The organism is Flagellimonas algicida, assembly GCF_049629585.1.
Taxonomy (GTDB): domain Bacteria; phylum Bacteroidota; class Bacteroidia; order Flavobacteriales; family Flavobacteriaceae; genus Flagellimonas.
In genome coordinates this window covers 1-114,574 of sequence record NZ_JBMYIX010000002.1, presented here as the reverse complement: position 1 = coordinate 114,574, position 114,574 = coordinate 1, and the positions used below count along the sequence as shown (strand labels likewise).

Sequence of the window (114,574 nt, the reverse complement as noted above, 5' to 3'; positions counted from 1 at the left end):
TTTCCAATGATTTTTCCATGTTTGCCCTGCACTTTGAAATCACGGGGAGCTATGCCTATACTCCCTTTGAAAGACAAACACCTTTATTAAAGGTAAAGGATTTTCAATATAACATGTTCTATCTGCCATCAACCAATGGTCTTCTCCAATATACAGGAACTCCAAGACGAACTTTGGAGATATTTTTTACCTCGGGTTTGATTGAAAAGTTGGTAGGTAAAAAGTATGGACAGATTTTGGGAAGGATTGATAGTGCAATTGAACAAGGAAAACCATTTGTGTTTTGGAAACAACCGAGACCAATAACACCGGAATTGGGCCGTGCAATTGAACAAATTATTGCCTGTCCATTCAGTGGTCAATTAAAGAAGACCTATTTGCAATCGAAGATCACCACCAATTTGTTGGATCTTTTGCTCGATGCGAATGGTAAAAATAACACGGATTCAACGATTGATTTGCCCCAATCTGATTTGGACAGTTTGCATATTGTGGAGCGTTATATTGAAACCAATTTGAACAAGACATTGAGCATCCCGGAACTTACAGCGGTGGCAGGGTTCAATAGTTCAAAGTTGAAGCGGGATTTCAAACGCGTATATGGCACCACCATTTTTAAATATATTACCAAACTTCGAATGGAAACAGCGAGTGATCTGATTGTGAACAAATACTTGACGATAGCCCAAGCTGCATATGAAGTAGGCTATGGCAACCCACAACATTTTACCAATGCCTTTAAACGGACCATGGGGTATTTGCCAAGTGAACTTAAAAGGTGATTTCTTATTTTTTTAGTGAAAGGTACCACTTCAGATGAGCCTCATTGATTTATAAAGAGTTGTGTATTTTTTGAAATGACGAAAGATAAATCAATAACAAAAGTTCACAAATCGTCAACATTTTGAAACCCAAAAGTGGGAACTCCAATAAAACTGGGAGTCCGGAAAAATAGCTCAATTCTTGCTGTGGCTACTTAGTTGAATATTGGAGGGATGTAACATTTAAAGCGCTTATTCCACATTTCTCGGCCATTTAAACGACTTCCATACTATAATGGATGTAAGAATGGCTTCCACTACAGCCAAAAACACATAAAAAGTATACCAAGGGGTTAAGGAGCCTATAGCGATTAGTAGCATTATTATAGTGAAGAAAAGCCCAAAAATAATGTTCAGCCATTTGTTTAAAGAAGGTTTTAGTAGTAAGGAAAAAACAATCATCAAAGGAGGGATGGCCATTACCAGTGAAGCGACAAATAATATGGTAGGAGTGTTCAAAACATTATTGCCGCTAATTAAACTTTCCACTTTACCCGGGGTATATAATTCAAAATAGTCTCCGTATAAATAACAAAAGGTAACCGACGCCCACAATGCTGCAAGCTTGATTTTAATATTAATATTGAAATCCTTTAAGGGAGAAGTGTTGGTGGAGCTCATTTTATGAATGTGTTTTCAATATGACGCTTTAGTTATCAATTTGTTACACAACCTTAGAGAGAATAAATACGCAAGAAATTCTGGATACGTTACAGGAGGATGCAGAGGCTTTAGATGATGCGATTGATGTGCAAGAGGCAAAGAAACGAGAAAGGGATATTCAGGCACAATTAAGAGTACAGAAGGGGAATGTGTTTTATACGCTTTTGGCAGATTTGGCAAAAATTGGCAAAGTAGTATTTGCTAAAGACCCTGCAAAGTATAATGATTATGTTTTGTTTGCTTCTACTACCTCTAAGGCTCCTTCTGAGGAGGAGGATAATGAGGCAGCGGAGGAGGAGATGCCTTAAATTGAGTGGGAGGTAGGGGTAAGAGGCTGGGGGCTTTCTTAGGCAAGAGCGAGGACAGGCTAGAAGTTTTTGGATAGTGCTCACTAGGCTGGAGCCTAGTGTGTGTGGGCTTTGGATAGTGCTCACTTGAAGTCTAGCGAGAGCGGGTGTTGTAGGTGGTACTTCGTTTAAACACCTACAACGGCAGTAAAATTTGTTTGTTGTTGGTGCTATACTTAAACACCAGTAAGGGCGGAAATACTTGTTGCAAAAAGGGGATGTCTAATAAACTTTGACTCATATTTTCCTTTTATTTCAACCTCCCATTCTATATCATAGATTGCTTTTGTTTCATTCAATTTAGATAGAAAATGGTTTAAAATTTTTTCAAAATCATTTAATTTCCCATTATATTCTGCATTAAATAATATTAACCCTTCTTTTTCTTTTTCTGCAGAGCTAGAGAATATTTCTCCATCGGATAAATAAACTTTTCCATTTTCAATGATTGATGGTATATTTTCTGGAAATATCTCCTGAATAATATGATTAGTTTCTTCAAGACTTATCTTTAATATTCTACTATATAGCATTATCATATCGAGTAAAATTTATAATTTCATAAATGGTTTTAAATTAAAACTACTACATTGGTTATTGTATGCTGCAGGATTAGCTTCATAATCATTGGCTATATCTATGAGTTCTTGTTCAGTTTTTCCTGCTAGATTAATCTTTACTTTGTTCTTAGTTATTCTATTACTAAATCTATTTACCAAAAACTTATTAAAATCAAGCATTTGTAATAATTGCAGCCAAATCAACATCTTTTGCATCTTTGCTTCTAAGTGCTGAACCTTGAATACGAACGTCATCAATGGAAACTCCGATTTTTGCGAGCCCTTCTTTAACTTCTCTACTAAACTCATTAAATTCTCCTAAACTTTTAAACTTAAAAGGATAACCTCTTTTAAGCACTCTGTTAACATAGTTATCTATCTGTTCAATTAACTGTTTAGCATTCAATGGCTTAGATTCTCTTGCGCCTATAAAGATAAGCTCTCTATGAAATCATCATCCAAACCTAGTTTTTTCCTTGACTGATTAAGTTGGCAATTTCATCATCACTATATTTCAACCGAAAACCTTTCGAATTATTAGTGTACGGTTTTTAATTTTGAGCCTACTACTTTCTCATAAGCCGCTTTCATCTCGGCCAATTTCTCGGGATGGCTTTTGGCCAAGTTGTTCTGCTGGCCCAAGTCTTCTTTAAGGTTGTACAATTGATATTCCGGATCATTGCCTATCTCAATGTTAACGGTTTTGATCATGGCAGGCCCATCATAAGGCGGGATCATGGCCCAATCCCCTTTACGGAACGCTGTTCGTGTAGAGGCCTCTATGATGAGTTCATCCCGACCGTTGGTGCTGTTCCCCATCAATACATCCAGCAAATTTTGACTGTCCTGGGTCGTGGCATCACTGTTCACCAATGCCGCAATTGAAGCCAGAAGGTCTACTTGACTTACCATTGCATCCGAAGTGCCTGGGGTAATCTTTCCTTTCCAGTAGGTGATAAAGGGTACACGGGTACCTGCTTCGAACAGGCTATATTTTCCACCCCGCAATGGGCCTGCAGGTTTATGGTTGCCCAACTTCTCAACGGAATCGTCATAATATCCATCGTTGACCACTGGGCCATTGTCACTTGAAAATACAATCAAGGTATTCTCCAGCAAACCTTCTTCTTCCAAGGTCTTTACAAACTCGCCCACACACCAATCGGCCTCCACGATTACATCCCCTCGGGGACCCATACCACTAGATCCCACAAAACGCGGATGTGGGGTTCTGGGTACATGGGGCTGTTGAAGTGCATAATACAGGAAAAAGGGCTGATCTTTCTTCTCTTTTACAAAGTGTTGGGCTTCGGCCAAAAAAGTATCGGCCATACCCTCATCCACCCATTTGGCAGCTTCGCCGCCCTTCATGAACCCGATTCGGGAAATACCGTTCACGATGCTGTTGTCATGCCCGTGGTGCCATTTCATTTTCAACAACTCTGGGTTGTCCTTGCCTGTGGGTTCCCCCGGGAAGTTTTTTTGGTAATCAATTTGGATAGGGTCATTGGGGTCAAGATTGTCCACTTTCCCATTTTCAATATAGACCGTTGGCACGCGATCTTGGGTAGCTGCCATGATGTAACTATGGTCAAAGCCTACCTCGTTGGGTCCGGGACTAATGGTCTGGTTCCAATCCACATGTCCGGTGCCAAGGCCCAAATGCCATTTTCCAACAATTCCCGTGGTGTATCCTTGTTGTTTCAATACCTTGGGAAGTGTGGTTTGAGCCGTATCAATGATCAAGGGGGCGGTGCCCGGCAATATCTTGGCGCTTTTGTTCCGCCATGGATAGGAACCCGTCAAAAGGGCATATCGGCTGGGCGTACAGGTGGCCGAAGTGGCATACCCGTTTGTAAACCGCATCCCATTGTTGGCCAAGTTGTCTAGATTGGGCGTTTGCAGTTCGGTGGCCCCATACGCTCCCAGCTCTCCATAACCCAAATCATCGGCATAGATGATCACGATATTGGGCAGGGATGTTTGTTCCTGTGGCTCGATCTGCTCTTTTTTTTCGGTTTTACAGGCAAAAAACAATACGGTCAGTGCGAAAAATGCGGTTCTGGCAATGTGCATTATAGTGGTTTTGTTGGGTTGATGGAACTGCAATCTAAGGAAAAGAGTGCAATTTTTAGGGAAGCCTATGGACAATTTCGGAATTGTGTCAATCGTCAAAAGAAGCATTGAAAAAATCACCTAAGGATATTTCAAAATACTGACAGAGCTTTTTTAGTGTTAAAAGTTGAATGTCCCGTTTTCCTTGTTCAATTCTTGAAAATTGAATTCCTGTATCATGTAGGGCTTCTTCTTGCGTAACTCCTTTGATTCCTCTTAACTCTTTGACCCTTTTTGCTAGATTCACAAGCAATTGCTCTTTGCTTTCTTCCATTTTACAAATCCATATTTGTAACAATATTGGGATTCCAATTCCTTGATCATGTTATGGTTCCACAGTCAATATGGCCCTTAGCCTAATGTCATTGGAAGAACTACCGATCATTATTCTAAAATCACCCGGTTCCACCACGCGGTCCATACCTTCGTTTAACATGGTCAACATTTCTGGGGTTATTTCAAAGGACAGCTCCTTGGTTTCCCCTTTTTTCAAATGAACGCGTTGAAACCCTTTCAACTCCATGATCGGACGGGCCACGGAGGCCAAAATGTCCCTGAGATAGAGTTGTACCACCTCGTCACCATCCAACTCTCCCGTATTGGTGACCTTAAACCGGACGGTTGTGGTTTGGTCCTTGGAAATACTCGGGGCATCAATTTGTATGTCCTCATAGGAAAAGGTGGTATAGCTTAGACCATATCCAAATGGGAAAAGTGGTTTTCCGGTCAGGTTGATATAGTCATCACCCCTTCCAGTGGGTTTATGGTTGTAATACAGCGGCAGCTGCGCTTCATGTACCGGAAAGGTAATGGGCAGTCTTCCAGCGGGATTGTAGTCACCAAAAAGCACATCGGCAATGGCATCGCCCCCGGCGTCCCCGGGATACCATACATCCAGAATGGAAGGGACATCATCAATCCAACGGTCCATGGTGATAGCGCTGCCACCCACCAAAACCACCACCATGGGTTTTCCGGTCTTGGCGACGCTTTGGATCAATTCTTCCTGATGACCGGGAAGGGATAGATAGGCCCTGTCCCTGAACTCTCCTTCCTCGATACCCACGGTAACAATGGCCACATCGCTTTTTTGGGCAGTGGCCACGGCTTGTTGGATTTGTTGTTTCCAATCATTTTCAACACCAAGATCCCACAACAGTTTGAACCACACATTGCCCACGGTCTCAAAAAATTCAACCTTGAGGTCATATTCCTTTCCTTTTTCAAAGCGATAGTCTTGGGTAATGGTCCTGACAGTTTGCTTGGTCCAATTGTCCACCACCAGTTCGCCATTGATGTATACGCGATACCCATCGTTGCCCTTGATACCAATTTTAAAGGTACCCGTCTCCGGGGCTTTGAGTTTTCCCGTCCATCGGGCGGAATAGAAATCATAATTGATTTTCTCCTGATCGGGGGAAAATAAGGTCCATCTAAAATCAATCACCGGGTCAATCCGAGTAAGTGCAGGTTCGCCTTCAAGGGTAATGTTGTTGAAATATTCTGCCTGCAAACCAGCCTTTTGCTCCCCACCTTCGTAATGGTACAATTGTTCTCTGGGGATGGTCACATAATTGGTGGATTCCCTGCCAGGTCCAGCCGCATAGTTGATTGCCACGCTTTTACCCAACTTGGTCTTGAGGCCTTCCAAAATGCTAACGGGTTTGTTTCCGGGACCGGAGTAGCCCCCTAGTCTTGCTTCTTCGGCATCCGTACCGATGATGGCCACAGATTTAACGGTTTTGGAAAGGGGTAGGGTCTGATTATCATTTTTTAACAGGACCATGGATTCCAAGGAAGCTTTCTTGGCCAACTCCCGATTCGCTTTTGTGCCGTTCCATTTGCTGGCATCTTCGGGGTCTATATACGGGTTTTCAAACAGTCCCAATTTAAACTTGGCCCGAAGCACCCTTCTCACGGCCTCATCTATGGAAGCTTCATTGATCATTCCTTTTTCAAAGGCTTCGTAAAAAAGGGTGTAGTGGTCATAAGAGGTCTGAAAAATTACATCCAATCCATCTTCTATGGCCTGTTGGGTGGATTCTGCATAATCCTTAGCAGTAAAATGAAGCACATTGGCCCCACCTGTGGCCCCGGCATCGGAAATCACAAAACCATCAAAGCCCCATTCTTTTTTTAGTTTTTGGTTGAGCAACCAGTCGTTGGCGGTACACTGTCGTCCATCAAAGGAATTGTAAGAAGTCATCACGGACCAGGCATTGGCCTTTTGGAAACTGGCCTTAAAAGCAGGAAAGTAAATCTCCTCCATCAGCCTTTCATTAAAATGAATGGGGTAACTATCGCGTCCACCATCACCCACATTGGCCACAAAATGCTTGGGGGTGGTAAGCACACCGGCCTTTTCAAATTGTGAAATAAAAGAGACTCCCATCTGTGTGGTCAGGAAAGGGTCCTCGCCATAGGTTTCCTCTGTTCTTCCCCAACGAACATCACGAGCAATATTGAGAACAGGGGACAGGATTTGTCGAATCCCCCTGGTTTTGGTTTCCAGGGTAATGGCCTTACCCACATCGGCTACTAGGAGGGTGTCCCAAGTAGCCGCCAATGCAATGGATTGGGGAAATGCCGTGGCACCTTCCCGAACCAAACCATGCAGCGCTTCATCAAAAGCAATGATGGGAATGCCCAATCGGGTTTCCTCCACAAAGTATTTTTGGATTTCATTGATCAAAACAGCGGTCTGTTCTGCAGTTCCTCCACCAGAATAATCCAACAATTGCTCTGCCTCATTTCCCGATTTTCCCTTGGTGGCCACCTGAAACCCAAAAATGCCATGCTTGTAGCGTTCCTTGCCATCGGATAGATCTCCGGGAATCATGAACAACTGCCAGAATTTTTCTTCCAAGGTCATCCTGGGCAATAGGTCGTCCACCCTTTCTTCTATGGGCAAATCTGGATTTTTGTAATCCAATTGGTCTTCTTTTTGGCACGAAAGGAGGAGAACGGATAAAACCACCATGGCCATGCACAGGGTTTTGCAGGGGAGCATTGTTGTTTTCATTTAAAGGGTTTGGTTTAGTTTAGAAGAGAAGTCATAGACTGCTTCTTTGGTCATAAATGTAGGGTATTTTCTGGGAATGGGTTGAAGGTGTTTGTTCATGGCCCTTTCTTATTTCTTCCTTACCTTAGTGCAAACTTCCACCGTATGGAGACCAAAGTCAAGAATGTATTTGTGGATGGGGCCATTTCCCCAGAGTTTATCGCCCAATCCATAGCAAAACACCAATCCAAGACCCAGATTGGGGCACATGATATTTTTCTGGGACAAGTACGTGCCGATGAGATCGATGGAAAAATTGTTTCGGCCATTGATTACTCTGCTTATGAGGATATGGCCAATCAGAAGTTCCATGAAATTAGGGAGAGGACTTTTTCAAAGTTTGAAATTACCTGCATGCATATTTACCATAGCAAGGGTAAGGTAAATGCAGGTGAAATTTGCCTTTTTGTGTTTGTTTCCTCTCCCCACAGGCGAGTTGCCTTTGAAGCATTGGAGTATGTGGTCGAGGAAATCAAGGCCCAGGTCCCTGTATTCGGAAAGGAACTGTTTGAGGATGATTCCTATCAATGGAAAGTCAATACATAGCCCATGGTCGATATAACCCAAAAACAATCCACCCATAGAACTGCCGTGGCGCAGGCGGTAGTAAAAGTCGGGAATATGGCCACGATCGAGGCCATCAAAAACGGAACGGTCCCCAAGGGCGATGTGCTTTCCATGAGCAAAGCTGCCGGTTTTTTAGGGGTGAAAAAAACTTCAGACCTGCTTCCCGATTGTCATCCTCTCCCTGTGGAGTATTGCGGTATTGAATATGAAATGGATGGACTGGAGATCAAGATCATCATCACTGTAAAGACCTTCTATAAAACCGGGGTGGAGGTAGAGGCCATGCATGGCGCCAGTGTAGTGGCCCTTACCATGTATGATATGTTGAAGCCCATTGACAAAAATGTGGAAATCCACCACATAAAATTATTGAAAAAGACAGGCGGCAAGTCAGATATTGATAAGTTGTGATTTTTTCAATTTTTTTTCCCAACCAAACACTTTTATTCTAATTTTAGGTGGATTAGATGATAAGCCAAACACCATGAACAACCTCAAGCGCGTAATTGTCGATTTTAAAAAATTGACTCCGGAAGTATTGAAACTTTTGGTGGAAAAATACCCCGATGGCTATGGAGATAACGATGTGATCAATTTTCGGAATTTAAAAGGTGAGTTGATCGAAGCCGTTGAGGTGTCCACGGACGACACCAAATATTTGGTGAAGATAAGCTCCAAATTGGAGCATACCATGGCCAACTTTGATGACGATGACGACGATAATGATGATACCTCAGATCTGGATGCCAGGGAAATGGACAAACTCCCGGATGATGACGATGATTTTTCCGATTCCGAAGAGGAAGAATAATTTTACCCCTGTTTTAGGTTTTCCAACATTTCAACCGTGGTTTGGTCCAAATCAAAACCAGGTTGCCAGCCCCAGTCTTTTCGCGCTGGTGTATCGTCAATGCTGCTAGGCCACGAATCTGCTATTTGCTGCCTAAAATCAGGAGCATAGCTTATGGTGAAATCCGGAATGTGTTTTTGGATGCTTTTAGCCACTTCATTGGGGGTGAAGCTCATACTGCCCAAATTATAGGAAGATCGTATGGTGAGGTTTTCGGCAGGACTTTCCATTAAACTGATGGTGGCCCGGATGGCATCGTCCATATACATCATGGGAAGTCTAGTCTCTTTATCCAGAAAACTTTGATAAGCTCCCTTTTTTAAGGCATCATGGTAAATCTCCACGGCATAGTCCGTGGTGCCCCCACCGGGCATGGTCTTCCAACTGATCAGCCCTGGGTAGCGCACGCTACGTACATCCACCCCAAATTTTTTAAAATAATATTCGCACCAACGTTCCCCGGACTGTTTGCTTATGCCGTAAACCGTGCTGGGTTCCATAATGGTGCTCTGCGGGGTATCGTCCTTTGGGGTGTTGGGCCCAAAAACAGCAATGCTTGAGGGCCAAAAAATCTTGGAGATCTTGCCTTCGCGGGCCAAGTTCAAGATATTAAACAGGGAGCCCATGTTGAGGTTCCAGGCCCGCATCGGGAATTTCTCTGCCGTGGCACTCAACATGGCGGCCATCAAATACACCTCATCTATTTCATAGTGCATTACCACGTTTTCTATGGCTTCGTAGTTTGTGGCGTCCAAAAGTTCAAAAGGCCCTGATTCCATCAAGCTATTGTTGCCTTCCCGGATATCACTGGCTATGACACTTTCCCTACCATATTTGTTCCTGAGTTCCATGGTAAGTTCTGTTCCGATTTGTCCACAAGCACCTAAAATGAGAATGGGCTTTTGCATTTAATTTGAAGTTAATTACGTTCAGGGGTAAAGATAGCCTTTATTAAAATTTGTACATTCGCTTATGCGAAAATTGTTATGGATGTCCATAGTTTTTACGGTCTTATGGAGCTGTAAAAAAACCGAAGCAGTTACAGAGGAGCCGGAAAGTGAGGTACTTGTTTTCAACTACCAAAAACTGCCGACCAAGTTGACCTTGAACCCCAAAGCGACCACTATTGCGGAAACTTGGGATGAATTTAAGGCATTGACGGCAAGCATTGATGTGTTGTACCGGGCAACCAACAATGAAGATCTCAGCTTGGCCATTGACGACCTTATCGAGAAGGAGAAAATTATGGCAGGGGGGACCTATCCGGAACTGTTCAATGCCTTTCAGGTGAAAAGCAGGCAACAGGTACTTAGGACCTATTTGTACAAGGTAAAATCCAAGATTCTGGAAAATCAGGAAACCACGGAATCTACCATAGAAATGATGGAAGCCTATAATGCCCTACGCAAGCAATTGAACATCATTGTGAACAGTCAGTTGGACAAAAATCTAATATTGGATGAAGAATAAAGTTTGTTATCTGTTGGTTTTTGTGGCGTTGGCCGCAACGGCCCAAACTACGGAAAAGGAAAAGATTGGAAAAGTATTGGATGCATGGCATATGGCAGCTTCCAATGCCGATTTTGATGCCTATTTTGGAAAAATGACCCGTGATGCAGTGTTCATTGGGACAGACGCCACCGAAAATTGGCAAAATGAGGAATTCAAAGCCTTTTCCAAACCTTATTTTGATCGCGGAAAAGCATGGAGTTTTACTGCGGTACAGCGAAATATCTACCTTAATTCAACCAAGGATTTCGCGTGGTTTGATGAATTGTTGGATACCCAGATGAAACTGTGCCGGGGTTCCGGGGTGCTTAAAAAAGAAAATGGGCAATGGAAGATTGCCCATTATGTACTTTCGATTGCCGTTCCCAACGAAAATGTGGATGAATTGATCGAGATGAAGGAAAAAAAGGACAATCAGTTGCTTCTTGAGCTTAAGAAGCAATAGTAATCATTTACTCTTGGCCTTCGGGCTTTTCTTTTCGGGACTCCAAGGCCTGCTTGCTTAAACTGGCCAAATTGAAATTTGGCTCAAGCTTCAAAGCCTCATCCATGGCAGCAATGGCCGCATCGATATTATTTTGGTCCAAATTAAAGGTCAAAAGGCCCTTTAAATGATAAAAAGCAGCTTTTAAGGGAACCTCATAGGGCTGCTGTCTTTCGTAGAAAGCATATTTCATATCGTCCTGGGCATTGGCAATCCCATATTCTATATTAGTGCCTGCTCCGGCCGTATCCCCTGTCTGGATCTTAAGATCGGCCAATTCATAGGCCAAATAGGGAGATGGATCTCTCTTAAATAGCGCCTCAAACTGTTCCAATGCTCTTTTGGGTTGGTTCAAGGCCTTTAGTGAAACGGCCTTTACCTGTATGGCCAAGTCAGAATCAGAATCGTTCTTTTCTATGCCAATGGTATTCAGTGCTTGTAGGTGCTGTCCATTGTTCATATAGATGAAGGACAAGGTGTCCCTTCTTTCTTGGGAGGGGGCAAGTACGTTCAAGTGGGTCAGTGCTCCAATAACGCCCACAACATCGCCCTGCAAGCGCATTTCGTTGTAATACGCTTGGTAGTGCTCCAAAAGTTCATTCTTGGTCTGGCCCATGGCACCAAAACCGATAAACATTAGCAATAGAAGTAAAGTCTTTTTCATTGATCTTCAAATTAGTGCGCCAAAACTAAAAAAATTATCGGAACAAAGCTGTTAAGAAAATGTCATAAGACAATTAGGTGAAGATGGACGTGGTGAACCTATGGGATTTGTCCAAAAAATTAGTGCTTAGGACTACTTTACCCTCATGTTTGGGAGGGTTGTCAAGATAGTTGGGAGGAGGAATCCCTCTCTTCTTCGCTTCATCCGCATAGTAATCCATTTTTTTCGGGTGCAACGGATATACGCCATTAAAGATCTCGCCCCAATATTGATTTTGGATGATGGTGGTTATCATGTGGATGCAATCCTCCAGATGGATCAGATTGATAGGGTCCTGTCCATTAGAAAGGTGCTGTTTATTGGAAAGCATGGTAACGGGATGGCGATCGGGTCCGATAAGGCCGCCAAATCTAATGACGGTGGTCTGGAGATCCGGGTCATCCATAAAGCGTTGTTCGCAGACCAACAATTGCTTGCCCGACTCCGTATTGGGTTGTGGAGGGGTCTGTTCGGTGACTTCCCCTTCAACAGTTCCGTATACGGATGTGCTACTGATAAAAATAAGCTTTGCAACATCACTCTTTTTGATTTCGGTGTGCACCAACTTCATTTTCTCCACAAAGCTTTCTGCATTTTTGCCACGCAGCCTTGGAGGTACGTTAATGATCAAAATATTTATGTTTGACAAAAAACCTGCTATATCGCCCTGAAGCTCTGTTTCCGATAGCGTAATCCTAAATGGGCGTATTCCCTCTTCCTGAAGCAGCACCAATTTATCTTTTGATGTGGTGGAACCATGAACTATATGGGAGTTTTTCACCAATCGCTGTGCTAAGGGAAATCCCAACCAACCACAGCCTAAAACGCCTATGTTATCAGTCAAATCGCAATGTTTTGATAGTCAATATGGCATCGTTCAGCACAAAGGGCATTGGGATGCTGGTATCAGGTCTTTTTGGAACACTGAAATCGGGATGGGTCAACAGGTCGTTGGAAGCTTCGTAAAAGGATAGTTCCAACACCGAGTCTTTTGGAAATTGCATCTCTATTTCGGTAAAATCATTGTTGGTGATATAGTGTGTGATCAATCGATTGCCCCGGTTTTCCAAAAAATGGGAGGTCAACGGAATCCGATTTACCTGTACATCGGTCAGGGGGATGGAGTTGGTATACACATCCAAACGGTTGACGTCGCGTTTTGGCGTGATGCAAATTTCAAGCACCCGGTTTTCACCAATAATGGTGTCCTTTACGGTATCAATCCGCGGAAGTGCAACATTTTTTTTGGGAGCATCAGCAATTTGGGTAAGCTCTGTTCGGTATTTGCTGGCGAGCGTTTCGTGTTCCTTAGCCGTCGGTTTGCGCTTTTCACTTCCCAAAAACTGGCCATTCCATTCAATCAACCTATTGTCATATGTGGCCCAAGAGGCAACATCCGTATCGGCATTATAAACATACAGTAAGCTACTGGGTTTGGGTCTTTTTGAATTGAAATTTGAGTTGATATGGGACGATATGCCAAAAACAAAGAACAGGAATAGGAATAGATAGGCCAAACGGTCCTTGGTCTTTAACTGACCGAAAAATGGTAAGACCAGAACAAACAGTAGGGTTGTGAATACCGTTGCGGCGACCATCATCCTCAATCCCAGACCCACAGGAAACATTTTAATAAAGGGGGCATGGATAAAAATTGCGGGCAAGGCCAAGAAAACCAACAAAAAAGGATTGGGTTCCTCTTGGTTGAGGGTAACCATAAAAGCAGCCAATAATCCAAATAGAGGCACAACAAAGAAACTTGCCCCAGGTAAGTATTGGGCAACCAATCCACAAATGATCAACCATATTACAATGGGAGCGACCAAAAGGTTGGGCGTACTGGTTTTGCGGAATTTATGGTAGATCCAGAAACAAACCGACAGAGCCATCATAACATACACCAGAATGTACAGATGCCCATTGTAGGTGAATCCGTGGAGCATATCCTTGAAACCGGGATACCACCATGTGATAATGCTCCAGCAAAAATAGCCCAATGCCCCATTGACGACCAAAGCGAACAAAAGAGGGAGAAACCCTTTTAAAATAGCTTTGGGCTGTAACTTTTTCTTTTTAAAGCCCAATGCCAATAGTATCACAAATGCCAACAAGGCCAGCCCGAACATAGGCCAAATCCAATCGAAGGGATAAGAAACCAGATTAAAAAAAGGAAGGTTAAAGTAGATGTAGTCGTCTAAGCTTTTAAGGTTCCCCAGATCGGCTTCACTGAAATGGTTCAATAAAGGCATTAGGTAACTGCCTTGATGGGCCAAGGTTTTTTTATCCAGCCTTTCATAGGTATCCAACGCGGTGTGATAATCAAAGTGATCATCGATAAAGGCAAAATTAAAGCCTTCAATATCCCCATCTTCCCTAAAAACGGTCAAATCGGTATCATTGGGCAACATTTTATAGATGCTGTAGGCCAAGGAGTTGGCCACCGGATATTTGGGATGGGCCATGGTAAATTCCTTGATCAGGGTGCCATTGCCTCGATTGGTCTCTATGAGCATATAGCTGGGGCCTCCACTACCACGTGCCTCAAAATTGAGTACCAAGCCCACATCTTTTGCCCAGGGATGTTTGTTTACAAAAAGATCAGCACCATTAAGGCCCAGTTCCTCCGCATCCGTGATCAAGATGATGATGTCGTTTTTTGGCGTCTGGTTTTCGGCCAGAAAAGCATGTACACCCTCCAGAATGGTGGCCACGCCACTAGCGGCATCACTGGCACCATATGAGGAGTGCGGGTTGCTGTCGTAATGGGAGAGGAGCAAAAGTGCTTTTCCCTCCGTTGTTCCTTTTATCCGGGCCAAGACATTGGTGGCCTTGCTCAAGTTTCCCCAATCGCCGGCCGTATAACCTTCTTGGGTTGAGGTTTCCAATCCCATTTTCTTGAGTTCGGCAATGATATAGTTTCTAGCGCGAGTATGACCGGGAAACCCAACGGCATGGGGCTCCAGGGATAGATTCTTGACATGCGCCAAGGCCCTGTCCGTGGAAAAGGACTGTGAGGGTGCCTCAACATCGGGATGGTAGGAAGGCATCAAAGCCTTGTAGCTCCAATATACTGATATTAAGAGTACTAAAAGGGCAAGCGTTCGGGAGAGCTTCATGGTTTGAATTGTTATGGCATAAAAATAGAAAAATATGAAAGGTTCTCACATTTGAACTAAAAAAGTTATGTTATTCGCTAAAAAAAGCTATATTTAATATTCAACCTTAAATTTCAACCCTATGGCAATCAAGAGTTTTCAAGGCATACGATCTAAGGAGGAGTCCAAGAAAAAATACGATGCACCTATCTTGGTAGAGGACTATATGACGAAAAAGTTGATTACGTTTTCCCCGGAACAGTCCATTTTGGAAGTCATGGAAGCCTTTGCCAAATATCACATTTCCGGAGGACCGGTCTTGGACAATAACGGATTTTTAGTGGGAATCATTTCCGAGGCCGACTGCATGAAGCAGATTTCGGAAAGCCGTTACTTTAACCAACCCATTTTGGATAAAAGTGTGGAACGGTACATGACCAAAGAGGTAGAGACCATTCCCCATGACATGAGTATTTTTGATGCTGCCGGAATCTTTGACCGCCATAACCGGAGAAGATTGCCTGTGATGAAAAAGGATATCCTCGTTGGACAGATCAGCCGAAAGGATATTGTGGTGGCCGCTCTAAAGCTCAATGCCCAGAACTGGAAGTAATACCCAATCACTCCCGTTTTACGATCATATAGTAATCGTTGTCCAATGGCAAGTAGCCTAGGTCGTACACAAAATAGTAGGTGCTTCCTTTTTTGGTGGTGTACAGGTTGGTGATGTATTCAAAATCAAAGCCTTTGTCCAATAACCGCATCTTCGTAGTGCTGGTTTTTCCTTCTTTTAAAGGAAAACTGTCCAGGATACGATAATTCTTGCGGAGTTTGTTATTGATGTTGCGCACCAAATTTTTACTGTCCTTGTTCAACCGATTGTTATAGGCGTTTCTGCAGTGGTCAGAGCAGTATTTCTGGTCTATCCTGCCCAAGAGCTTCGCTCCGCATTCCAAGCATTTTCTTTCGGTCATAGGATTGGATTTAGGTGACTACAATATCATACTTTTTCAATAAACCTATGAGGCCATCCTTGCTGAACTTACTCTTTTTGAGGGAGTTTCTGCTGGGGTCTATGGAAAAATCATAGGCAGATTCAAAATCCACACCTTCCAAATTGGTGTCGTCAAAAATGGCATCCTTTAGGTCGGAACCTGAAAAGGAGCTCCCTTTTAGGGAGGCGTTGGAAAAATCGGTCTGGTGCAACTTGCAATTTACAAACCGGGTCTGGGGAATTTCCAATTCATAAAAGGAAGCCACGGAAAGATTGCACCCGTCAAAATGAAACGACAACAGCATCGGGTTACAGCTCTCAAACTGAAGCCCCACCATTTTGCAATTGATGAATTCCACCTCGTTAAAAGTGGTATGGGCCAAGTTGGCATTGGTCAAATCGCAGTCTTCAAAGGTGCACTCCACAAAATTTTGGTTGTCCAAAAACCCCTTGGTGAACATGCAATCCACAAAACGACAATTTTCATAATCCCCTTTGGGCAACTTGGTTTGCGTAAAATCCTGTTTGACAAACTCTGTGTCTAGCCAAAATGATTGTGCCATACGAAATAGGTTCCAATGAAATTAAGTTGTTTCCGGGGTCAGGTGCAATGCAGGGTAAGTTACAAAAACTGAAGGGGATTGTTAAGGAAAAGATAAACCTTAAATTTTATTTGGAACAATCGTTCTGAAATGAATACGTTTGTACCGGAACATTCATTCCAAAATAAAAACGTATAAACAATTACACCATGAAAAAACTATTGGGAAAAGTAGCCATCATTACCGGGGCAACAAGTGGAATGGGTCTGGAAACGGCCAAAAGATACCTCGAGGAAGGGGCCAAAGTGGTCCTTACCGGTAGAAGTCAGGACAAGTTGAACGCCATAGAGGACCAACTCTCCGGAGACTATTTATTGGTCAAGGCAGAAGCATCCAGTATCTCTGACAGTGCGGATCTTGTGACCCAGACCGTGGAGCGGTTTGGGAAGATTGATATCCTGTTTCTGAACGCAGGAGTCTTTAGAATTGAGCCTTTGGAACATCTGACCGAGCAGATTTTTGACGAAGTGTACGACATAAACGTGCGAGGCCCGCTATTTACCGTAAAGGCAGCCTATGAATATTTGAATGAGGGGGCTAGTATCATTTTCAACACCTCCATTGTAAACGTAAAAGGCTTTTCGGGCATGTCTGCCTACGGATCTAGCAAAGCGGCATTACGGTCACTGACCCGTACATTGGCTGCCGAATTGGGACCCAAGGGAATCCGGGTAAATGCCATAGCACCGGGACCTATTGACACTCCTATTTACATCAAGCACAATGCGCCGCAGGAGAATGTGGATCAGATGGCGTCCAACCTTCCTTCAATGATACCCCAAGGCAGGTTTGGGACTGTGGAAGAGATTGCCACTACGGCGGTATTCTTGGGATCTTCGGATAGTAGTTATATCACCGGGGCGGAGATTCCCGTGGATGGAGGATTGGCGCAAGTGTAATTTTTTGAATACTTTCGAAAGAATTATTTCGAAACACATGCCAAGGGTAAAGCAGTTTGATGAAGCGGAGATATTGAACAAGGCTATGGAACTCTTTTGGGAAAAAGGGTTCCATGCCACTTCAATGCAGGATTTGGTTTCCCATTTGGGTATCAACAGGGCCAGTTTATACGATACCTTTGGCTGTAAAGAAGCCCTTTTCCAGAACGCAGTGGAACATTATATAGAGGTGAGCGGTAGCTGTATCCGAACCTTGTTCGCAGAGGAAAATGATGTTCGTGTTGGGCTCAAGAAGCTTTTTGATATGGCCATCAATGAATCCCTTTGTGATTTGTCCAAAAAGGGGTGCTTTGTAGTCAATACCACCACAGAGCTCATTCCCGGGGATGAGGCCATTCAGGAAATGCTCCAAAAGAATAGGGAAAACATGGAGGCGGTTTTTGTGGATTATATTCAAAAGGGAATCGATACGGGACAGTTGGATGCTTCAAAAAACGCCCAGGATATTGGGTTGATGTTTTTTGGCTTGTACAACGGAATCCGGGTTTTGGCCAAAGTGGACCCTACTTCGGAAAGTCTCAAAAAAATGGCGACCGCTGGACTTTCCATCTTGGATTAAGGACCGTTAAGGAACCCGCTTGTAGGCAAACAGGATTTCTTCCGTGGAATTGCCGCCATCAATGAGAACAGAAACGTTCATCTCATTTTCATTCACCAGTTCCATGGTGAGTCCTTCAAAAAAGACTTTGTTTTTTTCAAGCTTGACCAACTTAAAGTCAACGGTTACATCTTTTTCTTCCCATCCCTTGAGGTTTCCCTGAAAGTGTTTCAATTGCAAGATCAAGGTGTGGTCCACCTGTTGGATATGCCCTATTTCATAAAAAGAAACCTTGTTGTCCTTTACCAATTTAAAGACAAACATCATGGAGTCCCCGAGCGGGGGACCCCAGATTTCTTCTGCAATGCCGCCAAAAGCTTTGCCTTGCCAATGCCCAGATATCCAAGACACATCCTCCAATGTGGCATATGGGGGCTGTTGCCCCTCAGTCAATTGCAAGGTTTCTTGGGCCGAAACCATTCCTACATGAAATAGGAAAAGGATAATTGCGGTTCTCATACGATGTTTTATGGTAAGACGAACGGCAAGCTATTAATTGGACAATGCGAATTTTACATTTACCGTGGTCTCCACTCTTATTTTTTCAAAATCGATGTCAAGGGGCTGTGCTTGACCCATATCGGCGCTCACAGCCTTCATTTCCATCATGGGCGCTTGGTTGTATCGGGGATAGTACGGTTGCGAGTGGTCTGCGATATGAAGGGCAGAGCCCACTTTCTGTCCCAAGGGTTTGGTAAGTGCATTGGCCTTTAGTTTGGCCTTTTTTACCGCTCTGGTTTTCAGTTCCAATTCCAGTTCATCCATTTTGGAATATTCCGTTTTTTCCAAAAAGGCATTGGCAATATCTAACTGTTCCAAGGCCATCAAGACTTCACCGGCCTGTTTTCCGGAGTATACCAAAAGGGAATATTGTTTGCTTTTTAGCACTTCTTTTCCGCGTAAAAAATATTTTTGAAAGTTACTACTGAGGTCTTTGATCACCAATTGCTTGTCCAAATCCACCCCAAGGGCCTTTAAGCGTTGGGCCATTTTGTTTTCCTGCTCTTCCACGGAATTTCGCCCTTTGGAATCCTTTTCCTGGATGGTGATGTTGAGGTAAATTTTATCTGGGGTGACCAAAGTGTCCACTTGGGCAGAGGTTTCCAAATAGGGAACATCCAAGAAACTCTTTGATTGTGCAAAAATTGCTGTTGAGAACAATAGCCCGATAATGGGAATGATTACTTTTTTCATGCGTTTTTGATTTTTTATTTAAAGGTAAATACTTCACCCCAAGAAGCAAAACCTGTGCCGTTTTATGATCTATACTATTTCAAAAATCAAAAAACTGGGCGATTCTCCAATATTCTTGAGTACATTGTAAGTATGAAATTTGTTCTGGCACCCGATAAATATAAAGGTTCGCTCAATGGGCGGCAATTTTGCGATGCCGTTGAAAGTGGGATAAAAAAAGTTTTTCCAGAGGCTGAAATGGTCAAAAAGCCATTGGCAGATGGCGGGGACGGTACCATTGAAGTTGTGATGGATTATCTTCATGCAGAAATGGTTTCCGTTACAGTGAATGATCCTCTTTTTCGTGAGATAGAGTCAGCTTATCTGCTTTCGGGGGATGGGAAAACGGCCTTTATAGAAATGTCCGAAGCCTCGGGCTATAAATTATTGGCCAAATCGGAAATGAACTGTATGCACACCACTTCTTTGGGAACAGGTGAAATGGTCGTGGATGCAATTGAAAAAGGGGCAAAGAACATTGTTCTTGGTATTGGGGGTAGTGCTACCAATGATGGAGGCATGGGTATGGCCATGGCCTTAGGGTATGAATTTTTGGACAAGGATGGACAAGTTTTGGAACCTGTGGGGAGGAATCTTATCCATGTAAAACACATCAGCAAGGAAAAAGTTCATGGGAAATTATCCGAAATTAATGTTCAGGTGGCCTGCGATGTCAATAATCCTTTGCATGGTAAACAAGGTGCGGCCCACATATACGGACCCCAGAAAGGAGCCTCCCCAGATGAAGTCGTTTTTTTGGACCAAGGATTGGAAAATTTTGCCCAAGTGCTCCATGCTGTTTTTAAGGTGGATGTGCAGCAAATTCCGGGTGCCGGTGCCGCAGGGGGGATGGGAGCAGGGACCCATGTTTTTTTGAATGCCCATTTAACCCCGGGGGTGGACTTGGTGATGCAGCTGGCCCGATTTGATGAGGCCTTGGAAAATGTTGATTGGGTCATTACCGGGGAAGGACAAATGGATGGTCAGACCTTTTCCGGAAAAACCATAAATGGGGTAGTACGCTCGGCCCGGGCCAAAAATATCCCTGTTGCCGCTTTTTGTGGTTCCATGGAGGTTTCCATAGAAGACATGCAGAAGATGGGACTTCAGTATGGGGTCTCCATTTTAAACCATGTAGGCAATTTGGAGGATGCCAAGGCCAAAAGTTACCGGAATCTGGAATTGGCCAGTTACAATTTTGCCAGTCTTTTAAAACAGGCCCAAATGTAATCAGGGCTTGGATTTCCCTCGCATCATCTTAAACTCCAATGAAGTTTTTACGGAGTTCCATTCGCTGTTCAAAATGGAAAATAACACCGTATCCCGAATGACTCCCTTTTCATCAATGCGATGGTTTCTTAGGATGCCTTCCTGTTTGGCCCCCAATCGTAGAATGGCATTGCGTGAAGGAAAATTGTGAAAATGGGTCCTGAACTCTACCGCTATGCAATCCAATACCTCAAAAGCGTGTTTCAACAGTAAATACTTGCATTCGGTATTGACCCCAGTCCGTTGCACTCGTTCAGCATACCAAGTGGCCCCGATTTCAACCCTTCTGTTTTTGGCATCGGCATTCAGGTAGCGGGTACTGCCCACCACAGTATCGGTTTTTTTGTCGATAATGACGAAAGGAAGTGCCTTATCGGCTTTTTGTTCCGAAAAAGCAATTCCCATGTAGGTGTCAATGGTTTCGGCAGATGGAACGGAAGTATACCACAACTCCCATAGTTTGCCATCCGAAGCCGCGGAGACCAAAGCCTCTTTGTGTTCGGTTTGCATAGGGACCAGCTTTACCAATTCTCCTTCCAGCGTAATGGGTTGCAACCAAGGTGCCATAGAATTTATTTAATGTTGATATTACCAAAGGTATTATGCTTGGCCCAATTTTGCACAACAAAAAGCCGGGATATGCTCCCGGCCCATTTGTCAATCAAAAAACGAAATCTGAAAAAAGCGATTATATTTCCCTGAATTCCTCTACAGAGAAAAAGTCCTTGTCGGTATTGTCGATAAAATAAATACCTTTTGTTATAAAATACTGCATGGTCTTGTCATCCACTTTTACGGCAAAGCCTTTTTTGGTGGGGACTACCTTAAAGCTATCGGTTACCGATCGCCTGTATTTTAAGACCATATAATGGTCATAGTTCTGATCGTTATCCTTGTCCACGGCAATAAGTTTAGTGACCACTGCCGGTTTCGCTTTTCGATTTTGGTTGACTTGACTCTTTTCTTTTTCGTCCAAGACCATGGGGTAATTTCTATGTTCCATGACCTTGAGATTGTAAGGAACCTCGGTCCCATTTTTTTCAATGGAGAAGGTTTTATGGATGGTAACGTTCATATGACCGGAGTCTTGGTTTTGAGCATATCCCACCATACCGGTTAGTATAAAAATTGACAAAAATGTTGTTAGGGTTTTCATGTGTGAATGTTTTGAATGATACATATTTTCTTTCTCAAGGTGTCGTCAGGAGTTATTTGAGATAAGAAGTGAACATCCAATTTCGTTTTTCCATGTGCATGAGGAAATCGGTCAGGATTTGTTCCGTGGCCACATCACCGCTTTCCAAGGCAGCATTGATACCGTCCAGCATATTGTTGTGTAGTATTTCATAATCATTTAGGACTTCCCGCACCATTTCTATGGCAGACAGTTCTTTTTCCGGTTCTTTTATGCTGGAAAGCTCAATGGTTTTTTTCAAGGTAAAGTTGGGTTTTACACCAAATACGCGAATACGCTCCGCTACAATATCAATGTTTTCCTTGGCGGTGTTGTATTCATTTTCAAATACTTCATGGAGCTCAAAAAACTCTGGTCCTTCAATATTCCAATGAAAATTTCTGAGTTTATTGTAGAATACTTGATAGTTGGCTAGTAAAGTGTTTAGGGTCACTACAATCTCGGCAGTCTCCAAATAAGTGAAGCCTAATTTCTTAAATGCTTTATTCTTTGTTTTTACAGTTTCCATTTTTTGTGTTTTTATTTCTGATTTGACTTTGATTTCAATATGGTGCATACCATGTCAGGTCGAAAAATCGGCTTTAATAGGAATGCTTTATTGTACGGTGGGTTATGGGAGAAGAAGATTTCCCAATATGGATATGAGGGTCAATTGCTCGACCTAGAATACAATGCTTTTGAAGTAAATTATTGTGACATCCATATCCTTAATATAAAAGTATATTGCGGAAAACCAAGGATTTAACAAGGTTTAACGTTCGTAAACACAAGATTAACGTTTCTCTGTAGAAGTCAAAATTTCATTGGTTGTCCACGCTACGGACAATGAAATCCTTGTTGAGGGCCAGGTAGATATCAGCAGAAATATCAATCACATATTCTTTGCCGCTATCAAAGACTTTTTGGGATTCCCCATTTTGGTGGTCGTGCTCTTGGATGTAGATGGTCTCCAATTTGTCGTACATCCGTTTTCCAAGACTGAATCGTTTGATCACCGTGTATTTGTTAATGCTTCGTATGGCTGCCATGGTTTAGATGTTCTATTTCAATTATTAGACACCTAATCTATACTTTGGGTCACTTGGTTTTGGTAAAATGAAGGATAATCATTGAACCATGGAAGGCAAGAATGAAATGATGACGATAATTGGCTAACTTTATTTTATAAATGATCAATAACCCTCACAAGAATAGCTTGCTGTAAAGTGCTAAGAACAACTAAAGATGAAGGGAATTGGGTGATGTCTTGAAGAGGTCCATTAACAAGAAAAAGAAATAACTATGTTTTTTTGTAGAAATTGTAATGCCCAACATCAAGGACCTAGCAATTATTGTGCTGTGTGTGGAAAAGGCCCTGTTGTGGAGTCCTATATCCCAACATCTGGTGGAAAGGATAGTAAAGCAGGCTGTATTGCCGTGGCATACCAATTATTGTTTTTATACTGGTATTTATATTTTCATGGTTAAAAGGATAAAGGGCAATAAACGTAAATCTTAGCTTGAATTGGCTAAGTGTCGCAACGCTCATTAAAATGCGGTAGTCCCTTCGTAGGGTACGTAGGTTACCCCGTTGCTCTGGTTGCCTGAATCAGTGGGCATCTAACCACAAAGAGAGGTTCCGCCAAAAAAAAAAATTACTTCCCGGTAAATCCCAATAAAAATATTCTTTCCTGTCCCATATTGTATATAGGTGCCCTTTTATACTTGATTACAAGGGAACTATATATCACTTTACACAGAATGAGAATCTTCAGATTATTTAAGAAAAGGGATTCTTTTGATAAGAGGTACTATTTCTTGGTAAAGAACAATATGGTTCCTAGAAAGATATATTACGAGGTTAAGAACCACTACCATCTTCATCTTCAGGAAAAAGATGAGGTATGATTTTACTCTTATTGTTCGGTAAAAATTCATCTAAAAATCTTAACTGTTCATCCTTTTTGTCTTTTAGGCAGTTTTGAAGAAGATATGTTGTTGCAAGAAACAATTCAATATGCTCCCTTCCCATCACCTCTTTATAATGTTCTGAAATCTCATCGACTTTTTGTTCCGTTACCTCTGTCATGATTTCCCTAATCCTTTCATCGTTGGATATAAGGTTTTCTGCTTTTGTCATTACTGTTTCTTCCCTCATTTCAATAAAGTCCCTAACCTTCTTAGTATCAAAAATGCCCATGAAATCTTTCATTGAGGACACTATTTTGTTCTGTACAAAAAACGCAAGCCCCAGTATTGCAACCGCAATGGTGTTTATTAGCTCTAGATAAGGTTCAAACTCTTCCATTTTATTGTTTTAAAGTAAATTATAGCAGATATTTACACCAAAATATTTGCATTTAGTGTAATTAAGTTCTATATTTGATATATCAAATCATACAACGATGATCAACAAGGACTTCAATTCGATCTTAGAACTTATCCAAGTCTTTCCAGACGAGCAGTCATGCATTGACCACTTGGAAGAACTTAGATGGAACGGTAACGTTGTAAGTCCTTTTGATCCATCATCAAAAGTGTACGATTGTAAGGGGAACAGATATAAATGTAAGAATACTGGCAAATATTTCAACGTAAAGACCAATACAATCTTTGACAACACCAAATTGCCCCTTCAAAAATGGTTCTTGGCAATATGGTTGGTTACTTCCCATAAAAAGGGTATTTCTAGCCTACAATTGGGAAGGGATTTGAACATCACACAGAAAAGTGCATGGTTCATGCTTTCAAGAATCCGTCAATGCTTTGGACTTGATAATGATCAAATGGAAGGTGAGATTGAAGCCGATGAAACCTATGTTGGAGGTAAGGAAAAGAACAAACATGCTGATAAGAGAATAAAAAATGCCCAAGGCGGTGTTGGCAAGGCTGCCGTACTTGGAATGGTTCAAAGGGGCGGCAATGTTTCAGCTAAAAAGGTTGATAATGTTACCATGCAGACCTTGACCAACGAAATTATGAAGAACGTAAAAGAGGGCGCAAAACTCTATACCGATGATTTCACCTCTTACAAAAGGCTTAAAAGGGTCTATGACCACAAGTTTGTGAAGCACAGCAGAAGCCAGTATGTTAAAGGACGTGTCCACACCAACACAATAGAGAGCTTTTGGGCACTTTTAAAGCGTGGAATCTTTGGAATCTACCATTTTACTTCCAAAAAGCATTTGCAGTTGTACGTGGACGAATTTTGCTTTAGATATAATACAAGGCAAGTAGGTGAGTCTGCGAGGTTTAATCTACTTTTACAGAACACCGAGAATAGAATAACTTATAAAGATTTAATCAATGGCTAAAATGCTTAAATCAACCCATGAAGGAGAGTTGCCTTTAGGCAACAAAGAACTTAGCTGTGCTGTTCTTGAGGATGGCACACGAGTTTTGACGGCTACAGCTGTTTTTATGGCCTTTGATAGGCCAAGGAAAGGAAAATCTTCCGAAGAATACAGGGCGGACCGAATGCCCAGCTTTATTAACGCAAATAACTTACAACCATTTGTTTCTGAGGATGTTAAGGAGTGGACCGAATTAATATCCTATAGGGATTTGAATGGAAACGAGAAGCAAGGTTATGATGCTAGAATTTTAAGAGGTCTATGCAAAGTATATATTGATGCAAGAAATGCGGGTGAATTACATGCAACGCAGGAAAGGTTTGCACATATAGCTGAGGTCTTATTGTATGCCTTGTCGGATATAGGGATAACAGCGTTAGTAGATGAGGCCACAGGATACCAATATGATAGGGAAAGAGATGAGTTACAAAAGATTCTTAAACAATATATATCAGAATATCTTTTGCCATGGCAACAGCGGTTTCCCCATGAATTTTATAAGGAAATTTTTAGGTTAAACGGATGGGACTATACCATTAAGAACTTAAAGCAAAGGCCTGGTGTTGTGGGAAAATGGACCAATAAATATATATATGAGCAACTACCAAAAGGGGTATTAGAGGAACTCAAAAAACTTACTCCTAAAGATTCTGATGGAAAAAGAAAGCATCAATACCATAGATTGTTGTCGGAAGATACGGGCCATAGTCATTTAGATAGGCAGCTAGCATCTATTATAACAATCATGAGGCTTTCAAAGGATTGGAATGATTTTGATAATAAATTCAACCAACTATATGGACAGCAAATGCTTGATTTTCCTGAAGAAAATGAAGAAGAGATGTTGTCAGACTTTAATCAGAATTTAAAAAAAGGATTGGGTTGGAATCCAAAAGAAAATAACTAATCCCTATGGAGACAAAAATGATTATTGGTGGCAAACATTTTCATGTCAAGTATGAAAATGGAGTAGTATCTGTTAGGCCCGAAGGAAATATAGGGTACGTTACAGCTCAAACCGAACCAATTGAAGGACTTGATGAGCAAGGCGTTATGGATCTTGCCATACAATCTGCAAGAGGGCTCGGTCTTATTTAATTAGCCTCGGTTTTGGCCGTTTAGTCAGGATTAAGCCATCCCTTGAAAGCGGGAAGGGTATTGACAGGGCGTTTCGTTCTTTCCCATGTAAGACTTTGTTCTGACTTTTTAAGTCGGCAGGATGCTCACGCAATGGGCTTCCGATTTGGTGGAAGCCTAACCGTGGAACATAGTACTTACCGTTCAAAAAAATGGGGTTGATACTCTTCCAAGAAAAATCCATTTTATTTAGTGTAATTTGATATATAGTTCCCGATTACAATTACTTACATCCGTTTACAAACGAAAACAAATGATTTCAAACCGATTCATGGTTTAGGCAGGTTCTAAGTTTGCCCTGTCGAACCAACCCATTCGATAGCAATAACAGTTTAACGCTTAAATCTTACATCATGAATTCATTACGAAACAAAGTACAATTGATTGGAAACTTGGGCAACGACCCAGAAATCATTACCATGGAGAATGGGAACAAATTGGCCAAGTTTGCCGTTGCCACCAATGAATCCTATAAAAATGGCGATGGAGAAAAAGTGACCGATACCCAATGGCATAACATTGTTGCCTGGGGAAAGATGGCAGAAATAGCCGAAAATTATCTGGTCAAGGGAAAGGAAGTCATCATTGAAGGAAAATTAATGTCCCGTACCTATGAAACCAAGGAAGGCGAGAAGCGCTACATCACTGAAATTAAGTGCAATGAGCTTTTAATGTTGGGGAAATAAGGCAATTTCCACATATCAACGAGAAAGGGGACAGTTGGTCCCCTTTCTTTTTGTTTATGATGATTTTACGATACCTTAAAGTAGATGTGTGCAAGCGTTGGGGTACTTGCTCGTCTTACTAAAAAAAGATTGCTATGAAAACGGTAACCCCCCTGATATTGTTCCTTTGCTTTGGGCCATTGCTGTTGGCCCAACAGGGGAATGCTGCGCTTCAAAACTTTAGATTTTATGAAAATCTTGCCCTGCGGGATGCCCAGTATGAACAGACGTTGCATACCGTGGACCTGCTGGATGAACAGGACTACTGGAAGGATCAGCGTAATTATGAGAGGCAATTGGGAACGGAAAACTTTGCGGCCTATTTGGTCTACATGAAAGGCAAGAAAGAAGCCTATCAGTTGCATTTGCAGCAGTGTTCGGAAGCCTGCTCCCATAGTGGGCGATTTTTTGAAAGGGCGCACGAATACCTGTCCATTTCGGATACCGAATACCTTAGGCAGTTGATGGAGACAGAAATGGTACTGAATACTCCCAAAAAACGAAACCCATAGAACCAAAAAATCCACCGATCGGTGGATTTTAAGCAACTTTCTTTAAAAGGTCAAAACAGGGACAACGTTTGCAACGCTTGTTTTCCCCCTTTTTATATTTTTTACAGCATTTGGTCTTGCAGTTGGTAAGCGGTAGCTCTTTCAACAAGGCCTTTTTCTGTTTTTTGGCTTCTTTTTTCTTCTTCTTTCCCATCTATCAACGACGTAGAGGGCCAAAAATAGTTATTTTAAATCAATCTAAATAAAAAAATTATCAACAGTTGGGTGACCCCAGTTTAAAAGCGGAGGGAAACTCCCATGGTATTGGGGCCAAAAGAAAGGTTCCAACTTAATTTTTTTTGGCTGTCGTTATATTTTTCATCGTACTTGGAGTCCAAATAGCAATCTATGGATTCCACAATAAAAATGCTCAGTACTGTACTGAAGGCCACATCGGAAATCCAATGGAAATCGTCCATCACCCGAACAAATCCCGGTACCAGACCAACGGTATAGATCCCTGCCTTTACCCAAGGATTCTTGAATTGCTTGGCAATGGCGTAGGCATTGCTGAAGGCCAACATGGCATGGCCAGATGGGAAAGAATCATAATCATATACACGGTCCAAGTGCAATGGATCAAACGTACTGGAACTGGCTCCACTTTTGGGTCTGGCCCTACCAATGATACGTTTGCTTACCTGCTGTAAAAACCCACCTGCCGTAGCGGAGGAGATTAAGAGCACCCCGGTACGTCTCAATTTTTCGTTTTTGGTGAAAAGGCCTGCCAAGTATACCCCACCCGTGAGCATGTAATTGTTCTCCGGGCTGCCATACTCATGTCCATAGTCAATGACAAAATCCGGAATGTCCTCACGAAAACCATTTTTCCAATCATTGAGTTCGTCATCCACGGTAAAAAGGAGCAAGGTGCCTCCGGTTAAATACCCAAAGTTGGCCCAGTCGTTTCCCTTCCAGTGAAAGGGACGCGAGTAGGCATAACCCACTCCTCCAAAAATATTTCCAACATCGTAAGTGAAGTCGTTCCAGAGCGTTTTGTCTTTTGTGGATTGAAAATCTTGACCGACAACAGGAAGTGCCATCAATAAAATAAAAAGGTATTTCAGCAATTTCATAGCGATTGAAAATAGCAATAGTCGGTAAAATTACGCATAAATATCCTGTGCCAACCGAAATGTATTGGCATGGGCCTCCACAATGATCTTGATGTCCGGGGAATACCCGCCGCCCATACTGCATTGTACTGGAATTTTGGCATCAAAACAGGTTTGCAGCACATAGCGGTCGCGCTCTTTGCACCCCTCCAAACTCATGGCCAAGGTGCCCAGTTTGTCCGAAGCAAGCACATCCACACCACAGAGATAGAAGATAAAATCCGGTCGTACCATGTCCAAAAGTTCCGGTAGGGTCTTCTTTAGGAGGGAAAGATAGGTTTCATCCGTTGTGTCTTTTTCCAAGGGGATGTCCAAATCCGAAGTTTCCTTTTTAAAGGGGTAATTGCCCTTGCCGTGCATGGAAAACGTAAAGACAGAGGGGTCATCCTGAAAAATCTCTGCGGTACCATTGCCTTGGTGCACGTCCAAGTCAACAATCAAGATCTTCTTGGCCAAATGATGCTGTTGTAGATAACGGGCACCAATGGCCTGATCGTTCAGCAGGCAGAAAGCCTCGGCCCTGTTGGAATAGGCATGGTGGGTACCTCCCGCAATGTTCATGGCTATGCCATGTTCCAAGGCAAACTCGCATCCCTTTATGGTCCCGTCTGCTATGATCCGTTCCCGTTCTATTAATTGCCCGCTCAAAGGAAAACCGATTTTTCGGGCAGCGCGTTTGTCCAGATCAAGGTTGATCAAATCCCTGTAATAGCTTTCATCATGCACCGCCAAAATGTGCTCGTCATGGGGAAGGGAAGGCTCAAAAAAATTATTTAGGGAACAGCTACCCTCATGGAGCAATTGCTGGGGCAAAAGCTCATATTTCAGCATGGGGAACCGATGCCCGTTGGGCAAATGGTGTTTGTAAATGGGATGGAATGCTATTTTGAGCATTGGACCATTTCTTTATTGATGTAACCCCAACTGAATGCGCTTTCTGGCCACATCCACATCCAATATCTTGACTACCACTTGCTGATGAAGGCTAACGTGCTCGTTGACATCCTTCACAAAAGTCTCTGAAAGATTGGAAATATGGATGAGCCCACTTTCCTTGATGCCGATGTCCACAAAGCACCCAAAATTGGTGATGTTGTTGACAATTCCCGGCAACAGCTGACCCTGTCTTAGATCGGTTATTTCCTTGATGTTTTGATTAAAGGTAAACACCTTTGCTTTTTCCCTGCGGTCCAAACCGGGTTTTTCCAGTTCTCCGAGAATATCCTTCAAAGTGGGAATCCCAATATCGTCCGTACAATAGGATTCAAGGTCGATACTTTGCAGGACCGATGTGTTACCTACAATTTCTTTCAAGGAAATCCCTTGGTCCTTCACCATTCTTTTAACGATGGCATAACTTTCCGGGTGAACGGCCGAATCGTCCAATGGATTTTCCCCCTCTTTGATACGCAGGAATCCGGCACTTTGCTCAAAGGCCTTTCCGCCAAGACGGGGCACTTTTTTAATCTGGTCCCTGCTGGTAAAGGCACCATGTTCATTGCGATAGGTGACAATATTTTCAGCTAGTTTTGGACCGATGCCCGACACATAACTGAGGAGGGGCACACTGGCGGTATTGATGTTGACCCCAACCGAGTTCACACAACTCTCTACCACAGTGTCCAAGGAAGTTTTCAATTGGGTTTGGTCCACATCGTGTTGATATTGGCCCACCCCAATGGATTTGGCATCTATTTTCACCAATTCGGCCAAAGGGTCTGCCAAACGCCGCCCAATGGATACGGCTCCCCTGACGGTAACATCGTAGTTAGGGAATTCATCCCGGGCAATCTTTGAGGCCGAATAGATGGAAGCTCCCGCTTCACTGACCACGAAAACCTCAATGGGATTTTTGAACGCGATGCGTTTTACGAGTTGCTCCGTCTCCCGTGATGCGGTTCCATTGCCAATGGCAATGGCCTCAATTTTGTACGCATCGACCAAGGAACTTATCTTTTTGATGGCTCCTGCACTGTCCCGCTGGGGTGGATGGGGGTAAATGGTCTCATTATGTTTTAAATCGCCCTGCGCATCCAAGCATACCACTTTACAGCCCGTTCTGAAGCCTGGGTCTATGGCCAAAATGCGTTTTTCACCCAAGGGAGCGCCCAACAGCAATTGTTTTAGGTTTTTGGAGAATACCTGTATGGCCGAAGTGTCCGCTTTTTCTTTGGCAGCCTTTAACAGCTCGTTGGAAAGGGAGGGGAATAAAAGTCGCTTGTAGGCATCCGCTATGGCCAGTTCAATCTGTTGCGAACAGGCATTGTTGGATTTGATGATGCGTCTTTCAATGGCATTGAGTGCCCTATCCTCATCGATTTCAATCTTAACCCGGACAAACCCTTCCTTTTCGGCACGCATTATGGCCAAAAATCGGTGGGAGGGACAGCGGTCCAGTGGCTCGCTCCAATCAAAATAGTCGCGGAATTTTTGGGCCTTTTCGTCCTCTTTTTTGGTTTTGATGACCTTGGTGGTAATCAAGGCATGGCGTTCCAACTGGTTGCGCAGCTGGTTTCGAATGTCCGAACGTTCATTGATCCATTCCGCAATGATATGGCGGGCGCCTTCCAAAGCTTCATCTTCATTATTGACCTCCTTGCCTAAATATTTGGAGGCGATGAACTCAATCTCGTCACTCCGCTGGGCCATGATGATTTTTGCCAAGGGTTCCAACCCATTTTTTCGGGCAGTTTCCGCTTTGGTCTTTTTACTTTTCTTGAAAGGGAGGTAAAAATCTTCCAGACTGGTAAGGTCGGAACAGTTCTGGAACTTTGCCTTCAACTCTGGGGTGAGTGCACCCTGTTCTTCGACCGCTTTGATAATGGCGGATTTTCGCTTTTCCAGGGCCTCAAACTGGGTTTTGTACTGTACAATGGCCCCAATTTGGACTTCATCCAGATTGCCGGTGCGTTCCTTTCTATAACGGGAGATAAAGGGAACGGTACAATCTTCATTCAACAAGGCCACGGTGTTCTCCACATTTTTTTCAGAAAGCTGGGTGTGGCGCACGATATAAGGAACAAGCTGCATGATGTTTGTTTAGTAGTTATCACTTCGAGCGCAGTGGCGAAGTCTTATAATCCAAATTTTTGAAAGAGGGTCTCGACTGCGCTCGACCGAACAGTTTCTTTTGAATGTGAATTAACTTATACCTTCCCCATTCCCAACCCCATCTTCATCTGGGTTGACGAACACCAATTTTCCTTCTTGGTTTTCGGTCATCAAGATCATCCCTTGACTTTCCACACCGCGTAATTTTCTTGGGGCAAGGTTCACCAAAACGGTTACTTTTTTCCCCACGATATCTTCGGGTTTAAAACTCTCGGCAATCCCCGAAACAATGGTTCGGGTATCCAGTCCAGTATCCACCTTCAATACCAAAAGCTTATTGGCCTTGGGCATTTTTTCGGCCTCCACAATGGTGCCCACACGCATATCCAGTTTGATGAAATCGTCAAAAGTGATGGTGTCTTTTTCAGGAGTTATGGCTTTATCCATTTGCGCATTTACTTTTTTGGTGGCTTCCAGTTTGTCCAATTGTTGTTGAATCTCGGCATCTTCGATTTTTCTGAAGAGAAGTTCACTGGGGTTGATTTGATGCCCTGCAGGGAGTAGGGTTTCATCGGAACTCATATTGCTCCAGCCAATAGATTTCTCACTTTCGTTCGAAATGACTTCGTTTTTGTTATTCTGAGCAACGCGAAGGATGTTTTTAAGTTTATCCGAAGTGAAGGGTAAAAAAGGTTCACTGAGAACGGCCAAACCAGTGGCGATCTGAAGCGCAACGTACATAATGGTCTTTACCCGTTCCTCATCGGTCTTTATGAGCTTCCAAGGCTCTTCATCGGCCAAGTATTTGTTGCCCAATCGGGCCAAGTTCATCAGCTCCTGACTGCCTTCACGGAAACGGTACCGTTCCAAGGAGTTGGACAGAATTTCTGGAAAGCCCTTAAGGGCTTGTAGGGTTTGCTTGTCCAAATCGGTGAAGGTGTTGGGTGTAGGTACAACACCATTGTAATATTTATGGGTCAATACCGCCACACGGTTCACGAAATTTCCAAAAATGGCCACCAACTCATTGTTGTTGCGAGCCTGAAAATCCTTCCAGGTAAAATCGTTGTCCTTGGTCTCCGGTGCGTTGGCGGTCAAGGCGTAGCGGAGTACATCTTGCATGCCGGGAAACTCTTCCAAGTATTCGTGCAGCCAAACGGCCCAATTCTTTGAAGTGGAAAGCTTGTTGCCCTCCAAGTTCAAGAATTCATTGGCAGGTACATTTACCGGCAAAACAAAATCGCCATGGGCCTTGAGCATGCTCGGGAAGATGATACAGTGGAACACAATATTGTCCTTTCCAATAAAATGGACCAACTTGGTGTCCTTGTCTGTCCAATAGGGTTTCCAATCTTTTCCTTCGCGTTCGGCCCATTCCTTGGTGGAGGAAATGTATCCGATGGGCGCATCAAACCAAACGTAGAGCACTTTTCCCTCACCGCCTTCCACAGGAACGGGGATTCCCCAATCCAAATCGCGGGTTACGGCACGGGGTTTTAGCCCGTCGTCTATCCAAGACTTAACTTGGCCGTAAACGTTGGGTTTCCAATCAGATTTATGGCCTTCCAGAATCCATTCTTTGAGGAAATCCTCATAACGGTCCAAAGGCAAGAACCAGTGTTTGGTTTTTTTAAGGACGGGAACCCTTCCAGTTATGGTAGATTTCGGGTTGATGAGGTCCGTAGCGTTCAAGGATGATCCACAATTTTCACATTGGTCACCATAAGCTTCTTCATGTCCGCATTTGGGGCAGGTGCCTATCACAAACCTATCGGCCAGAAACTGTTGTGCCTCCTCATCGTACAATTGTTCGGTCTCTTCCTCTATAAAATCGTCTTGATCGTAGAGTTTTTTAAAAAAATCCGAGGCTGTTTTATGGTGTACCTCTGCCGAAGTCCTGGAATAGTTGTCAAAGGAAATCCCGAATTCGGCAAACGATTTTTTAATGATGTTGTGGTACTTATCTATGATCTCTTTTGGGGAGACCCCTTCTTTTTTGGCCTTCATGGGGATGGCCACACCGTGTTCATCGCTACCGCAGATAAAGGCCACATCCTCACCTTTTAGTCTAAGGTAGCGGGAATAGATATCCGCAGGGACATAGACCCCGGCCAAATGGCCAATATGGATGGGTCCGTTGGTGTAGGGCAGCGCTGCTGTAATGGTATATCTTGAAGGAGACGTTGTCTTGGGCATGAATTGTGTAATTAAGCCCCAAAAATACTCATTTTGCAAGAAGCCTAAAATGGGAGGGCATGAAAAAGCAAAACCTCCGAATCATGCAACCCAAAATTGGGGTGTGGGGTTGCGCAACCGGAGGTTTTTGCCATAACTGACTAGTGTCCCGCTCTTGTTACATGATCATCACGGATTTGCTCATTCGCTTATCCGCAACGGATATTCTGTATATGTATTTTCCTGTGGCCAAGCTATCCCGCATATTTTCCCTAATATTGATTTCGGTTGAGCCTTCCAGCATCATTTCGTTGAACACTGTTCCCACTTTTTGTCCCAGAATATTGAAGAGTTCAATATCCACATGGGCGGCAAAGGGCATTTCCAAATGAATGTGTGGTGCACGCTGGTTGGGATAGTAGGGAGTATGTACAATGTTGTTCAGCAAATCTGGATTGGGGTCCATTCCATCTTCGCTGGGAGGGGTTTCCGGGAAGGTAGGAGGATCATTGTCCATGGCAATATCGTCAAACTCTTCACCACTACAGTTAAATCCAAGATCTATGGCCCTATAGGTGTATCCCAACAAATGTTGTTCCACTGATGCTCTGGGAACACAAAGCCATTCGGCCAACACGGTGCCATAAAGGTCCCTGAAATCCATGGTGTATTCCAAGTTACCTCGGTTATTGGGTTCGTCCAGTGAAGGGTGATCGCCCACAAAGGCACTTCCACTCAATCCAGAACCGAAGAAAAGGGTAGGGGCGGCCTTACCATGGTCCGTACCATTGGAGCCGTTTTCAAATATCCTACGACCAAATTCGGAGAAGGTCATGCTCAGTACCTTGTCATCTTGCTCGGTACAGGCCAAATCTTCATAAAAGTTGTTGATGGCAATAGAGAGGTTGCTCATGAGTCTTTCGTGGACAATGGGCTGGTTTCCATGTGTATCGAAACCACCTATGGAAATCATGTACACTTTTGTCCCGAGGCCACCTTTGATCAATTTGGCCAATAGGGCCAACTGTCTTGCAAAACCATTGTCTTGGTATTCCACACAACGCAATGCATCCCCTCGCTCATAGGCTTCATGGATTTTGCCAGCATATTCGTAGGTGGTATTGGCGACACCTCTTAGAAAGCGCAATTGATCACCGTACATACAGTCATCAAAAGGGGTGTTTTCATCCACATCATAAAACAAACCGGTCTCTGCAATCTGTTGGAGTTGTTCCACGTTGTTCGTTACAAAGGCATAGTTGGTTTCCTCTCCCTGAAAGACCAAGTTGGCCAGATTCCCAATTTGAATGGCGGCAGGGGCCTCAGGTGGATTGATGAGGTAATCGGGGTATAATTCTTCAAAATGCCTTCCCATCCATCCCGTAGGTTCGCCACTGAAGCCAGTGGTGTTCAAATCGGTATTGGCAAAAATATCGGAACCAGTAAAATGGGACAGGCTTTGGTTTTCGTAACCTACCCCGTGCACGGCCTTGAACTGGCCGTCACCCCAAAGGGGTTCGAGTGAGCTCATATAGGTGGGAACGCCGAAATCGTCCGTAAGTTTTAAGATCTTACTTTCGGGGATGTATATATTGGGCCTTGCATTGGCGTAAGAATCATATTGTTGTATGGGAATTACGGTGCTCAGTCCATCATTGCCCCCGGACAGCCTGATGAGTACCAGAATGTTGTCTGTCTCGGCCGCGGCGATTGCTGCGGTCAATGGCGAAGGGGCCGAAGCGGAAATAAGGTTGCTTCCCAAGAACATGGAACCCGATCCGGCAATACCCAAGGCTTGGATAAAGGAACGCCTGCTCCAGTTTTTGTGCTCCAAATCGTGGCCATCATGTTCTAGGCCCTTGTGAGGTGATGTATTATGGGTGTGGTGAGAATCGCACATGGTGTAGGGTTATTTAAGTTGAAATTCGGGTTCTCTGGACATATGTCTTAACAAGAGGTATACTTGTGAAGGTCCAGTTTCCCAGCCCAGCAAAGTCCAAGAAGGCTGTGTGCCCCCTTCGTAGTAGTTAACGTCCACATCGCTTCTGAAAGCGATATAGGCTCTGTCATAGTCGGCGTCGGTAAGTAGGCCTTTTGGGGTAAACCAGTCTATTATGGGTTTTGCCACCAAATCTGGATTGTTACTTGTTTGTCCCGCATTGCCCGAAAGTGCCAGTCCCAAATCCCTGAATTGTTCGGCATTGTCTTGGTAGAAACGTTGTAGGAACATTTCCGATGTCAACCAACGCCCAATAATGAAATTGGTGTTGATCCATTGCCGATCTCTTTGCCAACCGGCCACATCATAGGGATCAAAAAGTTGCTGACCTATAAGGCCGGCAGAATCGATCATGTTGATCACGGTGCCATCATCGTAGCCAAAACCGGTTTCCTTGACCATGTTCAGATACAGGTCGAACGGGCTTTTTATAATGACTCCGATCGTAGTCTCGTCAAAAAAGTGTTGACTTTTGAAAAGCTGACGTAGCACCGGGGCGATTTCAAAATTATTGGCCACAAAAGTCTGTGCCATCCCGTCTATAATGTCCAAGGCATTACCGCCTTCTTCGCCAGTGGAATCTGGATGTACAAAATATTCATAAAGCTTCTTGCAGATAAATCCTGCAATCTCATTGGCCCTCTCATTGAAAAGGATGTCAATGACATCATCGTACCCCCAATTCCCGGTTTGACCAAAAATGGTCTTGTTCTCTGTATTGAAATCCTCGGCATTGAAGGTTACTTGTGTGCACCCTTCTTCCCCGGTTTCGGTATATCCCGATAACGCTTTTGAAGTTTCAATAATATCTTGTTCCGTGTAGGCATTTCCCTCACCTAAGGTAAACAGTTCAAAAAGTTCCCTACCGTAGTTTTCATTAGGATTGTTCCCTCGGTTTCGCACTCCATCCAGATAGTACAACATGGCACTGGTGAGGCCAATTTCGTGTACAAAGGTCTTAAAATTGCCCAAGGCGTTGCGTTGGAGACAATTGATATAGTAGTAAAGAAACTGGTTGCAGTTGTACACATCGATTTCGGTAACAAAATGATTGCTCCAAAAGAAGCTCATTCGATCACGGAGACCGTTATTTAGAAGTGCATTGCCGTAGGAGATTGAAAACTCCTCGAATTGGGCCCTTCGCATCTGTCCAGCCAAATCATCATCGTCGGGATAGTTGGCATTGGTCCAATCTGCCCAAGCTGGAGCAGGAATGACCGGAGCGGCCAACGCTTGATCCACTAAGCTGTCTACCAAACTTCCTGCATTTTGACCTATGGCATTGTTGATGGTCGGGACCGAGGCGCTGAAATCAAGTCTCCGATAAAGATGGGCGGCACGTATCCGATCCAATGGAACAGTGTACGGCGCTAAGGTCGAGGTATTACAATTGATGAAGTACTCCATAGCAAATTCTGGCGTTAATTTGGTACATAGTTCGGGGCAACTATATGTTTATGCTAATGTTGGATGTGGTTCAATTGGGCCAACAAATTACAATCTTAACGTTCTGTATCCCATGAACTACCAAATTTTTCGATGAAATGCATCTTTTTTTTAGTATTTTTCTTTTTTCATGGCAAAACATACCGAATTTGGGAGACTGGGAGAGCAACTGGCGGTGGATTTACTGTTGAACAAAGGGTATGAAATTGGTGCTAGAAACTACCGGTACCTCAGAGCTGAAATCGATATCATTGCACAAAAGGGAAATACCTTGGCCATTGTAGAGGTGAAGTCAAGAAATATAGGCTTTTTGGAAGATATTTCAGAGACCGTGAGCCCCAAAAAAATACAACTTTTGGCCACGGCCGCCAATCATTATGTACAACAAAAGGACCTAGATGTAGAAGTTCGTTTTGATATTGTCAAAGTGGTTAAAAAGAGCAATGGTTTTGAAATTGAGCACCTTGAGGGTGCTTTTTATTATTTTTAACCATTTGTTCGTTTTGTAACAATATGTTATTTTTGTGGTGAAGCCAAACTAAACCTAAAAATGAAAACAATCTCAGCGGTAGTTGAACATTACATTAAAAAGAAACCTTTTTTGCAAACCGCCCTAGCGCAGGGTATTATCAACCTAACCTCACTTTCCCGTCAAATCAAGCCCGAAATTGCCGATGAATTAGGTAAGGACGTCAAAGATGGGGCCATCGTCATGGCGCTCAAAAGACTGTCCGACGATCTTGAATTCAGGGCTACGCACAGAATAGTGAAAGTTCTCAAGAACATTGGGGAAATTACAGTACGCTCCAATTTAACCGATTACACGTTCTTGGCCTCTGACACCATCTTACAACAACAGGCCCGTCTCTTGGAAGAAGTGAATGCCAATCAAGATGTGTTCTATACCTCTTCCCGTGGGGTGAATGAAATCAACATTGTGATCAGCAATATCATGGATCGCGTGGTGGAAAAGTATTTTAAGACGGAGCGTTGCACCCAGAAGGTGGAAGGACTTTCCTCGATTACCGTAAAACTCCCATCAGAAAATGTGTCGGTACCCGGAATCTATTACTTCATTTTCCAGCGATTGGCCTGGGAGGGCATCATTTTGTACGAAGTGATCTCCACCACCAACGAGTTTACCATTTTAGTCAATGAAGAGCAGGTTGATGTGGCCTTTAAGACCATCAAAGACCTGAAGCTCCTTTAATGTTTTAACTCCTGCAAGAGGGAATTTAAATCCAGTGACTTGGTGTACATATCCAATGTGCCATCATTTTTCTGTGGCCACATTTCCCTTGGTTTGTCCCAATACAGTTCAACGCCGTTTCCATCGGGATCATCCAGATATAGGGCTTCTGAAACCCCATGGTCTGCTGCACCTGTCAATGGATGATCTGCTTCCAACAAGCGATTTAAAATAATGGCCAAATCCTTTCGGGTTGGGTAAAGAATGGCCGTATGGAACAATCCTACGGTATTCTTGGGTGCAGGAGGTGCATTTTTGCTTTGCCAAGTGTTCAATCCAATGTGGTGATGGTACCCTCCTGCCGAAATAAAAGCAGCTTGGTCTCCATAGGTCTGGGTCAACTCAAAACCCAAAAGCCCACAATAAAAGTCAAGGGCACGTTGTAAATCCGAAACTTTAAGGTGTATGTGACCAATTCGGGTTTGGGATGGAATGGAATAAGCGGTAGTCTTGTTCATAAAAGCATTTTTTATAAAAATAACCATTGAAAACGTTCCAATAACAATTGTTAACTTCAAACCATCTTTAAGTTTATTTGCTATATGAAATCAATATTAAAGCTTACGTTCCTTATAAGTCTATTGGGTTATGCCCCCATAATGGCACAAGATTTCTTTTTTCCAGAAAGAAATCAACCTTGGAAAACGGCCAACAAGAATCAATTTAAGTATGATGTGCAGCATTTGGAAAAGGCTGTGGATTTTGCCAAGGCAAATGAATATTCCGAATCTCGTGATTTACGCCGTGCCATTTTGAAAGGTTTTGAACGAGAGCCCTTTCATGAAATTTTGGGACCTACCAAAAAACGGGGAGGTCCTGCGGGAATGATTTTGAAGGATGGCTATGTCCTTGCTTCATGGGGGGATACCAAGCGGGTGGATATGACCTTTAGTGTTACCAAGAGCTTTTTGTCCACGGTAGCGGGATTGGCAGAAGATGCTGGGTTGATCCAGGATACCAAGGACAAAGTGGCCCATTATGTTTGGGACGGAACTTTTGATGGAGAGCACAACGCCAAAATTACTTGGGAACATCTATTGCAGCAAAACTCGGATTGGTCCGGGGAGCTTTGGGGTTTGAAGGACTGGGCGGACCGTCCACCCAATGAAGGGGGACTGGACGACTGGAAATTCCGAAAGCTTAACGAACCGGGTACGGTCATGGAATACAATGATGTGCGGGTGAATGTTTTGGCCTATTCCCTGACCAATGTATGGCGAAAGCCTCTGCCCATGGTCTTAAAGGAGCGGTTGATGGATAAAATAGGTGCCACTACCACTTGGCGTTGGTATGGCTATGACCATGCTTGGACAGAGATAGATGGGCTACAAATGAAATCGGTCACTGGAGGAGGTCATTCAGGTGCCGGTTTATTTATCTCCACCGAAGATATGGCCCGTTTTGGAATGGTGTTTCTGAATCAAGGTAAGTGGGATCAAGAACAATTGATCAGTCAGGAGTGGATCAAAAAGGCCACACAGCCTTCAGTGCCCAATGTAAATTATGGATATATGTGGTGGCTCAACCAAAAAGGTTCACGGCATTGGGAAGGAGTGCCCGAACATCTGTTCTATGCAGCAGGTTTTGGAGGCAATTTTATTGTGGTGGACCAAAAAAATGGATTACTCATGGTAACCCGATGGCTGGAACCTTCAAAAATTGGAGATTTTGTAAAGCAGGTGTACGAAGCATTTTAAACGTGTTTTTATGCCAAGTTGATATCACAAAACCTAAATTGAATGGTATTTTCTGGGTCTGATGGATTATCGTAGGTCTTAAAGACCTTTTCTCCAAGGGTAAATGGAATGGGAGCCCTAAAAATGGGTCCATCAAAACAGAACGTATGGTATTCCCCGTTTTCACCACAAGGGTCAACATCTGAGGGAAATTTGTTTAGGAGTTCTTGGGACAATTCCTGTCCCAAAAAGGATGCGTCCAATTTTGAGTTATTGATGCAAATAATCACTGCCCGAAACCCCAATCCCAAGAATTCTTCTATCAATTGTTTGGTGTCTTTTTTCCATAATGGAAAAAGTGTGGTCAATCCATAAGGTTGAAGCATGTCCTCCCGATATTGCTTTAGGTCTTCCAGAAAGATGTCCCCAAAACCCGTATGGGTATACCCTTCGGACCGTAATTGGGTAACTGTGTTCCGCATCAACTCATTGTATTGTTCCATACTGGGTTTTTCAGGAACTTCAAGGACCTCCAAAGGAATGCCAACAGATGCCGCTTGGGCTTCTAAAACCTTTCTGGGTAGGCCATGCATGGAAACCCGATCGTAGTGTGCATTTACGGTGGTCAATAATCGGTCAATATCATAATTGCCTTGTTTCAACAGATAGTGGAATGCCAATGCGGAATCCTTTCCGGAACTCCAGTTGAAATAGGTCTTTGGTTTTTGTGACATAACAGGATATTGGACTATGATACCGCTACTTTCTGGGGGCTAAGGGGTTCCAAAACCTTTAACGCCTTTTCCACACTGGTGACCCGGTCGAATACCAACAATAATCGTAACCCATTTCGGGTCTGCTTTTCCTTGAGCTTCGCTTGTTGGGGATGGTGCTGTACATATTGCAACACTTGGGTGAAGGCGGCAGTTTGGTAAAACATGGATTGTTGGTCTGCGATGAAATAGCCCATGAACTTGCCTTTTTTCATGATGACCTTTTCCAGACCAATATGCGTGGCGATCCATTTTATTCGAATGGAATTCAACAAATCCACGGCTTGCTGTGGCAGTTCCCCAAAACGATCTATCAGCTCGGATTCATATTTTAAGAGTCCTTCCTCATCCTTGATTTCATTGAGTTGGGTGTAGAGGTTCAAGCGCTCCGTGATGTTGTTGATATAGTCATCTGGGAAGAGCAGTTCAAAGTCCGTATCCAGTTGAATGTCCTTCACAAAAACCTTTTCCTTGTGGCCCTCCACTTCCTCGTACAACTCCTTAAACTCATTTTCCTTGAGTTCTTCTATGGCTTCGGTCAATATTTTCTGATAGGTCTCAAATCCTATTTCGTTGATGAAACCACTCTGTTCCCCGCCCAATAGATCACCGGCACCACGGATTTCCAAATCCTTCATGGCAATGTTGAATCCACTTCCCAAATCGGTAAATTGCTCTAGGGCCTCGATACGCTTTCGGGCGTCGGGCGTCATGACTTCATAGGGAGGAGTGATAAAGAAACAGAACGCTTTTTTGTTGCTTCGACCCACACGGCCCCGCATTTGGTGTAGGTCGCTCAATCCAAAATTATTGGCATTGTTGATGAAAATGGTGTTGGCGTTGGTCACGTCCAATCCACTTTCCACAATGGTGGTGGAAACCAGTACATCAAACTCCCCATTCATAAAGGCCAGCATGAGCTGCTCCAGTTTTTTGCCCTCCATCTGTCCGTGGCCTATCCCAATTTTGGCATCGGGGACCAAGCGTTGGATCATTCCGGCCACTTCCTTGATGTTTTCAATACGGTTGTGGATAAAAAATACCTGCCCACCTCGTTGAATTTCATAGGAAACCGCATCACGGATGATCTCTTCATTGAATCGAATGACCTGACTTTCGATAGGGTATCGGTTGGGTGGCGGTGTGTTGATGACGGATAGGTCCCGGGCTGCCATCAAACTAAATTGTAGGGTTCTTGGGATAGGTGTGGCGGTAAGGGTAAGCACATCAACATTTTGCTTGATGGAACGGAGCTTTTCCTTTACTGAAACCCCGAATTTTTGCTCTTCATCCACAATCAATAATCCCAATTCCTTGAACTGGACATTTTTGTTGACCAACTGGTGGGTTCCGATGATAATATCGATCTTGCCTGCCGCCAGACGCTCCAGAACATCTTTCTTCTCCTTGGCGGTCCTAAAACGGTTCAAGTAATCCACAGTTACGGGCATGTCCTTCAAACGCTCCCTAAAGGTCCTGCTGTGTTGGAATGCCAAGATGGTGGTTGGTACCAAAATAGCCACTTGTTTTCCGTTGTCCACGGCTTTGAAAGCTGCCCGGATGGCCACTTCGGTCTTTCCAAAGCCTACATCACCACAAATAAGTCGGTCCATAGGGCGTTCACTCTCCATGTCCTTTTTGACATCTTGGGTGGATTTTTCCTGATCAGGGGTGTCCTCATACAAAAATGAAGCCTCCAACTCGTGTTGCAAATAACTGTCCGGGGCATATTGAAACCCTTTTTCCAGCCTCCTTTTGGCATACACTTGGATGAGGTTAAAAGCAATTTTCTTGACCCGGCTCTTGGTCTTCTGTTTGAGGTTTTTCCAAGCCGCTGAACCTAGCTTGTATATTTTTGGGGGTGCCCCGTCCTTGCCGTTGTATTTGGAAATTTTGTGAAGGGAGTGGATGCTGACATATAATATGTCCCGATCGCCATAGACCAATTTGATGGCCTCCTGTTTCTTGCCTTCCACATCTATTTTCTGCAGTCCCCCAAATTTGCCTATACCATGATCAATATGGGTTACGTAATCCCCAATCTCCAATTTGTTGAGCTCTTTCAGGGTAATGGCCTGTTTTTTGGCGTACCCATTTTTTAGGTGGAATTTATGGTAGCGCTCAAAAATTTGATGGTCCGTATAGCAGGCCAGTTTTAGATCTACATCAATGAAACCTTGATAGAGTGGAAAAACCAAGGTCTGGTAGTGTACAGTCTGGTCCACTTCCTCAAAAATATCGTGAAGACGCTTGGCCTGTTGTTCGGTAGAACAGAAAATATAATTGGTGAAACCCGCTTCCCGATTCTCATTGAGGTTTTCAATAAGCAGGTCGAATTTTTTATTGAAGGCGGGTTGGGGTCTGGTGTTGAATTGAATGGCAACACCATTGTTCCCTGTCTGCTTCTCGACTTCGCTCGAAGTGACAGTTGCTCCTATTTCAACACACAGAAAATCCTGTAATTGGGATTTTAGCAGAGTGGAGTCCACAAAAAGTTCGTTGGGCTTTGCGTGTTTGATTTCCTCGCTCAGTTTGGTAAAACTTTCTTCCGCCTTGGCAAAAAAGGAATCAATGCGGTCATAGATCAAAGCTGGGTTTTTGGCAAAAACCACCGTTTTGGGTGAAATGTACTTAAGGAAACTCTCGCGGCTCTCCTGCAAAAACTTGTTCTCCACATTGGGAATAATGGTGATCTTCTTCACCTTTTCCAAAGAAAGCTGGGTCTCTACATCAAACGTGCGGATGCTGTCCACTTCGTCCCCAAAAAACTCAATGCGATAAGGCTCATCGTGTGAAAACGAAAATACATCTACAATACCTCCTCGTACCGAAAATTCCCCGGGTTCGGTCACAAAATCCACTCGTTTGAACTGGTATTCGAAAAGCACCTCGTTCAAAAAGTCCAGTGAAAGGGTGTCCTCCAATTTTATCTTGAGGGTGCTCTTGTCCAGTTCCTTTCGGGTGACCACTTTTTCAAAAAGGGCATCGGGATAGGTGACAATCACCGCCGGTTTTTTTCTGGAGTTGATGCGATTGAGGACTTCGGCCCGCAGCAGCACATTGGCATTGTCCGTCTCTTCAATTTGATAAGGCCTTCGATAGCTGCCTGGGTAAAAAAGCACATCTTTCTCCCCAATCAACTGTTCCAAATCGTTCAAGTGGTAGGCAGCCTCTTCCTTATCGTTCAAAATCAATAGAAAAGGCGCATCGACCGATTTAAAGGCTTCGGAAAGTACAAAGGAAAGGGACGAACCCACAAGGCCTTTGATGTTGATTTTTTGGAAGGGTTGCGACTTGTCAGAGGAGGTCGAACCTCCATTTTGTGCAATAGTATTCCGCAGTTTTCCGAGTGGGGAAGACTGTGCGTAATGTTGGGAAATGGAGGCTTTGGTCAATCCAAAAACTTTGCGGCAAAGATAAAATGAAATGTTTTTTTATAAAAAGTGTTTTTTTGGATTTCTTACATTCATTGCATTCAGTTCGAAATGACCTTTACAGAGCGATGTCATTTCTAGCCCTGTCCTGGGTGTATGCGAAGGAGCTGTGAGAAAACTTTTTGGTTTTTGACACGAATGACACGAATATTCCAGGTTGTCATTTTGAGCCCTGTCCTGAGTATATGCAAAGGAGCTGTGAGAAATCTATGAGTTGGTGAGATTTCTCAATCGTCGTTGACTCCTCATTTCGAAATGACATCAGATTAAATAATCGATTGGTCAAAGGAGCAATAAGGTGATATCGGATAGTTTTGGCATGAATCATATTGATTGTGGGAATGCTCGTTACATGGTCATTTCGAACCGAGTGAAGGGAGTGAGAGAAATCTTTTTGTATTGACACGAATGGCACTAATTGTTGCAAATGTTCTGTTGTTATTTCGAGCTCTGCCCTGAGTGTATGCGAAGGGGCTGTGAGAAATCCATGGGTTGGTGAGATTTCTCAATCAATGCTCCGTATCTCATATCGAAATGACAAATCAGAGGTGTTTTCAAGTAGAGCTATAAACGGAGTTGAAGGGACATTTTTGGAAATCTAAACCTTGACCACACTACCTTCCACAATCGCAAATACCTCATCATTTTTTGAGGGCTTTAGGGTGTGGGTTCCCGTAAACTCCCCAAAAGCGGGTAGAATCATCTGGTTTTTGGATTTAAAAAAGCAGGGGAGCCGCAGGCTTTGCCTTCCCAACCCTCGTAACTTTACGGCAGGATGGATGTGACCGCAAAACGTGAATTTATCTACTTGTGTTTCGGGATGATGGGTCAATAAAAAATCATCGATGAGGAGTTCCGGGAAGATGGCGATGTTGAGCTGTTCAAATTTTAAGGGTGAAATGATATCGTGGTTTCCGGTCACCAAAATGATTTCCGCAGGGGTCTTGGCTACCCAATTTTCAAATAGTTCCCATTCCTTATTGAGCGAAGAATGAAACAGATCCCCCAAAAAACAAATTTGAAAAGGTTGAAGTTCGGACACAATTTGATCCAACAGCATATAATTTTTATGGACAGCCTTTTGAGGGACAGCAGCCCCAAACTTTCTAAAGTGCGACACCTTTCCCAGATGCACATCGCTGATGAGCAACAGCGATTTTTCCACCCAAAATACCCCGCCCAAAGGGTGCAATTGGAACATCTGATTTTGTATGGTAATGTTATGTGCCACGATAGTTTGTCGGCACAAATGTAAGGGTATTGTCCCTTCTAACGGATGCGGGAAATCTTTTTGTATTGACTCGGATGGCACGGATTGTTACTGATGTTCCATTTAGTCATTTCGAACCTAGCGAAGCGGGTGTGAGAAATCTATTCAAAACAAGATTTCTCAATCGTTGTCGACTCCTCATATCGAAATGACATCAGATTAAATAATCGATTGGTCAAAGGAGCAATAAGGTGATATCGGATAGTTTTGGCATGAATGATATTGATTGTGGGAATGCTCGTTACATGGTCATTTCGAACCGAGCGAAGCGGGTGTGAGAAATCTTTTTTGGCTTTGACACGAATGGCACTAATTTTTGCAAATGTTCTATGGTCATTTCGAGCGCAGTCGAGAAATCTTAGGATTGGTTATGGATTTCTCAATCGTCGCCGACTCCTCATTTCGAAAAGACAAATAAAAGGGAAGAGGGCAGTTATCGGGTCAGTTTTGCAGTCATGCGTTTAATGCGGTCTGCCAATTTCTCATTGGACAACTTTTCTCGAAGACGGTCCGTTATGATGGGAAACGAAAATGGAGTGGCCTGACTGCACTTTTTCCAAACAATTTCCTGTTGGGCAATACGCTCCAAGGCCAAGCGCAAACGTCCCTCTTCCAACTGATGTTCAAAGGTTTCGGTAAAGGCTTGCTGGTAGAGGAGGTTATCATCCTCAAAATCCTTGAACACATCGAACAGTAATTGGGAACTGCTTTGAAGATGCTTCATCTTCACTCCCTTCTCGGGGTAACCGGTAAAGACCATGCCACTGATGACGGCAATATCCCTAAATTTCCTTCGGGCCATTTCATTGCTGTTCAAACTTTTTTGAAGGTCGGAGAGCATATAATCAGCGGTGAATAGATTGTTGTCCAGAATATCCTGAATGTTAATTTCTTTATCGGACAACAGTTCAAACCCATAATCGTTAAAGGCCAAGGAGCAGGTAATAGGGGTCAGCAAACTGATGCGATAGGCCAGCAGGCTGCTCATCCCCTCATGGATGGCCCTACCTTCAAACGGATAAAAAATATGGTGGTACCCGTCATTGGACTTAAAGGTCTCTATCAAAAACTGATGGGGCAACGGGACAATACTTTCCTGCCGTTGCTTTGCAAACATGGGAGCAAGCGCCCTAATTTCAGGCCCTTGTTGAGAAATTGGTAGCTGTGCAGTATACAGTTCTTGTCGCAACAATTCGGACATTTTTGCAGAAAAACTAAGTCGACCGCCCATCCAACTTGGAATTTTATTGCTGCGTTTGGAAGAATTGCGTACTTGTGCCGACATGCCCTTGATCCGGATGAATTCCAGATTCCTTCCCGCAAAGGTGAACACGTCGCCCGGGGTGAGTTTTGAGATGAACGATTCTTCAATGGTCCCAATATAGCCTCCTTTTTGGTAACGGACCGATAGACTGGCATCGCCTACAATGGTCCCGATCTGAAATCGGTGGCGCATGGCAACTGTTCTACTGTTCACCTTAAACCGGCCATCTTCCTCGACCTCCACCTTTTTATATTCATCATAACTTTTTAGGCTTTGACTACCCATGACCAAAAAATTGAGGAGCCATTGCCACTGCTCATCGGTAAGGGCTTGGTAGCAGAAGGTCTGTTTGATTTCTGGATATATTTCTTCGGGGAAAAATCCATCGGAAACCGCTAAGGTGGTTAGGTATTGTATCAATACATCAAAACTGTTTAAATACGGAATACGGTCCTCCACAGCACTGTTCAACACCGCTTTTTGCATGGCCGAAGCTTCTATGAGTTCCATGGCATGGGTGGGCAAAAAGTAAATGATGCTTTCCTTTCCGGGTCGATGTCCACTTCTTCCGGCACGTTGTAAAAAACGGGCTACCCCTTTGGGGCCACCAATTTGGACTACGGTCTCCACGGGGGCAAAATCAACCCCCAAATCAAGACTGGAGGTGCAGACCACGGCCTTGAGGCTTTCATTTCGGATGGCCTGCTCCACCCATAGACGGGTATCCTTGTTGATGCTACCATGGTGCATGGCCATTTCCCCGGCAAATTCTGGATACTTTTCCAATATTTTTTGAAACCAGATCTCGCATTGGCTGCGGGTGTTGGTGAAGAGGAGGGTAGTCTTGCTGTTATGGATAATGGGCACGACCTCATCCAGCAAATGCAGTCCCAAATGACCCCGCCACGGAAAAGTCTCCATTTGCTCGGGGATGATGCTCTTTACGGTGATTTTTTTGTTGAGGTTGGCCTTCACCAATACTGAGTTTTCCAAGGCAGGGGAAGAGGGTCCCAACAACACTTCCCGGGCCTGTTCCAAATTACCTATGGTGGCCGAGATGCCCCAAATGCGAAGATTTTTACAGACCGTTTTTAATCGGGAAAGTCCCAACTCCATCTGAACACCCCGTTTGGTACCCAGCAGTTCGTGCCATTCGTCCACCACAATGGCGGAGCAATCCTTGAAAAGCTTGGCATATCCTTTTGAGGATAACAACAATTGTAGGCTTTCAGGAGTAGTGATCAACAGATCGGGCATGGTGGTACGCTGCTTGGCCCGTTCCTTGGTAGAGGTATCGCCGGTTCTAATGCCCACGGTCATTTGGGTGTCCAGATCTTGGGTAATGCGTTCCGCGGATTGTTTTATCTCTTGGGACAAAGCCCGGAGGGGAGTGATCCAAATCGCTTTTAATCCCTTCTTATGCTTGGTTCTATGATCAGGGTGGTTTTTAATGTAATTGAGCACGATGGGAAACCAAAGGGCATAGGTTTTTCCACTTCCCGTTGGGGCGTTCAGTAATCCGTGCTTTCCTTCTAAAAATGCCTTCCAGGTTTCCTTTTGAAAAGGAAAAGGTTTCCAGCCTTGTTGGCTGAACCAGCTTTCGGCAATATGGAAAAGCTCGGAATCTTTCAGATTTATATACTTGAGGGTTGAACAACGGTACGAAAATTACAAATTTCTTTTGGTCGCATTTTTATGAACCTTTCTACTTTAAAATTTATATTTGTGCCACAAAATTTCAAGTATGCCCATTTTAGATTTATACGAGCACGGAGATCACAGGAAAAATTTGGCCCATTTTGCCACTTTGGCCACTTTGGCAGCTGTGGATGGTGAAATCAATCCAGAAGAGAAAGCCATTTTGGACAAATTTGCCTTTAAGCTCAATATCACTGATGCAGAGTATAAGGAGGTGATGGAGAAAGGGAACAAGTATCCCATTGAGACTCCGCACAGTGGCGAGAAACGCTACCAAAGATTGTTCGAGTTCTTCCAGATTATATTTTCTGACCATCAAATTGATGAGCCCGAGCGTAAAATCGTGGAGCGGTATGCCATTGGTTTAGGGTTTTCTCCAAAAACTGCCAACCAGATTATAGATAAGTCCATAGCCATTTTCACTGGGAAAATCGATTTTGACGATTACCACAGGATCATGATGCGTAAGGACAGTTAGGCGTTGGCCATAAACTCTTCCGCTTTTTCAACCATTTTTTTACTTCCGCAGAAGAAGGGAACCCGTTCATGGAGTTCAGTAGGCTGAATGTCCATGACCCGTTGGAACCCATCGCTGGCTTTTCCATTGGCCTGCTCCGCTATGAACGCCATGGGATTACACTCGTATAGCAACCGTAGTTTACCCTTATGGGCCTTGCTGCTCTTGGGGTACATGTAAATCCCCCCTTTGATCATGTTCCTGTGAAAATCGGAAACCAAGGAACCTATATATCTGGAGGTATAGGGTCTATCACCTTCTTCTTTTTGGCAATATTTGATGTAGTCCTTCACACCTTGGGGAAAATGGATGTAGTTGCCCTCATTGACGGAATAGATATTTCCATCCTCGGGATATTGCATATTGGGATGCGAAAGATAGAAAGTGCCCAAAGCCGGGTTTAGGGTAAAACCATTAACGCCACTTCCTGTGGTATAAACGAGCATGGTAGATGTGCCATAGATGATATACCCTGCAGCAATCTGGTTTTTTCCAGGTTGAAGAAAATCTTCAAGGGTCACAGGTGTGCCCACAGGTGTGATTCTTCGGTACACCGAAAAAATGGTCCCCACTGAAACATTGACGTCTATGTTGGACGAACCATCCAAGGGGTCTATGAGCACCACATACTTGTTCTGGTGCTGTTTGTCAAAACTGTTGATGCTGATGAAATCGTCTTCCTCTTCAGAGGCAATACCACAAACAATCTCCCTATTTTTAAGGGTCTGAATGAACTTCTCGTTGGCCAGAACGTCCAATTTTTGTTGGCTTTCGCCTTGGATGTTGGTTTCACCGGCAGCACCGATGATGTCCACAAGTCCAGCTTTGTTCACTTCGTGGTTCACCACTTTGGCGGCCAAGCGGATGCCATTGAGGAGTCTGGAGAGTTCACCAGAGGAATATTGAAAAGAATCTTGGTTGGCGATGATAAATTCACCTAGGGTGCGATGCTGCTTATCAAACATGGAAGGTTGTTTTATTTGACGACAAATATCGTGCATTTTGTGAAACTATATCGATTTCGTTGATCTTAAGTTTTAGATATTTATAACTTTGAGTTTTATTTGTAACAAATGGAATACTTGATTAGAAACGCCCGGAAAGAAGATATGGGGCAAGTCTTGAAACTGGTTCAGGAACTTGCCGATTTCGAGAACGAACCCGAAGCGGTGGAAGTTACCCAAGCCGACTTGGAAAAGGATGGTTTTGGGGAAAATAAGTTGTTCCATTGTTTTGTGGCCGAAGTGGCTGATGAGATTGTGGGGATTGCCCTGGTCTACCCCAGATATTCCACTTGGAAAGGTCCAGTTATCCATTTGGAAGACCTTATCGTAGCCGAAAAAATGAGGGGTAGTGGTCTGGGGACCGCCTTGTTGGATGAGGTGGTAAAGTATGGGCACAACCTTGGCGTGAAACGGATATGTTGGGAGGTGCTGGATTGGAACGACCCTGCCATCGAGTTCTATGAAAAGAAAGGGGCCAACGTACTACGGGACTGGGATGTGGTGCAGTTGGACGAAAAAGGAATTGAAAATTATATGGAAGATTTGGTTTGAACTTCCAATTAACAATACTATAGCATGAGAGTTTTTAAGTTTGGAGGGGCTTCTGTAAAAGATGCCGATGGTGTAAAGAATGTGGTAAATGTCCTGAATCAAATGGGGCACAAGGATACTTTGGTGGTTATTTCCGCAATGGGAAAGACCACCAATGCCATGGAGAAGGTGGTAGAGGCTTATTTCAAGGATAAGGATGCCGTGGTCGGGATATTGCAAGATGTTATGGATTATCACGGTGCCATTTTGGGGGATTTGTTTGAGAACCCATCACATCCGGTATATGCAAAAGTTAAATTGCTTTTTGAAGAAGTCAAAGGATTTTTAACATGGAACAAGTCGCCAAAATATGCCTTTGTGTACGATCAAGTAGTGGGCTATGGAGAATTGGTTTCCACAACCATTGTCAGTGAGTATCTCAACGAAGTAGGATTGTCCAATGCTTGGTTGGATGTCCGTACCTTGATCAAAACGGACAACAATTATAGAGATGCGCAGATCAATTGGGAGCGTACCCAAACCGAAGTTTCCGCAAAGGTGGATATGTCCAAGTTGAACATTACCCAAGGCTTTTTAGGGAGTGATGACAATAACTTTACCACTACTTTGGGAAGGGAAGGCTCGGATTATACAGCGGCTATTTTGGCCTACTGCCTCAACGCGGAATCCGTTACCATCTGGAAGGATGTTCCCGGTGTGTTGAATGCCGACCCGAGAAACTTCAAGGAGACCCAGCTATTGGAGCAAATTTCATACAGGGAGGCCATAGAATTGGCCTTTTACGGGGCCTCTGTGATTCACCCTAAAACCTTGCAGCCTTTGCAGCGTAAGGAAATTCCGCTGCATGTGAAATCGTTCGTAAAACCATCGGATAAGGGCACCACTGTGGGCAAAGGGGTCAATATAGTCCCCAAGATACCATGCTTTATCGTTAAAAAAGATCAGGTGCTCCTTAAACTGTCCTCATTGGATTTTTCATTCATTGTGGAGGACAACATCAGTGAAATCTTCAAGTTGTTCCATGACCATAGATTAAAAGTGGACCTGATCCAAAACTCCGCCATTAGTTTTTCAGTTTGTCTGGACAACAAATTCAATGGACTTCAGCCCATGTTGGATGAACTGAAGCGAAAATTCAAGGTGGTCTGTCATGAAGATGTAGCCCTTTACACCATTCGCCATTTTGATGACAACGCCGTTAAATCCCTTCAAAATGGAAAGTCCGTACTTGTGGAGCAACGCGGTAAGGAAACGGTCCAGCTCGTGGTGAAATAGGGTTGATAGCAATACTTTTTTAGACCCTGACCCCAATACCCGTAATTTTCTATCTTTACGTTTACCTAAACAATAAAAAATTCATGGGGCTGGTTTCTGCGAAAGAGGTGGCAAAGGTGATTCACCTGGACAAGTATGGCTTTTTGGGCACTTTTGTGGGCTGGCTTTTAATGGTAGCCACCAAGATTACTTCCATAAACCGATTTTACAACAAGAACAAGGAACTCGCTGGTCCCGAATTTTTGGAGTCCATTTTGGAGTATTATGAAATTGACTTTGAGGTTCCGGAGGAAGATTTAAAACGACTCCCCAAAACGGGTCCGTACATTACCATCAGCAATCACCCTTTGGGGGGCATAGATGGGGTCCTGCTATTGAAACTAATGCTGCACGAACGTGAGGATTTCAAGATCATAGCCAATTTTTTGCTGCACCGTATTGAGCCATTGAAACCCTACATTATGCCTGTAAATCCTTTTGAAAACCATAAGGATGCCAAAAGCAGTGTTATGGGATTCAAAAATGCACTCAAACATTTACAGGAAGGTCATCCACTGGGGATTTTCCCCGCTGGGGAAGTGTCCACATACCGGGATGGCAAATTGGTGGTGGACCGACCATGGGAGGAAGCAGCCATCAAATTGATTCGCAAGGCCGAAGTGCCGGTGGTACCCATTTACTTTCATGCGCGCAACAGTCGACTTTTTTACAGATTGTCCAAAATGAACGATGTGTTCAGGACGGCCAAGTTGCCCTCGGAACTGACATCACAAAGTAGAAGACCTATAAAAGTTCGGATAGGTCAACCCATATCCGTGGCCACACAAAACGAAGAGGAAACCTTGGAATCCTACACGGAGCTGCTCCGCAAAAAAACCTATCTCTTGGCCAATGTGTTCGAGAAGGAACGTTTGATCGATAAGGTCCCAACCACGCTGAAGATTCCCAAGCCTCCCAAAAAGATAGCTACACCTGTCAGCTCCAAAGTTTTGGAAGGTGAGGTGGAAAAATTGCGGGAAAAAGACTGTAGGGTACTCCAAAGCAAGAATTATGAGGTATATCTGGCCCAACAGAAAGACATCCCTTTTATTTTGAATGAAATAGGAAGGCAGCGTGAGATTACGTTCCGCGAAGTAGGGGAGGGAACCAATAACGCCATTGATTTGGATAAGTTTGACTCCTACTACCACCATCTCTTTTTATGGGATGATGAGGATAAGAAGATTGTTGGGGCCTACCGTATGGGATTGGGGTCCGAAATCTTCAAGCAATATGGAATAGACGGTTTCTACCTGCAAGATCTTTTCCGCTTTGAGCCGGAACTTTATGGAATGATGGAAAAATCCATTGAAATGGGGAGGGCCTATATCATCAAGGAATATCAGCAGAAACCCATGCCCCTTTTCCTATTGTGGAAAGGGATTGTACATACCACATTGCGTCACCCTGAGCACAAATATCTGATCGGTGGGGTGAGCATCAGCAACCAGTTTTCCAATTTCTCCAAATCCCTCATGATCGAATTCATGAAATCCAATTATTGGGATCCCTACGTGGCGCAATACATCCGCCCCAAAAAGGAGTTCAAGGTAAAGCTCAATGATGCGGACAAGGAGTTTGTTTTTGACGAGACCCAAGCCGACCTCAACAAGTTTGATAAACTGATCAGTGAAGTGGAGCCAGGCAGCCTTCGCTTGCCCGTTCTGATCAAGAAATACATCAAACAGAACGCCAAAGTAGTGGCCTTTAATGTAGATCCACTCTTTAACAATTCCGTGGATGGACTCATGTACATACGGATTGCAGACCTACCCGAAAGCACGGTAAAACCCGTTATGGAAGAATTTCAAGCAGAGTTGGAACGTAAAATGGGGCAATGAGTCGGTCATTGAAAATCTTTTTGGCAATTGGGGTCCTTTCCATATTTAGTGTTCAGGTACGGTCCCAAGAGATAACTGGAACCGTTCTTGACTCTAGGACCAAAGAGCCCATTTTTGGCGCTTCGGTGTATTATGACGGGAGTTCCGTGGGCACTATGACCGATGAAAACGGGAATTTTGAAATTGGCCTTCCCTACCGGAACAATGCTGTTTTGGTGATAAGCCATTTAGGGTATCAGGCCAAGGAAATGGTCAATTTGCCCGATGATGCCGTGTTACGCGTACTCCTCCAAGAACAGATGGAAGACCTTCAGGAAGTAGTGTTGACTTCAGATCCTTTTTCGCGTAGGGAGAAGTTGGAAGTCTTTCGTTTGGAGTTTTTGGGGGACACCCGGGGAGGACGTTCCAGTATCATTGAGAACGAAAAGGAAATACGGCTGTACTTTAACTCGGAAGACAATACCCTTTCCGCATACTGCGATAAGCCCGTTGTAATTCAGAATAATTATTTAGGCTACCGAATTTATTTTAATATTGATGAGTTCAAGATTTTCTTCAAAAGGAAAAGTCTGGAACGTGTCGACAATATCCACCAGACCATTTTTGATGGCTCTACCCGTTTTTTTGACACCTCCCAAGGGAATCCCAAGATTGCGGATCGTAGGGAAAAGACTTATTTGGGTTCTCCGAGACATTTCATGAGGGCCTGTTGGTATGGCGATATGGATAGCCAGAATTTTAAGCTCAAAAAGAACTATAAAGATGTGGTCCTGACGGATTTTATGGTGAATATGGCCAAGCCCAATGAGGATTTAAGGGATATCCGGTTTATGGGTAGCCAATATGTAATCTATTACAGGCAAAATGGCAATTATAGGTCCACACTCAAGATCAATGAATTGGACACAACCTATATTTTGGATAGATATGGAAACTATTCCCCCTTTGAAAACCTAGCTTTTGGAGGCCATATGTCTGACTACCGCTTAGGAGATATGCTTCCTATGGACTACGGTCTCTGATATTATTGGTCAGGCCATAAGTTCCTCCTTGACAAAATCATGGCAAAACTCCTTGATTTCTTCCCGAGTCTTTAAAAAAGCATCGTGGATTTCCTTTTCATTGCCCTTGACCTTTGACGGGTCAAAAAAGTTTTGATGGATGCGTCTGGCATTTTTGGCCGGGATAAAAGGGCAGTTTTCCTTGGCGTGGTCGCATACGGTGATGATGTAGTCCCAATCAATGCCGGTATACTCATCCACGTGGTTGGAGGTATGGTTGGAAATGTCAATCTTGTCTTCTTTCATGATGGCCACCGCTCCAGGATTAAGTCCATGGGTCTCTATTCCTGCGCTATAGATATTCGCAAGTTTATCTTGAAAATAGTTGAGGTAACCATGGGCCATTTGGCTTCTACAGGAATTTCCGGTACAAAGTACCAATACGTTTTTCATTTTTTATTTGGTTTTTGATGTGATGCTTATGCTATTCCAACCTTATTACTACGCCTTTCAAACAACAGGTTGTCTTTCCAGGCCCCGTGGATTTTACCCACGCGTTCGCGCTTGCCAATATAGCGAAAACCCACTGTTTCATGGAGTTTTACACTTGCTTTATTTTCAGGGAAAATACCGGATTGCAATGTCCAGAATCCAGCCTCTTCACTTTCGGAAATGAGCTGTTGCATAAGCTGTTTTCCAACGCCTTTTCCGCGGCTATTGGAGCCAATGTACACACTCACTTCGGCCACCCCTCCGTATACACATCTACTTGAGACGGGAGATAGTGCCGCCCAACCCAATACAATGCCATTTTCCTCAGCGACCAATCTACATGAGCTGATATGGGACCGGTCCCAACTCTCATAGGTTGGGGCTTTGGTCTCGAAGGTGGCAAAACCAGTTGTTATACCTTCGGTGTAGATTTGTTGTACCTGCTCCCAATCGGAAGCTTTCATGCCACGGATCAACATGGGGTCTTTTTTAACAGCAACCCGATCCTGGGGAGCAACTGGCTTCGGTTTCAATGGGTGATGCAGTGGAAGCTGGTTCAACACCACAGGTTTCCTTTGCTTTGCAATCTGTTTTTTCAACGGATAGTTTTATAATGAGTCTTTTTTCATCCAGAGTATAATCATCCACAAAAAGCTGGGCCGTGTGAAAGTCATCGTTGCTGTATTCAAATTTGACTTCAGCGTCTTTTTGCATAGGCTTTATCCGGTCCACCTTGTTGAGGATGGACAGGGCCTTGTACACGGACATAAAATCCCTTTTGCCAATTTCCTTGGGACTTTCCCAAAGCTGGACCACGGTTTCTTTCCAGAAATCCGTTCCGGCGCCACAATCAACAGAGTCTACGGTAATGTTTTTTACTTCAGTGATATGATAATTGGCCCCAACAAATTTATCCTTTGTGTATTCAAAGAGAAGACTTTTGTCTTGGTGTTGTTGGAGGATGGATAAAAATTCTGATGTTTTCATGTTAACAACAATTACGGTTAATATTGGAAAAGAACGTATGGAAGGCTTGTTGGAGCTCTTCCCAGCGTTCCTGATTAATGCAGTAGCAAAGATTTTTCCCCTCAAAAGTTCCCTTGAGCAAACCAATTTTCTTGATTTCGTTCAAATGTTGGGATATGGTGGGTTGGGCCAGACCGATCACATCCACCAAGTCATTGCAGATACAAGCATCCTGTTTGCTGATATATTCCAGGATGGCCACACGCGCAGGATGCGCCATGACCTTGGCTATTTGGGCCAATTCGTTATGCGTTGGTGAAAATATATGTGTTTTGGAAGCTCCCATATGAGCGTATTCTTCTTTAGTGTTTAGTTTTATATTGCAATATTACGATAAAGCAAGTAAAAATAAAAGCCAGAAGAGAAAAATCTGGCTTTTTGTATCTGTTTTATAGGCTCTTGAACCAGTTTTGGAAGTGCTCACCTACCAAAAAGACCGGTTTTTGGGTTCCGTTTATGGCGCCGATCAAACTAATGACCCAAAGAACAACCGGGAATATCCATCCAATAAGGTTTACCACTGGGATGATCCCCAAGACAAACCCAACCAGAAAAATGCCGAGTACCTGTCTTACATAAAAAGAACCTATCTCGGTTTTGTTGCTGCTGTTCATGATGATGGCAATGATCCACCCGATCAAAGTCAAATGGGCAATAAGGGCAACCGTTTTTCCGCTATCAGGATTTTTGGGATCAAAGGTCTCCTTTACATCCTCTTTGAAATCACTTGCGGCATCTTTGGCTTCCTCCGCAGCTTCCTTGGCTGCATCTTTCGCTTTGTCAAAAGCTTCTTCGGCTTTATCTCCTAAGTCTTTTTTTTCTTCGGACATGGTTTTAATGTGTTGGTTAAACGAGTTCTAAATGTAACAAATTATTCAATACCTAAAGAAATGCTTTATCAACAGGTTCCCATAGTTCCAACTTATTGCCTTCCGGGTCCATGATCCATCCAAATTTGCCATAGTCGTATTCCTCTATTTCGCCCACTACGGTGACGCCCTCTTTTTTTAAGGCTTCCAACAATTCCACCAAGTTCTCTACCCTAAAGTTCATCATAAACTGCTTTTCACTGGGTTGAAAATAGGTAGTGTCTTCGGCGAAGGGACTCCATTGGGTCATACAATCATCTCCCTTTTGATCTTTCCACCAAAAGGAACATCCATATTGGTCCGTGTTAAGGCCCAGGTGGGTCTTGTACCAATCCTTGATTTTGTTCGGGTCTTTGGTCTTAAAGAAAAATCCCCCGATTCCTGTTACTCTTTGTTTCATGGTCGTTTAATGTTTTGTTCATATAAGGTTATCCAATCCTGAGGGGTCATTTTTTGGCATAGTTCGGCAATCAGTCCAAAAGGAATGTTCTTGCCATTCTTAAAACGAATACAGCTTTTCCCCATGTCCAATTTGGTCGATACATGTTTTGGGTATTCCTCTACAAACCAATTATAAAGATTAGGGTTGGCATAAATGCCAGAATGATATAGGGCTATGAAATTTTTCTGTGATGCGATATTGATAAAGGGCAGGGGCAAGGTGGGATTGCAGTGGTACCCATCTGGATATAGGGAATGTGGAACCACATAGCCAATCATTTTATAACTGATGCATTCCTGAAAACCTTCGGGGAGATTTGTCTTGACTGTTTCCCTTAATTTGGAAACAGCCTCCCGACGGTCTTCGGGGACCTTGCGGATATATTCGTCCGGGGTTTGGGCATCTATGGTCATTTTCAGTGAATTTTGCCAACGGCCCAAGCCAATAATAGAATGGCTTAGGGTTTTAAAGTTAACAAAATTTCTCTTTGACCTTGTCCACAATGGTTTGGGCCAATTTTTCTTTACTTTCCACGGTCCATCCAGCCACGTGGGGAGTCAATAGTACATTTTTGGCTTTCCGAAGGTATTTGAAGGCCTTGGGTTTTTGGATGAACATGTTCTCAAAGGACTTCTTTTCATATTCCAGCACATCCAATCCGGCACCCAATACTTTTCCGGATTTTAATCCCATGACCAAGTCTTTGGTCACCACGCATTTTCCCCGGGCCGTGTTCAATAACCAAAAGGATTTGTGAAATGCATCTATGAATTCGGAGTTGACCATGCCCACGGTAAGTTCGGTCTGGGGTACGTGAAGGCTTACGACATCCGATTTTTGTTGAAATTCCATGATACCGACTTGGCGGGCATTTTCATCACCGACCCCTCCCACAATATCATAACAGATGACTTCCACATCAAATCCACGCAGCTTTTTGGCAAATGCCTTACCCATGTTTCCGTAGCCCACTATGCCCACGGTTTTACCATCCAGCTCCACGCCACGGTTCCCTTCGCGGTCCCATTTTCCTTTTTTCACCTCGCGGTTGGCCTTGCCCATGTGGTTCATTAGGGACAATAGCATACCCAAGGTGTGTTCGCCCACCGCATTCCGGTTGCCTTCTGGGGCTGAGGCAAGGAAGATGCCCTTATGTTTGGCATGCTCCACATCAATGTTTTCCAAGCCTGCACCGACCCTTCCAATAAACTTTAAATTGGAGGCCTTGTCCAAGAACTGTTGGTCCAAGGTAAATCTACTTCGGATGATCACACCGTCGTATTCGTGTATTTTGCGTTCCACTTCTTCCTTGGAAGAAACGTAATCTTCATGATTTTCAAAACCCAGTTGGGCAAACTGTTCCAGAAGTAGGGGGTGGTTGGTATCCAGATGGAGAATTTTCATGGAGGCAAATATACAATTCCTAGATTTTTGGATATATGGTCTGTGTTTTTTCATGCTGGACGTCCCCAGTGTGGGCCGTGGTCAGCTTTTCAAAAAGGAGCACATGTACCTCTTCCCCATTTTTGGTCATGGGGTTGTGTTCCACTCCCTTGGGCACCACAATGATCTCTCCTTCCTTCACTACCTCGGTCCGGTCCCTAAACTGCATATAAAGGGTGCCTTTGATCACTTGGAATAGCTCGTCTTCATGTTCGTGGGCATGCCAGACAAACTCTCCCTGCAACTTGGCCAATAGTACTTGCATATTGTCCACCACCGCAATTTGGTGCGGGTGCCATTGGTTGGTGAATTCGGTATGTTTTTGCTGTAGATTGATGGGCTTCATCTTTCCAATATTAGTTTTTTGATCAGTGAAATTTGACCTAGGTGATAATAACTGTGTTCAATCACTCCTTCTATGTTTCGCAAGTAGGTTCCGTACTTTTCATCAACAAAGGGAGTGTCCAGCAGGGCGTCCTCCATTTTTTCCACATGCATGGCAAATTTTTCGGAGTTGACCAGAAATTCCCCAACCAAGTTCCTCCAATCCGTTTCCGAAGTCATAGCGGGCATATCAAAGCTGTATGTATCCCTAATTTCGAGTTTTCCTCCTTCAAATACATTCAAAATACCGCCCAGGTAATAATTAAGGTGGTATGTGAGCAAGGCTATGGTATTCAGGGATTGTATCCTTTGATTGGCCTGTTGCCACGATATGCTTTCTATCTGTTCCTTGATGTTGGTTTGGGCAATCCAATGACCACTCAACAGGACTTCCCTTAATCTGGTTGCCATGAATTCACTTCGTGTCATCTTGGTTTGCTTTTAAGTTGAAAGGAATTAAATCCCCAAAATAATCTTGGCAATCAAAAAATAGATGAGGATTCCAAAGATATCGTTACTTGTAGTGATAAAAGGGCCTGTGGCTATGGCGGGGTCTATGTCTCTTTTATGGAGGAAAAGAGGGATAAAGGTCCCGATCAGCCCTGCTACTACTATGACCACTACCAACGAGAGTGAAATGGCTAGGGCCGTACTGAAGGATCCCTTCCAAACCCAAGTGAAGAACAAGAGCAAGATGGCTAAGATAAGTCCATTCAAGAGTGCCAACAACATTTCCTTGACGAGGCGGTTGCTGATACTTCCCTTGAGGTCATCGTTGGCGAGACCTTGCACGATAATGGCGCTGGACTGTACCCCAACATTACCAGCCATAGCCGCTATCAGCGGGGTAAAGAAGAAAAGCACCGCATGTTTGGATATCATTTCCTCAAATCCACCCATGATGGCAGCGGCGCCCAAACCTCCCATAAGTCCCAATATAAGCCAAGGCAATCGGGCGCGGGTAAGGACCCAGATGCTATCATCGGCCTCAACATCTTGGGAAATACCGGCAGCCATTTGGTAATCCTTATCGGCTTCTTCTTTGATCACGTCCACAATATCGTCAATGGTAATGCGGCCCACCAATCTGCCCACTTCGTCCACCACGGGAATGGCCTCCAAGTCGTATTTGGACATAATCTTTGCCACTTCTTCGCCTTTTTCGTTAACGGTCACGGAATCCACTTTTGGGATATACACATCTTTGATGTTGGTCTTGGTGGAGGTGGTCAATAAGTCCTTCAAAGAGAGTCTTCCTTTTAGCCTCCCCTCATCGTCCACTACATATATGGAGTGTACCCGGGTCACATTTTCGGCTTGGGCCCTCATTTCCTTGACGCAGGTGAGCACGTTCCAATTTTCGTTCACCTTTACCAATTCCTTCGCCATAAGTCCACCGGCACTGTCCTCGTCATAGCGTAGCAGGTCCACAATATGTTTGGCGTGTTCCCGATCCTCGATCTCGGAGATGACCTCTTGGACCATCTCTTTGGGCAGCTCATTGATGATATCGGCGGCATCATCCGTGTCCAACTCCTCCAACTCCCCGGCGATTTCCTTTGCCGTAAGGTTTTTCAATACGGCTTCCCGGATATCTTCATGCATTTCCGCAAGGATATCCGATGTTTTCTCACTATCCAGAAGCTTAATGAGGTAGGTGGCTTCATCCACATCGAGTTCATCCGCTATTTCGGCAATATCGGCATAGTGGAACTCCTGCATCATGGACTGAAGGTCGGTGTTTCTCTTTTCCGATATCAGTTGCTGGATTTCTTCTAAAAGCTCGTCTGTAAGTTTAAACGGGGTCATTGGCTATCTTTTGGGTCAACGTTACAAAATCTGCCACACTGAGCTGTTCTGGGCGCTGGTCAAAGATAGTATCTTCTTTGAGATTATCGGAAAGATCAAAGGTTTTAAGGCTGTTACGGAGCGTTTTTCGTCTTTGGTTGAAAGCTGTTTTTACCACCTTGAAGAACAGATGCTCATCACAGGGAAGTTTCAGTTCTGGTTTTCGGGTGAGGCGCAATACCCCGGAATGCACTTTTGGTGGAGGGTCAAAAACCTGGGGTGGTACGGAAAACAAATATTCGGCCTCGTAGAAGGCCTGTACCAAGACCGATAGAATGCCATAGGTCTTGCTTCCCGGTTTTTCACAAATGCGCTGGGCCACTTCTTTTTGGAACATTCCCGAAAATTCTGGGATCTGTTGCCGGATCTCCAACATTTTAAAGACAATCTGACTTGAGATGTTGTAGGGGAAGTTTCCAGTTATGGCAAATTGCTCTTCACCGTAAAGGTTTCGTAGATCAAACTTTAGAAAATCAGCTTCAATAATATTGAGGCGATTGTTCTTTTTAAGGATTTCGGAATGTTCAAGGGGAAAACTGTGGTTTAGGTATATGATGGATTCTTCGTCCAAGTCCATGGCCACCAGATCTACATCTCGTTGTAAAAGGTACTTGGTGAGCACGCCCATTCCCGGACCTATCTCCAAAACGTTGGTATAGCCTTTAAGGCTAAGGGTTTCCGCTATGTTGCGTGCCACCGTTTCGTCTTTCAGGAAATGTTGCCCCAAATGCTTTTTGGCCTTTACCGCACCATTTTCCTGCCCATTTTCCATACGTTTGGGCCGACCATTACTTGGCTTTCTTTTATTCTTCTTGGGCACAGGGGTTTTTTTGCAAGTTACTTGGAATTTTCGACATAGACCCATGCCTTCAGACCGGATTCCAGAGGGAATATTTTACGATTATAAGCGCTGGTTTCATAAATATCGGCCTTCTTTAGGTCAATTTCGGAGACCTCGTATACCTTACCTTCCACTTTGTCCTCAATTTTACCAGTTTGAATTACTAGGGGGTATCTACCGTAAACGGCATTTTCCATTTTTTTGAACCCCAATAAAAAATCGGGTTGCCCATCGAGGATGCGTCCAAATACGTATTGCAGTACTTGAAGGTCTTGTAGGGTGCCATTGGTAAAAAGGTATGCCAAGGACTAGGGGATTTGTTGACTGATGACTTCGAGCTCTGTTCGGAATGCCACAAACTTATTGGGAAACAATTTTTGGGCATCGGCACGCAAACGGTCGGCATCTTCCCGGTAGTACGATTCCAAAGTCTGTTTGTCCTTTGTGGTGTACTGTATGGAGTAGGTAACCCCTCCCATGTCTTCCTCTACGAGTACTTTTACCATTTTGGCATGAGTGAACTTTCCTGTGGCCAGCATATCGGGCAGGTGCTTGTCCTGCATCCATGATAACCATTCATCATGCACACTTTCCTCTATATTGATCGTAACGTTGTATATGATCATGGCCTCTTGGTTTAAGGCCCTAATGTAGGGAAGAATTAGTTAATGGCATCACCACGGAGCATCCTAAAATTCTTTCGGGCCTGAGGAAAATAATAACTGTCCTGATAGTTGTAGATGATCTTCTCGTAATGGGCTTTGGCCTTTTCAGGTTCATTAAGGACATTTCTATATAGTTCGCCCAAAGCAAAATGGGCATCATCGGCCAAAATGCCATCGGCATAAAACTCTACAATTTTTTGATAATTGAACCGGGCGCCTTCATAATCTTTTTGGGCTTCCAAAAGCTGGGCCTGCCGGAGCAATGCCTCATCCTCAATTTTTTCACCTTTGTGGTTTTCAAGGATATCCTCCAATTCTGCAATGGCTTCCTTGTTTTTATTTTGATAGGCCAACAGGTCGGCCTTGGCATATTTTTTCAATGCGGTCTGGGTGGAGTCTTCCAAGGAATTGTCCGAGATCAATAGGCTCAACTGCATGGCATCATTGGCAATGAGCTGGGAAGTGGAGCTTCGGAGTACTTTCAATTGGGTAAGTGCCCAATCAAAATCTCCTTTGTAAAAACTGGTCTGGGCCACTTTGAAACGTGCATTTTGACCCAGAACATCATTTTTAAGGCTTTTCTGTACTTGTGTAAAATAGATAAGTGCCTGATTGAATTTTTGGTCGTACACCAAAATATCACCCAAAGCCAATTTTATATAGGCCGTGATCACACGTCCCAAGGGTAGTTCAAGGCTTTCCTTGAGCATGGTAATGGCAGGTTCCGGTCTTTCCCGTTTGAAAGTGAGAAAATTGGCGTAGGCAATCTGCAATTGTAGGGTACGACTTTGGTTTCCATACGTTGCCACCAAATCCTGAAATTTCTTTTCAACCTGATTCAAAACCTTTTCTGTTGGATCTTTCAATTCAATATCGATAAGGCTTAGCTCAGCGTTGAGTTTGTTCCCTGGATCGGCGCTATTTTCCACCACATATTGAAAAATGGAGATGGCATTGTCCAGGTCATTGTCCTCCAAGGCGATCTGCCCTAGATTTTCCAACCGGTCCACGGAAGTTTCTCCTGTACGCTTAAAAATGGCCTTTTCCTGACTGAACGCGCTGTTGTATTGTTTTTGCTGTACAAAAAGCCAGCTCAACAATTCGTTCCAAAGAACATCCGGGTTTTGCTGTGCGTTTTTGAGCAATACCTTTCGTAGCATGACATTATTGGGGTTGGAAGGATCTTCCGAGATAAAGTCGTCTATATTGCGAAGCACATTGGAACGGGAAGTCCTTCCTTCCCAGATAAGATTGAGATAGGATTGGTACATTCTTTCAATGTTGCCCTGCTCGCCATAAATCCTGGCCAATTGAAAGTCGTAGTTCAAATCCGGTTTTAGTGCCATGGCCTTGGTGTAGGCCTTAATGGCATAGTCCAATAGCGCATATTTCTGGAATCGATACCCTACACTGTATCCATAATTGGGATTTTCATCTATTTTTTGGATGGCCTGATCATAATAGGTCGTTGCCTTTTCGGCTTGGTCCTGCAAGGTATAGTTGTAGCCCAGTTCAATAAAAAAGGTGGGAAAGGCGTAGGTGTCCTTTATTTTCTGCAGGAGGAAGATTTCGGCATCCCCATAACGTTCCAATTGCTGATAGCAGGCCACCAAACCTTCGGAATAGTCGGTACGCCTCGGGTTTTTCTCCACCAATTTTTCATAGAAGACCACTGCTTTTTCAAATTCCCCGTCCGTAAAGTACTGTTTGGCCAGAAAATCCTCTTGGGAATAGGAAAAGGTCTGCACAAAAATGCTCGATATGAAAAATAAGAGAAACCTCAATAGTTGGTTTTATTGTAAATATAACGTACAAAAGTGCGGGATTCTGTTAACCGAATCCAAAATACCACATAAGCTAGGGGCTATTGAGGGTATTTGTTGAAAATCAAACCATTGGTTTGGATAAGGATTCTGGATTTTTTTAAGATTTTGGAAACAGTAACTTCATGTATTAATAATAAAACTTACGTAATATGTAAGAAAAATATTATTATATTTAAAAAACCTTAAAATTTTTTCTATATGAAAACAAGTAGCAAATTGATTGCACTATTGTTCGTAATGTCATTGGTGACATACGTTTCTGCACAGAATTTGGACAATTTTTCTTCGTCCGCAACTGAGGAGGCTTCCTTGAAAGTTGAAGCTGTTGAAGCCGTTGAGGCCTCAGGGATTTCACTGTCTTGGTGTGGAACTGGACCCTATGGTCAAGTGGATGGTTCAGTGTATGGGGGTACTGCACCCTACAGATGGTACCAAGGGGGTACTCTGTTAATGACCACGTATTCCAGTAGTGTTACTTTAAATTTTGGGTGTAATGGTGGTGTCATTACCGTAAAGGACGCCAATAATAATGAGGATGCCGATATAGTTCCACAAGGATGTGTGGACCACGGTTGCCATTAAAAAGGCTCCAAGTTAAAAAATTGGATTATTGAAACTTGCCGGGACATCACTTTGAGAAAGGTGGCCCCGGCTTTTTTGTATTATGCAATGGTGTCAAACCCACAGTAAGGAACCAAAACATCGGGAATTTTGATGCCATCCTTGGTTTGACAGTTTTCCAAGATTCCGGCCAGTACCCTTGGAAGGGCCAAGGCACTTCCGTTCAAGGTATGTGCCAATTGACTTTTCCCATTTTCATCCTTAAAACGAAGTTTTAACCTGTTGGCCTGGAACGTTTCAAAATTGGAAACGGAACTGATTTCCAGCCAGCGGTCCTGGGCTGTGGAGAACACTTCAAAATCATAGGTAAGGGCAGAAGTAAAACCCAAATCCCCACCACAGAGACGAAGGATTCGATAAGGCAATTTCAAATCGCGAAGGATATTCTTTACATGCTCCACCATTTCGTCCAAAGCAGCGTATGAGTTGTTGGGGTGCTCCATGCGAACAATCTCTACCTTGTCAAACTGGTGCAAACGGTTCAATCCACGTACATGCGCTCCGTAACTTCCAGCTTCCCTTCTAAAACAAGGGGTATACCCGGTATATTTTATGGGAAAATCGGTTTCGGCCAAAATATCGTCCCGGTGCAAATTGGTAATGGGCACTTCCGCGGTAGGGATAAGATACAAATCGTCTGCGGTGACATGATACATTTGCCCTTCCTTGTCCGGTAACTGCCCGGTTCCATAACCAGAGGCTTCGTTGACCATGAGAGGGGGTTGTACTTCCGTATATCCGGCATCAGTGTTCTTGTCCAAAAAATAAGAAATAAGGGCACGCTGTAAACGGGCTCCCTTTCCTTTGTAGACGGGGAAGCCGGCACCAGTGACCTTTACGCCGAGTTCAAAATCAATGATGTTGTATTTTTTGGCCAGTTCCCAGTGTGGCAATGCACCTTCTTCCAAGACTGGGATATCACCTTCCCTAAAAATTTCTTCGTTGTCCTCATCGGAATTTCCTGCCGGAACAGATTCGTGGGGTACATTGGGAATCTGGTACAATTGCTCTTGCAGGGCAGCGGCAGCGGCATTAAGGGCATCCCCCAATTGCTTTGACGTTTCCTTCAATCCCGCGGTTTTTTCCTTAAGGGCATTGGCTTCTTGGGCTTTCCCGGATTTAAAGAGCATGCCGATTTCCTTGGAGAGTTTGTTGGATTCGGCCAATGTGGCGTCAAGTTCTGTTTGGATGGAACGTCTTTTTTCATCCAGTTCGATAATCTTTGACAGCATGGGTTCCGCATCGATGTTTCGCTTCTGTAAAGCGGTGATGATACTTTCCTTGTTTTCCCGAATGGTGTGTAATTGAAGCATGGCCTTGTATTGAGCCGCAAATTTAATTCAATCTGAAGACGTGCCCAACAATTATTCCTGATGCGATGGACGAATCCAGTCATTGTGGGCGAAATGCTTCCAAGGAACACTGGCCAAATCCACCTTGGGGTCTATGAATTCATAATACTCCCCTTGGTTGATTTTTACCGTATTGGTCACAAAAACCTGGATATCCTCCCCCTTTTGTGCATAATCTTTCTTGAGATGCTGGGCAAATTGCCATGCAAAATCAGGATAACAGGCTACTCTTCTGCGCTGTTTTTTGGTGAGATAATCCCCGAGGTCAATAAACGTTACTTTATCTGTTTTTTTGTTTACCACTCTATAACGAATGGTCCCAGACCTACTGCGTAGCATCATCCGCCAACTGAGCCTATGGCCTTCTTCGGTCCATAAAACATCATCTTGAAAGGCATGGTGGCGCAACGGGAGGAGAAGTTGTATAAGAAAGTATCCTCCCAAGATTCCCAGAACCCATCGGTGGTTTTCGGGAAGTGTTTTGGATTGTTCAACAACCACTTTTTTGGTCTTCAGAAATACGTTTCGAATGGTTTGGGGTTCAAAAAAGAAGACTGTGAACGCCAAGGATAGATAGGGGAAAATCCCTATTTGGAACACGGCGCTGTTGAAGAGGTGGAAAAAAATGGCCAAGGCAAAGGCAATTTTACGGGTAGGTTTCCAAAGCAGGGCGGGCACAATGAGCAAATCGAAAAAAATACCGAAAAATGCCACGATTTTATGCACCCATTTTTCCTGTAAAAGTTCACCGATCAAAAAATAATCCGATTTGGATTTCATCAAGAGTTCAATGATGCTAAAATCCAGCCAATCTCCGTACAGTTTGGCCACTGAGGCATAGGTGTAGACAATGAACAACTGAAAGATAATGGTCCACCTTACCCAATTGGGCATGGTGAAGGAATGTAGTTTTGGGTTCAATTTGGCATCCAAAGAGGCATCTTTGTGGGCAGGGAGGAATGCCATAATGTAGGCCAACAACATCAGCAAGTAATAATGGTTGTTGTACGATGTTTTTTGCATCAGGTACACCCCAGTCCACATCAAGGCAAAGGCCAAAGCACTATAACGGTATTTATAACCTATGGTTATTAAGATTCCCAAAGTACCCATTAGGGCAAAATAGACGTACATGCCATTGCCGGGCAGGGGTTGTAGCCACTCAAACCCAATAAAAGTAAAGGTGAACTTGGGTTCGATCAGGGTTCTTCGGACCCAACCCGTGGCTATGGCCCCGTAACATTCCGCACTGACCAAAAGACCATAGAAAATACGAAAGACAACCAGTTGGGCATTGTCTATTTTTTTAAAAAGAAAATGGAATGTCATCTATTGGGAGATTAGGTCCAACGACACCTCTTTGTCCTTTGCCAATTGCTGTTGGAGTTCTTCTACGGAGTTGAATTTGTGCTCATCGCGAATGCGATGTAAAATGCCTACCTGTATTTTCTTGTCGTACAGATTGCCTTCAAAATCAAAAAAATTGATTTCGATACTTTTTTCGGATCCTCCTACGGTAGGATTGTAGCCAATGTTCATCATTCCAAAATGTTCTTTGCCGTCAATGGTACTCTTGACCACATACACGCCGGTTTTTGGAATGAGTTTGTAGGTTTCGGGAATGTGCAGGTTGGCGGTCGGGAACCCAAATTGTTTCCCAAGGCCCTTCCCTTTTTTTATGGTGCCCGTAAGCATATAGGCATAGCTCAGATAGCTGTTGGCGGTGGCAATATCACCCTCTTTTAGGGCATTTCGGATTTTTGTGGAGCTAACGGAAACATCGTCGATTTCTTGGGCGGGAATTTCCTCTACCTCAAAATCAAGGGTGTTGCCAAAAGCTATAAGGTCTTGGATATTGGCGTTACGGTTTCTTCCGAATCTATGGTCGTAACCTATAATGATTTTTTTGCCCTTTAAATTATTGACCAAAATATCACGGACAAACTCGGTTGCCGAAAGTCGTGAAAATTGTCTTGTAAAAGGATGGATGATGAGATAATCCAGGTCCAAATCATTTAAGATTTGGGTTTTTTCCTCAATGGTATTCAGTAGTTTTATATTGGTGTCTTTTTGGAGCACCATTCTGGGATGTGGGAAAAAAGTGAGGACTGTGGATTTTAATCCGGTATTTTTGGCACTATTTATGAGGCGTTCCAATATCTTGCGGTGACCCAGATGAACACCATCAAAAGTGCCAATGGTAATTACCGTTTGATACGTATTGTGCTTAAAAAGAGAAATATTCTGGATTGTTTCCACCTAATCAAGAAATAAAAAAGGCTTATTTTTGAAATTGACCTATGCCCAAACTATGTATGAAGGCTAAATTACACCTTGTTTTTTCAATAACCATATTTTTTGGCTCCTTTTGTGCATTTGGACAACAGGGTTATTGGAAATCGGCCCAAAAAGAATCCTACTTGAAGAGTTCTTCCATAAAGCATGTGGAAAAGGCCCGTGCGGTTTTTTCTTTGGAAGAGGACCTCTTTAAGGAGAAGCTTGTTCCTTCACGGACATCCAAAGGAAAGAGCGTTACGGTATACTTTCCCAACGGAGATGGGGAAGTGGTTCCCTTTACACTTACCGAAACACCGGTATTGCACCCTGAGTTGGCCCAAAAGTATCCCAATATCCAATCGTTCACGGGGATAAGCCAAGATGGGAAATACAAGATTAAGCTCAGTAGTTCCCACAAAGGACTCCAGAGTATGGTGGTGAACCTGAACGATCAGGAAAAGGTTTTCATGGAACCCGTATCAAATAAGCCCAATGCCTATATACTTTATAAAAAAGGGGCAGATGCTGAGGGGAAAAATAGCTTTGTCTGTGAGACCGAGAAAATCCAACAGAGCCTTACCGCAAAAACCATTGTGCCCTTGGTGGATGACCAAGTGCTCCGAAAGTATAGGATAGCTGTTTCGGTAACTGGGGAATACACAACTTATCATGGGGGCACTATTGCGGATGCCTTGGCAGCTATCAATGCCACCTTGACGCGGGTAAATGAGGTCTTTGAAACCGATTTGGGGGTTACTTTGGAGTTAGTACCCAATAATGACTTGGTGATTTATACCGATCCAGATACCGATCCATACAATGGGAACCTTAATTCACAAGTTCAGAATACCCTTACTACCAATATAGGGGAGGCCAATTATGATGTTGGACATTTATTTCACAAGGTGGGCTCTGTTTCCCAAAATAATGGGAATGCTGGTTTTGTTGGGGCCGTGTGTGTGGATAACCAAAAGGGGAGTGCTTTTTCGGCAGCCTTTGAGCCTGAAGGCGACATCTTCGACCTGGATTTTGTGTCGCATGAATTGGGACATCAATTTGGTGCCAACCATACATGGTCTTTTGAGTCGGAAGGAACCGGTGTGCAGGCCGAGCCAGCCAGCGGAACCACCATTATGGGGTATGCCGGTATTGTTGAAGGAAACAATGTAGCGCCCAATGGGGATGATTATTTTCACTATAACAGCATCCTGCAAATATCTGATTACCTGCAGTCTACCTCTTGCGCCCAAACCACGGCCATCACTAACTCTCCTCCGGTACTGTCGCCTGTAAATGACTTTATAATACCAATAGGAACAGCCTTTGTTTTGGAGGGTAGTGCAACAGACCCAGATGTGGGGGATGTCCTTACATACACTTGGGAGCAGATCAATAATGGTGTGGTAACGACCAATACTTTTGGTCCAACCAATGCCAGTGGCGCCAATTTTAGATCGCGGCCCCCTTCCATAGATCCCAAGAGATATTTTCCCCGATTGTCCGATATAGTGCAAGGAAACCTTACCCAGACCACTCCGGGAGAGGGTGATGCATGGGAAACCGTTTCTGAAATAGAGCGGACCCTGACTTTTGCCTGTACGGTGAGGGACAATGCTTCTGGTGGTGGGCAGGTAGTATCAGATGTTTTGGATGTAAAAGTGATCAAGGCAGCAGGGCCTTTTGTAGTGACTTCCCAAACTTCATCTGAAACATACAGTGGGGGAACTATTCAAGAAGTTGTCTGGGATGTGGCCAATACCAATATTTTACCTATTGATGCAAAGACTGTGGATATTTACCTTTCTTTGGATGGAGGGGCCACTTTTCCCATTATGTTGGCCGATGATACCCTGAATGATGGGTCGGAGGAAATACTTCTCCCTGGAAACGCTACGTCTACTGCCCGTATTATGGTAAAGGCCAGTGATAATATTTTCTTTGCGGTCAATGCAACGAATTTTACGATTGAGGCTTCTGAGGTGGTCTTGGAGTTCTCCGAACTGTCCTATTCCGTTTGTCAACCTGACGACATTGTCATCCCTTTTGCGTACCAAACTTTTTTGGGATTCAATGAAACTTCTACCTTCTCCGCGGATGTACCTGTGGGTTTAACGGCTGTTTTTTCACCGACCAATGCAAGCGTCAATGGTACTTCGGTGGATTTGACACTTTCCAATACGGGAAGTGTTGCCCCAGGGATTTATGATATTACGGTAACTTCTACTTCAGCCTCGGTAACCAAGGATGTGGTCTTTTCACTTAATGTTCAAGATACCGGTTTTGCTGATGTTGTGCTGGTCTCTCCTGCTGATATGGTAGTAAATGCATCTTTGGGAACCCAATTGGAATGGGAGACTGACCCTTTGTATTCCAATTATGACTTGGAAATTGCCACAGATGTTGGGTTTTCCAATGTGATTGAATCGGCCTCTGTACCATTTAATTTTTATAAGGCCACGAATCTGGAGGAACAAACCGAATATTTTTGGAGGGTACGGCCAAGTAACGATTGTGGTACGGGCACTTTTGGAACACCTTTCAGTTTTACGACCATACAGTTGAACTGTAAAAACTTTGAATCCAAAAATCTGCCCTTGGAAATTTCTAATGTGGGCACTCCAACAATAACCTCGTCCATACAGTTTTTTGAAGATTTGCCTATTTCCGATCTCAATGTAAATCTGGAACTGGACCACAGCTATTTGGAAGATTTGATGATCACTCTTATTTCCCCTCAAGGTACCCGTGTTGCATTGATATCCAGTACTTGTGGTGGGTTGAATAATATAAATGCCGTTTTTGATGATGACGGAAGTGCGATTGTTTGTGGTGGAAATCCCGCTATTTCTGGAACCGTGGCCCCTTTGGGTTCTTTGGCTTCACTGAATGGAGAATCCATTTTGGGGGAATGGGTGTTGGAGGTGAAGGACAATGCATCCAGTGATGGGGGGGCGTTGATATCATTTTCCATGGAAGTCTGTGTGGAAGGTAATTTTAGGCCGGATGATGATGAAGATGGAGTGTTTGACGATGGGGACGATCTTTGCTTGGGTACACCAAAAGGCGTTGAAGTAGATACCAATGGTTGTGCAGTCTACCGATTTACTTCTGATAATTTTGAAGTGCAAATTTTAAGCGAGACCTGCAGGGGTAATAACAACGGTTCTGTGACCATTACCCCAACGGACAATACCATAACGTATTCGGCTGTTTTGGATGGGGGAGGTTCTCCAGTTAATGTTGATTTTACCACAGGACATACGTTTTCAAATTTGAATGCTGGAACCTATTCTTTATGCATTACCGGGACCAATGGGTTGATCACATATCGTGAAGTATGCTATGACATTGTGGTCTCTGAACCTGATATCTTGGAAGTTGTTGCCGTCACAGAAGAGGGTTTTGTACAGCTTACCATGGAAGGGGCCAATCTTTATAATGTGGAACTGAACGGATTGGTGACCCAAACAATGGATTCCAACATACAATTGGAATTGAAAGAAGGGCGGAACACTCTAAAGGTTTATACGGATTTGCCTTGTCAAGGTGTTTTTGAACAGACCTATTTTAATGCGTTGCAGCCTATTTTGTCACCAAACCCAACAGCGGGAATCACGGAAGTTTATCTCAATGGATTTGTGGGTGCTGTATCGGTTAAGGTGTTCTCATCAAATGGAAGGTTGGTCAAGACCTACGTAAAAAGACTGTATGGGGAGAATCTGGAGTTGGATGTGTCGGAATTATCCAAGGGAGCCTATTATCTTCAAGTTGAAGCGGAAGGAATCAAGGATACATTTAAATTGATTAAAAAATGAAACAATCTTTAGTCAGTCTCATCCTTTTACTGTTGTTTGCCTCTTGCGGAGGGAATGATGATGGACCTGTGGTTCCTGAAGCGGCGGAGTTGGTGTTCCCTGGGGAAAACTCGGAATGTACCACAGGGGTAAGTATCAATGAAGAATTGAGTCAAGTTACATTTGAGTGGAGATCTTCGGCGAATACCAATAGTTACACTTTGACGGTGGTCAATTTGGAAACCAACGTTCCACAAACCTTATCAACCGCAGCCACATCGGTCAGTCTGTCCATAGCCAAAGGAACTCCTTTTGCATGGTCGGTCACCTCAACCAACAGTAGGTCCGATCAGGTTGTAACAAGTGATACATGGTTGTTTTACAATGCAGGTGCCCAAACCACTTATGCGCCTTTTCCTGCGCAGGCCGTATCTCCCATTTCGGGTTCCACGGTATTAAAGGATATAGCCAATGAGGTGACTCTGGAATGGTCGGGAGCTGATGTGGATAGTGATATAGCCTCTTTTGAAGTGTTTTTTTCAGATGTGAACCCACCGGCGTCATCTGTGGGAACCACGGAAGCCGATGTTATGGAATTGGCCGTAAGTGTCACTTCAGGAGAAACGTATTATTGGAAAGTCTTGACTACAGATGATGAAGGGAATATTTCAGATTCCGGGGTGTTTGAATTTAAAGTGCATTAAATTCAAGAACCGTTGAACTGGTTCATGGTGTTCTTTGTGCCGGCAAAAATAAAAGATAGAACAAGGTCCGCTGCTTTTTGTAAGCGTTCAGGTAGAGCCTGGTTTTCTTCGCTGTTCCATTTCCCGAGAACGTAATCCACCTGCTTTCCCTTACTGAATTCCGCCCCGACTCCAAATCTAAAACGGTTGTATTGGGAGGTCTGGAGGGTATTCTGTATATCCTTTAATCCGTTGTGGCCCCCATCGCTTCCTTTGGTCTTCAGACGGATGCTGCCAAAGGGAAGATTAATATCGTCCGTGATCACAAGCACATTGTCCAAGGGGATTTTTTCCTTGTCCATCCAATATTTAACGGCTTTTCCACTTAAGTTCATGTATGTGGAAGGTTTTAAGCACAAAACACTTTTTCCTTTGTGCCTAAATGTGGCTACAGCACCAAGTTTGGCATCTTCATAGGTAAAGCTTTCCCGTTCTGCCAAAAAATCCAATATTTTAAACCCGATGTTGTGTCGGGTCTCTTCATATTCCGACCCTATATTTCCCAGGCCGACTATAAGGAATTTTTTCATGGAATCTGTTTCTTGTAGTAAAGGTTTGGCAGTAGTGAAAAATGCTTTGATGAATTTGAGCATCCGTTTAAACGATATTTGTCCAAAAATACAAAAGCATCCCATTAGTTGCTTGATCGCGAATGGGATGCTTTGTGTTTTATGGGTATAACGGGCTATTCCGTAGCTTCTGCTTCTGGGGCATCGCCACCTTCAGCAGCACCTTCAGCGCCTTCCTCTTCTTCATCATCTTCTTCATCCGCAACAGAAGTTCTGGAAGCTTTCACCTGTACCACCGCAGTACTATCTGGGTGTAGAATGGTAAAATCATCGCTCAATAGGGTTTCTACGGCAATGGTACCACCGATTCTAAGCTTGGAAATATCCACAGTGATAAAATCAGGCAATAATTCTGGCAAAGCCTTGATGGATAGTTTTCTCTTTCTGAACAACAAACGACCACCGTTTCGTACCCCTGGGGAGTTTCCTTCCAAACGTACAGGGATGTTCATGGTCACAGGTTTGTCATTGAACAATTGATAGAAATCGATGTGCAAAATTTTGTCGGTTACAGGGTGAAACTGGATGTCCTGTAGTACCGCATCAAATTTTTGGCCATCCTCCAACTCAATCACAGCAGTGTGAGCGTTGGGGGTGTACACTAAATCTCTGAATGAGATCTCTTCTGCTGAAAAATGCAATGGCTTTTCCCCTCCGTACAGCACGCAAGGGACCTTTCCAGCATTACGTAGGGCCTTGGTAGATACCTTGCCCACGCTTTCTCTTTGGGATCCTTTGATAGTAATTGACTTCATTGTAATATATTAAATTGATTTACATTAAAAATTTTGAAGATATGGAAGTGTTGTGGTGTACTCTATGCATCACATCCGCAAAGAGGTTGGCACAACTCAATACCTTTATTTTTTTCTGGTTATGATCAATGGGAATTGAATCTGTAATGATCAGTTCCGTCAGCTTTGAGTTTTCTATTCTTTCATAGGCATTACCGGACAGCAATCCGTGTGTGGTCACTGCACGGACGCTCAAGGCGCCGCGTTCCATCATTAAATCAGCTGCTTTGGTAAGTGTACCTGCGGTATCCACCATGTCGTCCACCAAAACCACATTCTTGCCCTCTACATCCCCAATGAGTTCCATATGTGAAATCACATTGGCCTTGGCCCGTTGCTTGTAGCAGATGACCACATCGCACTCCAATGCCTTGGAATAGGCATAGGCTCTTTTGGAACCACCCATATCCGGGGAGGCAATGCAAAGATTATCCAAATTGAGGCTCCTTAAATAGGGGAGGAACAAGGTAGAAGCGAACAAATGATCCACAGGCTTTTCAAAAAAGCCTTGGATTTGGTCCGCGTGCAAGTCCATGGTTATGATTCTTGTGGCTCCCGCGGTTTCCAGCATCTTGGCTACAAGTTTTGCAGCAATCGGTACGCGTGGTTTGTCCTTTCGGTCCTGTCTGGCCCACCCAAAATAGGGCATCACGGCGGTAATGTGTCTTGCAGAGGCTCTTTTGGCAGCATCGAGCATCAACAACATTTCCATTAAATTTTCGGAACTTGGGTTGGTGGAACCAATGATAAAGATGCGTGCCCCACGAATGGATTCCTCGAATGAAGGCTGAAATTCCCCATCACTATATCTGGAAAACTGTATCTTTCCCAATTCTGCACCATATGAAGCGGCTATTTTTTTGCCGAGTTCAATACTTTGGGTACATGCAAAAATTTTGGGTTCAGGAACTTGATAGGCCATTGCAAACTCTTGTTGTCTAGCTTTTTAACGATGCTTTCTGGTAAAGAGGTGCAAATTTAAAAATTAATTCGGGTTGCTAAAGGATAAATACAAGTATTTTTTGGTGTTGAATAAAAATATTTGTTTAGCTTTGCATTCCATTTTGAAAAAAACACCATAAATGCCTTGGTGGCGGAACTGGTAGACGCGCTGGATTCAAAATCCAGTGTCTTCGGACGTGTGGGTTCGATTCCCACCCAAGGTACAAGAGTCCCTGTAAACATTGAGTTTGCAGGGATTTTTTTATGCTGTACCACAAAGTTTTGTCTTTCTTGTTGAGGATTACCCCATGAAGCCTTAAATTTCAATACTAAAACCAAATGCCAAATGCTAAAATCCTTAAGTGTCATCTTTCTTTTTTTGGTGGTAGGTGAGTTTGTCACCTATCTTTTTAAGATTCCCATAGCCGGAAACATCATAGGGATGGTGTTGATCTTCCTGGCCTTGAAATTCAAAATGATCCCATTGGAAATGGTGAAGCCGGCCTCAGACAAACTGCTGAAATATCTGGTCCTCTTTTTTGTGCCCTATGGTGTAGGACTCATGGTTCATTTTGAGACCATAAAGGAACATTGGCTCCCCATTGGGTTGGCTGTTTTGGGAAGCACCATACTAACACTTTACCTAACGGCATTCCTTCAGGAAAAACTCGAGAAAAAATGAAAGCCTTTATTGCCTTGCCCGTGGTTTGGGTATTTTTGACCTTGGCCGTGTTTTTTATGGCCCAACGCCTACACAAAAGATTGGGATGGGCCGTGACCACCCCAATTCTGGTGACTATTTTGGTGCTTATCCTGTTCCTGTCCCTATTTGATATTGACTTTGAAACCTATGACAATGGCGGAAAATTTCTCAGTTTCTTTTTGGGACCTTCAGTGGTGGCCCTTGGGGTTTTGTTTTATGAAAAATTGGATGAGATCAAATCCAATCTGATGCCTTTTTGCATTGCGGTCTTTGTTGGGGGAGTGAGCAGTATACTGAGCTTGATTTTTATTCTGATGGCCTTTAAGGCACCTGATGTATTGATGCGGTCTTTAGCCCCAAAATCGGTCACCACACCCATTGCCATAGAAATTGCGAAGTCGGTCGGTGGGGTTCCATCCATCACGGCGGGGATTGTGATTGCAGTTGGTATTTTTGGTAATGCCTTTGGAATCAATATCCTTAAGTTTTTGGGCATCACCAGTAAAACAGCCATTGGGACCGCCTTGGGTACGGCATCCCATGGCATAGGTACGGCAAGAGCCTTGGAGGAAAGTAAACTGGCTGGAGTGTATAGTGGTTTGGCACTTTGTGTCAACGGGCTCGTGACCGCTGTTGTAACTCCTTTGGTTATAGATTGGATTCTTGTGTAGACATGGTTCTTCAAATTATCTATTAGAGAAATCAGAATTGTTTCAGGAGCGTAATTTTACTAATAAACTGGCGAGATCGCTGCACTGGGTCAAAGACATCCACCTGCGTATCGTTGAACACGAGATAAATAAAGGATAAAGGCATGTATTCCCAACTGAACCTTACATTCCAACGTCCTTGCTCATCAAAACTGTTATATTGGTAAAAGGTGGATAGCTGTACCCTTGGATTCAAGGCCAATCGTAGACTTCCGGTATACAGGTCGGTATCCAAATCCTCTTGAAGAATTCCCAAGCCATTAATGTTGTTATGTTCGTAATCTGCCGTAAACGATATATGAGGAAGTGGAGCGTAACGTAATCCAGCAATGGTTGTATTTCGGGTGCCGTTGTAAAAATCCCCAAAATCGTATCTAATGGAACCAGAAAGCTTTTTGGATTGATCAGAATTATATCGAAGTGTATATCGGGTGTAGTTATAATTCCCTTCATCAATTTGTACACCCAATGGGGCAAAATCAAAATTGATGTTCTGCCAAGTCGGTGTAAATGAGGCTTCAACAAAACTATTGTCCTTAAACCAAGTATAAATAGGAAAAATATAAAGGTTGGCCTGCTGAAAATTCCCAAAATCCTCAAAATCATGGAAATAGTTAAAGAATACTCCCGGGTCCCAACGGCGAACCATAGGAAGCCATTTTGGTCTTACAATGGCATATCCTCCTGGACTGTGCGTCACAACATCCTTCTGGAAAACAAATCCCATCCCTGGAGTATAGTCGGAACTGACTATGTCGGAAATATAACCTATATAGTAGGCATTGGTCCTTGACGTTGCGGATATTCTTCCCGCAAAACCGGTATCCCCAGTCTCACTGTCCAATGATGTGGATAACAAGTAAGTCAATGTAATATCCGGTTTTGGACGAATCAATCCATCGATTGAAATTGTAGTATTGTTTTCACTATTTAAATCCAAATCACCCAAGGAATCATCCAAACGATAGGTGACCATGGCCCCAATATTGTTTTCCTTACCATAGTTTTTGGTGTAGCGAGCCACTCCAAAGGTGCTTCCCGGGCTATCATCGGTTTCCCTTTGGCGTACAGCCAAAGCCGCAAGGGTTCTATTGCCATCCCGATCAGTGTAGCGGGCCCCACCATCCAGAGGTGCGGGTGTGGCATTAAACGCATTGGAAAGCCCAATGGTACGGCTAAAGAATGGCCGTACCCGAACATTGCTTGCGCCTGCCCAAATCCCCGAGTTTTCCAAAAAGAACTGTCGCCGTTCTGGAAAAAAAATGTTGAATCGCTCCAGATTGTTTACGGCCCTGTCCACATCGGCTTGGGCAAAATCGGTGTTGATGGTCAAATCCAAAACTGCATTGGGGTTAATGGCCCATTTGACATCGCCCCCAATTTTTGGGTCACTCAATTTATCTGTCAGCACATTTCCAGTTTTATTTTCATCGTATTGATAAAGCGTATAAGGTTCCACACGAATGTTGGCCGATGGCGGAGGCACTTCCAATCCAGTAAGCTTGGCGGCATAGACCATTCGATTTTCTGAAAAGGATTGTGGAATGGTCGGAAAGACCGTTTTTTCAAAGTCTTTTCTTGCCAAACGATACAATGTGATTCCCCAGGACACAGGAACCCCCTCCCTTGGTTTGTCATACCGAATGGATTTGAACGGAATGGCGAATTCTGCATAATATCCGTCATCCATTCTTTGGGTACGCACCCGCCATAAGGCATTCCAGTCCTCGTCACTGTTATTGTCGTTGAAACTCTGTAAATCCAACTGGTTGCCATGGGGTGTAGTCTGGAATGAAACCGCGTACTGTTTGGTGTTCTGTGCATCGATTTGGATACCGAACACATCATTTTCACCATTGTCAAAATCACGTCTCAAATCTTGCATGCGTACCCCTTTTTTGCCCAAAGAATCCGCTGCAAAAACCCCGAAATAGAGATTTTTGTCATCATACAGCACGCGGACCGTAGTAGGATTCTTTATTGGGCCGCCTTGGACAGGTTCAACACGAAAGAAATCGGTTATAGGTTCTGCTCGGTTCCAATCGGCTTCAAGTAAAGAACCATCAATAATTATTTTTCCTGTAGCTTTTGTGGCAGATACAATAATGGGATTTTCTGGGGGAGGGAAATTCTGGATGGGTTCTTGCGTGTAGGAAGTCGTTGCCAACAACATGGAAAGCAACAGGGGGCCTCTTATTTGGATTGAAAGGATTTTTGGTTTCATGTGGGTTGGAAAAAATTGTTGTTGATCAAAATTTATTCTCTACCTCGGCCGCTTGTAGCATGAGGTAGTGTAGCTCTGTATTTTTGATAAAGGGTTTTAGCAGATGACTGCCGGGACCGTATAAGGCCAGTTCTACATAATCTGAAGAGTGGTTCATGCTGATCCAGCCAACCGAGTTATGTTGTTTTTGGATTTCTGCCAGCGCCTTGAAAGGAAGGTTTTTGGGATTGTACAGTCCTTCTTCGGGTTGTAAGGTTTTGTAATAAGACAATAGAGTCTTTGCCTCTACTTCGGTCAATGAAAAACCATTGGCGTAGGCCACACGATCTGTTACATTTTTAATCGACGTTTCTTTACCAATACCATTCAGGATCCATTCATTGGTATGGGTATAATGTTGGATGGAATCGAAGTTGTCATTAGCAGTATTGCCATAGATTACCCCGGGATTGGCATTTCCGTGGTCGGTAGTGATGATCACGAGGGTTTCCTGGTCCCTTTCCGCAAAATCCATGGCCACTTTTACGGCTTCATCAAAGGCCACTTGATCATAGATAAGTCCGGCAATGTCGTTTCCATGGGCAGCCCAATCCACCTTTCCTCCTTCCACTTGAAGGACAAATCCTTGCGTATGGTTCTTTAGGGTTTCAATCGCTTTTTGGGTCATTTCGGCCAAACTGGGTGTATTTTCCAAAAGTTCTTTATTGCTCTCCCTGTCCTTGGCATAGGGAAGGCCATTGTCCGCAAAAACACCTAAAAGGGGCTTGTGGTTTGGAGCAGATAACATTTCCTTTCGGTTCTGTGCCACATGGAATCCCTTTTTTTGGAACGCTTTGTACATATTCTTCTGATCTTTACGCTTATCAGGAGAAAAGTAATTGTTGCCACCCCCCATCATTAGGTCGAATCCTAGGGTCAAATATTTTTCGGCGATGGATTCTTGATCGTTTCTGGATTTTTGGGCAATACAAAAGCCCGCCGGTGTGGCATGGGTAATGGGCACGGTGGTTACACAGCCTGCTTTTTTACCGGCCAATTTGAATTTTTGCCATATGGGCAGGTGAGGTTCCCCATTGATTCCTATGTTAAGGCTTCCGTTCTTTACTCTTGCCCCACCTCCCCATGATGAACTGGCTGCGGCGGAATCGGTAACAATGGAACTTGCCGAGGCCATATCCATCAAGGCGCGCGACACCTTGTTTTCCCTGTACAACCCCAGCCAATTGCTTCCTGCTCCCGTTTTTCGGGAAAGATAAAGATCGGCCATGTTCAAGGTTCCCGAACTCATACCATCGCTGACCAGTAGGATGATGTTCTTGGCCGTACTATTCTTCCAAGTACCCTTAAAGTGGGATGCCCTGAGCGAATCAAAGGGTGTAAGCAGCGTGGCGCCCATGGCAGATAGAGTACTGTTCCTAAAAAACTTTCTTCGGTTCATTTTTGTTGGGTTTATAGTGTTTGTTTCATTGCATGAGTTGGGCCTTGCAGTCCGTGATGATGTAGTTGAAGTGCTCCACATCGTCAGGATTTAGTTTCAGCGTGCCGGTTACGCTCACCACGGCATCCGTATTGAAGGACTGTGGAGAATCAAATTGAAGTTCAATGGCGGTCTCGGGCCCTGCAGCCCCACAGAAAAAGCAGGTGGCCATAGGGTTTTTAGATAAAATATAGGCGTTTTCACTAGGGGAAATATTGATAAAATACCCAACAATGGAGACTTCTTGGCCATCCAAGGAAAGGACATGGTCTGAAAATGTAGGCGCCAAAAATTCAGCCCCAAAAGAAGGGATATACTTTATGGAAAAAGTAACCTCGGCCAAGTCGTCCCAGTCTATTTGCTTTTGTGCTTGTAGGGTGACTGAAAAGACCAATGATACCATTGCGATATAAATTTTATTTTTCATGACTCAGAATTTTGGATATGTTCATTTTGATGATGGGGAATATGGCAAGGCCTATGGCCAATGATACCATGAGCAGCGCCAATCCCCCGGTTTGTGCTATTTCTTTATAATTCAGCAAGAGAGGTACACTTTGTTTGTATTGGTCCATGATCATTTCAAAAATGAATCGTACCCCTATTTGGGACAGCAATATGCCCACGATAAAAGCAATGCCCACGATCAAGAGCCCTTCATAGGCCACCATTTTTACCAACTGCCGAACATTGGCCCCGTAGGTGCGCATCAAGGCTAGGTCAAAAGCGCGGTCCCGCACCATTCTGTACAAGCTTATAAATATGGTGATACAGGAAATGATGAGGATGATATAGGCAATCCATGTCACCGTTTTTACACCCACTCCAGTAAACTGGTACAAGCGCTCCAGTTCGTATTTTGGCAGGGCTGCTTGCATGGTGGTATTTGAATTGATGTTTCTGGGAAGTGTCAAAAAGCCCATGGGACTCCTGAACGTCACCAACAAAGAGGTAATCTCTTTTTCATGGTTATCATTGGGAGCACCTTCATGGTGGTGTACATCCCAAATGGTGTTAAGGTCGGTCACGATCAACCGATCCAATATTTTATGGGTGGGTTTGTAGATGCCCACAACGGTCAGGGGTTCTTCATGGTCGTGGTCATTTTTTTCTGCCAATCCATGTGAACTAAGGAATGTATCCCCAATGTTTAGGTCCAGTCTTTCGGCCATAGCGGCTCCCAAGACAACTTCCATGGGTTTTTCCATGGTTCTTCCCTGTTCTAGGGTTGCTTGGTACAGTATGGAAAAATTATTGGTGGTTCCCACGATTCGATACCCTTTATAATTGTCCCCATAGGAAATGGGCACGGCCATTTTTACCAAAGGATTTTTGGATAGCTTTTGGGCCTCTTCAAAGGAAATGTTCCCTGTGGGATTATCTATGTGCAATACTGAGGAAAGTACCAACTGTAGGGGACTCCCTTTGGCACCAACCACCATATCTATGTTTCCAAGGTTGTTTTCCAATTGCTGTTTGAACGATGTTTCCATTTGTTGGATGGCCAGAAGAAGGGCAATGCTTACAGACAGAATGAGAATGCTCAAAAAGGTGTATAAAGGCTTGTGCCGAAAATTCCGTATGCTGATGCTCCAAACGTTCATAGTGTCAAGGAATTTTGGAACAGGGGTTGTATCCTCCCGTCGTGTGTGATTACGATAAGATTGGCATTATTGATTGTTGCCTGGTCTATAAGTAGCTGCATTACAGCCTCACAGTTGTCATCATCAAGGCTTGAAGTGGGTTCGTCTGCCAAGATCAATTGTGGGCGGTGAATGACCGACATGGCAATACCCAGCCGTTGTAATTGTCCCTCGCTCAGTTCCCGTACTTTCTTGGATCGGCAGTCAATGATGTCCAATTGTTCCAATAGGTCCGAGATGATGGTGTTTGAAATGGCCTTGTTGGCGAAGAAGAGCCTGGTCTGCAAATTTTCAAATACGTTCAAGGATTGAATGGCATGGTTTTTTTGGAATACCAGACCAATGTTCTGTCCCCTGAAGCGATCCATTTTCCTGTTTGAAAGGGAATGGATGGAAATCCCTTCAATCTCAACCTTGCCCTCCAAGGGGGTAAGCAATCCGGCCAATACGTGCAAAAAAGTAGTTTTGCCAATACCGGATTTCCCTAAAATGAGCAGGTCTTCACTTGGCCCCAATGAGATATCGGGAAAGTTGAAAACCATGTCCCTTTCATCGTATTGAAATGTGAGTCCACTTGTTTTTATCATATGGTTCAATTAATGATGATTAGGTATGGGCCATCGGTCCTGTTGCTCCAATAACCCATTTTTCCAAAATTTGACCTCCATATCCGTTAGGAGACATTTATTCAGTGCCGTGACTATTTTTTCCTTTTCCAGATACTGGCCAATAAAGACCAACTCCACCTTGCGATCACCAAAAACGGGGTCCCATGCCGATTCTATCGAGTTTTGGTTGGCCACAAAGGAAGCATGGCCAATTCGGTCACCAAAAGGCATGGAAGCCCACCATACGCCAGCGGCATCCACTTTGCAGGAACCCCCGGCAGAGCTCCATACCAGGGCTTGGTCTGGGCGTGAGGCCAACCAGAACAAGCCTTTGCTGCGAATGATGTTTTGGGGAAAATGCTCGTTCACAAAACTCAAAAAACGTTCTGCGTGAAAAGGTTTTTTGCTGTTGAAGACCATGGAACCAATACCATATTCATCGGTTTCTGGAACATGTTCGTTGGTCAGCTCCTTGATCCATCCAGCCGATTCGGAAGCCTTTTCGTAATCGAATAAGCCGGTATGGATGATTTCATCCAGTGGAACCTTGCTATTTGTTGTGGGAAGGATTCGGGCCCCAGGATTCAATTTTTGAAGAATGGCATATAGGGTTTTGAGCTCATCTTCGGTAACTAGATCCACTTTGTTCAGGATGATGACATTGGCAAACTCCACTTGGTCGGTAAGCAAGTTCACAATGGTTCGGTCATCCCCTTCAATATTGGTCAATTCCCGTGACGTCAAGTAATCGGAGCTTGAAAAGTCCTTTAAAAAGTTAAAGGCATCCACTACGGTGACCATGGTGTCCACATAACTGAACTTGCTTAGGTCTATGGCGCCATCCGCACTTTCAAAGGTAAAGGTCTGGGCCACTGGAATAGGTTCACTTATGCCCGTGCTCTCAATCAACAGGTAATCAAACTTGCTTTGGGAGGCCAATCGTTCTACTTCCACCATCAAGTCCTCCCGAAGGGTACAACAGATGCACCCATTGCTCATCTCCACCAATTTTTCATCGGTTCGGGAGAGCGTGTTCCCATTTTCCACCAATTGGGCGTCTATGTTCACCTCGCTCATATCATTCACGATTACGGCAACCTTGAGGTTTTCTTTATTGTGCAAGATGTGGTTGAGTAGGGTGGTCTTGCCGGCTCCCAAGAAACCACTGAGTACAGTTACGGGTAATTTTCTCATTTTTTATTGGTCGCTTAAAATTCCTTTTTGCCTAGGGGCACTTTGCATTGCAAAACCAAGGCCCAATAGCACCAATGCCATCAACAATAAGATGGACATGGCCTGTATGCCCCCGTTTTGCTGCAAGGGTTGGTATTGGAACTGGGGCAGGGCGTCATGGTCATTTGTTGTGAATAAAGTGTTATTGAACAGAAATGGCATAAAATGCGCCCTCCATAATTCGGCAAATTGGACCACTTGTTTTCGATAGGCCTCATAATCCTGGGTTGAGGTTCCTGCCAAGCTGTTCAAGGATTCCTGTGCGATGATGGCTGGGGAAATCCATTGCATTTTTCTGGTCCAATCCTGTTGTTTTGATAGTTGTTCCTCATAACTGCCAACAATGGGCGCCAATGCTTCCTTAACCAATTTTTGCGAAGCCATATAGCCATGCCAGAAAGAACGCGACTGTGTGGAATCATTAATGGCATATTCAGGGTGGTCCCGGAGGTAGTTGTCCAAGATCTTATCCTGTTGCTTGGTAGCTTCGGCCTTCTGCAACCGCATTTCATTGATCATCAAAGTCCGGGGAGGCATAGGGTAGAGCGTATTTCCCAATTGGTTCAAGACGGAAGGGACCAACAGCACAAAGACCACCCATAATCCCAAAAGGGAAACGGCATTCTTGGCAGAACTGTTGGATAAAAGATTCACCAAAAAAGCCAAGGCAAACCAAAACAACATATAACAAAGGGTTAGCCCCAAGAGACTGAATACAGCATTCCAATGCAATGGGTCGATTCCCATGATGAAGAAAACCAACAATAGGGAAACAGTAACCAATAAAGACAACCAGAAAAAGCGCAGAATGAGTTTGTGGAATACCCATTTCTGTATGGATATGGGTTGGGAGGCCAACAAGCGCAGGGAACCACTTTCTTTTTCAGAGGAAAGGATGTTGTATGTAAAGGCAATGATCAACAAGGGGAGTAGATAAACAATGACAAAGGCCAAATCGAAACTTCCAAAAAGGAGTTGGACAGGGCTGGTCATTTCGGTGAAATTCAATGAGAAATCATCGCCGGAAGCCGTTGGTTTTACGTAATGTGTGAACAGGTCGGCCTGCCCTGTGGATGCAAATGCCATAGGTTGGGGGTCCATGGCGGCAACCCTTGGATAGTAATTGGCCACGGCCATTGGACTACTGGGGATGGTCCACGGCGATACGCTCACATCCAGACCGCGTTCCACGGAATCCAATAGTTTCAACATGGCCTGATCAGATGCACTGACTTCTTTTCGGGCTGCTGCAATGTCATCCCTTCTCTTTTCCACTTTTCCCATTCCATTGAAAATGGAGAAACCAAATAGCAACAGTAACAATAGGCTCAATAATTGAATCCAGCGACTTCTGAGTAAGAGCCGTAATTCGTATATAAAATTGTATCGTAACATGATCAGATGTTTTTGGTGGTTAGCAAGAGAAGAGAAAAGGAAACGGCAAGCCAAATTGCCAAGATCCATAGGTTGGAGGAATTCTGGGCCAATATGGTCTTGAGTTCGGGAGGATCGTATTCAAAAACAGGCAATTGTTTCCAGAAATCGGCATCGGCCCGGTAGGACCACTCCCCATAAGTTGAGTTTTGCGCAAAGTTGTCGTTCAAAAATTTCTGGGTGGCTATGCGATAGGTTTCGGCGGCATCCGCAAAATCCCAATGGGTGTTATAATCGGTTTGGGCTATGGCCATGCTCATAAAGCGTGTGGGCAAATACGGGGAGATCATGGCAAGACCTTTATAGACTTTGGATTGTTCCGAGAATTGTTCTTTTAGGTAATTGTAATGCTTCAAATAGACCTCGGCTTCATGTTCCTCACCTTTTTGCATGCGATAGCCATCAAAATTGAAAGGCAATTTATGGATGCTGTCCACACCGTATTCGGCAAGTACTTTTTGTTCCAATAGCTTTGATTCCTTACTCCAGGGATCATGTCCATCCAGTCCTTCTTGTTTGTCCTTAAGGACATTGGCGGCAAATTCTTGCCGAGTGGGGTAGGGATGCTTGGCTTCGGCAATATTGCTGGCGGCCTTGGGGGCCACCAAACAGGCCAATATCCAAATGGAAAGGGACAGGACTAGGGCTATGCCAGATTTTTTGACCTTCAATGAAATAAACAGTACAATATTGATGAAAGCAACGTAGTATCCTATGTACACCACAAACATCATGAGCAAGGAGGTCCAATTGAACACCCCAAAATCTTGAAGGTTGGACAAGAGGATGCCCGCAAGGAAAAAGAGCAGGGCGGTGATGGCTAGAATGGGAAAAAAGAGCGCCAGCCATTTGCCAAGGGCCCATTTCCAACTAGGAACTCCCAGACTTTTGAGCAGGGTCAAAGTACCCATTTCCCGTTCTTTGGTGAAACTGTTATATCCCAATAGAATAATGAAGAGCGGAATGATAAAGAGCAGGATGAAGTCTGGGGTAAGGTCGCCAAACCGGGCAAGTCCCGTTTGATCCGCCGCCACACTGAATTGGGCCTCGTTCCGTTTGTGGGCCTCCAAAAAAATGGAAGATCCTGCATACTTGTCCACCCCTTGGTCCAAAAGGGAAAGAGGGTATTTTGGTTTGAATGCATAGGTGCCATAATGGGCTGCAGAGTGGGGGTTCTTTTCCCCTTGGTCGTCCCAAACACTTCTTTCGGTTGTTTTGGCCGATTGATATTGTTCGTTGATGCTTTGATATTGACGGGCACTGATCCAAATGGCAACTCCCAAGAGCACTATCACTATCAGGAAAGCTGTTCGAATACGCCCATCCCGCATCAATTCCTTAAGCTCTTTGATACAAGTTTTTGCAATCATGACAACACCTCTTTGTATTCCATGGTTTCCAGATAAGCCTTTTCCAGTTGGGCAAGGGAAATGTCTTCTGCAATGAACTGTTGCCGTAACTGTCCATCTTTCATGATGCCAATATGGGTGGCAACCTCCTTGGCCCGGAACAGGTCATGTGTGGCCATTAAAATGGCAACCCCTTTTTTTCTGAGTTTTTGGAGCAGGTTTCCAAATTCATTGCTGGCTTTTGGGTCCAGTCCCGAGGTGGGTTCGTCCAATAAAAGTACTTTGGTGTCCTTGGCAAGAGCAATGGCAATGCCCACTTTTTGTCGCATTCCCTTTGAGAAGGTCGAGATGCGTTTATGGAAAGCCTCTTCTTGAAGTCCTGCGTCTCTAAGGAAACCCTCCAAATCCGCTGATGGGAGCTGCTTTCCGGCTATGCCCGAAAAGTAGTCCAGATTTTCAATGGCCGAGAGACTGGGGTAAAGCATCAGGTTTTCTGGGATGTAAGTGATGTATTCCTTGGTCTTTATTGGATTTTTCACCACGTCCAGATCGTTTATGGTGGCGGAGCCCGAACTTGGATTTATAAAGTTCAGGAGCATATTGATAGTGGTGGATTTTCCTGCCCCATTGGCACCGAGCAGACATAGGATCTCACCTTCATTGACAGAAAGGGAAAGTTGGTCCACCGCCGTAAAATCGCCAAATTTTTTGGTCAAATTGTTTGTTGATATCATAGTGATATGGTTTAAGGTTTTAGTAGTGGATTCATTCCACAATTTTTATATCTATGGAGGTCCTGCTCTGCCATCCTGTGGCATCGGTTACCGAAAAGGCACAATGATAATCTCCCGTATCAATATCACTTGGTATGGTGACGGTCAGGTTGATTTCATATGAAGTCCCACCATTTTCAATGGAGTGGTTTTCCATAAAGATCATGGGGTTAATGGCACTCTTTATGGGGTTCAAATCACACTGGGCCCCTTGGTCGTCATGGGTGTGATGGTCAAAATTGTGATGGATGTTTAGACTGTATGCGGCCAGTTCCATATTATCGGTGACCATGGCCCGGAATGTATACGATTGCCCCCTTTGGAATTCTTCGCAGGCCTGCGGAAACCCTCCGTTATAGTTTACACTGATGGTGGGTTTTTCCTCATCAATAGTAGTGTCGTCACTGTTTGAGCAAGCAAATAGCAAAATGGTTGCTGCAAGCATGGACAGAGGTTTATAAAATGCTCTCATATTCAATTTTTATTTAACCGCATGGCTTTGGTAAGAAGCCATGCGGAATAAGGTTATCTACTTTTGGCTTAGGCCAATTATTCTTCTTCCGCTACCACACTAAAGGGTACGGACAACTTTACGGCTTCTTCAGAACCAGAATCCTTCACATAAATGTTGAGCCAGTAATTGCCGGTTGGAAACTCTGGGTCAATGGACATATGATAATGGATGTGCGGATTTGTGGAGTTTTCATAAAGTTCTGTGGGGAGCGTGTGAAGGATATTGTCCCAACTGCCTGCAGGAACGTTCTGTCCCTCTCTCCATTCTTCAAACCACAGTTCGTAAACTATTTCACTGACCGTATGATCTCCTCCCTGATACTCGAACTCGGTATGTAGCTCATCACTGCCATAATGGACATGGCCATCATGCCCGACCTCAACTTCAAAAAATCGTTTGACGACTTCAAACTCTTTGGTCAGGACACTTTCCGAACCATCTTCCTCAACAATGGTGAAGGTCATGGTGTAGGTCCCCTCAGCTGGGCGCATGGAAGGGAAATATTCATTATCCGGGTCAAAAAGAATGTGATAATGGATGTGTGGATTGATCTGGCCTTCATAATAACTCTCAGGAATCAAATATTTGGAAACATTCCAATCCACCTCATCACCGACCGGAGTTTGGATACTTACGGACTTGATATCGAGATATACCTCGGTCACTTTTTGTTTTCCGGTGTAATCAAACTCAATATGCAGGTCCGGGTTGGCCTGGGGCACTTTGAAATCTGCATTCCCGATCTCCAGGTTTTCAAATCGTTCTGGATTGATATCGCCTTGTTGGTCCAGCGCATCATCATCGTTGCTACAGGATGCCAAGAAGATAAAAGGGAGTGCGATCAAAAGTAATTTTACTATCTGTCTCATTATAAGTGTGTAAAGTTGTATACCCTATTTGGTATGTTATATTTTGATTGGGATTATTCTGTGGTTACGTCAATGTGGGTTTCATACTCGTAGGTATTCCCATCTTCATCCTCAATGGTGAAAATGATATGATATTCCCCGGCAGGAGCTGTGACCGGCACATCAATATGCTCGTGAAACTCTGCCTCGGTCAACTCGTGGTAGTCTTCGGAAAAATCACCTTCAAAGTCCCATTCCACTTCACCTTCGCCAACTTCTAGGTCATGTGCATGTACATCAACCGTTACCTCATGGATACCGTGTACGGCACCAATCATAAACTCCACGTGAAAGTCACTTCCCCTCGCCACGGTTTCATCCATATCAAAATCACTTATGGTGATGGGGTCCAAAATCTGTACATGGCCTTCGGCCTCAGTGCTGTTGCCCAGCTCGTCGGTTACCGTCAAAACAACATGGTATTCCCCTGCAGGAATGTTGGAAGGAATATCTATATGTTCATGGAAAGTGGGGTTTATGACCAAATAACTGGCATCTGTCCAGGTTTGTTCATAATCCCACTCCACTTCGCCCTCTCCCACTTCTAGGTCATGGGCATGGATGTCAATGGAAATACTGCTCACAATGCCTTCTGCAGTAATCTCTGCTTCCAAATGGATGTCAGAGCCTTTGTAGGCGACTTGATCGGTGGAGTGCGAGCTGCCCTCCCCGTATTCAAAATCTGAGATTGCCGGGGCAGCCACTGGCGGAGTACCTTCGTCATCACTACTACAGGAGTAGAGGGCAAGGCCTAAAAAAATGATAAGTGCTAAAGATTTAAAATTTGCTTTCATACTACTTGTTTTTGGTGTTATACTAATTTGATTTATGTTAAAATGGTATGGTGGCCGAAACCGATAGGTTCCTACCGGGTTCGGGTACATCGATGAGTCTGTAAAAACTGGTGTGGTCGTAATACTCTGTGTTGAACACATTGTTGAGTTTGATGCGTATTTGCACAGGTTTACCGTTTCCAAAGAGGGGTAGCTGGGTTATGGCGGTCAGGTTGAACGCTTGGTACCCTTCCGTTCGCTCTTCGGGGGGCACAATTTCATTTTGGGCGGCCGTAGCCCTAAAATCCACCGTAATCAAGGGCTGTTGAAAAAACAGGACATCCTTGAATTGATAACTGACGGAAAACAGCCCGGACAGGGGAGGGGAAAAGGGTAATGTAAAATCCTTTTTCGGACCACTGGTCTGTTTGGCATACACATATTCCAGCGAGGCATCCAAGTGCAGGGCACCGGTAAGGTCTATGCCCATACTGGCTTCACCGCCAAACCGGAATACCTTACTTTGTGTATACTCATATATTTGAAGGGTTTCATAGTAGTTTGGGGTGGGGTTCAGATAGATGTAGTTATCAAAGAAGTTCACAAAAGGACTTATCCCCGCACTGAACCATTTGTTGGAATGATCAATGGCCATGTCCAATTGATAGGACTGCTCGGGATCTAGGTCAATATTGCCCCGCTCGTATCGGTACATGTGATAGTTGACCCCATCCGAAGCCAATTCGTTGGCCAGCGGCATCCGAAAGCTTTTCCCCAAATTAATTTTGTAGGTGGTGTTTTTGCTGAGGTAGCTCATGCCCACCGAACCACTAAAGTTTCCAAAGTTCAACGTCTTGTCCTGTGCGCGCTGCAGTTGAATATAGGAGGTTGTGCCATTTGGATTGTTGACGGTGGATGTAAACCAATCGTAATATGCCTTGGTTTCCACGAGGCCCACATCGTACCGCAGACCAGCTTGCAAATGGAAGTTTTCGTTGATCTTGTAATGGTCATAGGCAAAGACCCCTGCGGAATATCGGTCGTACTCTGGAATCAAGAAACCCCACCCCCCAATATTGTTGTTCTGCAGTTCGGCGTCCATTCCAAAAACCACATCATGCCTTGCATTGGGCCTAAAAGTGTCCTTGGCATTTATGGAATAGGTGTTCTTGGTGAAAATTCTTTCCCTGCTGTTGGGTGGGGTGGGCATATAGCCATGGGGTACAGGTTCTGAGTGCTCTTCCCTTTGGTTGTTTTGGTGGCCCAAATCTAGGTGCAAGGTGTGTTTCCCTTTGTAGAGGGTGGTATTGTTGATGACCTTAAAATGGTTCACTTTGTGAAAAGGTAGGTCTACATCCCTGTTGGAACTATCATAATCAATGGTTGAGGTCCTGACCTCCAGACCGTGCGCGTTGGCAAAAAAGCCGTTCTTGGCATTGACGTTGCTGAAGAAGGTCTCGGATTTTATATCATCTTTTGCAAATCCAATACTGAAACTGGCATTGGCCTCCCTTCCTGCAGTATTTCTTAAATGGTTTTCATGGAGTTCAAAAATGTAGCTTTCGTACCGTATCCGATCGGTGGGCACTTTATAATCCCCATAATCCCTGTAAGTGAGTCTTGCTCGGTAGAACCAGTTCTGTTTTCTGGTTTGGATTCCTGCGGATACTCCCAATAGATCATTGTTGGTTTCTCCCAAGAGGTTTACTTCTCCCCCAAAAGAATTAGGTAAGGGAACGTTTGGGGGTTGAATATCCACAACACCGGCTATGGCATCGGAACCATAGAGCAATGAAGCCGGACCTTTTATGATTTGGATGTTGTCTATGCCATATTGGTCTATTTCCAACCCATGGTCGTTGCCCCATTGCTGGGCTTCGTGATTTATGCCATTTTGCACCACACTCACCCTGTTGAACCCCAGTCCCCTAATGGTGGGCTTGGATTGCCCCGAACCTATGGTCATGGTGCTGACCCCGGGAATTTTTCGCAAGGTCTGCATGAGGCTGTTCTCTCGGTTTTTATCCAGAAATTCTTTGTTCACGCCAACAGAAATGGTGGAAAGTTCTTGGGCTTTACGGTGTTCGGTCTTTCCATAAAGTTCCACTTCATCAAGGTTGGTAACAGACGCCACTAATTCAATGGTTACCCAGCCCATATTGGGATTGACCTCCAGGGTAAGCTGTTGGGAGGTGTACCCTATATGGGTTATTGTAAATTTTTGGAGGCCTTGGGGGACATTTTCAATACTGAATTCACCACCATCTGACGATACGGCAAATAGATTGTTGCCTATGATATTGGCCCCTATAATGGGATCTTGGGTTTTGGCATCTACAATAACCCCCTTTATGGTATGGAGTTCTTGTGCAGATGCCTGAAGGCATAGGCCGATATACAGCCATGCCATTAGCATTTTGTTGCTCATTGTGTGAGTACGATAAATTTGTTGGATATGCTCCTACAGGGTAAGGGGAGCTTGATGGCCTGACTCCATTACATCTTGCGTAAGTGAAATAACTGTACAGATTGCCCCTAAGATGGCGATACATGTACCATACAATGGGTTACAAATATAATCTCTGTTGAAATTGGAGAAATTATTGGGTTTGACCCAAAGGGTCACAGTACAATATTTAGCAAAAATGTAAGGGAAATTAGACTGTGGGAGGGGGGCGCGAAAACGGAAGGTTTAGGCTTGTGTCGGATGGAATGTGTACATCATAATCTATGCCTATTTCCTTTTGAAGGACAAATTCAACGATTTTGGTCAGGGGTTCGTGTGAATCTGAAAGTACAGCAGGTACTTGATGGTCAGCTGCAATATTGTGGCATATGGCACAATGGTCCGGATAGTCCTTATCGTCATCATGTGAAAGCACGTGCAGTCCTGCCAGTTCCGTGGTAAGGAACAGTGCGAGGAAAAAGTACGCAATGCTATGTATGAGACGATTCTTTTTCATAATCCCACAAACTTATTAAAAAAGTTCTGCAATTGTAACTTAAGCCATGTTAATATCAAGTTTTTGATAGGAAGCAAACAAAACTGGCCAGTTTTGTTCAGAAAGATTCCTCGGTCAGTTCTTTATTGATTACCGCTCCGGCAAAATTCCCCTGTTGTACGGCATTGGCCACGGAGCGCATGGGACTAGTGTTGTCTCCGCAGGCATAAACACCATCTACGGTCGTTTTTTGAAGCCCGTCAATTCTGAGATATCCCTGTTCTGTGATTTCGCAACCCAATGTTTCTGGAATTTTGCAATGCTGTTCAAAAGGGATTCCGGCATAGAGCGCGTCGAGCTGTATTTTTTTTCCATTTTTAAAAACGATATGGACCATGTTTCCATTTTCATGTTCAATCTGATGGATTTCACCTTCTTCAATTTTGATGTTATGTTGTTGAAGCTTTTCTACTTGCTCTGTTGTAAAATCACTTTTATTGGAGGGGATCATGGTGAGGTCCTGTGTAAGATTGTTTACCAAACCGGCCAGATGAAAGGCTTTTTCAGAAGGGGCCCATATCCCGGTCTTTCTTCCATGAAATTCATATCCATGGCAATAGGGGCAATGGATGACTGTTTTTCCCCAACATTCAGAAAAACCTGGGATATTGGGAATATTGTCTTTCACTCCTGTGGCAAAAATCAACTTCTTGGCTTCAAATTTTTTTCCGGATTGGGTGCTGATTTCAAAACCTTCGGCTGTTTTTTTTCCATCAATGGCAACATCCATATGAAAATGAACGGTCTTGTATTGTGACACTTGCTGTTGGGCAATGGATGAAATCTCCGAGGGGGTCTTTCCGTCTTGGGTAAGGAAGTTATGGGAATGGGGCGTGGGTTTATTGCAGGGTTCGCCCGAATCTATCACCAAGACTTTTTTTAAAGATCTACCTAGGGCCATGGCTGCTGATAAACCGGCATAGCTGCCGCCGACTATGATCACATCAAAAATGCTACTTTGTTCCATTTTATGGTTTTATGAGGGATTGGGTTGTCAAAGTTAGAAATATTTTTTATTATTGCAACAAAGTCGCATTAATAAATTATGAAACGAAGAAGCACACCTACCAAAGAAGCGGTATTGGATTTGTTGTCCCGGAGAGGCAAGGCCATGAGCCAAGATGCCATTGAGCGGGAAATCGACATTGATATAAACCGTGCAACCATCTATAGGGTCCTGAACAGTTTCTGTGATGACGGCATTGTGCACAGAATAGTGGCCGAGGATGGGAAACAGTATTTTGCTTTCTGTATTAACTGTGGGGAAAACCAAGTGCCAACCCATCACTTTCATTTCAGATGTACCACATGCCAAACCATAGAGTGTTTAAAGGAAGAGGTGCATTTTTCGCTGCCCATGGGCTATCAGGTAGAGAAGGTGAACTGTATTTTGACCGGAACCTGTACTGCTTGCTCCTGATTTAGGGTCACACCTTAGGATAAGTAAATACGAAACCCCAATCCTTTGACTGAGGTTTCGTATGCAAAAATGGAAGGACTAAATGTTGATGTTTACGTAAATGGCCCATCTGTTTTTAGTCTCTACCTTGCCATTGTTCAAGTCCTGTGCCATAGGTAGCATGCTAGACACCCCGAGGGCCAAGGTCTTGTAGTTGAGTTCCACGCCCGCCTTTCCAAAAAAGGCATAACCACCCGTGTCGTTGACCTCCAAACCAAATTCTTTATTTTTTTCGAAATGTTCACCACCAACACCCACTTGGGGAGTAAGGGCAAAATCAGTTCCAAAATAATAAGTCTTAAAAGTGTTAAGGGTGTAATTCAACTGGTTTCCAAAGCGATACTCTTTGTCGTTTTCAGACTTGAAAGTGTAATTCACCATAAAGGACAATCCCCAATTTCTGTGCTTTAGGCCATAATTGGCGGCCAATAGATAATCCCAACTTCCTGTGCCCAATTGAAAACTAGGGTTAACGCTGCCCTCAAGGTTTTCGGAATCAAACTTTCCTGTGGGCATTTTAATTCCACCTCCCAATTGTAGGGTATGTTCGGGTTTTATGGAAACAATACTGTCCGGGGTTTGTTGTAGTACCTGATAGAAACCAAGCACCGTAGCATCTCCCAAACCATTGATGTTCTGTTCCATGCCATCTGCAAATGTACGGGTGTGGAATTGGTACGGTAGAACGGCATTTACCATAAACCGTTGTCCAATGGGCACTTGGGTCCATAATTGAACGGTATTGAAATTTTCATCGATCCAGGGGGAATTCGCGAAAATGCCATCTCTGGATTGGTACCGTTGCCCTATATACCTTAGCCCAAAGAAATTGTTGTTCAAACCGGTGCCAAAGCCCATGCTGCCCCCATTTCCACTACAACCGCAGGTGTCGCAAAAGTCATAGAGGAGCAAGCCCTTCGAATTTAATTTTGAACAAGGGTCGGTCGGGATTTCGTTTCCCTTCAGGGATAAGGTCCCTAAAAATAAGATAAGTACTATGTTATAAATTTTCATGTTCAATATTCAGCAAAACGTTTATCAGTAATAAATTCATCATCGGTTAGCGTGCCCAAGAATGCAATAAGGACCAGCTTTTCGTCATCGTTCAGGGAAATGCCCAAAGCATTCCCATTTTTGAGCAATGGATCCAGGGTTGGCGAATCTTGCACCCCATTTTGGTAAAAGTTCAGGACCGATTCCAGACTTCCAAACCTGCCATCGTGCATATAGGGTGCGGTCAGGGCCACGTTGCGTAGGCTGGGCACCTTGAACTTGTAATTGTCCGAAGGACTGCCACTGACCTCTGCCCGGCCCAAATCATTTATGTTGGGATTGGGAGGAAGGCCGTTGTTCCTGAAACTGCCATCGGAAAATAAATCCGTGGTGTGACAGCTTGCGCATTTTTCCTGAAAAATGGACAAGCCTTGAAGTTCTTGGTCCGTTAGGGAGACCCCATCCTCATTCCGCACATACTTGTCGTATTTGGAATTATAGGAAACCATCATGACCATAAACTGGGCCAGGGCCTTTAAAAAATTGGTGTGGCTGACACCTCCTTCTTCAAAAGCGGCATTAAAATCCTTTTGATAGGCTTCATCTGCCTGTAATTTTTGAAGGACACTTGTCATGGTCTCGCCCATTTCCACCTCATTGGTAATGGGAATAATGGGAAACAGGTCCAGATGATTGGTAGCCCCGTCCCATGCAAACTCTTGGAAAAAGGCCATATTGGCTATGGATGGCGTATTTCGGGTACCCTGAAGATCATCGATTCCATGACTGAACTGATGCCCATGATGGGTAAAGGAAAAACGTTGTTCATGACAAAAACCACAGGAAATAAAGCCATTGGCAGATAGTTTACCATCGTAAAACAGCTTTTTTCCCAGCTCGAACCCATATTTGGTAGGTGGGTTTTCCGATACATTGTACGCCATGGGAGGAAAATTGGAAGGAAGAGTTACCGTTAACAATTCATTCTCCCCCACAGCGATATATTCGCCATCATCATTGGTGCAAGACACCATTGCAAGTAGCAAGGGCATCCAAAAAAGATATTTCATCGCACTATGGATTAAGAGATAGAGAGCCGCCCCAATGGGACGGCCCAATCTATGTGTTAATGGGAACCACCGTCTCCGTTATGTACATGGTCTACAGTGAACATGTTTGAGGCATTCACTGCTATTTTTGGGGATTTCTCCTCGCTGACCATAATTACAGCCTGTTCCGTAAGCGATATCTTGTTCTCACCATCAAGTATATTGCTGGCATTTGCCACCAAATGGATAATCGGCGTCATATCTTCACTTACCAAAGCTTCCGTACCAAGGCTTAGGGTTGTCTCCTTATAATTGTCCAAGCTGGAGCCATGGCTTCCCATATGTATTTTAAAATCCGTTGCGTCTGCTACCGTAGATGAGGTAAAGGTTCCTTCAAAATTGAGAAACTTATAACCGGCTTGCCATGACCACATCATGTTGGTGCTTTCCGCTTCGGTCAATAAATCCCCTTGTCCTTCTGCGCCTTGAAGGTATTTTTCTTGGTCTACACCAATGCCAAAGGTCAATGAGGTGTACCTTCCGGCGGGCACGTCCATGAGGACTACTTCTGTGGTTCCAGTTTCTTCACTGGTAATAAAATACCCTTGGTCTTTTGGATAGGTAAATACGGTACCGTCCTCATCGGTCAACCTAAAATTGCTTACAATGTAGTTGAGACGGCTAATGGTCAGGGTCTCGTTTTGAGAGTTGGTGTACGAAGACCCCAAAAGTAGGTCGTCCCCGGCCATACTGTTGTCAAACTCTATTTTTACCATCCCGTTTCCGGTCAGTTCCGTAGCATCGTCATCGCTACTGCAAGAGATTATAAATACGGATAGGGTTAGCATTACTGCCAAATTATATATTGATTTCATGATTGATTCAAATAAATGAGGTTATTGGAGACCCAAGGCAATTAAGTAAGGGTTTCCTTTTAAAATGATTTAAAATAAAAGGTTTCCGCACTTGTTATGCGGTAAACTAGATTTTGGACATAGGATTATTTGCTTTCAAAAAAGAAAACGAAAATCATATGAAACCAGCTTAATTATTGGAATCAAATATTGGGTGGATGAAAAACAGAACCGATATATGGGTTGGGTTCACGGGTTACCATGGATGGTAAAGCCTTTTTAATGGAAGTCTGATCTGAAAAATCACAAAGAAGGATGTCAACAAAGCCTATAGGATATTCTTTTAAGTCTATGGCCGGAAGGTTTTGTTTCTTTTCGCTCTGTTCTTCCTGAATCATCTTGGCCAAGTAACACTTCCCATTACAATTGAGCATGGGTTTATCCTTGTTGATACACAGGTATTCAGCGATATAATCCTGATTTACAAGGTAGTCGAAAACGGGAAGTACAGGGCGCATCATGGCCATGATATACAAAAAAGTAAAAAATATAGGAAGCCCGTGTTTCCTCAAGAAAAAAATATTTGTAATACAAAGATACGGAGGATCTAATACTCTCTTTGCATTTTTTTGCATAAACGACAGTATATAATTGATAATCAGTAAATTGATGTGTTGTTTTTTTGGTGCGACAACAATTTTTCCAAAAAGATTCTCTTCATGTATTCAATGTTTCACAACAAATGATCGACCAGATACAACATAACTTCCGTTTTGTTGAGGTTTGTTGATATGTTTGAGTAGGCGTAATGCCTAGATCCAACCTCATTTCCTCAACTATGAACATGCCTCAATGCCGTTGGAACAAAAGATACCGCTTGTTGGTTATTTTGTTTTTGTTTTTACCACTTCAGATGGGGTACGGGCAATTATGTTCTGCAGATGCCGGACCGGATATGACTGCCGATCAAGTGGGGAATGTCTTCTTGAATGCGGTGGCCCCAGCTACGGGAACAGGAGCTTGGGCACAATCATCCGGACCTTCTTTGGTGGGTTTTGCCAATACCAATGACCCCAACACCCAAGTTTTTGGAATGGTTCCCGGGACGTACATTTTTGAATGGACGGTTTCAGACCCATCCTGCACCACGACATCCGATACCGTAGGGGTTACCTTTTTAGGGGTGGACCTCGAACTGGAAGCTTTGGCCAGCAATTCAAGCCCAGATGTAGGAGACATTGTGACCTTTACCATCAATCTGAGCAATTTAGGGGATGTGGATGCCACAGGGGTCGCTGTTGAAAATATTGTGCCGGCAGGTTACGAAAATGTCAATACCATAAGTGATGGGGGAACCTTTTTTGTTGGACCCCGAGCCATAGTTTGGACAGGACTCAATGTTCCGCTGGGAACAAACACGGTATCGTTGACGTTCAATGCAACGGTGCAACCCCCCACAGGGACTTCCAATGAATTTACCCATACCGCCGAGGTCACTTTTAGTGATCAGATTGATTTGGACAGTACCCCAAACAATGATGATGGTGACCAAAGCGAGGACGATGAAGACTTTGTAATCGCTTCTCCCCAACAGGCAGACTTGTCTTTGTCAAAGACGGTGGTAGGCGGCAATCTTTCCCCTGAGGTGGGTGAACAGATCAGTTTTGAGATCACCCTAACCAATAATGGTCCCGATGACGCCACGAATGTTGTGGTGGAGGATCAATTACTTTCGGGATTCAGTTATGTCTCTTATACCGCCACGGCAGGAACTTATAGTTCTGCCAGTGGACTTTGGCAAGTAGGAACGTTGACCAATGGGGGCTCGGAAACCTTGACCATTGATGCGGTAGTAAACCCCAATGGAATCTATACCAATACAGCACAAGTGGAAGCATCCGATGGGTTTGATGTGGATTCGACCCCTGACAACGGAGTGCCTTCTGAGGATGATCAAGGCGATGTGACCTTATCCCCCGTGGAAGTCATTGACCTTTCCTTGACCAAGACCATAAACAAGTCCCCACCTTTGGTGAGTGATAATGTTATATTCACATTGACGGTTTCCAATGCAGGTCCCAGTGAGGCCACTTCCGTGGAAGTAACTGATATATTGCCTTCGGGATTCACCTATGTTTCCGATAATGGAGGTGGGTCTTACGATGAGACTACGGGCATTTGGAACGTGGGAACTTTGGCCAGTGGAGATTCAGAAAGCGTGAATATTCTGGTCAATGTTAACCCAACAGGGAATTACACCAATGTGGCCGAAATCACCAACCATGATCAAATGGATTCAGATTCGACCCCAAACAACAATACTCCTAGCGAAGATGATCAAGATGAAGTGGTGGTGAGTCCCAATCCCTTGGTGGATGTTTCGGTGACCAAAATGGCAGATGACTTAACTCCCAATGTGGGTGACCAGATTATATTTACCATTACTGTGCTTAATGATGGACCCAGTGAAGCGACCAATGTGGTGGTCACCGATCAGCTGGCATCCGGATACGGATTGGTAAGTGCTGTTCCATCAGCTGGAACCTATAATGCAGTGAATGGGGTTTGGAACGTTGGGAGTTTGGCCAATGCAACCTCTGAAACCCTTACCATAACGGCCAATGTGCTCTCTAGTGGCGATTATGCCAATACCGCGGAATTGACCGGATTGACAGAATTGGATGTGGATTCCACCCCTGGAAACAACAACGGTTCCGAAGATGATCAGGAAACGGTGGTGCCAACACCTGTACCGGTATCCGATTTGCTGTTGCGTAAATCTGTGGATAAACTGAGTCCGTTGGTAGGGGAAGATGTAATTTTTAGCATCAACATCTCCAATTTGGGACCAAGTGATGTAACAGGCGTGGAGATTATGGACCTGTTGCCCTCTGGGTATACCTATGTTTCCAATAGTAGAACAGCTGGAGCTTATGATGCTACTACGGGAATTTGGGAACTGAACAACGTACTGCCCAACGGGGTGACCGAAACCTTGAACATTGTGGCTACGGTGAATGCTACAGGAGATTACTTCAATGTGACTGAAGTATTTTCATCCAGTAACCTTGACCCCAATTCCATACCCAACAACAATAATGTTTTTGAAAATGACCAAGATAGTGCCGGGACCATTCCCATTCCGGCCTCGGATTTGGAGTTGAGCAAAACTGTGGATAATGAATTCCCTGATGTTTCCGATACCGTTACATTTACCTTGACTTTGCAAAATGTGGGGCCAAGCGATGCCAGTGGCATAGTGGTGGAAGACCTATTGCCCTCGGGGTATACCTATGTTTCGGACGATTCCGGAGGACTATATGACCCCTTTGGTGGTTTCTGGTACTTGGGAAGTGTTGCGGGAGGGGCTAATGCAATCCTCAATGTTGAGGCAGTAGTAAATCCTTCAGGAAACTATACCAATAGGGCAGAAGTAGTTTCGGCCATTCAAGTAGATCCAGATTCCACTCCCGGCAACGGTATACTGACGGAAGATGATCAAGATACACAATCCACAACTCCCAGACATGTCTCGGATGTTTCTCTGACCATGACTGCGGACAACCTGACTCCTTCCGCGGGCGGCGAAATTGTTTTCACGATTACAGTGAACAACGCCGGACCCAATGATGCTACCGCTTTGGTAATAGAAGATGAATTGGCATCAGGCTACAGTTTTATAAACGCAGTGACCTCTACGGGGACTTATGATGAAATTGCAGGCTCTTGGCAGGTTTCCAGTATAGCAAGTGGAGGTTTGGAAACCTTGGTCTTGACTGCCTTGATATTGCCCAGCGGAAATTATAAAAATACCGCAGAGCTGATCGCATTGGGAACATATGACCCGGACTCTTCACCCAATAACAATTTGGGTTCGGAAGACGATCAAGTAAGCGTGGTTCCTGTACCGGATGGTTTGGCCGATCTATCCCTGATCAAGATGGTGGATAATCCCACGCCGAATGTCGGTGATTTGGTCCGATTTACCATCAGTGTCACCAATGGTGGACCTACCGATGCCACTGGGGTAGCGATTTCTGATCTTCTACCCATAGGATACACCTATCAATCCCATACGGCCACGGCCGGGGTGTATAATCCCAATACGGGCTTGTGGAACGTGAACCGAACTATTTTCAATCAGAATACGGAAACCTTGGAAATTCTCGCCATGGTGAACACGCCAACCGGTGAAACCGATGAGTATTTGAACGTGGCCGAAATCACCACGAGTGATTTTGCCGACCCGGACAGTGATCCCAACCAAGGAATCGCGATGGATGATTTTTCCGATGGGATACAGGACGATGATGAAGCCAGTGCCTTTGTGGTTCCCCAGACCACGGATTTGGCTTTGACAAAAGAAGTGGACAAGATTTCGGTGAATATGGGCGATGAGGTGGTGTTTACCATAACAGTGACAAATTTGGGAACTGTACCTGCGACCAACATTGGCGTGGAGGAACAATTGCCACGGGGCTATCGGTTGCTCACTTCCCAATCTTCTTTGGGTTTTTATGATGAAGCTTCCGGTTTTTGGGAGTTGGATACCTTGGAAATATCCGAAACGGCCCAACTTGAGCTCACGGTGGAAGTTTTGGACATTGAAGAGTACCTGAATAGGGCAAGTTTAGCCTTTGTGGACCAGTTGGACACCAACAGTGATAATGACAGTGCGGAAGCCTTTGTTTCTCCTAGTTGTTTGGTGGTCTACAACGAGTTTTCACCCAATGGTGATGGGGTCAACGATTATTTTAAGATCGATTGTATTTCCAGATATCCCCAAAATGTACTTCAGGTGTATAACCGATGGGGCAATATTGTGTACGAAAAACGCTCCTACAACAATGATTGGGACGGTACGCCCAATGGCAGGGCCATTGTGCAGAAAGAAGATCAGTTGCCCGTGGGCACCTACTATTATATTTTGGACTTGGGTGATGGCTCCGAGCCGCGAACAGATTGGTTATATCTAAATCGATAGGAAATGGGGTGGAGCTTGATTAAACATATGCAGCAATTGAAAAAACGACTTGGACTTGTGGGTTTACTAGTGGTTTTTCTTGGATGCTTTTCAGTATCCGGACAACAAGATCCCCAGTTTACCCAGTACATGTATAACACCATGAGTGTGAATCCTGCCTATGCCGGTTCCCAAGGTTATCTTACGGCCTTGTTGTTGCACCGTTCCCAATGGGTGGGCATCAATGGGGCACCAAATACCCAGGTCTTGGCGGTAGACACGCCTTTGGAAAATAAATTGGGTGTGGGCGGTATTTTGGCCCACGATGCACTTGGGCCTTCTTCAGAGATTTTTGTCGATGGCAATGTGTCCTACACCATACAATTGGACAGCACGAACCGAAAACTCTCCTTTGGGCTAAAGGCTGGCGGACGGCTTTTTGATGTGGATTTCTCCAAAGGGTTGACCGAGAATCCCGATATGGCCTTTCAAAACAATATCAAAAGCAAATTTTTCCCGACCATTGGGGCGGGACTGTATTACCAAACCAAGGATAGTTATTTGGGATTTGCCATCCCCAACTTCTTTTCTCAAAAACATTATGATGGCGAAGAACAGGAAATCGCAGCGGAACGGCTCCATTACTATTTTATAGGGGGAAAAATGTTCGAGGTGACCCCCGAAGTGGTGCTTCGGCCATCCTTTTTTATAAAGTGGGTCCCTGGTGCACCGATTATTTTGGATGTTTCGGCCAATGCCATCATCAGGGAGACCTTCACCTTTGGTGCGGCCTATAGATGGGATGATTCCTTTTCCGTGTTGTTGGGACTCCAAATCAATTCCAATTTGAATGCGGGCTATGCCTACGACCTAACATCATCCAATTTAGGGGCTTACACCGGGGGAAGCCATGAACTGTTTCTCAGATATCAATTTAAAGAAATGAAAAAAGCGGCAGCGTCCCAGTGACATTACCCTGCACCATACACCAAACATAGAACCTAACCTCATGCAGCATGCCTTCAACATACGTTGGAGGCTTTTTTATAAAAAAAATCAAAGTGGTGCAACCCTTTCATTTTTGATTTGTCATTGGGATAGAATGAAATAGAACTATTTTTAGCGTCATTGAATAATCGGCCAGGATTTTTGGAAGCAAACGTACGTTTTACGCACCAAGCTTTGGTGGAGCAGAGCAAACAAGGAAACCCCAACGCACAATACCAGTTGTATGGATTGTACGTGGATGCCATGTTCAACGTTGCCATGCGCTTACTCACCATTCGGGAGGATGCCGAGGATGTCTTGCAGGAAAGCTTTGTGGAGGCGTTTAAAAAATTGGACACATTTCGGTTTGAAAGCACTTTCGGGGCATGGCTCAAACGGATTGTGATCAATAGGAGCATCAACCACTTAAAGGCAAAACGGTTGCTGTTCGCTTCCATGGAAAATGAAGGGGAGCCCGTAGAGGAAGATGAAAAATTGGAGGCGGATGATTTTGAAATGGAAAAGATAAAAACCGGTCTGGCCCAATTGCCGGAGGGGTACCGACAAATCATCACCTTGTATCTGATCGAAGGGTATGACCATGTTGAGATTGGGGAAATCCTTGGAATAACCACTTCCACTTCCAAGTCGCAATACCACCGCGCTAAAAAGAAACTAATTCAAATTGTAAAGGAGTTATGATGGACAATTTTGAAAAACGTATTAGGGAGAACAAAGAAGCTTTTAACGTTCACAAGGTGGACAGGGACAAGCTTTGGAAAAACATAGCCTCCCAATTGGAGGAGAAAACGGAACCCAAGGTGATTCCACTTTGGAAATCGAGAGGATTTAAGGTGGCGGCATCCATTGTGTTGCTGGTGGGACTTTCACTGACGGCATTTGTAACGATGAATGCCCCAAGCCAAAATATAGAGGGGTATGCCAGTGAGGAGCTTTTGGAAATAGACATGCATTATCAGCATTTGGTCCATCAACAGGTATTGTTGATACAGGAAAATCCAAAACTTTCTGCCATGGACAAAGAAGAGTTTTTGTCCTTTATGGATGAGCTGGACGAGGAATACATGCAACTAAAACTGGAAATGCGGGACAATCTGGACAATGAACGGGTGCTCGAAGCTATTGTGAACAATTATAAAAAGCGTATTGAGTTGATAGAGAATTTGCTGAAACAGATAAACGCTTCAAAAAACGAAATGGATTATGAGGGATATACACTATAAAACCTTGATTACGGCACTGATGGTGTCTTTCTGGACCATTGCCACCCTCGCACAAAGCGAACACAGCAAGCAATGGAACAAGACCTATGATCTCTCCCCTACGGGCAAGGTGCATATAGAAAATAAGTATGGGAATGTGGTCATCAATGGATGGGGCAGGGACCAAGTCAAGGTGTCCGTTTCCATACAAGTGAACCATAGGAAGGATGAAAGCGCGGAAAAACTATTGGAGCGGATTCAGCCCAAGGCCATCCAAGCCGGAAATTTTATCCAATTCATATCCGAAATAAAAGATCGTGATGCCAATCTTTTTGCCAAATATTTCAGCAAGGCCAATCCGTTCGATTTTGATAAATCCAATGTGCAGATAGATTATGAAGTATTCCTGCCCATCAATGCGGAGCTCAATATCAACAATAAGTTTGGGGACATCATCATAGATGCATGGGAAGGGGATTTGGAAACGGACCTCCAGCATGGGGATATTTGGATCAATAGCGATATATCAACGGCCAAGGCCGATATGCGCTTCGGAAAGTTCAATGCCCGGAACATGGGGTACGGGAATATTAAAATGGACAATGGTTCCATTGACATTGAACATGCCCAAAAGCTGAAAATTTTAAGCAGTGGTAGCGATATAGCATTAGATCAAGTGGCGGATTTGGAACTCTATTCCAGTAAAGATGAAGTGGAATTGATGATGGTAGGAAGTCTTCGGGGGGATTTTAAATTTTCAAATGTTGACATTGCCGATGTAACAAATGGGATGTTCCTCACACTAAGGATTGCGGATGTGGACATCAAAAAAGTGTCCAAACCTGATGCAGACATCAATATTGTACAGGAATCCTCCGAGATCAACATGAACGTTGCGGGCTTGGCCTTTGACTTTGGAGCAACCTTGGAGCAAGGCCTGCTGCGGGTGCCCAAAACCTTTACAAACATTAAGACCAATGTGACCAATGAAGGAAGCAAGATTCGGGATATCACGGCAAGCTATGGCAACGGGACCAAGGGGAAATTTACCATCAATGGAATCAAAGGAGTAATCGTCCTTACCGATTGATGCAACATAAAAGTTGCTGAGGATGCAACCCTTTAAAAATTTGAATGTCTTTAAAACGAAAACCAAAAAACGAAACATGATACGACTGAAACCAATACTTCCCATACTTCTTTTCGGATGTATGGCCATGGGGCAAGCCCAAGAGGAAGTAGACTACATTGAATTCAACGACCGTAAGAATGTAGTGCACGGGGTGTACTTGGGACTCACCACCCATTACGGGGAGATCAAGGGAAAATCTACCTATTTGGGCGGACTTAAGGTGGCCTATGTGGCCAACCGACAATTTGAAGTGGGATTTGCAGGGGTCTTCTTGTACTCTGAACAGGACAATCCCAGAACCATCAATGAAGATTTGATAGGAGCATACGGAGGGCTTCACTTGGAGCCCATACTTTTTAGCAAGTCGGTGGTGAACCTTTCCTTTCCCTTGCTCATTGGGGCCGGGGGTGTGGGTTATCTGGGGAATGACTTTGACGACCGTATTGGCGATATTGACGAAGATGATATCGATGCCATTTTCGTGGCCGAACCTGGGGTGAGCCTGCTGTTTAATATTTCTAGATACCTGCAATTGGAAGCCGGGGTCAAATATCGTTTTTCCAGCAAGCTGGAATTGGATGCCAGTCCGCTCCGCAACATCAATGGGTTTTCCGGGGGAATTGGACTCAAAGTGGGCGTTTTTAATATGGGACGTAATCGGTATAAAAAACACCTGCGCAATGGCCAATAAATCAAAAAACAACAGACAATCATTGCGTCAGGCAGTGGTGGCCAGACACGTGTTCTCACAAAATGGGACCGTGTTCTTGAGAAGCGCCCAAAACCTTGAAATGAACGAGTGGTCCGCCATAAACTTTTATTGGATGCCCGTACTGAAATTGGAACGGGAACTCGGCTCATAACAACTTTTTCTTAATCTAATCACATCAAAAAATGAATGGTATGAAATCAATTCAAAGGATTGCTATTGCCCTATTTTTGGGCTTTACAGTAACATCTTGTGTCCAAGAAAGTATATGGGTTTCGGAGGAGGTATCTACCCGTGACTATGACTTTGACAACATAAGGGCACTACAAGTTTCATCGGATTTTAGGGCCTACGTTACTTTTTCCGATACAGAGGAAAAGGTTTCCATCAAGGCCAATGACAATCTGTTCAGAAGGATAGATGCCTACATGGAAGGGAGTAAACTGGTGGTTAAACTGGAGAACAATGTTCGGGTCAGGGGGAAGGAGACCATGGAACTGTATGTGACCACCAAGAATATTTCCAAGTTCAAGGCGTCGGCAGATGCGGCCATCTATATGGAAAGCCCCATAAACACCAATACGGTTTCCATTGAACTGAGTTCCGATGCCTATTTTGAAGGGGACATCACGGCAGATGATTTGGAACTCCACATGGCTTCGGACAGTGAGGCCGAAATGTATCTGGATGTGCAGGATGCATATTTGAACCTTTCGTCCAGCTCCAGACTGCAAGGCGAGTCCAAGATAAAAGATGCCAAGATAAGACTTGCCTCGGATGCCGAAGTGGATATGGTAGGAACGGTTGAAAGCCTGGATGCTATCATGTCTTCGGACAGTGAGCTCAAGGATTATGGATTTGAAGTACAGGATTTGCGGATAGACCTCACATCGGACAGTGATGCCTTCTTAACGGTTACCGGCACCATAGATGTTACGGCCAACTCGGATAGTAGATTGTATTACAAGGGCGATGCGGAGATTATCCGGCAAGTGTTGTCCAGTGATGGAAAAGTCATCAAGAAATAGCCTTATCTTTATATCCTTGGTTCCCATGGAAGGGATTTTGTAAGGATTGAAAAGGTAATTGATGGAACAGAACGAGCTATACCCTATATTTTTAAAGGCCTCCCACTTGAACATACTTATTGTGGGAGGAGGAAATGTGGGCTTGGAAAAACTGACTTTTCTATTAAAGTCCAGCCCCAATGCCAATGTACAGATGGTAGCCCCGGAATTTTTGCCCGAAACCTTGGAATTGGCCAATAGATATAAGGTAGAGATTACGAGAGCAGCCTATGATCAGAGCTTTTTGGAAGGCAAGCATATGGTGGTGGCCTGTACGGATAAGGTGGAGGTGAACGAGCAAGTATATCATGATTGTAGGGAGCGTAGTATTTTGGTGAATGTGGCCGATAACCCGCCTTATTGTGATTTTTACATGGGAGGGATTGTTACCAAGGGCAATGTAAAGGTGGCCATTTCCACCAATGGGAAATCCCCGACCACAGCCAAGCGGTTACGGCAGTTTTTTGAGGATGTGATTCCGGACAATATAGATGATTTGGTAAAAAACCTTAATGAATACCGCAAGACCTTAAAGGGCAATTTTGAGGAAAAAGTGGAGACCCTGAACGAGTTTACCAAAGGTCTGTTGGATGGAGAACCCAGCAAACGCCAAACCAAAGAATAGGTTTTTGCTAAAGTCGTTTCATGGCTTCTATGAGCTCATCTTTTTTCCTTGGGGAAATGCTAACATGCATATCGTTGCTCATGATGATATACCCCCCATCCGATTTGACGTACTTCTTTACTTCATTCAGGTTGATGACATAGCTGTTGTGTACCCTCATAAACTGATAATCCCCCAATAGATTCTCATATTCTTTGAGGTGTTTGCTCACCATAAGAGTATTCTCATTGCGTAGAACAAAGGAGGTATAGGAGCCATCTGCCTTACAAAGGACAATTTCTTCAATGGCAATGAACTCCATGCCGGCCGTAGTGGCCAAACATATTTTTTCTTGTCTGTGGTTCTCTTTGGATAGACTCTGCATTAGGGTATCTATCTGTTGCCGGTACACATTGGTGTCCATGCGGTTTCGGGCCTTTTCTACGGCATCTTGCAGTTCGCTCAGGTCAATGGGCTTTAACAAGTAATCAAGGGAACTGAACTTGATGGCCTTGATGGCATATTTTTCAAATGCCGTGGTAAAAATGACCTCAAAACTAGGGTCTTTAATTTGGGTGAGGACATCAAAACCTAATCCAGATTGTAGTTCAATATCTAGAAACACTACATCTGGGCTATATACGGAGAGGACTTTGACCCCTTCAGATACGGAACTGGCTGTTGCAATTACTTTAACGTCCTTGCAGAATTCCTCAAGCATTGATTTTAAGGTTTCCCTGCTGTGTTTTTCATCTTCAATGATAATTACTTTTAAGGTCATTGGGCTGGCTGGTTTTGGTGGTTATTTTACCTTATCACTCTTTTGCATTGTACTTTCTAAGCATAAATTGATGTATTTTCTTTCTTTTTTTGAAAGAATAGTATTATTTCATATATTTGACATATTAGGAAAGGCTGTGCTCTACCGTATTTTGATTAAATACGAGTTCAGCGTATTGCCTAAAATGTTTTGAATTCATTGTGAATGTTTAAGTTATGAATTATTTTTTTGATTTGTAACTGGTGTATCTATCCTTTTGCGCAAAAAATGTATTTCTCCACTTTTAATTATTGATCTAAAGGATTTTTCTTACTGTTTTTACTGTTCATGTTCTTTATTGATTCACGTGTTTTGATTTGAAGATTTGTAGGTGAAAGTCAATGGATAGATTTGGGACGTTGTGAAGGAAAGAAACCATATCATTATCTATCCTGTTCTGCTGTAAAGGGGGAGGGAGTCCAGAGAAGAAATAGGGTTTCATGTATTGATGAGGTTGTTTTTGGCACTTGTGACGATTTAAATTAATATAAAACTCACCATGTTCGTTCTTTCATATTGCTGTTGCGCAGCATAACCCCATACTTGCTTTTAGCACTTTTAAAAAGAATTACTGATGGTGAGTTCATTGACGTTTGATTGGATTAAAGCAGTTGGGCCGCACTATCTTCATCGCCAGAACTGAAGAATAGAGTTTTGATGTCTACGTACGGCCCAGTATATTTTTCTGTTAGTATTGTTTTAGATATTGCAGTAAAACTAATTACCTTACCTATATTTTTTTGCTGTGATTTGACGTAAGCATGTTTTGGGTTTATGGATTGTACGTTTGAATTAACGGAAGTCATAAAAGATAATTCCAAAAGCTAATATTGATACTTTGAAATGGGGTTTCCACAAAACAGGGAAACCCCATTTTCAGACATATAAATGAACACTAAAAGTTTTACTGGACGCTAACATACTCTTAAGACAATACGTTCATCCTGTTGAGATGAGTTCTTGTTTGTTGGAAGGTAATGAGGATGCCTTACTATTATAATGGGGTCTTTTACGAGACGGAGCCACAAAGTGTCCTTTAAAATCAATAGCGGCTATATTGCTGAGATACCCAAGGATATCCTCATAGCTGTTCCAATTTATACCGGCTCTTTTTAGGTTTCTATGGATGAGTGATTTTTCAGATTTTATAGCCCAATTCCCATAGATTTTTTTATCGTTGGATTTAATGATAAGGATTTTCAATTTGCTTAGGTGCCATGCGGGCACATAGAAATTGGTGACACCATCATTAAGTGACTTAAAGGTTACATATACCTTACCAACATTTTTATATACACTGGCCGTATACCCCATCTCAGTATTGTTGAGCGGGAGCTTAAGGCAGGCATCTTTGGATTCCAGATAGAATAGGATGGGATATGTATTAAGAACCTCTTCTGTAATCTGTGGGACATCCAAAGTAAATGACCAACCAGGCAATTGCTTTGTTATATCAATGGACAGTAATTCTACGGTGTTTGAATGCTCTTTTACATCTTTTTTATATAACCCGTTAGGTGTGAAGGGTCTATTAAAAAGATACAGCGGGTATCCAATGATGATGGCGGCACAGACCAAGGTCCAAATTATAGTGAACAGTTGCATAAGCGTTTGTCTTTTGGTTAAAAATTGGGAACTTTTTTAAACTTAAGTCTAAGTAACAAATTCTGTTTGGACCTCATGCCCATGAATATACGAATGCCCCTTTTGAATTGACGGATAAGCATCTGTCGACAAAACGCTTTTTTAATCGATGAAATACACTTCAGTATGGGAATGGTATTCCATAATCACGATTTTAAACGGTTCAGTGCTCCCCATCATTCATTTCCTCCTCCAATTGTTCAACAATTTTCATAACATCATAGTTGGCAATCTTTCGGGTGCTGTAATTTCTTTTGATGTGGTTTACATAGCTGTGTATTTCCAGGGTATAGTAATTTTCCAATTCAAATATGGAGTCTTCCTTGAATTCAGTACTTTCACCTATTGTTCTTTTTCCGTATGATCTTGCGTGGTACACGATTTTAAGACTATTGCCGTCTTCATCTATCCATTCAATGGTCACTTCAATGAAATCATCCATGCGTTCCCTGAGTTTATAGGTGGCCTGTCTGGGAATTTTGCCAAGTTCGTATTCAGACTTTATCAAGTCTAGAATCCATTTTTCTAGAAAGTTTTCTCTCATGTCGGTTAACTTTTTGTTTAGGTGTTCTGATTTGGGTCTATTTCAGATCTAATAATTGTTTTTGAGGTTGATGGTTCAAATCCCATATTGGGATGGGTTGGTTTTTTCAATGGACCAATAATTATATGGTCTATTGGAAAGCAAATGGTTTGGAGATTGAAGCATATTGCAAAGGGAGGTTGGATAATAGGGCAATATGCGGGGAAGGTTGAGTAGCTTGAATAATATCAATTCATATGTAATATATTTTTTAACCAATTCAAGGTTTTTGTTCGGGCCTTGGAGCTTTGGGTATTGTCATCGGTATCAAAACCATGGCCAACTCCTTCATAAATGTTAAGCTCAACAGACTTCCCTTTTTCGGCCAATAGGCCCGCTAAGCATAGAGAACCTTCGGAAAGGGAATCCCCTGTTGGGATTTGAAATAGAATAGGGGCATAGTTTTGGTATATATTTTTTTCCAACGCCTCGGAGTTACAAGGACTACTGCCCCAGTAATTGTACCCGCCAGACCCTCCATAATAGAATACGCCACCGGCAAACCCTTGCAGGGGTCTTGGCTCAGGGGACATTACCCCGGAAGAAGTATCATATTCCTTCCCCCCAAAACTTTGTGTCCATTCCCAGCCGGTTGGTGTTGTGTTGGTGTCATATAGTGTTGATATAACCGAAGTTCCACCATCTGAAAACCCCAATAGACCTATATCCGCTGAACGTACAACTGGACTCCCATCCTTGAATTTTAGTTTTCTGAGTTGGGACATTGCAGCATTGGCATCCCTCGATCGTATAAATTGGGAACTGATCTTAAAATTATCCGGGGCTGTTTCCCATTTTCCACTTTTCTCAGTAGCACCCCGTCCTGAAAAACTGTCAACAAAGGCTCCAACCATACAGTTATTGTCTAACAGCTCCTTCCATTCACGGAATTGACTGGTCATAGTTAGGGTTTCAGGGTTGTCATCCTTCCACATACCGCCGGAGCCATGTAGCACTACAACAGCTGGTAAAGGAGAATTGGCATCACAATCTTTAGGAACGGACAGGTATACAGGAACCCTCACATGATGTACCGGAATATAGATAATGGTATCACGGGTAGATGAGTTGATAACAATCTCTCGTATTTCAGAATCAAAATAGCCATCATCATCACTGCAGGATGAAAAGGCTAAAAGACCGCAAAAAATTATGGGGATGCTAAGTAGTTTGAATGATTTGGGAAATGACTTCATAATCTAATAGTATTAGTTTGTTAATAAGTGCATGTACAGTTTGAAATGCCTTGGAAGAGGTCAATGCCCAAGGTAAGGACGTGGGTTCCTGTGGAGTATCCCAATATTTCGTTCATGACGAGCTGATAGGAATATCCAAAATAAAAATCTCCTTTTTTCAACCCTGTGATAGGGGCAATATAAAGAGGCGTTCCAAGTTGATCGTTCAAAAACCTATAGGTTAGACCAACATAGTAGTAATCAATAAAGTCATACTTTCTTATTTTTAAATTAACGTCGGTCACGGACCTATTGTCATTTTCAAAGTATTGTAGAAATATTGAAGGTTCTATTTCGTAATCCGATCTTTTGGTTTTTCGGTACTTGTACCCTGTATAGAGATAATAGTTCCTGAGAGTATTGGGTTCAAAAATTGGATTGAACTTTTTAAAATCTTTATTTAAAATGTTGCCAACATTCAAACTCATGTAAAAGCCTCCTTTTCGATAAAGAAACCCTAGGTCAAAATTGGGATTACTTGATGATCGGTCGTCCACCACAGCTTGATCATTGTTGTCCTCAAAGTTTTCAATGTCTATTCTAAACTGGTTTAGATTGAATGACATGGCCATGGAAAAAAAATGATTTTCATATTTGTTAATGGTCAAATGATGGGCGAAAGAAACTTTACCACCGCGTTGTTTGGTCTCACCATTGGAATCATTGTAGAGCACCATTCCGATGCCAGACCTATTTCCCAAGCGAACATCGGCAGATAAGGATTGGGTGTCAGGGGCATCCCGTACACCTACCCATTGGGTAAGTCCATTCATGCGGACTTTTACATAGTTTCCAATCCCTGCATAAGACGATGACATTAAAAATGGATTGTCCGATAGGTATTGGGATAATTGCGGAATGGTCAACTCTTGGGCATTTGAAATACACAGATGTAACAACAATATTATTTTTATAATTCCTTTCATCGCTAACTCATTTTATCTGTATAAGGTAAAGTGCCCAACAAACTCTCGGTCAGAGCCATCATTCAATTTTATGATGTACCAATAATCACCAGAGGGTAAGGGCTTTGATTCGTAATGGCCATCCCAACCTTCATCCATGGCTCCCATGATTTTGATTTTCCTTCCATATCGATCAAAAATGTAAGTTTGCACATCTGGGAACCACTCCATGTTCCTTGGTCTCCAATAATCATTCTGCCCATCATTGTTTGGAGTGAAGAAATTGGGGACCGATATTTCAATCAGGGTCATCGTTATGGTTTCTGTGGTTTCACAACCGTTATTGTCCACAACCCTTACTTGGAAAGTTCCGCTCCTATCAATGGTGAATGTGTTTGATGAACTTCCAGGATTATCCCCGAAATAATAGGTGTAGGGAGGACCCCCCCCGGAAGCATTGGCGGTTATTTCATTTACATAAACAGTCGCCAAAGAGAGGCTAAGTGGCTCAACATGATCTATGGAAAAGGGAATTTCCAAAAGACAACCGTTGGTATGCAATATGGATAATGAATGATTTCCTGGAGTGATGTCTTCAAAATCTGGAGTCATTATAAAATCATTGGGGCTTGTGGAATCTAGGGCGTAGAGAACAGCATTACTGATGGATGGGTCGGACAGTGTGACCGCAATGGTATTGGAAGGCAATCCGGAATCACATAAATATATGGGCTCTATGGATGCATCAAGATTGGGCCCACCGGCCAAGATTTCAAAGTTGGCTTCAGATTGACAACCATTTTGATCTATGACGGTCAATGTATGGTTTCCAGCTGATAAATTATCAAAGGAAAAAGCATTCTGGTTAAAGATTGTGGATGGCATTGAATCCAATTGAACGGTTAGAGGCAGATTTGTATTGAAAACATTCACATGTGCTATACCATCTTGGCTTTGCCAACAAGTCTCATTCTCTACGTTGGTCGATATCTCAAATCCAGTGATGGTCACGGTAAAGGAGTTCTCCATATCGGTGCAGGACCCGTTGCCGGGGCTGAAGACGTAAATCGTTGTTGTGGTGTTTATGTAGTCTCCTACTGACAGTGCGTTGCCGCCCCCGTTGGGTGCATCAAAATAGTTGCCGTTGGCCAGGGCGGGTAGGATGTAGGCGTCACAGCTCTCGACATCCAAAGGTGCATCGGGCTGTGGTTGTTCGGTCACGGTGACCGTTGCCGTTGCGTCCGTGGTGCAGGGTGCCGTTGCGGTCACGGTATAGGTGTACACGCCCGCGCCTGCGAAGGCTGGGCTCCATGTTCCTC

General features: G+C 43.8%; 116 protein-coding genes and 1 tRNA gene (1 of these 117 cut by a window edge). 40 read left to right on the top strand and 77 right to left on the bottom strand.

From position 1 onward, the window contains the following. Window positions 1–782: the 3' portion of a helix-turn-helix domain-containing protein gene (locus ACPD8L_RS09325; RefSeq protein ID WP_293303447.1), read on the top strand. The gene continues 205 nt to the left of window position 1, outside the view; only the last 782 of its 987 coding nucleotides appear in the window; its start codon lies off the left edge, out of view; the stop codon is at window positions 780–782. A 231-nt stretch (window positions 783–1,013) separates the two neighbouring features. Here ACPD8L_RS09325 and ACPD8L_RS09320 read toward each other — a convergent pair whose 3' ends face one another. Next, window positions 1,014–1,442 (bottom strand): DUF6326 family protein, encoded by a 429-nt coding sequence (locus tag ACPD8L_RS09320; RefSeq protein WP_116216935.1) that lies wholly within the window; start codon window positions 1,440–1,442, stop codon window positions 1,014–1,016. Between the two features lie 128 nt (window positions 1,443–1,570). Here ACPD8L_RS09320 and ACPD8L_RS09315 point away from each other — a divergent pair, with 128 nt between their 5' ends. Beyond that, entirely contained in the window at window positions 1,571–1,792 is a 222-nt protein-coding gene (locus ACPD8L_RS09315) for a hypothetical protein (RefSeq protein WP_421810597.1), read from the top strand. A 215-nt stretch (window positions 1,793–2,007) separates the two neighbouring features. Here ACPD8L_RS09315 and ACPD8L_RS09310 read toward each other — a convergent pair whose 3' ends face one another. The 5 genes from ACPD8L_RS09310 to ACPD8L_RS09290 all read right to left on the bottom strand — a co-directional run bounded on the left by ACPD8L_RS09310 (window position 2,008) and on the right by ACPD8L_RS09290 (window position 7,528). After that, window positions 2,008–2,370, bottom strand: coding sequence for a hypothetical protein (locus ACPD8L_RS09310; protein ID WP_421810598.1), 363 nt, complete (start codon window positions 2,368–2,370; stop codon window positions 2,008–2,010). Window positions 2,371–2,563: 193 nt separating this feature from the next. Continuing rightward, complete coding sequence (locus ACPD8L_RS09305; protein WP_423943081.1) at window positions 2,564–2,797, bottom strand: hypothetical protein; 234 nt, start codon at window positions 2,795–2,797, stop codon at window positions 2,564–2,566. Between the two features lie 131 nt (window positions 2,798–2,928). Next, the gene (locus tag ACPD8L_RS09300) at window positions 2,929–4,467 is read right to left on the bottom strand and encodes a sulfatase family protein (protein WP_423943080.1); all 1,539 of its coding nucleotides are present in this window, start codon (window positions 4,465–4,467) and stop codon (window positions 2,929–2,931) included. An 88-nt stretch (window positions 4,468–4,555) separates the two neighbouring features. Further along, entirely contained in the window at window positions 4,556–4,780 is a 225-nt protein-coding gene (locus ACPD8L_RS09295; RefSeq protein ID WP_423943078.1) for a helix-turn-helix domain-containing protein, read from the bottom strand. Window positions 4,781–4,831: 51 nt separating this feature from the next. Further along, window positions 4,832–7,528, bottom strand: coding sequence for a glycoside hydrolase family 3 C-terminal domain-containing protein (locus ACPD8L_RS09290; RefSeq protein WP_423943077.1), 2,697 nt, complete (start codon window positions 7,526–7,528; stop codon window positions 4,832–4,834). A gap of 144 nt (window positions 7,529–7,672) precedes the next feature. Here ACPD8L_RS09290 and ACPD8L_RS09285 point away from each other — a divergent pair, with 144 nt between their 5' ends. The 3 genes from ACPD8L_RS09285 to ACPD8L_RS09275 all read left to right on the top strand — a co-directional run bounded on the left by ACPD8L_RS09285 (window position 7,673) and on the right by ACPD8L_RS09275 (window position 8,945). Further along, window positions 7,673–8,113 carry a molybdenum cofactor biosynthesis protein MoaE gene (locus tag ACPD8L_RS09285; RefSeq protein WP_423943076.1) on the top strand — a complete coding sequence of 147 codons (441 nt, stop codon included), beginning with the start codon at window positions 7,673–7,675 and terminating at the stop codon, window positions 8,111–8,113. Between the two features lie 3 nt (window positions 8,114–8,116). Continuing rightward, complete coding sequence (gene moaC, locus ACPD8L_RS09280; protein WP_116216939.1) at window positions 8,117–8,545, top strand: cyclic pyranopterin monophosphate synthase MoaC; 429 nt, start codon at window positions 8,117–8,119, stop codon at window positions 8,543–8,545. Between the two features lie 73 nt (window positions 8,546–8,618). Beyond that, window positions 8,619–8,945: a hypothetical protein gene (locus ACPD8L_RS09275; protein WP_421810603.1), complete on the top strand. Its 327-nt coding sequence runs from the start codon at window positions 8,619–8,621 to the stop codon at window positions 8,943–8,945. A gap of 2 nt (window positions 8,946–8,947) precedes the next feature. Here ACPD8L_RS09275 and ACPD8L_RS09270 read toward each other — a convergent pair whose 3' ends face one another. Continuing rightward, the gene (locus ACPD8L_RS09270; protein ID WP_421810604.1) at window positions 8,948–9,892 is read right to left on the bottom strand and encodes an NAD-dependent epimerase/dehydratase family protein; all 945 of its coding nucleotides are present in this window, start codon (window positions 9,890–9,892) and stop codon (window positions 8,948–8,950) included. A gap of 82 nt (window positions 9,893–9,974) precedes the next feature. On the opposite strand from ACPD8L_RS09270, the gene ACPD8L_RS09265 reads away from it, so the two are divergent. Both ACPD8L_RS09265 and ACPD8L_RS09260 read left to right on the top strand, forming a co-directional pair. Beyond that, window positions 9,975–10,454, top strand: a complete 480-nt coding sequence (locus tag ACPD8L_RS09265) for a hypothetical protein (protein ID WP_423943074.1) — start codon at window positions 9,975–9,977, stop codon at window positions 10,452–10,454. After that, window positions 10,444–10,938 (top strand): nuclear transport factor 2 family protein, encoded by a 495-nt coding sequence (locus ACPD8L_RS09260; protein WP_423943072.1) that lies wholly within the window; start codon window positions 10,444–10,446, stop codon window positions 10,936–10,938. The genes ACPD8L_RS09265 and ACPD8L_RS09260 overlap by 11 nt, the downstream gene beginning before the upstream one ends. A 7-nt stretch (window positions 10,939–10,945) precedes the next feature. On the opposite strand, the gene ACPD8L_RS09255 is transcribed toward ACPD8L_RS09260, so the two are convergent. The 3 genes from ACPD8L_RS09255 to ACPD8L_RS09245 form a co-directional block, all read right to left on the bottom strand. Beyond that, entirely contained in the window at window positions 10,946–11,641 is a 696-nt protein-coding gene (locus ACPD8L_RS09255; RefSeq protein WP_116216943.1) for a tetratricopeptide repeat protein, read from the bottom strand. Between the two features lie 73 nt (window positions 11,642–11,714). Then, complete coding sequence (locus tag ACPD8L_RS09250) at window positions 11,715–12,524, bottom strand: SDR family oxidoreductase (protein WP_293303435.1); 810 nt, start codon at window positions 12,522–12,524, stop codon at window positions 11,715–11,717. After that, complete coding sequence (locus ACPD8L_RS09245; protein WP_423943069.1) at window positions 12,517–14,796, bottom strand: M28 family peptidase; 2,280 nt, start codon at window positions 14,794–14,796, stop codon at window positions 12,517–12,519. The genes ACPD8L_RS09250 and ACPD8L_RS09245 overlap by 8 nt, the downstream gene beginning before the upstream one ends. Window positions 14,797–14,917: 121 nt before the next feature. Here ACPD8L_RS09245 and ACPD8L_RS09240 point away from each other — a divergent pair, with 121 nt between their 5' ends. Continuing rightward, window positions 14,918–15,388, top strand: a complete 471-nt coding sequence (locus ACPD8L_RS09240; RefSeq protein ID WP_116216946.1) for a CBS domain-containing protein — start codon at window positions 14,918–14,920, stop codon at window positions 15,386–15,388. Between the two features lie 7 nt (window positions 15,389–15,395). Here the strand turns inward: ACPD8L_RS09240 and ACPD8L_RS09235 are convergent, their stop codons facing one another. Together ACPD8L_RS09235 and ACPD8L_RS09230 are read right to left on the bottom strand one after the other, a co-directional pair. Further along, a complete protein-coding gene (locus ACPD8L_RS09235) occupies window positions 15,396–15,749 on the bottom strand; it encodes a hypothetical protein (RefSeq protein ID WP_116216947.1) in 354 nt (117 codons plus the stop codon). A gap of 10 nt (window positions 15,750–15,759) precedes the next feature. Continuing rightward, on the bottom strand, window positions 15,760–16,332 hold the full coding sequence (locus ACPD8L_RS09230) for a pentapeptide repeat-containing protein (RefSeq protein ID WP_423943067.1): 573 nt from the start codon (window positions 16,330–16,332) through the stop codon (window positions 15,760–15,762). 188 nt (window positions 16,333–16,520) lie between these two features. Here ACPD8L_RS09230 and ACPD8L_RS09225 point away from each other — a divergent pair, with 188 nt between their 5' ends. Both ACPD8L_RS09225 and ACPD8L_RS09220 read left to right on the top strand, forming a co-directional pair. Continuing rightward, the gene (locus tag ACPD8L_RS09225; protein ID WP_423943066.1) at window positions 16,521–17,270 is read left to right on the top strand and encodes an SDR family NAD(P)-dependent oxidoreductase; all 750 of its coding nucleotides are present in this window, start codon (window positions 16,521–16,523) and stop codon (window positions 17,268–17,270) included. Window positions 17,271–17,307: 37 nt separating this feature from the next. Further along, window positions 17,308–17,889: a TetR/AcrR family transcriptional regulator gene (locus ACPD8L_RS09220; protein WP_421810609.1), complete on the top strand. Its 582-nt coding sequence runs from the start codon at window positions 17,308–17,310 to the stop codon at window positions 17,887–17,889. A gap of 6 nt (window positions 17,890–17,895) precedes the next feature. Here ACPD8L_RS09220 and ACPD8L_RS09215 read toward each other — a convergent pair whose 3' ends face one another. Continuing rightward, entirely contained in the window at window positions 17,896–18,387 is a 492-nt protein-coding gene (locus ACPD8L_RS09215; RefSeq protein WP_423943064.1) for a DUF6265 family protein, read from the bottom strand. 33 nt (window positions 18,388–18,420) lie between these two features. Further along, window positions 18,421–19,122: an SIMPL domain-containing protein gene (locus ACPD8L_RS09210; RefSeq protein ID WP_421810610.1), complete on the bottom strand. Its 702-nt coding sequence runs from the start codon at window positions 19,120–19,122 to the stop codon at window positions 18,421–18,423. A gap of 132 nt (window positions 19,123–19,254) precedes the next feature. On the opposite strand from ACPD8L_RS09210, the gene ACPD8L_RS09205 reads away from it, so the two are divergent. Then, window positions 19,255–20,391: a glycerate kinase gene (locus ACPD8L_RS09205; RefSeq protein WP_423943062.1), complete on the top strand. Its 1,137-nt coding sequence runs from the start codon at window positions 19,255–19,257 to the stop codon at window positions 20,389–20,391. Here the strand turns inward: ACPD8L_RS09205 and ACPD8L_RS09200 are convergent, their stop codons facing one another. The 5 genes from ACPD8L_RS09200 to ACPD8L_RS09180 all read right to left on the bottom strand — a co-directional run bounded on the left by ACPD8L_RS09200 (window position 20,392) and on the right by ACPD8L_RS09180 (window position 23,912). After that, complete coding sequence (locus ACPD8L_RS09200; protein WP_116216953.1) at window positions 20,392–20,997, bottom strand: GNAT family N-acetyltransferase; 606 nt, start codon at window positions 20,995–20,997, stop codon at window positions 20,392–20,394. A 121-nt stretch (window positions 20,998–21,118) separates the two neighbouring features. After that, on the bottom strand, window positions 21,119–21,586 hold the full coding sequence (locus tag ACPD8L_RS09195; protein ID WP_423943060.1) for a hypothetical protein: 468 nt from the start codon (window positions 21,584–21,586) through the stop codon (window positions 21,119–21,121). A 52-nt stretch (window positions 21,587–21,638) separates the two neighbouring features. Beyond that, a complete protein-coding gene (locus ACPD8L_RS09190; protein ID WP_116217639.1) occupies window positions 21,639–22,133 on the bottom strand; it encodes a Dps family protein in 495 nt (164 codons plus the stop codon). A gap of 292 nt (window positions 22,134–22,425) precedes the next feature. Beyond that, the gene (locus ACPD8L_RS09185; RefSeq protein ID WP_116216956.1) at window positions 22,426–22,653 is read right to left on the bottom strand and encodes a hypothetical protein; all 228 of its coding nucleotides are present in this window, start codon (window positions 22,651–22,653) and stop codon (window positions 22,426–22,428) included. An 812-nt stretch (window positions 22,654–23,465) separates the two neighbouring features. Beyond that, window positions 23,466–23,912 (bottom strand): hypothetical protein, encoded by a 447-nt coding sequence (locus tag ACPD8L_RS09180; RefSeq protein WP_116216957.1) that lies wholly within the window; start codon window positions 23,910–23,912, stop codon window positions 23,466–23,468. 97 nt (window positions 23,913–24,009) lie between these two features. Between ACPD8L_RS09180 and ACPD8L_RS09175 the strand changes: the two genes are divergently transcribed. The 5 genes from ACPD8L_RS09175 to ACPD8L_RS09155 all read left to right on the top strand — a co-directional run bounded on the left by ACPD8L_RS09175 (window position 24,010) and on the right by ACPD8L_RS09155 (window position 27,331). After that, window positions 24,010–24,918 carry an IS1595 family transposase gene (locus ACPD8L_RS09175; protein ID WP_116216958.1) on the top strand — a complete coding sequence of 303 codons (909 nt, stop codon included), beginning with the start codon at window positions 24,010–24,012 and terminating at the stop codon, window positions 24,916–24,918. Beyond that, window positions 24,911–25,864: a P63C domain-containing protein gene (locus tag ACPD8L_RS09170; RefSeq protein WP_116216959.1), complete on the top strand. Its 954-nt coding sequence runs from the start codon at window positions 24,911–24,913 to the stop codon at window positions 25,862–25,864. Before ACPD8L_RS09175 ends, ACPD8L_RS09170 begins: the two co-directional genes overlap by 8 nt. 5 nt (window positions 25,865–25,869) lie before the next feature. After that, window positions 25,870–26,055, top strand: coding sequence for a hypothetical protein (locus ACPD8L_RS09165; RefSeq protein ID WP_423943058.1), 186 nt, complete (start codon window positions 25,870–25,872; stop codon window positions 26,053–26,055). A 392-nt stretch (window positions 26,056–26,447) separates the two neighbouring features. Further along, on the top strand, window positions 26,448–26,780 hold the full coding sequence (locus ACPD8L_RS09160; protein WP_116216962.1) for a single-stranded DNA-binding protein: 333 nt from the start codon (window positions 26,448–26,450) through the stop codon (window positions 26,778–26,780). Window positions 26,781–26,914: 134 nt separating this feature from the next. Further along, complete coding sequence (locus ACPD8L_RS09155; protein WP_423943056.1) at window positions 26,915–27,331, top strand: hypothetical protein; 417 nt, start codon at window positions 26,915–26,917, stop codon at window positions 27,329–27,331. Window positions 27,332–27,606: 275 nt separating this feature from the next. On the opposite strand, the gene ACPD8L_RS09150 is transcribed toward ACPD8L_RS09155, so the two are convergent. The 6 genes from ACPD8L_RS09150 to ACPD8L_RS09125 form a co-directional block, all read right to left on the bottom strand. Further along, on the bottom strand, window positions 27,607–28,446 hold the full coding sequence (locus ACPD8L_RS09150) for a phosphatase PAP2 family protein (protein WP_423943054.1): 840 nt from the start codon (window positions 28,444–28,446) through the stop codon (window positions 27,607–27,609). 30 nt (window positions 28,447–28,476) lie between these two features. After that, a complete protein-coding gene (locus ACPD8L_RS09145) occupies window positions 28,477–29,379 on the bottom strand; it encodes a histone deacetylase family protein (protein ID WP_421810615.1) in 903 nt (300 codons plus the stop codon). Between the two features lie 12 nt (window positions 29,380–29,391). Then, a complete protein-coding gene (locus ACPD8L_RS09140) occupies window positions 29,392–31,515 on the bottom strand; it encodes a Tex family protein (protein WP_423943052.1) in 2,124 nt (707 codons plus the stop codon). Between the two features lie 111 nt (window positions 31,516–31,626). Further along, window positions 31,627–33,732, bottom strand: a complete 2,106-nt coding sequence (gene metG / locus ACPD8L_RS09135) for a methionine--tRNA ligase (protein ID WP_423943050.1) — start codon at window positions 33,730–33,732, stop codon at window positions 31,627–31,629. Window positions 33,733–33,889: 157 nt separating this feature from the next. Beyond that, window positions 33,890–35,611 carry a DUF1501 domain-containing protein gene (locus tag ACPD8L_RS09130; RefSeq protein ID WP_116216968.1) on the bottom strand — a complete coding sequence of 574 codons (1,722 nt, stop codon included), beginning with the start codon at window positions 35,609–35,611 and terminating at the stop codon, window positions 33,890–33,892. Between the two features lie 9 nt (window positions 35,612–35,620). Further along, window positions 35,621–37,117: a DUF1800 domain-containing protein gene (locus tag ACPD8L_RS09125; RefSeq protein ID WP_421810618.1), complete on the bottom strand. Its 1,497-nt coding sequence runs from the start codon at window positions 37,115–37,117 to the stop codon at window positions 35,621–35,623. A 169-nt stretch (window positions 37,118–37,286) separates the two neighbouring features. On the opposite strand from ACPD8L_RS09125, the gene ACPD8L_RS09120 reads away from it, so the two are divergent. Further along, window positions 37,287–37,646 (top strand): YraN family protein, encoded by a 360-nt coding sequence (locus ACPD8L_RS09120; RefSeq protein WP_423943048.1) that lies wholly within the window; start codon window positions 37,287–37,289, stop codon window positions 37,644–37,646. A gap of 60 nt (window positions 37,647–37,706) precedes the next feature. Further along, window positions 37,707–38,366 (top strand): aspartate kinase, encoded by a 660-nt coding sequence (locus tag ACPD8L_RS09115; RefSeq protein ID WP_116216971.1) that lies wholly within the window; start codon window positions 37,707–37,709, stop codon window positions 38,364–38,366. On the opposite strand, the gene ACPD8L_RS09110 is transcribed toward ACPD8L_RS09115, so the two are convergent. Then, complete coding sequence (locus ACPD8L_RS09110) at window positions 38,363–38,863, bottom strand: VOC family protein (protein ID WP_116217640.1); 501 nt, start codon at window positions 38,861–38,863, stop codon at window positions 38,363–38,365. The two genes, ACPD8L_RS09115 and ACPD8L_RS09110, sit on opposite strands and share 4 nt — an antisense overlap. An 84-nt stretch (window positions 38,864–38,947) precedes the next feature. On the opposite strand from ACPD8L_RS09110, the gene ACPD8L_RS09105 reads away from it, so the two are divergent. After that, a complete protein-coding gene (locus ACPD8L_RS09105; RefSeq protein ID WP_423943047.1) occupies window positions 38,948–40,102 on the top strand; it encodes a serine hydrolase domain-containing protein in 1,155 nt (384 codons plus the stop codon). A gap of 8 nt (window positions 40,103–40,110) precedes the next feature. On the opposite strand, the gene ACPD8L_RS09100 is transcribed toward ACPD8L_RS09105, so the two are convergent. From ACPD8L_RS09100 to ACPD8L_RS09085, 4 genes are all read right to left on the bottom strand, one after another. Then, the gene (locus tag ACPD8L_RS09100; protein ID WP_423943046.1) at window positions 40,111–40,815 is read right to left on the bottom strand and encodes a Dph6-related ATP pyrophosphatase; all 705 of its coding nucleotides are present in this window, start codon (window positions 40,813–40,815) and stop codon (window positions 40,111–40,113) included. Between the two features lie 14 nt (window positions 40,816–40,829). Then, on the bottom strand, window positions 40,830–44,249 hold the full coding sequence (gene mfd / locus ACPD8L_RS09095) for a transcription-repair coupling factor (protein WP_423943044.1): 3,420 nt from the start codon (window positions 44,247–44,249) through the stop codon (window positions 40,830–40,832). Between the two features lie 637 nt (window positions 44,250–44,886). Further along, a complete protein-coding gene (pdeM, locus tag ACPD8L_RS09090) occupies window positions 44,887–45,519 on the bottom strand; it encodes a ligase-associated DNA damage response endonuclease PdeM (RefSeq protein ID WP_421810623.1) in 633 nt (210 codons plus the stop codon). A 472-nt stretch (window positions 45,520–45,991) separates the two neighbouring features. Then, window positions 45,992–48,454, bottom strand: coding sequence for a ligase-associated DNA damage response DEXH box helicase (locus ACPD8L_RS09085; protein ID WP_293304705.1), 2,463 nt, complete (start codon window positions 48,452–48,454; stop codon window positions 45,992–45,994). Between the two features lie 112 nt (window positions 48,455–48,566). On the opposite strand from ACPD8L_RS09085, the gene ACPD8L_RS09080 reads away from it, so the two are divergent. Then, window positions 48,567–48,998: a TerB family tellurite resistance protein gene (locus ACPD8L_RS09080; protein WP_116216977.1), complete on the top strand. Its 432-nt coding sequence runs from the start codon at window positions 48,567–48,569 to the stop codon at window positions 48,996–48,998. Here ACPD8L_RS09080 and fbp read toward each other — a convergent pair. Next, window positions 48,995–50,002, bottom strand: a complete 1,008-nt coding sequence (gene fbp / locus ACPD8L_RS09075) for a class 1 fructose-bisphosphatase (RefSeq protein ID WP_116216978.1) — start codon at window positions 50,000–50,002, stop codon at window positions 48,995–48,997. The two genes, ACPD8L_RS09080 and fbp, sit on opposite strands and share 4 nt — an antisense overlap. A 108-nt stretch (window positions 50,003–50,110) precedes the next feature. On the opposite strand from fbp, the gene ACPD8L_RS09070 reads away from it, so the two are divergent. The 4 genes from ACPD8L_RS09070 to ACPD8L_RS09055 all read left to right on the top strand — a co-directional run bounded on the left by ACPD8L_RS09070 (window position 50,111) and on the right by ACPD8L_RS09055 (window position 54,770). Continuing rightward, window positions 50,111–50,593 carry a GNAT family N-acetyltransferase gene (locus ACPD8L_RS09070; protein ID WP_116216979.1) on the top strand — a complete coding sequence of 161 codons (483 nt, stop codon included), beginning with the start codon at window positions 50,111–50,113 and terminating at the stop codon, window positions 50,591–50,593. A gap of 24 nt (window positions 50,594–50,617) precedes the next feature. Next, entirely contained in the window at window positions 50,618–51,868 is a 1,251-nt protein-coding gene (locus ACPD8L_RS09065) for an aspartate kinase (protein WP_116216980.1), read from the top strand. Window positions 51,869–51,951: 83 nt separating this feature from the next. Beyond that, window positions 51,952–53,748: a GNAT family N-acyltransferase gene (locus ACPD8L_RS09060; protein ID WP_423943040.1), complete on the top strand. Its 1,797-nt coding sequence runs from the start codon at window positions 51,952–51,954 to the stop codon at window positions 53,746–53,748. Continuing rightward, the gene (locus ACPD8L_RS09055; protein WP_421810624.1) at window positions 53,745–54,770 is read left to right on the top strand and encodes a carboxypeptidase-like regulatory domain-containing protein; all 1,026 of its coding nucleotides are present in this window, start codon (window positions 53,745–53,747) and stop codon (window positions 54,768–54,770) included. The genes ACPD8L_RS09060 and ACPD8L_RS09055 overlap by 4 nt, the downstream gene beginning before the upstream one ends. A gap of 9 nt (window positions 54,771–54,779) precedes the next feature. Here ACPD8L_RS09055 and ACPD8L_RS09050 read toward each other — a convergent pair whose 3' ends face one another. From ACPD8L_RS09050 to ACPD8L_RS08980, 15 genes are all read right to left on the bottom strand, one after another. Further along, a complete protein-coding gene (locus tag ACPD8L_RS09050; protein ID WP_423943039.1) occupies window positions 54,780–55,202 on the bottom strand; it encodes an arsenate reductase ArsC in 423 nt (140 codons plus the stop codon). Between the two features lie 26 nt (window positions 55,203–55,228). Then, window positions 55,229–55,720, bottom strand: a complete 492-nt coding sequence (locus tag ACPD8L_RS09045; RefSeq protein ID WP_116216984.1) for a GNAT family N-acetyltransferase — start codon at window positions 55,718–55,720, stop codon at window positions 55,229–55,231. Between the two features lie 10 nt (window positions 55,721–55,730). Continuing rightward, window positions 55,731–56,228: a DUF6428 family protein gene (locus ACPD8L_RS09040; RefSeq protein ID WP_116216985.1), complete on the bottom strand. Its 498-nt coding sequence runs from the start codon at window positions 56,226–56,228 to the stop codon at window positions 55,731–55,733. Between the two features lies 1 nt (window position 56,229). Next, window positions 56,230–56,553: an ArsR/SmtB family transcription factor gene (locus tag ACPD8L_RS09035; RefSeq protein ID WP_116216986.1), complete on the bottom strand. Its 324-nt coding sequence runs from the start codon at window positions 56,551–56,553 to the stop codon at window positions 56,230–56,232. Window positions 56,554–56,656: 103 nt separating this feature from the next. After that, window positions 56,657–57,097, bottom strand: a complete 441-nt coding sequence (locus ACPD8L_RS09030) for a YtxH domain-containing protein (protein ID WP_293303414.1) — start codon at window positions 57,095–57,097, stop codon at window positions 56,657–56,659. 52 nt (window positions 57,098–57,149) lie between these two features. Then, window positions 57,150–57,536 (bottom strand): VOC family protein, encoded by a 387-nt coding sequence (locus ACPD8L_RS09025; protein ID WP_116216988.1) that lies wholly within the window; start codon window positions 57,534–57,536, stop codon window positions 57,150–57,152. Next, window positions 57,533–57,991: a DUF1801 domain-containing protein gene (locus tag ACPD8L_RS09020; RefSeq protein ID WP_421810627.1), complete on the bottom strand. Its 459-nt coding sequence runs from the start codon at window positions 57,989–57,991 to the stop codon at window positions 57,533–57,535. Before ACPD8L_RS09020 ends, ACPD8L_RS09025 begins: the two co-directional genes overlap by 4 nt. 58 nt (window positions 57,992–58,049) lie before the next feature. Then, the gene (locus ACPD8L_RS09015) at window positions 58,050–58,982 is read right to left on the bottom strand and encodes a 2-hydroxyacid dehydrogenase (RefSeq protein WP_423943037.1); all 933 of its coding nucleotides are present in this window, start codon (window positions 58,980–58,982) and stop codon (window positions 58,050–58,052) included. Window positions 58,983–59,001: 19 nt separating this feature from the next. After that, complete coding sequence (locus tag ACPD8L_RS09010; protein WP_423943035.1) at window positions 59,002–59,367, bottom strand: cupin domain-containing protein; 366 nt, start codon at window positions 59,365–59,367, stop codon at window positions 59,002–59,004. After that, entirely contained in the window at window positions 59,364–59,834 is a 471-nt protein-coding gene (locus tag ACPD8L_RS09005) for a DUF1572 domain-containing protein (protein ID WP_293303410.1), read from the bottom strand. The genes ACPD8L_RS09010 and ACPD8L_RS09005 overlap by 4 nt, the downstream gene beginning before the upstream one ends. Before the next feature lie 27 nt (window positions 59,835–59,861). Next, a complete protein-coding gene (gene mgtE, locus ACPD8L_RS09000) occupies window positions 59,862–61,214 on the bottom strand; it encodes a magnesium transporter (protein WP_116216993.1) in 1,353 nt (450 codons plus the stop codon). Next, window positions 61,201–62,025 (bottom strand): 16S rRNA (adenine(1518)-N(6)/adenine(1519)-N(6))-dimethyltransferase RsmA, encoded by an 825-nt coding sequence (gene rsmA, locus ACPD8L_RS08995; RefSeq protein ID WP_293304703.1) that lies wholly within the window; start codon window positions 62,023–62,025, stop codon window positions 61,201–61,203. Before rsmA ends, mgtE begins: the two co-directional genes overlap by 14 nt. Window positions 62,026–62,090: 65 nt before the next feature. Next, a complete protein-coding gene (locus ACPD8L_RS08990) occupies window positions 62,091–62,399 on the bottom strand; it encodes a gamma-glutamylcyclotransferase family protein (protein WP_423943034.1) in 309 nt (102 codons plus the stop codon). Window positions 62,400–62,402: 3 nt separating this feature from the next. Then, a complete protein-coding gene (locus ACPD8L_RS08985; RefSeq protein ID WP_116216995.1) occupies window positions 62,403–62,720 on the bottom strand; it encodes a DUF4286 family protein in 318 nt (105 codons plus the stop codon). A 35-nt stretch (window positions 62,721–62,755) separates the two neighbouring features. After that, on the bottom strand, window positions 62,756–64,543 hold the full coding sequence (locus ACPD8L_RS08980; protein ID WP_423943032.1) for a tetratricopeptide repeat protein: 1,788 nt from the start codon (window positions 64,541–64,543) through the stop codon (window positions 62,756–62,758). A 240-nt stretch (window positions 64,544–64,783) separates the two neighbouring features. On the opposite strand from ACPD8L_RS08980, the gene ACPD8L_RS08975 reads away from it, so the two are divergent. Then, window positions 64,784–65,167, top strand: coding sequence for a hypothetical protein (locus ACPD8L_RS08975; protein ID WP_116216996.1), 384 nt, complete (start codon window positions 64,784–64,786; stop codon window positions 65,165–65,167). A gap of 80 nt (window positions 65,168–65,247) precedes the next feature. On the opposite strand, the gene serS is transcribed toward ACPD8L_RS08975, so the two are convergent. Genes serS through ACPD8L_RS08960 form a run of 3 tightly spaced genes read right to left on the bottom strand, consistent with a single transcriptional unit; the run spans window position 65,248 to window position 68,817 of the window. Further along, window positions 65,248–66,519, bottom strand: a complete 1,272-nt coding sequence (serS, locus tag ACPD8L_RS08970) for a serine--tRNA ligase (protein ID WP_423943030.1) — start codon at window positions 66,517–66,519, stop codon at window positions 65,248–65,250. 51 nt (window positions 66,520–66,570) lie between these two features. Further along, a complete protein-coding gene (locus ACPD8L_RS08965; RefSeq protein ID WP_293303404.1) occupies window positions 66,571–67,887 on the bottom strand; it encodes an HTTM domain-containing protein in 1,317 nt (438 codons plus the stop codon). After that, entirely contained in the window at window positions 67,888–68,817 is a 930-nt protein-coding gene (locus ACPD8L_RS08960) for a bifunctional riboflavin kinase/FAD synthetase (protein WP_116216999.1), read from the bottom strand. A gap of 56 nt (window positions 68,818–68,873) precedes the next feature. On the opposite strand from ACPD8L_RS08960, the gene ACPD8L_RS08955 reads away from it, so the two are divergent. Continuing rightward, a complete protein-coding gene (locus tag ACPD8L_RS08955; RefSeq protein ID WP_423943028.1) occupies window positions 68,874–72,650 on the top strand; it encodes a reprolysin-like metallopeptidase in 3,777 nt (1,258 codons plus the stop codon). Further along, window positions 72,647–73,333, top strand: a complete 687-nt coding sequence (locus ACPD8L_RS08950) for a hypothetical protein (RefSeq protein ID WP_293303402.1) — start codon at window positions 72,647–72,649, stop codon at window positions 73,331–73,333. The genes ACPD8L_RS08955 and ACPD8L_RS08950 overlap by 4 nt, the downstream gene beginning before the upstream one ends. A 2-nt stretch (window positions 73,334–73,335) precedes the next feature. Here ACPD8L_RS08950 and pth read toward each other — a convergent pair whose 3' ends face one another. The 3 genes from pth to ACPD8L_RS08935 all read right to left on the bottom strand — a co-directional run bounded on the left by pth (window position 73,336) and on the right by ACPD8L_RS08935 (window position 75,657). After that, entirely contained in the window at window positions 73,336–73,965 is a 630-nt protein-coding gene (gene pth, locus ACPD8L_RS08945) for an aminoacyl-tRNA hydrolase (RefSeq protein WP_293303401.1), read from the bottom strand. Between the two features lie 92 nt (window positions 73,966–74,057). Continuing rightward, window positions 74,058–74,696 (bottom strand): 50S ribosomal protein L25/general stress protein Ctc, encoded by a 639-nt coding sequence (locus tag ACPD8L_RS08940; RefSeq protein WP_293303400.1) that lies wholly within the window; start codon window positions 74,694–74,696, stop codon window positions 74,058–74,060. Between the two features lie 19 nt (window positions 74,697–74,715). Continuing rightward, a complete protein-coding gene (locus ACPD8L_RS08935) occupies window positions 74,716–75,657 on the bottom strand; it encodes a ribose-phosphate pyrophosphokinase (RefSeq protein ID WP_293303399.1) in 942 nt (313 codons plus the stop codon). Between the two features lie 162 nt (window positions 75,658–75,819). Between ACPD8L_RS08935 and ACPD8L_RS08930 the strand changes: the two genes are divergently transcribed. The 3 genes from ACPD8L_RS08930 (at window position 75,820) to ACPD8L_RS08920 (ending at window position 77,051) form a co-directional block, all read left to right on the top strand. Continuing rightward, a tRNA-Leu gene (locus tag ACPD8L_RS08930) sits at window positions 75,820–75,901 on the top strand. Window positions 75,902–76,023: 122 nt separating this feature from the next. Further along, window positions 76,024–76,359 (top strand): CidA/LrgA family protein, encoded by a 336-nt coding sequence (locus ACPD8L_RS08925; RefSeq protein ID WP_423943025.1) that lies wholly within the window; start codon window positions 76,024–76,026, stop codon window positions 76,357–76,359. Continuing rightward, window positions 76,356–77,051, top strand: coding sequence for an LrgB family protein (locus ACPD8L_RS08920; RefSeq protein ID WP_423943023.1), 696 nt, complete (start codon window positions 76,356–76,358; stop codon window positions 77,049–77,051). The genes ACPD8L_RS08925 and ACPD8L_RS08920 overlap by 4 nt, the downstream gene beginning before the upstream one ends. Window positions 77,052–77,082: 31 nt before the next feature. Here the strand turns inward: ACPD8L_RS08920 and ACPD8L_RS08915 are convergent, their stop codons facing one another. The 15 genes from ACPD8L_RS08915 to ACPD8L_RS08845 all read right to left on the bottom strand — a co-directional run bounded on the left by ACPD8L_RS08915 (window position 77,083) and on the right by ACPD8L_RS08845 (window position 93,995). After that, the gene (locus ACPD8L_RS08915; protein ID WP_423943021.1) at window positions 77,083–79,314 is read right to left on the bottom strand and encodes a carbohydrate binding family 9 domain-containing protein; all 2,232 of its coding nucleotides are present in this window, start codon (window positions 79,312–79,314) and stop codon (window positions 77,083–77,085) included. Window positions 79,315–79,339: 25 nt separating this feature from the next. Continuing rightward, window positions 79,340–80,752 carry an alkaline phosphatase gene (locus ACPD8L_RS08910; protein ID WP_423943020.1) on the bottom strand — a complete coding sequence of 471 codons (1,413 nt, stop codon included), beginning with the start codon at window positions 80,750–80,752 and terminating at the stop codon, window positions 79,340–79,342. Window positions 80,753–80,777: 25 nt separating this feature from the next. Then, window positions 80,778–81,218, bottom strand: coding sequence for a hypothetical protein (locus tag ACPD8L_RS08905; RefSeq protein WP_293303394.1), 441 nt, complete (start codon window positions 81,216–81,218; stop codon window positions 80,778–80,780). Continuing rightward, a complete protein-coding gene (locus ACPD8L_RS08900) occupies window positions 81,208–82,395 on the bottom strand; it encodes an ABC transporter permease (protein WP_423943019.1) in 1,188 nt (395 codons plus the stop codon). The genes ACPD8L_RS08905 and ACPD8L_RS08900 overlap by 11 nt, the downstream gene beginning before the upstream one ends. After that, the gene (locus tag ACPD8L_RS08895) at window positions 82,392–83,021 is read right to left on the bottom strand and encodes an ABC transporter ATP-binding protein (protein WP_423943018.1); all 630 of its coding nucleotides are present in this window, start codon (window positions 83,019–83,021) and stop codon (window positions 82,392–82,394) included. Before ACPD8L_RS08895 ends, ACPD8L_RS08900 begins: the two co-directional genes overlap by 4 nt. Window positions 83,022–83,030: 9 nt before the next feature. Beyond that, window positions 83,031–84,236: a GTP-binding protein gene (locus ACPD8L_RS08890; protein WP_293303391.1), complete on the bottom strand. Its 1,206-nt coding sequence runs from the start codon at window positions 84,234–84,236 to the stop codon at window positions 83,031–83,033. Window positions 84,237–84,239: 3 nt separating this feature from the next. Then, entirely contained in the window at window positions 84,240–85,670 is a 1,431-nt protein-coding gene (locus ACPD8L_RS08885; protein WP_423943017.1) for a DUF3526 domain-containing protein, read from the bottom strand. Window positions 85,671–85,672: 2 nt separating this feature from the next. Next, the gene (locus ACPD8L_RS08880; RefSeq protein WP_423943015.1) at window positions 85,673–87,079 is read right to left on the bottom strand and encodes an ABC transporter permease; all 1,407 of its coding nucleotides are present in this window, start codon (window positions 87,077–87,079) and stop codon (window positions 85,673–85,675) included. Next, the gene (locus tag ACPD8L_RS08875; protein ID WP_116217014.1) at window positions 87,076–87,792 is read right to left on the bottom strand and encodes an ABC transporter ATP-binding protein; all 717 of its coding nucleotides are present in this window, start codon (window positions 87,790–87,792) and stop codon (window positions 87,076–87,078) included. The genes ACPD8L_RS08880 and ACPD8L_RS08875 overlap by 4 nt, the downstream gene beginning before the upstream one ends. A gap of 31 nt (window positions 87,793–87,823) precedes the next feature. Continuing rightward, a complete protein-coding gene (locus ACPD8L_RS08870) occupies window positions 87,824–88,276 on the bottom strand; it encodes a DUF4625 domain-containing protein (protein ID WP_423943013.1) in 453 nt (150 codons plus the stop codon). A 104-nt stretch (window positions 88,277–88,380) separates the two neighbouring features. Further along, entirely contained in the window at window positions 88,381–89,214 is an 834-nt protein-coding gene (locus ACPD8L_RS08865; RefSeq protein WP_423943012.1) for a hypothetical protein, read from the bottom strand. Between the two features lie 53 nt (window positions 89,215–89,267). After that, complete coding sequence (locus ACPD8L_RS08860) at window positions 89,268–90,047, bottom strand: DUF4625 domain-containing protein (RefSeq protein ID WP_293303387.1); 780 nt, start codon at window positions 90,045–90,047, stop codon at window positions 89,268–89,270. A 37-nt stretch (window positions 90,048–90,084) separates the two neighbouring features. Continuing rightward, complete coding sequence (locus ACPD8L_RS08855; RefSeq protein WP_423943010.1) at window positions 90,085–92,436, bottom strand: TonB-dependent receptor; 2,352 nt, start codon at window positions 92,434–92,436, stop codon at window positions 90,085–90,087. A gap of 247 nt (window positions 92,437–92,683) precedes the next feature. Continuing rightward, complete coding sequence (locus ACPD8L_RS08850; RefSeq protein WP_116217018.1) at window positions 92,684–92,989, bottom strand: hypothetical protein; 306 nt, start codon at window positions 92,987–92,989, stop codon at window positions 92,684–92,686. 97 nt (window positions 92,990–93,086) lie between these two features. Beyond that, a complete protein-coding gene (locus ACPD8L_RS08845) occupies window positions 93,087–93,995 on the bottom strand; it encodes an NAD(P)/FAD-dependent oxidoreductase (protein ID WP_423943008.1) in 909 nt (302 codons plus the stop codon). Between the two features lie 78 nt (window positions 93,996–94,073). Between ACPD8L_RS08845 and ACPD8L_RS08840 the strand changes: the two genes are divergently transcribed. Further along, entirely contained in the window at window positions 94,074–94,448 is a 375-nt protein-coding gene (locus tag ACPD8L_RS08840; RefSeq protein WP_116217020.1) for a Fur family transcriptional regulator, read from the top strand. A gap of 78 nt (window positions 94,449–94,526) precedes the next feature. On the opposite strand, the gene ACPD8L_RS08835 is transcribed toward ACPD8L_RS08840, so the two are convergent. The 4 genes from ACPD8L_RS08835 to ACPD8L_RS08820 all read right to left on the bottom strand — a co-directional run bounded on the left by ACPD8L_RS08835 (window position 94,527) and on the right by ACPD8L_RS08820 (window position 97,904). Next, the gene (locus tag ACPD8L_RS08835) at window positions 94,527–95,501 is read right to left on the bottom strand and encodes a transporter (protein ID WP_423943006.1); all 975 of its coding nucleotides are present in this window, start codon (window positions 95,499–95,501) and stop codon (window positions 94,527–94,529) included. 2 nt (window positions 95,502–95,503) lie between these two features. Then, a complete protein-coding gene (locus ACPD8L_RS08830) occupies window positions 95,504–96,550 on the bottom strand; it encodes a cytochrome-c peroxidase (protein ID WP_423943004.1) in 1,047 nt (348 codons plus the stop codon). 56 nt (window positions 96,551–96,606) lie between these two features. After that, entirely contained in the window at window positions 96,607–97,404 is a 798-nt protein-coding gene (locus ACPD8L_RS08825; protein ID WP_293303381.1) for an MbnP family protein, read from the bottom strand. A gap of 182 nt (window positions 97,405–97,586) precedes the next feature. Further along, window positions 97,587–97,904, bottom strand: a complete 318-nt coding sequence (locus ACPD8L_RS08820) for a hypothetical protein (protein ID WP_293303380.1) — start codon at window positions 97,902–97,904, stop codon at window positions 97,587–97,589. A gap of 392 nt (window positions 97,905–98,296) precedes the next feature. Between ACPD8L_RS08820 and ACPD8L_RS08815 the strand changes: the two genes are divergently transcribed. The 9 genes from ACPD8L_RS08815 (at window position 98,297) to ACPD8L_RS08775 (ending at window position 108,089) form a co-directional block, all read left to right on the top strand. Then, entirely contained in the window at window positions 98,297–102,367 is a 4,071-nt protein-coding gene (locus ACPD8L_RS08815) for a T9SS type B sorting domain-containing protein (protein ID WP_423943002.1), read from the top strand. A 27-nt stretch (window positions 102,368–102,394) separates the two neighbouring features. Then, complete coding sequence (locus ACPD8L_RS08810; RefSeq protein WP_293303378.1) at window positions 102,395–103,315, top strand: PorP/SprF family type IX secretion system membrane protein; 921 nt, start codon at window positions 102,395–102,397, stop codon at window positions 103,313–103,315. Between the two features lie 180 nt (window positions 103,316–103,495). Next, window positions 103,496–104,035 carry an RNA polymerase sigma factor gene (locus ACPD8L_RS08805; protein WP_181898161.1) on the top strand — a complete coding sequence of 180 codons (540 nt, stop codon included), beginning with the start codon at window positions 103,496–103,498 and terminating at the stop codon, window positions 104,033–104,035. Next, entirely contained in the window at window positions 104,032–104,577 is a 546-nt protein-coding gene (locus tag ACPD8L_RS08800) for a hypothetical protein (protein ID WP_423943000.1), read from the top strand. The genes ACPD8L_RS08805 and ACPD8L_RS08800 overlap by 4 nt, the downstream gene beginning before the upstream one ends. Continuing rightward, a complete protein-coding gene (locus ACPD8L_RS08795) occupies window positions 104,558–105,646 on the top strand; it encodes a hypothetical protein (RefSeq protein ID WP_116217026.1) in 1,089 nt (362 codons plus the stop codon). Before ACPD8L_RS08800 ends, ACPD8L_RS08795 begins: the two co-directional genes overlap by 20 nt. A 76-nt stretch (window positions 105,647–105,722) precedes the next feature. Then, window positions 105,723–106,379, top strand: coding sequence for a hypothetical protein (locus ACPD8L_RS08790; RefSeq protein WP_147300818.1), 657 nt, complete (start codon window positions 105,723–105,725; stop codon window positions 106,377–106,379). Further along, entirely contained in the window at window positions 106,369–106,551 is a 183-nt protein-coding gene (locus ACPD8L_RS08785) for a hypothetical protein (RefSeq protein WP_116217028.1), read from the top strand. Before ACPD8L_RS08790 ends, ACPD8L_RS08785 begins: the two co-directional genes overlap by 11 nt. Window positions 106,552–106,591: 40 nt before the next feature. Next, entirely contained in the window at window positions 106,592–107,425 is an 834-nt protein-coding gene (locus tag ACPD8L_RS08780) for a GIN domain-containing protein (protein WP_423942997.1), read from the top strand. A 61-nt stretch (window positions 107,426–107,486) separates the two neighbouring features. Continuing rightward, complete coding sequence (locus ACPD8L_RS08775; protein ID WP_423942995.1) at window positions 107,487–108,089, top strand: precorrin-2 dehydrogenase/sirohydrochlorin ferrochelatase family protein; 603 nt, start codon at window positions 107,487–107,489, stop codon at window positions 108,087–108,089. A 7-nt stretch (window positions 108,090–108,096) separates the two neighbouring features. Here the strand turns inward: ACPD8L_RS08775 and ACPD8L_RS08770 are convergent, their stop codons facing one another. The 6 genes from ACPD8L_RS08770 to ACPD8L_RS08745 all read right to left on the bottom strand — a co-directional run. Continuing rightward, complete coding sequence (locus ACPD8L_RS08770) at window positions 108,097–108,849, bottom strand: LytR/AlgR family response regulator transcription factor (RefSeq protein WP_116217031.1); 753 nt, start codon at window positions 108,847–108,849, stop codon at window positions 108,097–108,099. 978 nt (window positions 108,850–109,827) lie between these two features. Beyond that, window positions 109,828–110,493 carry a hypothetical protein gene (locus ACPD8L_RS08765; protein ID WP_423942993.1) on the bottom strand — a complete coding sequence of 222 codons (666 nt, stop codon included), beginning with the start codon at window positions 110,491–110,493 and terminating at the stop codon, window positions 109,828–109,830. Window positions 110,494–110,695: 202 nt separating this feature from the next. Then, a complete protein-coding gene (locus ACPD8L_RS08760; RefSeq protein ID WP_293303372.1) occupies window positions 110,696–111,076 on the bottom strand; it encodes a hypothetical protein in 381 nt (126 codons plus the stop codon). A 227-nt stretch (window positions 111,077–111,303) separates the two neighbouring features. Then, on the bottom strand, window positions 111,304–112,311 hold the full coding sequence (locus ACPD8L_RS08755; protein WP_423942992.1) for a dienelactone hydrolase family protein: 1,008 nt from the start codon (window positions 112,309–112,311) through the stop codon (window positions 111,304–111,306). 20 nt (window positions 112,312–112,331) lie between these two features. Further along, window positions 112,332–113,276 carry a PorP/SprF family type IX secretion system membrane protein gene (locus ACPD8L_RS08750; RefSeq protein WP_116217037.1) on the bottom strand — a complete coding sequence of 315 codons (945 nt, stop codon included), beginning with the start codon at window positions 113,274–113,276 and terminating at the stop codon, window positions 112,332–112,334. Window positions 113,277–113,288: 12 nt separating this feature from the next. Beyond that, window positions 113,289–114,574: T9SS type B sorting domain-containing protein (locus ACPD8L_RS08745; protein ID WP_423942990.1), on the bottom strand; the 1,286-nt coding region annotated here is incomplete at its 5' end.

Excerpts from the sequence above, each read along its gene's own strand:
- ACPD8L_RS09320 (WP_116216935.1), bottom strand. The coding sequence starts at position 1,442 with ATGAGCTCCACCAACACTTCTCCCTTAAAGGATTTCAATATTAATATT.
- ACPD8L_RS09310 (WP_421810598.1), bottom strand. The coding sequence starts at position 2,370 with ATGATAATGCTATATAGTAGAATATTAAAGATAAGTCTTGAAGAAACT.
- ACPD8L_RS09300 (WP_423943080.1), bottom strand. The coding sequence starts at position 4,467 with ATGCACATTGCCAGAACCGCATTTTTCGCACTGACCGTATTGTTTTTT.
- ACPD8L_RS09295 (WP_423943078.1), bottom strand. The coding sequence starts at position 4,780 with ATGGAAGAAAGCAAAGAGCAATTGCTTGTGAATCTAGCAAAAAGGGTC.
- ACPD8L_RS09290 (WP_423943077.1), bottom strand. The coding sequence starts at position 7,528 with ATGAAAACAACAATGCTCCCCTGCAAAACCCTGTGCATGGCCATGGTG.
- ACPD8L_RS09285 (WP_423943076.1), top strand. The coding sequence starts at position 7,673 with ATGGAGACCAAAGTCAAGAATGTATTTGTGGATGGGGCCATTTCCCCA.
- moaC (WP_116216939.1), top strand. The coding sequence starts at position 8,117 with ATGGTCGATATAACCCAAAAACAATCCACCCATAGAACTGCCGTGGCG.
- ACPD8L_RS09275 (WP_421810603.1), top strand. The coding sequence starts at position 8,619 with ATGAACAACCTCAAGCGCGTAATTGTCGATTTTAAAAAATTGACTCCG.
- ACPD8L_RS09270 (WP_421810604.1), bottom strand. The coding sequence starts at position 9,892 with ATGCAAAAGCCCATTCTCATTTTAGGTGCTTGTGGACAAATCGGAACA.
- ACPD8L_RS09265 (WP_423943074.1), top strand. The coding sequence starts at position 9,975 with ATGTCCATAGTTTTTACGGTCTTATGGAGCTGTAAAAAAACCGAAGCA.
- ACPD8L_RS09260 (WP_423943072.1), top strand. The coding sequence starts at position 10,444 with ATGAAGAATAAAGTTTGTTATCTGTTGGTTTTTGTGGCGTTGGCCGCA.
- ACPD8L_RS09255 (WP_116216943.1), bottom strand. The coding sequence starts at position 11,641 with ATGAAAAAGACTTTACTTCTATTGCTAATGTTTATCGGTTTTGGTGCC.
- ACPD8L_RS09245 (WP_423943069.1), bottom strand. The coding sequence starts at position 14,796 with ATGAAGCTCTCCCGAACGCTTGCCCTTTTAGTACTCTTAATATCAGTA.
- ACPD8L_RS09240 (WP_116216946.1), top strand. The coding sequence starts at position 14,918 with ATGGCAATCAAGAGTTTTCAAGGCATACGATCTAAGGAGGAGTCCAAG.
- ACPD8L_RS09235 (WP_116216947.1), bottom strand. The coding sequence starts at position 15,749 with ATGACCGAAAGAAAATGCTTGGAATGCGGAGCGAAGCTCTTGGGCAGG.
- ACPD8L_RS09230 (WP_423943067.1), bottom strand. The coding sequence starts at position 16,332 with ATGGCACAATCATTTTGGCTAGACACAGAGTTTGTCAAACAGGATTTT.
- ACPD8L_RS09225 (WP_423943066.1), top strand. The coding sequence starts at position 16,521 with ATGAAAAAACTATTGGGAAAAGTAGCCATCATTACCGGGGCAACAAGT.
- ACPD8L_RS09220 (WP_421810609.1), top strand. The coding sequence starts at position 17,308 with ATGCCAAGGGTAAAGCAGTTTGATGAAGCGGAGATATTGAACAAGGCT.
- ACPD8L_RS09215 (WP_423943064.1), bottom strand. The coding sequence starts at position 18,387 with ATGAGAACCGCAATTATCCTTTTCCTATTTCATGTAGGAATGGTTTCG.
- ACPD8L_RS09210 (WP_421810610.1), bottom strand. The coding sequence starts at position 19,122 with ATGAAAAAAGTAATCATTCCCATTATCGGGCTATTGTTCTCAACAGCA.
- ACPD8L_RS09205 (WP_423943062.1), top strand. The coding sequence starts at position 19,255 with ATGAAATTTGTTCTGGCACCCGATAAATATAAAGGTTCGCTCAATGGG.
- ACPD8L_RS09200 (WP_116216953.1), bottom strand. The coding sequence starts at position 20,997 with ATGGCACCTTGGTTGCAACCCATTACGCTGGAAGGAGAATTGGTAAAG.
- ACPD8L_RS09195 (WP_423943060.1), bottom strand. The coding sequence starts at position 21,586 with ATGAAAACCCTAACAACATTTTTGTCAATTTTTATACTAACCGGTATG.
- ACPD8L_RS09190 (WP_116217639.1), bottom strand. The coding sequence starts at position 22,133 with ATGGAAACTGTAAAAACAAAGAATAAAGCATTTAAGAAATTAGGCTTC.
- ACPD8L_RS09185 (WP_116216956.1), bottom strand. The coding sequence starts at position 22,653 with ATGGCAGCCATACGAAGCATTAACAAATACACGGTGATCAAACGATTC.
- ACPD8L_RS09180 (WP_116216957.1), bottom strand. The coding sequence starts at position 23,912 with ATGGAAGAGTTTGAACCTTATCTAGAGCTAATAAACACCATTGCGGTT.
- ACPD8L_RS09175 (WP_116216958.1), top strand. The coding sequence starts at position 24,010 with ATGATCAACAAGGACTTCAATTCGATCTTAGAACTTATCCAAGTCTTT.
- ACPD8L_RS09170 (WP_116216959.1), top strand. The coding sequence starts at position 24,911 with ATGGCTAAAATGCTTAAATCAACCCATGAAGGAGAGTTGCCTTTAGGC.
- ACPD8L_RS09165 (WP_423943058.1), top strand. The coding sequence starts at position 25,870 with ATGGAGACAAAAATGATTATTGGTGGCAAACATTTTCATGTCAAGTAT.
- ACPD8L_RS09160 (WP_116216962.1), top strand. The coding sequence starts at position 26,448 with ATGAATTCATTACGAAACAAAGTACAATTGATTGGAAACTTGGGCAAC.
- ACPD8L_RS09155 (WP_423943056.1), top strand. The coding sequence starts at position 26,915 with ATGAAAACGGTAACCCCCCTGATATTGTTCCTTTGCTTTGGGCCATTG.
- ACPD8L_RS09150 (WP_423943054.1), bottom strand. The coding sequence starts at position 28,446 with ATGAAATTGCTGAAATACCTTTTTATTTTATTGATGGCACTTCCTGTT.
- ACPD8L_RS09145 (WP_421810615.1), bottom strand. The coding sequence starts at position 29,379 with ATGCTCAAAATAGCATTCCATCCCATTTACAAACACCATTTGCCCAAC.
- ACPD8L_RS09140 (WP_423943052.1), bottom strand. The coding sequence starts at position 31,515 with ATGCAGCTTGTTCCTTATATCGTGCGCCACACCCAGCTTTCTGAAAAA.
- metG (WP_423943050.1), bottom strand. The coding sequence starts at position 33,732 with ATGCCCAAGACAACGTCTCCTTCAAGATATACCATTACAGCAGCGCTG.
- ACPD8L_RS09130 (WP_116216968.1), bottom strand. The coding sequence starts at position 35,611 with ATGTGCGATTCTCACCACACCCATAATACATCACCTCACAAGGGCCTA.
- ACPD8L_RS09125 (WP_421810618.1), bottom strand. The coding sequence starts at position 37,117 with ATGGAGTACTTCATCAATTGTAATACCTCGACCTTAGCGCCGTACACT.
- ACPD8L_RS09120 (WP_423943048.1), top strand. The coding sequence starts at position 37,287 with ATGGCAAAACATACCGAATTTGGGAGACTGGGAGAGCAACTGGCGGTG.
- ACPD8L_RS09115 (WP_116216971.1), top strand. The coding sequence starts at position 37,707 with ATGAAAACAATCTCAGCGGTAGTTGAACATTACATTAAAAAGAAACCT.
- ACPD8L_RS09110 (WP_116217640.1), bottom strand. The coding sequence starts at position 38,863 with ATGAACAAGACTACCGCTTATTCCATTCCATCCCAAACCCGAATTGGT.
- ACPD8L_RS09105 (WP_423943047.1), top strand. The coding sequence starts at position 38,948 with ATGAAATCAATATTAAAGCTTACGTTCCTTATAAGTCTATTGGGTTAT.
- ACPD8L_RS09100 (WP_423943046.1), bottom strand. The coding sequence starts at position 40,815 with ATGTCACAAAAACCAAAGACCTATTTCAACTGGAGTTCCGGAAAGGAT.
- ACPD8L_RS09080 (WP_116216977.1), top strand. The coding sequence starts at position 48,567 with ATGCCCATTTTAGATTTATACGAGCACGGAGATCACAGGAAAAATTTG.
- fbp (WP_116216978.1), bottom strand. The coding sequence starts at position 50,002 with ATGTTTGATAAGCAGCATCGCACCCTAGGTGAATTTATCATCGCCAAC.
- ACPD8L_RS09070 (WP_116216979.1), top strand. The coding sequence starts at position 50,111 with ATGGAATACTTGATTAGAAACGCCCGGAAAGAAGATATGGGGCAAGTC.
- ACPD8L_RS09065 (WP_116216980.1), top strand. The coding sequence starts at position 50,618 with ATGAGAGTTTTTAAGTTTGGAGGGGCTTCTGTAAAAGATGCCGATGGT.
- ACPD8L_RS09060 (WP_423943040.1), top strand. The coding sequence starts at position 51,952 with ATGGGGCTGGTTTCTGCGAAAGAGGTGGCAAAGGTGATTCACCTGGAC.
- ACPD8L_RS09055 (WP_421810624.1), top strand. The coding sequence starts at position 53,745 with ATGAGTCGGTCATTGAAAATCTTTTTGGCAATTGGGGTCCTTTCCATA.
- ACPD8L_RS09050 (WP_423943039.1), bottom strand. The coding sequence starts at position 55,202 with ATGAAAAACGTATTGGTACTTTGTACCGGAAATTCCTGTAGAAGCCAA.
- ACPD8L_RS09045 (WP_116216984.1), bottom strand. The coding sequence starts at position 55,720 with ATGTTGATCCGTGGCATGAAAGCTTCCGATTGGGAGCAGGTACAACAA.
- ACPD8L_RS09040 (WP_116216985.1), bottom strand. The coding sequence starts at position 56,228 with ATGAAAACATCAGAATTTTTATCCATCCTCCAACAACACCAAGACAAA.
- ACPD8L_RS09035 (WP_116216986.1), bottom strand. The coding sequence starts at position 56,553 with ATGGGAGCTTCCAAAACACATATATTTTCACCAACGCATAACGAATTG.
- ACPD8L_RS09030 (WP_293303414.1), bottom strand. The coding sequence starts at position 57,097 with ATGTCCGAAGAAAAAAAAGACTTAGGAGATAAAGCCGAAGAAGCTTTT.
- ACPD8L_RS09025 (WP_116216988.1), bottom strand. The coding sequence starts at position 57,536 with ATGAAACAAAGAGTAACAGGAATCGGGGGATTTTTCTTTAAGACCAAA.
- ACPD8L_RS09020 (WP_421810627.1), bottom strand. The coding sequence starts at position 57,991 with ATGACCATAGATGCCCAAACCCCGGACGAATATATCCGCAAGGTCCCC.
- ACPD8L_RS09015 (WP_423943037.1), bottom strand. The coding sequence starts at position 58,982 with ATGAAAATTCTCCATCTGGATACCAACCACCCCCTACTTCTGGAACAG.
- ACPD8L_RS09010 (WP_423943035.1), bottom strand. The coding sequence starts at position 59,367 with ATGAAGCCCATCAATCTACAGCAAAAACATACCGAATTCACCAACCAA.
- ACPD8L_RS09005 (WP_293303410.1), bottom strand. The coding sequence starts at position 59,834 with ATGACACGAAGTGAATTCATGGCAACCAGATTAAGGGAAGTCCTGTTG.
- mgtE (WP_116216993.1), bottom strand. The coding sequence starts at position 61,214 with ATGACCCCGTTTAAACTTACAGACGAGCTTTTAGAAGAAATCCAGCAA.
- rsmA (WP_293304703.1), bottom strand. The coding sequence starts at position 62,025 with ATGGAAAATGGGCAGGAAAATGGTGCGGTAAAGGCCAAAAAGCATTTG.
- ACPD8L_RS08985 (WP_116216995.1), bottom strand. The coding sequence starts at position 62,720 with ATGATCATATACAACGTTACGATCAATATAGAGGAAAGTGTGCATGAT.
- ACPD8L_RS08975 (WP_116216996.1), top strand. The coding sequence starts at position 64,784 with ATGAAAACAAGTAGCAAATTGATTGCACTATTGTTCGTAATGTCATTG.
- serS (WP_423943030.1), bottom strand. The coding sequence starts at position 66,519 with ATGCTTCAATTACACACCATTCGGGAAAACAAGGAAAGTATCATCACC.
- ACPD8L_RS08965 (WP_293303404.1), bottom strand. The coding sequence starts at position 67,887 with ATGACATTCCATTTTCTTTTTAAAAAAATAGACAATGCCCAACTGGTT.
- ACPD8L_RS08955 (WP_423943028.1), top strand. The coding sequence starts at position 68,874 with ATGAAGGCTAAATTACACCTTGTTTTTTCAATAACCATATTTTTTGGC.
- ACPD8L_RS08950 (WP_293303402.1), top strand. The coding sequence starts at position 72,647 with ATGAAACAATCTTTAGTCAGTCTCATCCTTTTACTGTTGTTTGCCTCT.
- pth (WP_293303401.1), bottom strand. The coding sequence starts at position 73,965 with ATGCTCAAATTCATCAAAGCATTTTTCACTACTGCCAAACCTTTACTA.
- ACPD8L_RS08940 (WP_293303400.1), bottom strand. The coding sequence starts at position 74,696 with ATGAAGTCAATTACTATCAAAGGATCCCAAAGAGAAAGCGTGGGCAAG.
- ACPD8L_RS08935 (WP_293303399.1), bottom strand. The coding sequence starts at position 75,657 with ATGGCCTATCAAGTTCCTGAACCCAAAATTTTTGCATGTACCCAAAGT.
- ACPD8L_RS08925 (WP_423943025.1), top strand. The coding sequence starts at position 76,024 with ATGCTAAAATCCTTAAGTGTCATCTTTCTTTTTTTGGTGGTAGGTGAG.
- ACPD8L_RS08920 (WP_423943023.1), top strand. The coding sequence starts at position 76,356 with ATGAAAGCCTTTATTGCCTTGCCCGTGGTTTGGGTATTTTTGACCTTG.
- ACPD8L_RS08915 (WP_423943021.1), bottom strand. The coding sequence starts at position 79,314 with ATGAAACCAAAAATCCTTTCAATCCAAATAAGAGGCCCCCTGTTGCTT.
- ACPD8L_RS08910 (WP_423943020.1), bottom strand. The coding sequence starts at position 80,752 with ATGAACCGAAGAAAGTTTTTTAGGAACAGTACTCTATCTGCCATGGGC.
- ACPD8L_RS08905 (WP_293303394.1), bottom strand. The coding sequence starts at position 81,218 with ATGAAAAATAAAATTTATATCGCAATGGTATCATTGGTCTTTTCAGTC.
- ACPD8L_RS08900 (WP_423943019.1), bottom strand. The coding sequence starts at position 82,395 with ATGAACGTTTGGAGCATCAGCATACGGAATTTTCGGCACAAGCCTTTA.
- ACPD8L_RS08895 (WP_423943018.1), bottom strand. The coding sequence starts at position 83,021 with ATGATAAAAACAAGTGGACTCACATTTCAATACGATGAAAGGGACATG.
- ACPD8L_RS08890 (WP_293303391.1), bottom strand. The coding sequence starts at position 84,236 with ATGAGAAAATTACCCGTAACTGTACTCAGTGGTTTCTTGGGAGCCGGC.
- ACPD8L_RS08885 (WP_423943017.1), bottom strand. The coding sequence starts at position 85,670 with ATGTTACGATACAATTTTATATACGAATTACGGCTCTTACTCAGAAGT.
- ACPD8L_RS08880 (WP_423943015.1), bottom strand. The coding sequence starts at position 87,079 with ATGATTGCAAAAACTTGTATCAAAGAGCTTAAGGAATTGATGCGGGAT.
- ACPD8L_RS08875 (WP_116217014.1), bottom strand. The coding sequence starts at position 87,792 with ATGATATCAACAAACAATTTGACCAAAAAATTTGGCGATTTTACGGCG.
- ACPD8L_RS08870 (WP_423943013.1), bottom strand. The coding sequence starts at position 88,276 with ATGCTTGCAGCAACCATTTTGCTATTTGCTTGCTCAAACAGTGACGAC.
- ACPD8L_RS08865 (WP_423943012.1), bottom strand. The coding sequence starts at position 89,214 with ATGAGACAGATAGTAAAATTACTTTTGATCGCACTCCCTTTTATCTTC.
- ACPD8L_RS08860 (WP_293303387.1), bottom strand. The coding sequence starts at position 90,047 with ATGAAAGCAAATTTTAAATCTTTAGCACTTATCATTTTTTTAGGCCTT.
- ACPD8L_RS08855 (WP_423943010.1), bottom strand. The coding sequence starts at position 92,436 with ATGGCATGGCTGTATATCGGCCTATGCCTTCAGGCATCTGCACAAGAA.
- ACPD8L_RS08850 (WP_116217018.1), bottom strand. The coding sequence starts at position 92,989 with ATGAAAAAGAATCGTCTCATACATAGCATTGCGTACTTTTTCCTCGCA.
- ACPD8L_RS08845 (WP_423943008.1), bottom strand. The coding sequence starts at position 93,995 with ATGGAACAAAGTAGCATTTTTGATGTGATCATAGTCGGCGGCAGCTAT.
- ACPD8L_RS08840 (WP_116217020.1), top strand. The coding sequence starts at position 94,074 with ATGAAACGAAGAAGCACACCTACCAAAGAAGCGGTATTGGATTTGTTG.
- ACPD8L_RS08835 (WP_423943006.1), bottom strand. The coding sequence starts at position 95,501 with ATGAAAATTTATAACATAGTACTTATCTTATTTTTAGGGACCTTATCC.
- ACPD8L_RS08830 (WP_423943004.1), bottom strand. The coding sequence starts at position 96,550 with ATGAAATATCTTTTTTGGATGCCCTTGCTACTTGCAATGGTGTCTTGC.
- ACPD8L_RS08825 (WP_293303381.1), bottom strand. The coding sequence starts at position 97,404 with ATGAAATCAATATATAATTTGGCAGTAATGCTAACCCTATCCGTATTT.
- ACPD8L_RS08820 (WP_293303380.1), bottom strand. The coding sequence starts at position 97,904 with ATGATGCGCCCTGTACTTCCCGTTTTCGACTACCTTGTAAATCAGGAT.
- ACPD8L_RS08815 (WP_423943002.1), top strand. The coding sequence starts at position 98,297 with ATGGGGTACGGGCAATTATGTTCTGCAGATGCCGGACCGGATATGACT.
- ACPD8L_RS08810 (WP_293303378.1), top strand. The coding sequence starts at position 102,395 with ATGCAGCAATTGAAAAAACGACTTGGACTTGTGGGTTTACTAGTGGTT.
- ACPD8L_RS08800 (WP_423943000.1), top strand. The coding sequence starts at position 104,032 with ATGATGGACAATTTTGAAAAACGTATTAGGGAGAACAAAGAAGCTTTT.
- ACPD8L_RS08795 (WP_116217026.1), top strand. The coding sequence starts at position 104,558 with ATGAGGGATATACACTATAAAACCTTGATTACGGCACTGATGGTGTCT.
- ACPD8L_RS08790 (WP_147300818.1), top strand. The coding sequence starts at position 105,723 with ATGATACGACTGAAACCAATACTTCCCATACTTCTTTTCGGATGTATG.
- ACPD8L_RS08785 (WP_116217028.1), top strand. The coding sequence starts at position 106,369 with ATGGCCAATAAATCAAAAAACAACAGACAATCATTGCGTCAGGCAGTG.
- ACPD8L_RS08780 (WP_423942997.1), top strand. The coding sequence starts at position 106,592 with ATGAAATCAATTCAAAGGATTGCTATTGCCCTATTTTTGGGCTTTACA.
- ACPD8L_RS08775 (WP_423942995.1), top strand. The coding sequence starts at position 107,487 with ATGGAACAGAACGAGCTATACCCTATATTTTTAAAGGCCTCCCACTTG.
- ACPD8L_RS08770 (WP_116217031.1), bottom strand. The coding sequence starts at position 108,849 with ATGACCTTAAAAGTAATTATCATTGAAGATGAAAAACACAGCAGGGAA.
- ACPD8L_RS08765 (WP_423942993.1), bottom strand. The coding sequence starts at position 110,493 with ATGCAACTGTTCACTATAATTTGGACCTTGGTCTGTGCCGCCATCATC.
- ACPD8L_RS08760 (WP_293303372.1), bottom strand. The coding sequence starts at position 111,076 with ATGAGAGAAAACTTTCTAGAAAAATGGATTCTAGACTTGATAAAGTCT.
- ACPD8L_RS08755 (WP_423942992.1), bottom strand. The coding sequence starts at position 112,311 with ATGAAGTCATTTCCCAAATCATTCAAACTACTTAGCATCCCCATAATT.
- ACPD8L_RS08750 (WP_116217037.1), bottom strand. The coding sequence starts at position 113,276 with ATGAAAGGAATTATAAAAATAATATTGTTGTTACATCTGTGTATTTCA.